Annotated in this window: 61 protein-coding genes and 1 tRNA gene (1 of these 62 only partly in view); 51 read left to right on the top strand and 11 right to left on the bottom strand. The window is 43.2% G+C overall.

The genetic code is table 11. The features are described from left to right. A partial coding sequence (locus tag AC1DCV_RS32235; protein ID WP_477027037.1) for a WD40/YVTN/BNR-like repeat-containing protein occupies positions 1-2,675 on the bottom strand: 2,675 nt, incomplete at its 3' end. A 220-nt stretch (positions 2,676-2,895) separates the two neighbouring features. Between AC1DCV_RS32235 and AC1DCV_RS32230 the strand changes: the two genes are divergently transcribed. From AC1DCV_RS32230 to AC1DCV_RS32190, 9 genes are all read left to right on the top strand, one after another. Then, positions 2,896-3,276: a helix-turn-helix domain-containing protein gene (locus AC1DCV_RS32230; RefSeq protein ID WP_477027036.1), complete on the top strand. Its 381-nt coding sequence runs from the start codon at positions 2,896-2,898 to the stop codon at positions 3,274-3,276. 62 nt (positions 3,277-3,338) lie between these two features. Further along, positions 3,339-6,191 carry a TIM-barrel domain-containing protein gene (locus AC1DCV_RS32225; protein ID WP_477027035.1) on the top strand — a complete coding sequence of 951 codons (2,853 nt, stop codon included), beginning with the start codon at positions 3,339-3,341 and terminating at the stop codon, positions 6,189-6,191. 19 nt (positions 6,192-6,210) lie between these two features. Then, complete coding sequence (locus AC1DCV_RS32220) at positions 6,211-9,330, top strand: SusC/RagA family TonB-linked outer membrane protein (RefSeq protein ID WP_477027034.1); 3,120 nt, start codon at positions 6,211-6,213, stop codon at positions 9,328-9,330. Positions 9,331-9,347: 17 nt separating this feature from the next. Then, complete coding sequence (locus AC1DCV_RS32215) at positions 9,348-10,940, top strand: RagB/SusD family nutrient uptake outer membrane protein (protein WP_477027033.1); 1,593 nt, start codon at positions 9,348-9,350, stop codon at positions 10,938-10,940. Between the two features lie 169 nt (positions 10,941-11,109). Then, positions 11,110-11,253 (top strand): hypothetical protein, encoded by a 144-nt coding sequence (locus tag AC1DCV_RS32210; RefSeq protein ID WP_477027032.1) that lies wholly within the window; start codon positions 11,110-11,112, stop codon positions 11,251-11,253. A gap of 144 nt (positions 11,254-11,397) precedes the next feature. Beyond that, positions 11,398-12,852, top strand: a complete 1,455-nt coding sequence (locus AC1DCV_RS32205) for a cellulase family glycosylhydrolase (RefSeq protein WP_477027031.1) — start codon at positions 11,398-11,400, stop codon at positions 12,850-12,852. 24 nt (positions 12,853-12,876) lie between these two features. Beyond that, positions 12,877-14,808: a glycoside hydrolase family 97 protein gene (locus AC1DCV_RS32200; protein ID WP_477027030.1), complete on the top strand. Its 1,932-nt coding sequence runs from the start codon at positions 12,877-12,879 to the stop codon at positions 14,806-14,808. A 48-nt stretch (positions 14,809-14,856) separates the two neighbouring features. After that, entirely contained in the window at positions 14,857-15,090 is a 234-nt protein-coding gene (locus tag AC1DCV_RS32195; RefSeq protein WP_477027029.1) for a hypothetical protein, read from the top strand. Positions 15,091-15,164: 74 nt separating this feature from the next. Then, positions 15,165-16,559, top strand: coding sequence for a sialate O-acetylesterase (locus tag AC1DCV_RS32190; RefSeq protein ID WP_477027028.1), 1,395 nt, complete (start codon positions 15,165-15,167; stop codon positions 16,557-16,559). A 1,041-nt stretch (positions 16,560-17,600) separates the two neighbouring features. Here AC1DCV_RS32190 and AC1DCV_RS32185 read toward each other — a convergent pair. Continuing rightward, a complete protein-coding gene (locus tag AC1DCV_RS32185) occupies positions 17,601-18,149 on the bottom strand; it encodes a hypothetical protein (protein WP_111579416.1) in 549 nt (182 codons plus the stop codon). A 529-nt stretch (positions 18,150-18,678) separates the two neighbouring features. Between AC1DCV_RS32185 and AC1DCV_RS32180 the strand changes: the two genes are divergently transcribed. Continuing rightward, the gene (locus tag AC1DCV_RS32180; RefSeq protein WP_477027027.1) at positions 18,679-18,987 is read left to right on the top strand and encodes an RNA recognition motif domain-containing protein; all 309 of its coding nucleotides are present in this window, start codon (positions 18,679-18,681) and stop codon (positions 18,985-18,987) included. 573 nt (positions 18,988-19,560) lie between these two features. Here AC1DCV_RS32180 and AC1DCV_RS32175 read toward each other — a convergent pair. Then, positions 19,561-19,734, bottom strand: a complete 174-nt coding sequence (locus AC1DCV_RS32175) for a hypothetical protein (RefSeq protein ID WP_477027039.1) — start codon at positions 19,732-19,734, stop codon at positions 19,561-19,563. Between the two features lie 149 nt (positions 19,735-19,883). Here AC1DCV_RS32175 and AC1DCV_RS32170 point away from each other — a divergent pair, with 149 nt between their 5' ends. The 10 genes from AC1DCV_RS32170 (at position 19,884) to AC1DCV_RS32125 (ending at position 33,992) form a co-directional block, all read left to right on the top strand. Next, a complete protein-coding gene (locus tag AC1DCV_RS32170) occupies positions 19,884-22,214 on the top strand; it encodes a DUF262 domain-containing protein (protein WP_477027026.1) in 2,331 nt (776 codons plus the stop codon). Positions 22,215-22,242: 28 nt separating this feature from the next. Next, positions 22,243-23,949, top strand: coding sequence for a DUF262 domain-containing protein (locus AC1DCV_RS32165; RefSeq protein WP_477027025.1), 1,707 nt, complete (start codon positions 22,243-22,245; stop codon positions 23,947-23,949). 385 nt (positions 23,950-24,334) lie between these two features. Further along, positions 24,335-24,997 (top strand): putative polyvalent protein kinase domain-containing protein, encoded by a 663-nt coding sequence (locus AC1DCV_RS32160; RefSeq protein ID WP_477027024.1) that lies wholly within the window; start codon positions 24,335-24,337, stop codon positions 24,995-24,997. Positions 24,998-25,715: 718 nt separating this feature from the next. Then, a complete protein-coding gene (locus AC1DCV_RS32155; protein WP_477027023.1) occupies positions 25,716-26,552 on the top strand; it encodes a tyrosine-type recombinase/integrase in 837 nt (278 codons plus the stop codon). 483 nt (positions 26,553-27,035) lie between these two features. Then, complete coding sequence (gene fucP, locus AC1DCV_RS32150) at positions 27,036-28,310, top strand: L-fucose:H+ symporter permease (RefSeq protein WP_477027022.1); 1,275 nt, start codon at positions 27,036-27,038, stop codon at positions 28,308-28,310. Next, positions 28,310-28,660 (top strand): L-rhamnose mutarotase, encoded by a 351-nt coding sequence (locus AC1DCV_RS32145; protein ID WP_477027021.1) that lies wholly within the window; start codon positions 28,310-28,312, stop codon positions 28,658-28,660. Before fucP ends, AC1DCV_RS32145 begins: the two co-directional genes overlap by 1 nt. A 91-nt stretch (positions 28,661-28,751) precedes the next feature. Continuing rightward, positions 28,752-29,747: an aldo/keto reductase gene (locus AC1DCV_RS32140; protein ID WP_477027020.1), complete on the top strand. Its 996-nt coding sequence runs from the start codon at positions 28,752-28,754 to the stop codon at positions 29,745-29,747. An 11-nt stretch (positions 29,748-29,758) separates the two neighbouring features. Then, entirely contained in the window at positions 29,759-30,775 is a 1,017-nt protein-coding gene (locus tag AC1DCV_RS32135; RefSeq protein ID WP_477027019.1) for a zinc-binding alcohol dehydrogenase family protein, read from the top strand. A 71-nt stretch (positions 30,776-30,846) separates the two neighbouring features. Then, positions 30,847-32,316: a tagaturonate reductase gene (locus tag AC1DCV_RS32130; RefSeq protein WP_477027018.1), complete on the top strand. Its 1,470-nt coding sequence runs from the start codon at positions 30,847-30,849 to the stop codon at positions 32,314-32,316. A 5-nt stretch (positions 32,317-32,321) separates the two neighbouring features. Then, positions 32,322-33,992: a UxaA family hydrolase gene (locus AC1DCV_RS32125; protein WP_477027017.1), complete on the top strand. Its 1,671-nt coding sequence runs from the start codon at positions 32,322-32,324 to the stop codon at positions 33,990-33,992. Between the two features lie 384 nt (positions 33,993-34,376). On the opposite strand, the gene AC1DCV_RS32120 is transcribed toward AC1DCV_RS32125, so the two are convergent. Then, on the bottom strand, positions 34,377-35,252 hold the full coding sequence (locus AC1DCV_RS32120; protein ID WP_477027016.1) for a helix-turn-helix domain-containing protein: 876 nt from the start codon (positions 35,250-35,252) through the stop codon (positions 34,377-34,379). A gap of 174 nt (positions 35,253-35,426) precedes the next feature. On the opposite strand from AC1DCV_RS32120, the gene AC1DCV_RS32115 reads away from it, so the two are divergent. From AC1DCV_RS32115 to AC1DCV_RS32045, 15 genes are all read left to right on the top strand, one after another. Further along, entirely contained in the window at positions 35,427-36,896 is a 1,470-nt protein-coding gene (locus AC1DCV_RS32115; protein WP_477027015.1) for a glycosyl hydrolase family 79 C-terminal domain-containing protein, read from the top strand. Between the two features lie 811 nt (positions 36,897-37,707). After that, the gene (locus AC1DCV_RS32110; protein ID WP_477027014.1) at positions 37,708-39,432 is read left to right on the top strand and encodes a golvesin C-terminal-like domain-containing protein; all 1,725 of its coding nucleotides are present in this window, start codon (positions 37,708-37,710) and stop codon (positions 39,430-39,432) included. A 61-nt stretch (positions 39,433-39,493) separates the two neighbouring features. Continuing rightward, positions 39,494-41,281 carry a golvesin C-terminal-like domain-containing protein gene (locus tag AC1DCV_RS32105; RefSeq protein ID WP_477027013.1) on the top strand — a complete coding sequence of 596 codons (1,788 nt, stop codon included), beginning with the start codon at positions 39,494-39,496 and terminating at the stop codon, positions 41,279-41,281. Between the two features lie 136 nt (positions 41,282-41,417). Then, positions 41,418-42,821, top strand: coding sequence for a sialate O-acetylesterase (locus AC1DCV_RS32100; protein WP_477027012.1), 1,404 nt, complete (start codon positions 41,418-41,420; stop codon positions 42,819-42,821). Between the two features lie 238 nt (positions 42,822-43,059). Continuing rightward, positions 43,060-45,069 (top strand): glycoside hydrolase family 2 protein, encoded by a 2,010-nt coding sequence (locus AC1DCV_RS32095; protein WP_477027011.1) that lies wholly within the window; start codon positions 43,060-43,062, stop codon positions 45,067-45,069. Between the two features lie 257 nt (positions 45,070-45,326). Further along, on the top strand, positions 45,327-46,124 hold the full coding sequence (locus AC1DCV_RS32090) for a class I SAM-dependent methyltransferase (protein ID WP_477027010.1): 798 nt from the start codon (positions 45,327-45,329) through the stop codon (positions 46,122-46,124). Positions 46,125-46,525: 401 nt separating this feature from the next. Beyond that, positions 46,526-49,753, top strand: coding sequence for a SusC/RagA family TonB-linked outer membrane protein (locus AC1DCV_RS32085; RefSeq protein ID WP_477027009.1), 3,228 nt, complete (start codon positions 46,526-46,528; stop codon positions 49,751-49,753). Between the two features lie 27 nt (positions 49,754-49,780). Next, positions 49,781-51,865 carry a RagB/SusD family nutrient uptake outer membrane protein gene (locus AC1DCV_RS32080; RefSeq protein ID WP_477027008.1) on the top strand — a complete coding sequence of 695 codons (2,085 nt, stop codon included), beginning with the start codon at positions 49,781-49,783 and terminating at the stop codon, positions 51,863-51,865. A gap of 52 nt (positions 51,866-51,917) precedes the next feature. Beyond that, positions 51,918-54,194: an FAD-dependent oxidoreductase gene (locus AC1DCV_RS32075; protein WP_477027007.1), complete on the top strand. Its 2,277-nt coding sequence runs from the start codon at positions 51,918-51,920 to the stop codon at positions 54,192-54,194. A 9-nt stretch (positions 54,195-54,203) separates the two neighbouring features. Beyond that, positions 54,204-55,922, top strand: a complete 1,719-nt coding sequence (locus tag AC1DCV_RS32070; protein WP_477027006.1) for a sodium:solute symporter family protein — start codon at positions 54,204-54,206, stop codon at positions 55,920-55,922. Next, complete coding sequence (locus AC1DCV_RS32065; RefSeq protein WP_477027005.1) at positions 55,919-58,111, top strand: glycoside hydrolase family 95 protein; 2,193 nt, start codon at positions 55,919-55,921, stop codon at positions 58,109-58,111. The genes AC1DCV_RS32070 and AC1DCV_RS32065 overlap by 4 nt, the downstream gene beginning before the upstream one ends. Before the next feature lie 142 nt (positions 58,112-58,253). Further along, on the top strand, positions 58,254-60,188 hold the full coding sequence (locus tag AC1DCV_RS32060; RefSeq protein ID WP_477027004.1) for a hypothetical protein: 1,935 nt from the start codon (positions 58,254-58,256) through the stop codon (positions 60,186-60,188). A gap of 259 nt (positions 60,189-60,447) precedes the next feature. Further along, positions 60,448-60,795: a hypothetical protein gene (locus tag AC1DCV_RS32055; RefSeq protein ID WP_477027003.1), complete on the top strand. Its 348-nt coding sequence runs from the start codon at positions 60,448-60,450 to the stop codon at positions 60,793-60,795. 103 nt (positions 60,796-60,898) lie between these two features. Then, positions 60,899-63,922 carry a SusC/RagA family TonB-linked outer membrane protein gene (locus AC1DCV_RS32050; RefSeq protein WP_477027002.1) on the top strand — a complete coding sequence of 1,008 codons (3,024 nt, stop codon included), beginning with the start codon at positions 60,899-60,901 and terminating at the stop codon, positions 63,920-63,922. Positions 63,923-63,959: 37 nt separating this feature from the next. Continuing rightward, positions 63,960-65,450, top strand: a complete 1,491-nt coding sequence (locus tag AC1DCV_RS32045; RefSeq protein WP_477027001.1) for a RagB/SusD family nutrient uptake outer membrane protein — start codon at positions 63,960-63,962, stop codon at positions 65,448-65,450. Positions 65,451-65,692: 242 nt separating this feature from the next. Here the strand turns inward: AC1DCV_RS32045 and AC1DCV_RS32040 are convergent, their stop codons facing one another. The 3 genes from AC1DCV_RS32040 to AC1DCV_RS32030 all read right to left on the bottom strand — a co-directional run bounded on the left by AC1DCV_RS32040 (position 65,693) and on the right by AC1DCV_RS32030 (position 70,750). After that, positions 65,693-67,912 carry a substrate-binding domain-containing protein gene (locus AC1DCV_RS32040; protein ID WP_477027000.1) on the bottom strand — a complete coding sequence of 740 codons (2,220 nt, stop codon included), beginning with the start codon at positions 67,910-67,912 and terminating at the stop codon, positions 65,693-65,695. Between the two features lie 497 nt (positions 67,913-68,409). Further along, a complete protein-coding gene (locus AC1DCV_RS32035; protein ID WP_477026999.1) occupies positions 68,410-68,610 on the bottom strand; it encodes a hypothetical protein in 201 nt (66 codons plus the stop codon). A 586-nt stretch (positions 68,611-69,196) separates the two neighbouring features. Beyond that, the gene (locus AC1DCV_RS32030; protein WP_477026998.1) at positions 69,197-70,750 is read right to left on the bottom strand and encodes a sialate O-acetylesterase; all 1,554 of its coding nucleotides are present in this window, start codon (positions 70,748-70,750) and stop codon (positions 69,197-69,199) included. A 1,287-nt stretch (positions 70,751-72,037) separates the two neighbouring features. Here AC1DCV_RS32030 and AC1DCV_RS32025 point away from each other — a divergent pair. The 3 genes from AC1DCV_RS32025 to AC1DCV_RS32015 all read left to right on the top strand — a co-directional run bounded on the left by AC1DCV_RS32025 (position 72,038) and on the right by AC1DCV_RS32015 (position 73,214). Beyond that, on the top strand, positions 72,038-72,172 hold the full coding sequence (locus AC1DCV_RS32025; protein WP_477026997.1) for a hypothetical protein: 135 nt from the start codon (positions 72,038-72,040) through the stop codon (positions 72,170-72,172). 181 nt (positions 72,173-72,353) lie between these two features. Then, positions 72,354-72,719, top strand: coding sequence for a toprim domain-containing protein (locus AC1DCV_RS32020; protein WP_477026996.1), 366 nt, complete (start codon positions 72,354-72,356; stop codon positions 72,717-72,719). 96 nt (positions 72,720-72,815) lie between these two features. Beyond that, the gene (locus tag AC1DCV_RS32015) at positions 72,816-73,214 is read left to right on the top strand and encodes a hypothetical protein (RefSeq protein WP_477026995.1); all 399 of its coding nucleotides are present in this window, start codon (positions 72,816-72,818) and stop codon (positions 73,212-73,214) included. Between the two features lie 1,068 nt (positions 73,215-74,282). Here AC1DCV_RS32015 and AC1DCV_RS32010 read toward each other — a convergent pair. Together AC1DCV_RS32010 and nfi are read right to left on the bottom strand one after the other, a co-directional pair. Next, a tRNA-Asp gene (locus AC1DCV_RS32010) sits at positions 74,283-74,356 on the bottom strand. Positions 74,357-74,443: 87 nt separating this feature from the next. Next, the gene (gene nfi / locus AC1DCV_RS32005; protein WP_477026994.1) at positions 74,444-75,097 is read right to left on the bottom strand and encodes a deoxyribonuclease V; all 654 of its coding nucleotides are present in this window, start codon (positions 75,095-75,097) and stop codon (positions 74,444-74,446) included. Between the two features lie 102 nt (positions 75,098-75,199). Between nfi and AC1DCV_RS32000 the strand changes: the two genes are divergently transcribed. The 13 genes from AC1DCV_RS32000 (at position 75,200) to AC1DCV_RS31940 (ending at position 93,326) form a co-directional block, all read left to right on the top strand. Next, positions 75,200-76,600: an ATP-binding protein gene (locus AC1DCV_RS32000; RefSeq protein WP_477026993.1), complete on the top strand. Its 1,401-nt coding sequence runs from the start codon at positions 75,200-75,202 to the stop codon at positions 76,598-76,600. A gap of 10 nt (positions 76,601-76,610) precedes the next feature. Further along, positions 76,611-78,269, top strand: coding sequence for an NAD(P)/FAD-dependent oxidoreductase (locus AC1DCV_RS31995; protein WP_477026992.1), 1,659 nt, complete (start codon positions 76,611-76,613; stop codon positions 78,267-78,269). Positions 78,270-78,278: 9 nt separating this feature from the next. Beyond that, positions 78,279-78,542 carry a UBP-type zinc finger domain-containing protein gene (locus AC1DCV_RS31990; protein ID WP_477026991.1) on the top strand — a complete coding sequence of 88 codons (264 nt, stop codon included), beginning with the start codon at positions 78,279-78,281 and terminating at the stop codon, positions 78,540-78,542. 382 nt (positions 78,543-78,924) lie between these two features. After that, entirely contained in the window at positions 78,925-79,524 is a 600-nt protein-coding gene (locus AC1DCV_RS31985) for an RNA polymerase sigma factor (protein WP_441573902.1), read from the top strand. 47 nt (positions 79,525-79,571) lie between these two features. Further along, on the top strand, positions 79,572-80,528 hold the full coding sequence (locus AC1DCV_RS31980) for a FecR family protein (RefSeq protein ID WP_477026990.1): 957 nt from the start codon (positions 79,572-79,574) through the stop codon (positions 80,526-80,528). A gap of 33 nt (positions 80,529-80,561) precedes the next feature. Beyond that, positions 80,562-83,951 carry a SusC/RagA family TonB-linked outer membrane protein gene (locus AC1DCV_RS31975; RefSeq protein WP_477026989.1) on the top strand — a complete coding sequence of 1,130 codons (3,390 nt, stop codon included), beginning with the start codon at positions 80,562-80,564 and terminating at the stop codon, positions 83,949-83,951. A gap of 17 nt (positions 83,952-83,968) precedes the next feature. Further along, a complete protein-coding gene (locus tag AC1DCV_RS31970) occupies positions 83,969-85,564 on the top strand; it encodes a RagB/SusD family nutrient uptake outer membrane protein (protein WP_477026988.1) in 1,596 nt (531 codons plus the stop codon). 134 nt (positions 85,565-85,698) lie between these two features. Then, positions 85,699-87,126, top strand: a complete 1,428-nt coding sequence (locus AC1DCV_RS31965; RefSeq protein WP_477026987.1) for a hypothetical protein — start codon at positions 85,699-85,701, stop codon at positions 87,124-87,126. 39 nt (positions 87,127-87,165) lie between these two features. Continuing rightward, complete coding sequence (locus tag AC1DCV_RS31960; protein WP_477026986.1) at positions 87,166-87,939, top strand: patatin-like phospholipase family protein; 774 nt, start codon at positions 87,166-87,168, stop codon at positions 87,937-87,939. 63 nt (positions 87,940-88,002) lie between these two features. After that, entirely contained in the window at positions 88,003-89,178 is a 1,176-nt protein-coding gene (locus tag AC1DCV_RS31955; protein WP_477026985.1) for a sialidase family protein, read from the top strand. A gap of 212 nt (positions 89,179-89,390) precedes the next feature. Continuing rightward, positions 89,391-89,822 (top strand): SRPBCC family protein, encoded by a 432-nt coding sequence (locus AC1DCV_RS31950; protein ID WP_477026984.1) that lies wholly within the window; start codon positions 89,391-89,393, stop codon positions 89,820-89,822. Between the two features lie 10 nt (positions 89,823-89,832). Beyond that, positions 89,833-90,702 carry an alpha/beta fold hydrolase gene (locus tag AC1DCV_RS31945; protein ID WP_477026983.1) on the top strand — a complete coding sequence of 290 codons (870 nt, stop codon included), beginning with the start codon at positions 89,833-89,835 and terminating at the stop codon, positions 90,700-90,702. Positions 90,703-90,947: 245 nt separating this feature from the next. Beyond that, positions 90,948-93,326: an ABC transporter permease gene (locus AC1DCV_RS31940; RefSeq protein WP_477026982.1), complete on the top strand. Its 2,379-nt coding sequence runs from the start codon at positions 90,948-90,950 to the stop codon at positions 93,324-93,326. Between the two features lie 3 nt (positions 93,327-93,329). Here the strand turns inward: AC1DCV_RS31940 and AC1DCV_RS31935 are convergent, their stop codons facing one another. Both AC1DCV_RS31935 and AC1DCV_RS31930 read right to left on the bottom strand, forming a co-directional pair. Continuing rightward, positions 93,330-94,481: a TlpA disulfide reductase family protein gene (locus tag AC1DCV_RS31935; protein ID WP_477026981.1), complete on the bottom strand. Its 1,152-nt coding sequence runs from the start codon at positions 94,479-94,481 to the stop codon at positions 93,330-93,332. Between the two features lie 151 nt (positions 94,482-94,632). Then, a protein-coding gene (locus AC1DCV_RS31930; protein ID WP_477026980.1) for a metallophosphoesterase family protein crosses the window boundary here: on the bottom strand, positions 94,633-95,168 show its 3' portion. Its footprint extends 370 nt past the window's final position; only the last 536 of its 906 coding nucleotides appear in the window; its start codon lies beyond the right edge, outside the window; its stop codon occupies positions 94,633-94,635.

The raw sequence follows: 95,168 nt of genomic DNA, 5'->3' as shown, positions 1-95,168 counted from the left end.
GGATGTATATATCCGCGGATCCTGGTGCCATAATTATCCGCCTGGTTTGTTGGGCCTTCCAGGCTGGTGAGCTGGTCTCTGCTGGTAGGATTGTTAGGATAATTACTATTGGAGGTGAGGCTACTGATGGTAGTACCACTAATGCCTGTCCAGACTTCTCTCAATATAGTACCAGTTGTAAGGCTGATATTAAAGGTTTGTGTGCTTTGGCATCCTCCGCTATTGGTATAGGTGGCTACATAGTTCCCTGTTTGGTTGGCCTGGACATTTGAGAGGTATATTTCACGGGTGGCAGCACTGAAATTATTGGGGCCGCTCCAGCTCCAGGACCCTCCCTGTGTAGGCTGAGGACCAAACTGTACACTGTTTCCGGCAGTTACAGTTGCATTGGCTGTTTGCTGCCATGTTCCGCCATTAACCTGTATATAGGGGGTGATAGCCGTAGGTGTACAGGCAGCAGGTTCCCAGTAAATGATACCTCTTCCTCCGCCGGCACTCATATATACTCTTCCTGCAACATTCATGTCTCCAATCAGCAGCGGAGCACCTGCAAACTGATGAGCGTTGTCATTCAACCTGGTCCAGGTAACTCCCTGGTCGGTTGATCTGAAAAGACCTGTGACGCCGGATACTGTTCCCCAAATGAACACAGTAGGATAGTTGGATCCGGACACTGCTTTTCCTATGCCAATCGTTTTACAATAACTTACATTGGCAATAGTCGTATAGGCAGCTCCGTAGTTAGTTGAATATTTTAACCCATTGCTGCCAAGGGGTATCCATACATGCCCTTCAAAGCCGGGCGCTGTCCGGATCTGGGCTGGTTCCCACGGATAGTTCGCAGTTGACGCACCTGGCGTGCCTGCTACAGAAAAACTGACGCCCTTATTGGAACTTCTCAGCAACTGCCCGTTGGAGGGATAGTAGATATAAAAATAGTTTGAATTTACCTGATCGGCTACCGGCGCAGCATCTCCGAGAGATACACCGGAGCAGGCAGACCAGCTGGCGCCGTTGTTCGTGGTATAGTAAGTAGTGGTTGAACCTCCGGGACAGTGTAGTATGGTACCTCCATCTGCGCTAACGGCAACTTTTCCCTGCGCCCCCATATTGGTCGCGGTTCCCGTCCATGTAGCGCCTTTGTCGTTCGAATAGTAAACAACGTTTCCTCCGTTGGAAGCTCTTACTACTTTGTTGGTGTTACCTGCAGCGTAGGCAATGCTCTGGTTGTTTCCATCTGAAGGAGAAAGTTTTTTTGAGGGATAAGAAGTCAGCGGCTCATGTACAAAGCCCGTTACATCTCCAAAGGAGGAAATAAGTGGTCCTCCGGGAATGCTGATGCCGTCAAGGAACGCAGTTTCTTCAATCCCGATTACATCATATTTCCAGGAAGGATTTGTGGCGGTAATATCGGAGCAGGTATATACGCCGCCTCCGCCAATGACCCGTACTTTCGACAGATTAGACTGATCAAACTCGATACAGTCCATCCAGTTAACGGCGCCACCGTTAGTCCATGGCATGCCATTGCTATCATACGTAGCGTTTGTACCGTTCTTAAGTGTCCAGGTGGATCCACCATCGGTAGAGAGAAAAACAAAGTCTCCCCAGCCTGTACCGAACTGGTTGTTCCAATACAAGCCGCAGGAAGAAACGATGACCCGGTTAACATTCGTAGGATCTATACTTACTCCTCCATAGGCATAATCTTTCGAAGAAACGGGGGTAACGTTGGTCCATACACCGGTAGCGGTGTTGAGTTTATATACCTTCCCATTTCCTCCGCTGGACTGCGGACCAGCATCATCAGAATAGGTAACATACATAGTAGTTCCCTGTAGTGCCGCCCGGTGCGGCATAAAGCTCGTGGTAGCGGAGATGTCGGTAAAGGTGGCGCCGCCATTGGTGCTTTTATAGATATTCGCGCTTCCTGTGCGTGAGACGCCTATGTAGATGGTTTGACTTGCTCCGCCTGCTACGCTGCCAGAAGGATCGAAAACGACAAAGCATATTCCGTTTTCATTGGTAGTAGTAGTTACGCCGTTCCAGGCGAGGTTCCAGGTAACGCCACCATCCGTACTTTTCCAAAGTCCGTTAGCCCTCGTTCCACAGAATAATATGTTACTGTTTTTGGGATCTACTGCCAGTCGTTCTCCGTTGCCGCGTCCATTGCCATTCCCGTGCGCTTTAAATTTAGCCGTAACATCTGTATAAGTGAAAGTATTTCCTTTGTCTGTAGATTTTAATATCGCCGTTCTGCCACCGTTTATATAGGAGGTTCCGCAGAGCATGTAAACATTATTGGCATTTTGCGGATCCAGCGCCAGGGCTTCCACACCAATAAATCCATTTTCCGATTCGTTAATCCAATCGAGTAGTTGAATCCATTTATTGTTTGCCTCATCCCAGCGGTAAGCGCCACCTACGTCCGTGCGGCAATACCTGTCGCCGGAGGTTTTGTGGGTAACGATGCCTGTTACAAATCCCCCGCCGCCAATGGGTGCATTCTTCCAGACATAACCGGTTTGGGCCTTCACCAGGTGTGGCTGAAATACAATAGCAGGAGAAAGTAAACAGAAAAGGGTCAGCGTCTTTTGCAGGACTTGTGACCGTATTTTAGCTGACATAAAACGCGCGGCAACAAACGATAGCATTAGAAGTAATTTTGTTTTCATAAAGCTTAGATGGTTTAAGTAAATCAAAACGGGAATGCAACATTAAAAGACGGGTTGTACTGAAAGCTCTGGCGACATAACATTACACACAGGCCATCCGGGAAGGGCAGCACAGCAGGAGTATTTTCATAACAGGAATCTTTCTCTTATCTCAATAGGGTGAAGTTACCATGATACGCTTTAAAATGGGGTATTTAAATGTTACAGATTATGGGGTGAAATGTTACAATTCGTGTCTTGTGTAAGGTACTCCCGGGTAAACTGCTTATATGATGCAGCCATGCAGAACTGGATTTTTGCCTCTCCCGTTATATTTAAAAATCTGTCCCTTACCAGCAAATTGCCATCAGACTTTATCCGCTCCATTCGTTTGAAAAGAGCCGCTCAGTTATTAGATAAAAGTGGGATACCTATACCAGAGGTGGCATATCAGGTTGGATTTATTAATCCGAAAGTATTCACCAAGCTCTTAAAGGAACAGCTCAGGCTGTCCCCCTTCAGAATACGCAGCGAATACCCGAAATGGAAATGCGGAATGAGTTACATACAGCAAAAACTGCATTGGATCTGCCTGTCTGTAACATTAGGATCTCTATATTGAATCATTTGAGTCCCTCCCTATTGCCAGTATAGCTATAGTTTTATAGCGTCTAATCCACGTATATGAAACTGAGATTGTTGCTGTTTAGCCTGCTGACTTGGGGCTTGATGAATGACTTGTTGGCGACGCCGCCCGTTTATTTTAAATTGCCAGATGGAGTATTACTTTTTACCGATTCTATATTTACAGGTTCTTCACATGCTGTTAAACTTGAAGTTATAGCGGATAATATCATAAGAGTAATTGCAGCTCCGGGTAGAGAAATAATACATGGAAACAGCCTGGTTACCGTTTATCAAAAAAAATCCGGACTTACCTGGGAGGTCATTCCATCTAAGGAAAACCTGGTACTGAAAACAAAAAAGCTAATTGCCACCGTCAACCGCCAAACCGGTGCGGTCACTTTCACGGATTTGAACGGCAAAAAAATACTAGCTGAAAAGCAGTCCTTTGGACGGAATTTTCAACCGGTAGTATTTGATGGCACACGGTACTATACATTGACACAATCATTTGAAGGAGCCAAAGGCGATGCCTGGTACGGGCTCGGTCAGCACCAGGATGGCGTTATGAATTACCGGGGGCAACAGGTTACTTTTTTTCAGAACAATACCGAAGTAGCTATTCCTTTTCTGATTTCCAATAACAACTATGGTATTCTGTGGGATAACTATTCCCTGACGCGGGCTGGTGATATCCGGCCGCTTCAGCCACTGTCTACGCTGCAGCTTTTTTCAAAGAAAGGGGAGCCGGGATGGCTTACCGCTTCTTATGCCAATGACTGGCATCAACCACAGCACTTAAGTATCGAAAGGCCGGAAGTCAATATTAATATGGAGTTCCTGGGACAGTCAAAGCTCCAGCTTCCAGCAGAATTTACACCTGCCACTGGGATGGTTACCTGGGAAGGAATGCTTTCCAGCAGCCTGGTAGGCATTCACCAATTCCGTTTCGTGTATGGCGGCTCACTGAAAGTGTGGCTGAATGGGAAATTGGTATTGGATCGCTGGAGAAAAGCATGGAATCCCGCATCAGCAGCTATTCCTTATGATTTTGAAAAAGGCGTTAAAGTACCTGTGAAGATTGAATGGAAACCTGAAGGTGAATCTTATCTTTCTTTGAAATGGCAGGAACCATTGAATGAGGAACAGCAAAACTCCTTTGGCTTTTGCTCAGAAGCCGGCAAACAGGTAGACTATTATTTTGTGTATGGCGATAATATGGATGAAGTGATCTCCGGCTACAGAACGCTTACCGGCAAAGCGCCTATTGTGCCCCAATGGGCATTGGGCTTCTGGCAAAGCAGGGAAAGATACAAGACGCAGCAGGATATTGTTTCCACTGTTGATGAATTCCGCAAAAGAAAAATTCCTATCGACAATATTGTGCTCGACTGGAGCTATTGGAAAGAAGCTGAATGGGGTAGCCAGGAGTTCGACGAAAAACGTTTCCCTTCTCCCGATAGTATGATTGATGTGTTGCATAAAAAATACAATACGCAGATCATGATATCGGTGTGGCCGAAATTTTACGACGGCATATCGGCCTATAAAGAGTTTGATAAAAATGGATGGCTCTATAAAAGAAATATTGCCGATCAGCAAAGAKATTGGATAGGCAAAGGGTATATCTCTACGTTTTATGACGCCTTCAATAAATCTGCCCGGAAGGGTTTCTGGGATCTGATCAACAAAAAAATCTATAGTAAAGGAATTGACGCATGGTGGATGGATGCCAGTGAGCCGGACATCCTTTCTAATGTAAGCCCGGAGAGAAGAAAACTCCAGATGACGCCTACTGCTTTAGGTAGCGCCGCTGAATTTCTGAATGCGTATCCATTGCAGAATGCAAAAGGAATTTATGAAGGACAGCGTTCTACAGACCCCGATAAAAGGGTTTTCCTGCTCACACGCTCCGGTTTTGCTGGCTCACAGCGTTATGCCGCGGCTATATGGAGTGGTGATATTGGTTCCACCTGGGTTGATATGAAAACGCAGATAACGGCAGGTGTGAATTTCTCTATGTCCGGACTGCCTTACTGGACTATGGATATAGGCGGTTTTGTGGTGCCTGGAAAATTTGAAAACCCGGATAGCGAAAGCCTGGAGGAATGGAGGGAGCTAATGACCCGTTGGTCACAGTTTGGCGCCTTTGTTCCTTTGTTCCGTTCGCATGGGCAATTCCCGTACCGCGAAGTATTTAATACCGCACCGGAGGATCATCCTGCTTACAAAAGTTTTCTTTACTATGATAAACTGCGTTACCGGTTGCTTCCTTACATCTATTCATTGGCCGGATCCGCTTACCATAATGACTATACGATTATGCGTGGCCTCGCCATGGACTTTCCAAAAGATACCGCAGTATTAAATATCGCAGACCAATATATGTTTGGTCCTGCCATCCTGGTAAACCCGGTTTGTGAATACAAACAAACCCAACGTGCTTTGTATTTGCCGGAGAGTGCCGGCTGGTATGATCTTTACACAGGAAAGTGGTATGCCGGTGGTCAAAAAATTACTGCGGCTGCTCCCTACGAACGTATGCCCTTATTTGTAAAAGCCGGATCTATACTTCCTTTCGGCCCCGAATTACAATACACCACAGAAAAACAACCTGATACCATCACCTTAAATATTTACACCGGCGCAGATGCTTCTTTTAACCTGTATGAAGATGAAGGCACCAATTATAATTATGAAAAAGGCGCTTTTGCCATCATCCCGGTAAAGTATAATGAGCAAACTGCCACCGTTACCATCGGAGACAGAAAAGGTTCATTTAACAACATGCTGAAGAAAAGAACATTTCGTATAAACATGATAACACCTGGTAATACCAGACGACTGGATTTGGAAAGCACATGCGACAAAGAAGTGGTTTATGAAGGAAAACATCTTACTATAAAAAAATAGCCAATTTAAATTCACACGTATGAAGTCAGCCAAAATTATTCGCTTGCGAATGTTGCTGCTCTGGAGTATTCTAATTTTTACCCTTAGCAGAAATGCCCATGCCCAAACTCCGAAGGTGAGCGGAACAATCACCAGTCTGATTACCTCCCAGCCGGTTTCAGCCGCATCAGTAGCGGTGAAGGGCACCCATACCTCTACTATTGCTGATGAAACAGGAAGATTTACCATTATGGCATCCGTCGGCGATGTACTTGTTATTTCTTCCGTGGGTTTTATTCCTAAAGAAGTGAAAGTAACTTCTCATGAGTTGAAAATTCAATTGCAGGATGCAGAAAGTCAATTGGAAAATGTGGTGGTGATTGGATATGGTGTACAGAAGAAAAAGCTCGTCACCGGCGCCAATGTACAGGTGAAAGGTGCCGATATCCAGAAACAGAATACCACTAATGCACTGCAGGCATTACAGGGACAGGCGCCGGGTGTACAAATTACTACTTACTCAGGACAGCCCGGAGCCGGTATGAATGTCATTATTCGTGGTAAAGGTACCGTAGGTAATTTTTCTCCGCTATATATTGTAGATGGTGTTCAAACCGGTGATATTTCTTATCTGAACCCGGCAGACATCGCGTCAATAGATATCCTGAAAGATGCGGCTTCCGCAGCTATTTACGGCTCTCAGGCAGCGAATGGCGTTATACTGGTTACCACCAGAACAGGAAAAGTGAATCAAAAGCCACAAGTAACCCTGGATGCTTTTTATGGTGCGCAGAACGTAGCGCGTAAAGCAAAATTGTTGAACGCAAAAGAGTATGCTACCATCATCAATGAAGCAGCTACCAATTCCGGTAAGGCGCCCTACTTCAGCGGCGACGTAGTTAATAATTTGCCGGTAAATACCAACTGGATGGATCAGATGTTTAAAAGTAATGTTCCCACTCAAAACTATGTACTGGGCGTACAGGGAGGGGGAGCTAATTCTACTTATTCGATGTCTCTTGGATATACCAGCCAGGGCGGTATTGTTGGCGGCTCTGATATTTCTTATTTCGACCGTTACAATTTCAGAATAAATTCTGAACATAATCTATATGAGAATATTGTTAAAATAGGAGAACATCTCACGTTCAATTATCAGAACAGCCATGGTATTTTAGTAGATGGACAATACAACAATACTTTACGCAGCGCTTTTGGCGTCAGCCCTTTCCTGCCGATGTATGACTCTGCCGGTAATTATTTTAGCAGCGACAAAAAAGGCTGGTATCCGGGGAAACCTGACCAGTCGTGGAATAATGGAGAAGCCAATCCCTATGCCGTCATGGATTATACCACGAGGAACCGGAACAGTAGCCAGGGCTTATTTGGAGATGTGTATATACAGGTAGAACCCATTAAAGGGCTAAAGTTCCGGTCAAGCCTCGGTTTAAATTATTATTCAAACCAAAGTCATGGCTATACGCCGGTGTATCACCTGTCTATCTATTCATTTAATGATACAGCCAAGGTGACGCAGTCTATGGGTAATGGACGGACTATCCAGTTTGATAATTTACTCAGTTATGATTTTAATGTGCACACAGATCATCATTTCAGTATAATGGCTGGTAGCTCTTCGCTTAAACAGCAAACAGTGGCCATGAACGGCAGCAACTGGGATCTGCGAATTGCTGATATGCAGCATGCTTACTTATCTATTGCACAGAATGTGAACAGGGGGGCACCTTATATGAGCGTTGGCGGTGGTCCAACAGTAAACGCGTTAATGTCTTATTTCGGAAGACTTCAATATGATTTTCAGGAGAAGTATTTATTGAATATCACTTTCAGAGGAGACGGATCATCGAAGTTTGCGCCGGATAAGCGCTGGGGCTATTTCCCTTCTGTGTCTGCAGGATGGGTAACTACCCATGAAAATTTCATGCAGGGTGTTCATTGGCTTGATTTCCTCAAGATACGTGGTAGCTGGGGACAGGTGGGTAATCAGAATGTGGATGCTTACCAGTTTTTATCTCCTATCAGTTTCACCAATGCAGCTTATATATTCGGACCAGTTGAAGGCGCAAATACACAGGGAGCTTTTCCAAGCCGTATCGCCAATCCTAATGTAAAATGGGAAACTTCGGAGCAGACCAATATCGGCTTTGACGCAACGGTATTACAGCGTCTGAATGTGACTTTCGACTATTATGTTAAAAAAACAAAGGACTGGTTAATCAGAGTCCCCATCCTGGCTACAGCCGGAGCAGATGCACCACTTATTAATGGTGGAGATGTAAAAAATACAGGTGTTGAACTGGGGCTTAGCTATAGCAACAGTATCGGTAAAGAATTTAATTACTCCATTGGGGTAAATGGTGCCTATAACAGAAACAGGATAGGAAACATACCTACCAACGATCATGTCATTCATGGAAGTACCAATTCGCTGTATGCCAATGCAGGCGAGTTTTACCGGGCGGCAAACGGAGAACCGGTTGGCTACTTCTGGGGATATAAAACAGCCGGCCTTTTCCAGACAGAAGAGGATGTACAGGCTTATAAAGGTAAAACAGGAGCGCCTATTCAGCCTAATGCAAAACCTGGTGATGTTCGTTATGTTGACTTAAATGGCGACGGTGTTATCGACGCTGCTGATAAAACAAAAATCGGAGATCCCAATCCAGATTTCACCTTTGGTTTTAACATCACCCTTGGCTGGAAAGGTTTTGATTTCTCTGTACAGGCATCCGGTGTATCAGGTAATCAACTGGTGCAGTCATGGAGAAGCCCCGGTGGTTTTGCCAACTACTCCACTGAGATCCTCGATCGCTGGCATGGTGCAGGAACATCCAATAGAATTCCGAGAGTAACGGAAGATGGCGTCAACTGGGCTCAGTTCTCCGACCTGTACGTTTACGACGGCAAATTTCTTCGCATCAACAATATTACGTTAGGCTATGATTTTTCCCGCCTGGCGAAGAAAAGTTACCTGGGCAAAGTGAGAGTATATGCCTCTGTACAAAATGCTTTCATCCTTACCAAATATAAAGGTATGGACCCTGAGGTAGGATACAATGAAGGCTTTTCATCCGGCGTGGATGTAGGTTATTATCCACGGCCCAGAACTTTTTTGGTAGGCGCAAACATCCGTTTTTAATTTAAAATGAATTGGCGATGAAAAATTTAAAATCTTATATACTGGTTACAGCCCTGTTATCATTGGCAGCCTGTAAGAAAAGCTTCCTGGATACAGAAGATGTAACGGCTGCTACAGAACAGAATTTTTATAAAACACCAAATGACGCCTGGAAAGCACAGGTGGGTGTTTATGATGGATTACAGCGGATTTGGTCCGGTGGGTTTGCCCTGCCGGTTGCTGCTACCATTATGTCTGATGAAGCGTTTGGTGGTGGAGGCAATGCCGATGGATTTGGCATCCAGATGATGGATGAATTTGACAAGCTCCGTTCTCCTTCAGATCAGGATTTGTTTGGTGATTCATGGAGCCTTTATTATAAAGCTATTTACCGGGCCAACATGTTGTTGTCGCATCTGGATGGAGTGAATTGGGGCGGAAACCCAGGTTTGCGTAACACCTATGAAGCGGAAACAAGATTTATCCGTGCCTATTGCTACTTTGATATGGCTCGGTTATTTGGGAATGTTCCGTTGATTACAAAGCCCACCACTGATAATGTACCACAGGCCAGCGCGGAAGATGTTTATAAGCTGATTACCGATGATCTGAAGTTTGCCGCTGCTAATCTGGTGGCCACCAGTTATGGCAGTCAGGATCCCTCCACCCGTGGACGGGTAACCAAATGGGCTGCTGAGGCGCTGTTGGGCCGCGTATTCCTTTACTACACCGGTTATTATAACAAACCAGACCTGGTAGGAGCAGTATCAAAAGCACAGGCCCTGGCTTACCTGGAGGATGTTATTACTAATGGTGGTTTTGGCCTGGTCGACAAATTTGCCAACTTATGGCCGGCCGCTTCCTTGAATAATTATGTAGGTGAGGATAATAAAGAAACGGTATTTGCCATCAAGTATACTTATACCAGCGACTGGAATGGAAATGTAGATGGAAACTCCTGGATGGTAATATATGGAATCCGTATTCAAAGTATTTATCCTTATGGAATGGGCTGGGGAGCCGCAACAGTAAATCCAAAGCTCTGGGATGCCTTTGCGCCGAACGATAGCCGTAGAAGCGCTTCTATTATTTCTATAAAGGATGAGAAACTTGATTTTCAGAATATAAAAGATCAGAGAGAGTATACCGGCTACACGATTAAAAAGTATACCCCTATGGCAGATGAAGCCGGGAGAAGTTTGGCAGAAAAGATGGGAGGTACAAGCTTTATGATCAGTCAGTTCCAGGACTATGTGTCTATTCGTTATGCAGATGTATTGTTAATGGCAGCTGAATTAGGCGCTGGGAATGCACAAAAGTACTTTGACGACGTTCGCAAGAGAGCATTGGGTGCCGCTTTTGTTCAGCTTCCGGTGAATCAGCCAAATATTATGAATGAAAGAAGACTGGAATTCGCTGCTGAAGGAATCCGTTACTGGGATTTGCTTCGCCAGGGAATAAATGTGGCTTCCGCGGCCATTGGGGAATCAACAACCGTTCAAAATGGAGGTGTAAATACTACCAAAACCATTCTGGCATCCAAGGTAGTGGAAACAAAAGGTCTGGTACAAATACCGAATACGCAAATTACGTTGTCTAACAATGTATTGAAACAAAATGCAGGATGGTAAACTGCCTATGTTTTCCTTTTCCCTTAAATCATCCATTCTAATAATATCATCAGGAAAGCCGGGTGGAAAGAATTTGTAGCTGTTGGATGAATGCAAACACCGTGTTCCCGGCTTTCCTGATTTTTGGTGACAGGGCAATATTTTTATAAAAGGTTATTCCTTTAATTACGTGGCGTATTATGAACCCTTGCAAGGGGCAAATGGTGCGGTTACTCCTATTACGACAAAAGGTTGGCGTACCGTTACTTTTTCTCTTTCATTGCTCAGGACCAATGATGGCAAAAGCACTACTGCCAGCGACCTGACCAATTAGGTGCTACCGCCAATGATGAAGTAAATATTCAGACTAAAAACTATTCCGGCTCGCCTTCTGCCTCAGGGTTGTAAGGCACTATTAATAATATCAGGGTAGTGAAGATTAAATAGTCTTAGTAAATTTTAGCCCAATTAATTATATATGAAAATTACCAGAGGTTATGCAATTGTTAGCCTGCTCGTTTTTGCAGTTACAACTGCTTACTGTTGTAAGAAAAGCGCTGTTACACCAGATCTGTCAGTTTCTTTATCGGAAATTATTTTCGAGTGGGAAGGAGGTACCGTCGACATTTCTGTTGCCAGTAACGTTGACTGGAATATGAGTAATCCTACCTCTGGCTGGTTGCAGATAAGTCAGGCAGCAGGCGGGAGTGGAAAGGTGATTGTCCACGTAAGCGCCATATCCAATACTACGGGTGGAAGCCGGTCGGCAGTGTTAATAATTAACGCCGGAAGCAGCCAGGTACGCAGGGTTAACATAAAGCAGGCCAGTAGCTTATATCCGGGTTACAATATATCACCCGCGCCGGCAGATGCAAGCGGCATGGGAAGCAATGCTGTACAACTCGCCGCCAAATTCAAACTTGGCTGGAATATCGGGAATACTTTAGAAGCTATTGGCGGAGAAACCGCCTGGGGAAATCCTTTGATCACTGAAAGCTATATCAAGACTGTAAAGCAGCAGGGATTTAATGCGATCCGGCTTCCTTGTGCCTGGGATCAGTTTTCAGATAAGGCTACTGCTAAGATCCAGGATGACTGGCTTAACCGTGTAAAACAAGTAGTGCAATACTGCTTAAATAACGATATGTACGTTTTACTGAATATTCACTGGGACGGCGGCTGGCTGGAGAATAATATCAGTAAGGCTAAACAGGATTCTGTCAATGCAAAACAAAAAGCATTCTGGGAACAAATTGCTACCCGCATGCGCGACTTTGATGAGCACCTGATGTTTGCCAGTGCTAACGAACCCGCCGTGGAAAATCAGGAACAAATGGATGTTCTGGCCAGCTATCATCAAACCTTCGTCAACGCAGTACGGTCTACCGGCGGTCGTAACAATTACCGCGTATTGGTAGTCCAGGGCCCTTCAACGAATATTGAAAAAAGTAATGACTGGATGAATACACTTCCTGAGGATAAAGTGAAAGACCGTATGATGGTAGAGGTGCATTATTACTCTCCTCCCCAGTTTTGTATCCTGATGGACGGCGACGCATCCTGGGGTAAAATGTTTTATTACTGGGGCACCGGCCATCATTCCACCATTGAGCCGGAGCGAAATGCTACCTGGGGTGAAGAGAGCGATGTGGATAAATCCTTCCACCTGGTAAAAACGAAGTTTACCGATAAACAGATCCCCGTAATATTGGGCGAATACGGTACCTACCGGCGCGGTAACAGCAGGTATGTTCCCAAAGATCTGGCTACGCATAACGATGCAGTGGATTACTGGCTGACCTATGTAACCAGACAGGCAATTGTCAATGGCGCGAAACCTTTCTATTGGGATACCGGTGGAGCGCTTGACAGGCGTAATAACACTGTGCGTGACCAACGCACGATGGATGCACTCAGAGCAGGCGGTAATTAACTATTCAGTACAAACATGGTAAATATGAAATTTTCGATTGGCATTGTTTTCTTTTTTTCTTTTTATGCGTTGTCATCGTTTGCCCAAAAGGTAACAGTGCAATCGCCGGATCAACGGATAAAGGTTGCTTTATTATCTGCAAAGGATAATGGTGCAGGAGGATGGTATCTCAAAGCATTTTACAACAACCAGGGAAAGATAGTGGAAGTGATTCCCCGTATTGATATCGGGTTGGTACGCAGCGATCAGGAATTTTCAAAGGAACTGAAGTTCATTAATGCAGGTAAGCCCCGGCAGATCCATGAGCAATACACCGTGTTGCATGGCAAGAGGTCGGTTTGTACCAATGACGGAAATGAAGTCATTGTTTCTTTTGAAAATCCTTCCAAAGCAAAAATGAACGTTGTTATCAGGGCTTACAACGATGGCATTGCTTTCCGTTATGAGTTCCCTGAAAAACTGGGAACGTTTGTGGTAAAGGATGAACTGACTGCTTATGCCATTCCCAATGAAACAAGCCGTTGGATGGAAAAATGGAATACACCCAATGAAGAATTTTATACTTCCATGAGCGACAGCAGCATTCAAAAACAGCAATGGTGCTACCCGGCGCTTTTTAAGTTAAAAGATAATTCCTGCTGGTTCCTGTTACATGAAGCCGATGTAACAGGAACCTATTGTGGTACTAAACTCAGTAACACAAACGATGAATCAATTTATAAGTTGACGTTCCCCGATCAGCGGGACGGAAAAGGGCTGGGGGCCTCGCAGCCAACTATCACGCTACCCTGGCAATCTCCCTGGCGCATCATCATGGCGGGTTCGCTTGCGGATGTGGTGGTATCTACATTAACAGATGATGTTGCTTCCCCATCTGTTCTACAACATACCGACTGGGTTAAACCTGGAATTGCTTCCTGGAATTACTGGTCCCATAATCACGGTACCATGGACTATAAAGTGGTATGTGAGTTTGCAGACCTGGCCGCTGAAATGAACTGGCCCTATACCCTGCTCGACTGGGAATGGGATGCTATGAGTAATGGAGGAAACCTGGAGGATGCCCTTCAATACATTCATTCAAAAGGTGTGAAGCCGTTGATGTGGTACAATTCGGGAGGCCCTCATACAGATGTAGGCGCGACACCCCGCGACAGGATGTTGACGCATGAAAAACGAGTGGAAGAATTTACAAAATTGAAGAAGTTGGGTGTAAAAGGTATAAAAGTTGATTTTTTTGAAAGCGAGAAGCAGGATATGATCAAATATTATCTGGATATCCTGAAAGATGCTGCCGAATTTGAAATAATGGTTTACTTCCACGGCTGCCTGGTACCAAGGGGCTGGACAAGAACCTATCCGAACCTGATGACGTACGAAGCCGTACGTGGAGCGGAGTGGTATAACTATGACCCCAATTCAACGCTGGCTATGCCATCACACAATGCCATCCTGCCTTTCACCCGTAATGTGGTGGGGCCCATGGATTATACACCGGTTACGTTTACTAATTCTCAATTCCCACATATAACATCTTACGGCCATGAACTGGCGCTGAGTATTGTTTTTGAATCCGGTATTCAGCATCTGGCAGACCGCCCTGAGGGCTATCGTCAGTTACCAGATGCCGCCAAAGCATTCATACGGGAAGTGCCGGCTGCATGGGATGATACCCGGCTACTGGCTGGTTATCCCGGTAAAGATGTGATGTTGGCGCGGCGTAAAAATGATACATGGTTTATAGGTGGCATTAACGCCGAAATGCAGGAAAAGAAGGAAAAGATCAGTTTCAGTTTTTTACCGGAAAGAATTAAGTATAAACTGACATTAATCAGTGATGGAAAACACGATAAAGCATTTACTATAACATATTTAGTGGTCGATAGATCCAGCACAATAGAAGTTGAAGTGCTTCGTCGTGGTGGATTTGTGGCGGCAGCTAAACCAATATTATAAGAATGGCGATGAAGTCACCTTTGGTGATAATGCATCGGTAGACATACAGTGGTCAGAAGGGAAGCTGAGCAAAGCCACAATTATGGCACTACTGATGGAATCTGCAGCATCAGGAACAACAGGGAGTTCTTTGTGAATGCGTCCAGGGCAAAACAGGAAGGTGATGACTTCGTACTTTCACTAAAAATAAAAAAGGGCAGCAATGCCATATCCGGCCACTGGAATGACCTGATTGATAAAAAAACTAATACTACTAAAAAGAAGCGATACAGGGAGCCATAATATCCACTGCCGTTACATTTTCATTTATCAGGTATGGATGTTATATTTAACTCCCCAAACTATTAAACGCGATTATGAAAAAACTCCTTTTTTACGGCATTGTGCTGCTGTTGCCTGCGGTACWTCATGCCGGCATCAGGTTACCGGCACTCGTTGGCAGCAACATGGTGCTACAGCAAAATGACAGTGTAACTATCTGGGGATGGGCAAGCCCTTCAGAAAAGATTACGGTATTTACGGGTTGGGATAACAAAACAGCGACTGTCACCACCAGCGGAGATGCGAAGTGGGCTTTAAAAGTACATACACCGGCAGCAGGAGGACCTTATGAAATAAAACTGAAAGGATCCAATGAGATTGTACTGAAAAATATCCTGATCGGCGAGGTATGGCTATGTTCAGGGCAATCCAACATGGAATACAGTTACTATAACGGTATCCGGCAGATAGCAGCCGAATTGCCTGTTTGCAGTAACAATAACATCCGGTTCTTTAACATACCCAAAACTACCGCGCCATATCCCCAGGACGATTGCCCGGGAAGCTGGGAAGTATGCGACAGCAATAGCCTGAAGCCCTTCAGTGCAGTGGGATACTTTTTCGGGGCGCGACTTCAGAAATCGTTGGGAGTACCTGTTGGCCTGATCAATGCCAGCTGGGGAGGAACACCAGCAGAAGTATGGGCGCCGGAGCATCTTGTAGCCGATCAACAACAACTTTTTGCAGCCGCTGCCAAGCTGGCCCCAGCCGCATGGTGGCCACATAAACCAGGTTATGCTTACAATGCGATGATAGCTCCTCTTATCAATTTTAACATAAAGGGAGTTATCTGGTACCAGGGAGAAGCCAATGTGAACACCGCCGATACTTACATGCCATTGTTCACCGGCATGATACAGGCATGGCGTGAGGCGTGGCATAAGCCGCTGCCCTTTTACTATGTTCAGATAGCACCATTTACCTACGAAAAGGAGTATCAGGCTGCACTTCTTCGGGAGGCACAGGCACGCAGCAGCGTCCTTCCCGGAACCGGTATGGTTGTAGTATCTGACGTTACAGAAAATGTGAAAGATATTCACCCACAGGATAAGAGATCAGTTGGTAACAGACTGGCTGCCTGGGCCCTGGGGGAGAATTATGGCAAAACAGGGTTTACCTGGAAAAGCCCTGTATTCAAAGAAATGAGCATCAGCAAAAACAAAGCAGTGCTTCGTTTCACCAATGTGCCCACTTCTCTCCGGATCAATGGCAAAGCACCGGTTGCCCTGTATATAGCAGGAGCGGACCATGTTTTCTATGAAGCATCCGCGAAGGTGGAGAAAGATGCACTAATCGTTTGGAGTAAAAAAGTAGAGAAACCACAATCGGTGAGATACGTTTTCTCCAATGCTGCTATTGGTAATATTTTTTCTTCAGAAGGGTTGCCTGTTGGTGCTTTCCGTACTGATAGCTGGCCAGTTGCACAGTAATTGAAAATAGGAATTGGGAAAAGCTGAAAGCTTGTTTTTCAAAACCGGAGTGAAGAAGAAAGCGATACATATTCTTATCAGATTACATTTAGGATTAAAAGAGTTATGCTATGAGATCTCTTCAGGATGGATATACGTTTGTAAAGAATGTTTTATTAGGCTGGAAGAGGGTGATCATTTTGAAGAACAAGAGATGAAGATATTGATACGCTGGTAATTTGAAGAGACAGAGAAGAATCCTGGTACAAATTAAGCGGAGTGAATCTAAAAAAGCTGGATGAAGTCATCCAGCTTTTTTTATGTCTTATTTTCAAAAACAAGTATACTTAACCTGTTTTTTCTTGCCAACAAAATCATATTTGATGACGAACTCAGAAAATTATGGAAAGCAAGAGTGTGAAAATTGGACAGATGCAAGGGCCGATGTTATTTCCTGTTGAGAGGGAATACTTCCAACAGATTCTTCGGATGTTAATCCGCGATGGGTCTATTGCCGATTCTTTACGAAATTTTCAACTTTATTACCAACCCTATGGTGCCGGTGAATATAAGAGAGGTAATAAAGCTGAAACATCCACTATTGAAGCTTTTAAGATCCCCAAAGTAGTTCACTATAGTCTTCTCTCATTTCCTTTTATTGTTAACAAAAACCTTAGGTGGTATTAAAAATATACGGAAATGCATACACTTTTTCAAAATATAATTCGGCTGTACATTACTGTTAGTAGGAGGAAGGGGAAGAATCTGTAATTATAATTGTATTTTAGTAAGTGATAGTTAGCCTTAATAAGGTAACATAAAAAACGAGAGAAAATTAATCGAAACTCGACTAAATATTCGACTTAAAATAGAAAAACCGCGACTAGCGCGGGTTTCTTCGAGATTTTGCGGACTACAGGGGACGAATGTCGAACCTGCTTGCCTCTGACCTCAATAAAATCTATCAGTTTGCTAGATAAAATTTGAAATGATTCTGTCCTTGACTACCAGGTAAATATTAATTATGTTTTAGGACTGTGATTTTTTAGCGTTTTAAAGGCATTATTTCCAAGCAACAGGAACATCTTTATAGGTTACCCTTATATTCTTATAATTGGAAAGAGAGGTAAAATACTCAACTGAAATAAGTTTAAAAATTGCTACAGAGGGGTCAACTTCTTTAAATTGAAAAGTAAACTTTAAAGGCACATCCTTAATGATTTCGGTACGATACACTTCAGTTCCTATTTTAATATTTCCGATTCCATAAGCATTACCTTGGAGATCAATCCCCTTGGCATATTTGTCAGGTGAGAACTGAATGTCTTTATTGACATCTTTGTTTGTTAGTAAAAATTCCAGTGTAACAGTTTGATTGGCTTTACTCCCTGTACATTTTACCAACTGAAAATCGATATTATCGCTTGATGTAGTTTTAAGGCTGGATGTAAAGATGTCTAAGGTTTTTCGGAAATAATCATTGTCATGTTTTAATGCTTCTATTTCTTGCTTTAATTTTTTGTTTTGCTCTTCTACAGTCTGCCCGGAGACATTTATTGATTGGATAATTACAAGCATTAAAACCAATGCTTTAAAAAGATGGATCTTCATAATGGTGATTTTGGGTTATTATTGATTTTTATTCCTTGTCTGCTACTTTGTACGAGAAGTTAAGAAGTTTACCACTAAATACGATATAAAGGCGTTGCATTTATATAGAAGTCTTAGGTAAGAATGGTTCGGTATATTAAATATGTATTATGTGAATAGTCATGTGAGGAAATGCACATGAAGTAAAGGATCTTGTTAGGTCTATTTTACTCTCTTCAAAAGGAAGCTACCTGTAAGCAGAACTCAATACTGACTAATAATTTTGAAATCCAATTAGAGATTATATATTGAGTTGCCAACCTATACCAACTTATGAAATATTTTTTTAGTTTTCTCTTCCTATTCTATTCGATGAAGCTAACTTTTAACGCACTTGCAATATCCCCATAAATTAATCCTGTAATACCCAATTTATTGCTCTAACTTTAGCAAGGTTGCATTTGACTTCTTCTGATTTAGTTTGGGGTTCTTTTTCTTCCTCAGCCCCTGTTTTTTCAGTGGCATGTATATTTAAATTAAAATTATATTTGTGAATATTTTTGTAGGTAATATAAGTGACAGAACAACTGAAGATGAGATATGGTCTTTATTTGACCCATTTGGAGTTGTATATAGTATTAATGTGGCTTATGATAAGTACAGTGGCCGTTCTAAAGGCTTTGCATTCGTTGAAATGCCAGACGATTCCAATGCAGTACTGGCAATTAAGGAATTGAATAATTCAGTAGTTGCTGGCCATACAATAGTAGTGTATGAGGCTCGTCCAAAACCTGAAAGACCAGAAAATAATCGTTTCTCCAGATCCGGGCCAAGGCCTGGATTTAGACCCAGATACTAGTTGGATGTTTTAAAACGTCGATTACCTTTATCTGTTAAGAGAGCAGAAGAGCAAAGCTGTAAATTACCTTAAGTAGTTCGTAGCTTTGCTCTTACTTTTCTATGTACCGGATAGCAGCAACCCAAGCTGAATTTTCCACTTAATTTTCTAATTATACCCTTAATAAACCTCAGTAAGGCACTATTCTGCTTACAATCCAACAGTAGTACAAACTAAAAAGCGGGGAAAATGGGAAAAAGGATTTTGTTTGTGGTTACAAGCCGTGATTCTTTTCTTTTGGTCAAGTGTCGTTTTTAACGGTTTTTACCGCTTTCTCCCACTATTATTGATACGTCAAATGCCCCAAAATTGCTGGCATTCGATCAACATACACCATTGGAGAATCATTAACGAGGAAAGAATTAATCGGAATTCGACTAAATACTCGACTTAAAATAGAAAACCCGCGACTAGCGCGGGTTCCTTCGAGATTTTGTGGGGTAGAGGGGACAATGTTCGAACCTGATTTTGTTTAGTTTGTCTGAAATTCACGCATTTATGAAAGAATAGTATCACCTCTTATAGGAAAAGATTTCATGGGATTTTGCCTATGCATTTTTGATGGGAGCCCTCTCTTAACAGAGCTATCAACATGCAATAAATTTGCATTTTGATAGCTCTCTGACTTTCTCCCCAGAAGTATCTCAGTGGAAAGTTCTGTTTGATCTGCTTGAATAACAACTCTACTATCCAGCGATATTTATAGATAAGGGTAACTCATCGTAATTTAATCATGATATCGTTACAATCTATGTATTGTGATTGTAATTAATGTAATTAATTAAGTTAATGATTTCTTATTAAGTATTGATTAACACTTTAATGAAACGGGAGACTTAAAATTGCGAAAAAAATTCATGAATGAGAAGCATAATGTTTATGATAGCAGCATAAGTAGGAATTATGATTTTAAAGAAATCATCCGAAAAAACCTTAGATGCACATATGTTCCCAGAAGTATTGAGGACCTTTTTCCCAATGATAAAAAAAGTAATGTTATTAATCATGAACCTTACTATCAGCGTAACTATGTTTGGGATGTGTACAAGGCAACTTCTTTTATTGAAAGCCTTTTGATAAACACTGAAATCCCTCCTTTAATCTTCTTTTTTTTGGGAGATTTAATTGAAATAATTGATGGGCGGCAGAGATATGAAACTATATTAAGGTTCTTGTCAAATGAATTCAAATTGAATGGGAAAGGGCTAAAAACCTTAAAGCATTTAGCGGGAAATACATTTAGTACACTCGATCAAAAGTATGTCAAAGTACTCAGAAAAATTCAACTTAGAATATACGATTATGAACTAATAAATAACATACCCAATGGAGATGACACAGAAACATTGATAAAGAGAGAGATATTTACCAGGTACAATACAGGAATAACACCATTGACGCAACTGGAGGCACTAAAGGCCCAATATATTGATGATCAGTTGAATCATTATTTTAAGGTGAAATTGGAGAGTGATCCCCAGCTTTTCAACGATGTGGTGTCTGTTTTCAATATTAAATCAAACAATATTCAACAGGTTCTGAAAAGAATCAGGGATTTACTCGTTTTACACTATTTACCTATTCATAGTTATTCTTATAATAAAAGCAAAATTAACAAGTTCTATGAGTATTTTTCAAAGCTAAGTCAAGAGAGTTCAGGCTGGGAGAATATATTTAACAGTTTTGTTGCCAAATTGAAATATCTGCAGGAGATTAGAATGGCCTTAAGTGACCAACAATTATATCCTAATGGGTATGTGTTTGAATGTTTGTTTTGGATTTTGTCAATCTGCAGTAAAGAGAATATTTCTTTTGAGAAGTTTGAATCTAAATCTTTCAAAAAAAAGCTTACCCAGCATATTTTAAGACTTCAGAAAATGACAGAGACTACACCTGCCTATCGGGTGGCGTGGATAAATGAAACGTATGAAAGCTTAGGAGGATTCTTTTYTGAAGAAGTTAACTTGAAATTTGATTCATATATACGCGCATCAAAGGATAATCAGTCCCTTCGTCATGAAATAGCCAATAAAGGTATTGAGAAGGAGAGCGCGTTTGGTACCAACAATGATACATTCTTGCGGAAAGATGCTCGTCAAGGGTCACTTTTGTCGGTAATCAAAGATATACAATCCAATATTTGTTTTATTAGACCCAAATATCAAAGAGAAGATGTAATTAGTAAGATAAAGTCTTCCGCTATCATTGAAAGCTTATTACTTGGATTTAGACTTCCTCCAATCTTTGTGTATAAAAGACGTGATAATTCTTATGAGGTTATTGATGGACAGCAAAGACTTCTGTCCTGTATTGCATATCTTGGTATTTCTTATACAAATGAAAACGGTGATGTCGCTAAATCAAAGAAGCATAATTTCAAGCTATTTTTAAAGAATGGAATTCTGAGAGACTTACATAATTTGCGATATAAGGACTTGCCTGCTGACATGAAAAACAAGATTAATGATGCAAGAATTGATCTTGTTGAAATAAATGAAGAGAACAATCCCAGTTTTGATCCCGTTGATCTTTTTATGAGATTAAACACTAAACCTTACCCGATAAGAGAAAATACTTTTGAGTCGTGGAATTCCATTGTGGATAGGCGTGTTACCGATCGCATAAAATTGATTCATAAAACGAATAATGATTGGTTCTATTTTTCGGAACGAAACGAGAGAATGCATAATGAGGAATTAATTACTTGCTTAGTTTACTTACAATACGAGGTTAATAGAATTGGGCAAACGTTTGATAAAATAAATCAGTTAATAGCCATGTATATCATGGAGAATCGACTTCATTTCAGATTCTGTAATAAGAGCGACATTACCCGTATGTTAACTAATGAGAGTATACAAGATGAAGTATTGAATGTTTGTGATCAATTCGAAGAGGAATTTTTAACCAAAATTAAGATGTTGCTTTCTAATTCAAATCGAGTTGATATGAGACATGATTTGGATGAGATATTAAATAGTAACACGGAAGGCAGAAGTAGAACAAATTTTCGATTTTATGTACTATGGATTTTGCTTTTAAACATACCGAAGAAAACTATTAAGCGATTTCCCGGACTTGTCAGAGCTGATATAACGGACATGTTTAATAAAATTTCAAAGATCCGCGTTCCGGAGCGATTCGAAACTTTAGTGGTGGCTATTTGGAATAAATATGATTCATTATAATATAAGACAGTCCTTTAATCGAGATTGTATGAAAATTACTTGCTTAGATAGAGAAATAAGAAATGTTCTTGGAACGGGGTACTATCATGTGCCCCGTTTTCAAAGACCTTATTCCTGGGAGTGGGATCACATTGTGGATTTCTGGAATGATACTATTATTGAATGTGAGTCAGATTATTTTATCGGCCCCATGGTGATTTTTAAGGGTAACATCGATGTGTTTGACATTGTTGATGGGCAGCAGAGGTTAACAACAATTACGATGATACTTTGTGCTTTAAGAAATGCTTATAGGAAGGAAGGATTAGAACCCCTTGCAAGAGGAGTACATTCTCTAATAGAACGAATTGGCTTAGATAGTGAACATCGTTTTATTTTGCAGACAGAAACATCTTATCCTTATTTTCAAGAGCATATTCAAAAGTACGATGTGCCAGATATTGAGGCAGAGTATAATTCTGAGGAAATAAATTTGAAGAACGCATTTGAGCTGATTAATAGATTAATTCAAGAGGAGATTAGTTATATAAGACAATTAAGGCATGTTAAAAAAGATGAAGTATTAGACATCATCAAAGAACGCTTAAGTGAAATCCGTGATAAAGTGCTTAAATTAAAAGTGATTTTAGTTGAAGTAGTAGATGAAGATGATGCTTATATTATTTTTGAAACGTTAAATACACGAGGTAAGGATTTGAATGTAAGTGATTTAGTTAAAAATCATTTGATTAAATCTATTAAAGTAAGCAATCGACAGGTAGATCTACCAAAGGATAAATGGAAACAGATACGGGAGAATATTGATAGCATTTCCGCTGAAATTGATATTGATACATTTTTGCTGCATGTTTGGCTTTCCAAATATGAACATACCACTGTTAAAACACTATATAAAAAATTTAAGCTAACGATTAAAAAATATGAGTTTAAAACTTTTCTAGACCTTTTAGTAAATGACTCAGAGATCTATAAATCTATTTTTGATCCGGAGTCTCGGAGATGGGAGAAGAATGAAATTGATATTAAGAAAATTCTTATCAATCTGAATAATTTTAGAGTTACACAGCAAACTCCTATGGTATTGGCAGTTTTAAGAGGCTACTTAAGTGGAAAATTAAAGTATAAGCTGACGCTAGAAGCTCTAGAAGCTATTGAGAAATTTCATTATCTGTTTACCGCGATCACCTCTCAGAGGTCATCTGGAGGTATTGCCTCTATGTATTCTTCACATGCACGTAAATTAACAAATGCCAAGGAGGAGTCAGCAAAATCAAGAGTCATACGAGAACTGAAGCAAAAAATGAGAGAAAAAATACCAACTGTTGATGAATTTCACGCAGGATTTAAAAAGTTAAGATTTACAAGTGACTTTACTAAACAGAAGAAGATAATTTTTTATACGCTGTCGAAAATTGACTCCTACTATAGCCAGCATGGTTTAATTGTTGATTATGAATTTATGACAATTGAGCATATACATGCGCAAAACGCCAGAACCAAGAATGAAAATGTAGATGTACCTGTTGGACAAATAGGTAATTTAATGTTGATCGACAAAAGAACTAATGAAAGTCTTGGGAATAAAGACTTCGTAATGAAGCAAAAAGTATTTGGACAGACAAAGATATTTACGGATGGTATAGTAGCTAATGCTACGAAATGGGATAGGGAAGAAATAGAAAAAAGAACTGATTACTTAGGTAAAGTGGCTTATGAGTGTATATTTAAAATTTAGTACATAGTGTATCGGTTACCTATGCTGACATTAGTATGGAGGTGGAATTCAACGAGATCTGTTAAACAACAGAGACTGACCGGGGAAAATTAAACTGAAATCGACTAACTAATCGACCATAAAAGAAAAACCCGCTCACTGAGCGGGTTCCTTCGAGATTTTGCGGGGTGGAGGGGACAATGTTCGAACCTGTTAGTGGTAGATCTGGAGAAAATTTCCTTGTTTGGCTCACGAAATTATTTAAACAAAATTGTAATTCAAAGGAATCAATTTTTCGATTAGATCTAGTTAAGAATATTCTTATTATATTGAAAATCAGCTTATTGTGTAATTTGGTCGACATGAATTTCCAAAATTTCCTTGATTTTTAGTAATTTTGCTTCAAATGGATACTAATGATACCAGAAGCAAACTTAAAAATATCATTGATGGAGTTATCATTGAGGGGGCAGCAGATAATTGCACAACAACCAGGAATATCCTATGCGCAAGCTTTAGCACAAGTACAACGGTTAAAAGAGATTTCGAAAGTAAAGCAATCACAAAAAAAGAGCAGGTCGAATTCTTAAAAACCTACGCATCGGAAAAAAATCTTTCGATAAAGCAAATCCCAAACGAATCCCAATATCTTGCCAGAGGTGGTGAATCCAAAGTTTATTTTGAAGCAGAAACTAACAGTGTTATTAAATTAAATGATGGAATTTATTATGCTACGTGGTTGGAGTTCTTTAACAGTATCGTGATTCACAATCTTCTTTTCCCCAATACAGCTTATAGTTTTCTTGGATTTATTGAAATCGAAGATACATTTTGCATCGTGTTAAAACAGCCGTTTGTTACATCTGATGATGCAGTTGATTTGGCCGATGTTAAAAATTTATTGGCATACAATGGTTTTGAAAATACATTAAGGAATGGACATCCTACCAACAATTATTATAATAAAGAGTTAGGATTGATTCTTGAAGATATACATGATGAAAATGTTATCGTGAAATCCAATACACTTTTCTTTATTGATACGGTATTCTATACAGCCTTTCAATAGCGTAAATATTGGAGCTATTAGGTAATTGCCACAATTTAAGCCTACTAGACAGTAAACATAGTTTTAGATACGAATTCTTCAAGTAACGCTTCAGAAAATGATACCCAAAAATCATACTGGAAAAAAGTTTCCCCAAAACTTAGTCGAGATGAAATTTTACACTTTTTTCAAATCTAATTGACTGTACATTACTGCTGGTAGGGGAGAGGGGAAGAATTTGTAATAATAATAATCTTAGTAAGCGATAGTTAACCTTAATAAGGTACGATAAAGAAATGAGAGAGAATTAAATCGGAACTCGACTAAATACTCGACTTAAAATAGAAAACCTGCGACTAGTGCGGGTTTCTTCGAGATTTTGCGGGGTGGAGGGGACAAGTTTCGAACTTATTTATTGTGGATCTGGATAAGTTTCATAAATCGCTAGTATAACATTTTTAATGTATAAAAGCAGTACAATTAATCCGGGACTGTATTCCGACAAAGGAGAATATTTTTTCAACTTATTCAGTGGGCATTTAAGAAGGATGTATGGAGCTTATTCCAACATGGGAAGTACTCGCTTAAATATTTATTTACATCATGGATATGCTGTCCATAACGATGGATCTGCTTGAAATTATCTCCTACTTCGCGGAAGTCGCTGATAAGTTCATAGCAATACAAGGGAAAACCCATAGTATTTGAAAGTCTGGATTTTAGTTTTTATGAACAATTTGTGGATTTTCTCACATATGAATATCAGCAAACCAGAAGAAAAAGAGTAACAAAAGGCCTGAAGCTTGCCACCATTGGAAAAACAATAAAGCAGTTAAGGATCTTTGTAAAAGATCGGGTTCGCCGCAAAATTATAGCCCCTATTGACTTGTCTGATTTCAAGATATTGGATGAAGCATCAGATGCCATATATCTTTCTCGGAAGGAGATTAACCAGATATATTGTACAGATTTGTCCGAATATCCTTACCTGGTACTTTATCGTGATTTATTTGTCTTGGGCTGTCTCACAGGATTGAGATTTTCTGACTATTCTATTATTAAACCTGAAGATATCCGGGACGGCATGCTTTACAAGAAGCAAGGAAAGTCTGATCATTGGGTAGTAATTCCTCTTATGGATAAAGCAAGGGAAATCTTAATAAATAGGTTTGGAAAAAAAGTACMTATTGTAAGTAACCCTGATTTTAATGTCAATATCAAGGAGATAGGTAGGCTCGCCGGAATAAAAGAGATGATTAAGTTTTCCTACAAGAAAGGCAACAAGGATATTGAGATTATTAAACCAAAACACTGCTGGATTACTTCTCATACGTGTCGCCGCTCTTTTTGTACTAATGAATTTCTCGCAGGTACCCCTGTTGAATTAATTATGAAAATTAGTGGACATAAGAGTTTGCGGGATTTTTATAAATATATAAGAATTACTCCAGAAGAAGCAGGTCGGAAAATTAAGGAGATCTGGCAGCAAAGGAATGATTTTGAGGTTATTGACAGCACGTGCATTAGACACATTGATATTGGGCTAAATGTTATTTGCTTAGCCCAATGGGACTAATGCAATCGACTTTTCAGGCTTAGTAGTTAGATCATTGATAAATGCCCCGGGTAGAAGAAAGATTGGTTTCCTGGAAGAGAACAGGTTGATGGCTTCAGCGCCCATGCTATAACTTATCAACCAGGGTTTGAAGATTACCTGATATAAAGAGAAATCAGTTCTGCCAGGTTTATGGAGTATATATAGTAGTTGTATATACTACCCATGTTAGGCTCAATCCGGGGAACGTTCCCGTTTCAAAAATCCGTAAAATGATGAAGGTCTTTGAAATGACAACTTACTACAGATATATCACTCCTCAATGTTAAAGTAAGGGCAGCACCTGGTTTCAAAGTGCGAAGAAATGGTCGGATTTGTATAAAACAAAGTCTTATTAATGGCAGCATAAAAGAATAGCGACGGCTAACTTTGTTGGCAGAGAAGATAGTCAGGTGTTCATCGAATACTTGTATGTGTTCATCTTTATTCCACAATAATTTCGGTATGAATAACAAGCAAGGTACATTATTGGCGTTTTGTTTTATTACGTCATTGTTTTTTCTCTGGGGATTTGCCCACAACCTGGATCCTATACTGATCCCTCATCTTAAAAAATCTTTTACATTAACAACCACACAGGCAACCCTGGTTGATTCAGCGGTTTTTGTCGCTTATTTTATTATGGCGCTCCCGGCTGGATTGTTGATGAAGAAAGCAGGTTATAAGGCAGGCATCATTACCGGATTACTCTTTTTTGCTATTGGCTGTTTTCTTTTTATACCTGCGGCAGACATGCAGTCCTATAACTTTTTCCTGGTTGCCTTATTTGTCATTGCCTGCGGACTTACCATCCTGGAAACAGCCGCTAATCCTTATGCCACCGTATTAGGAAATCCGGAAACAGGGGCACAGCGACTCAACTTCGCTCAGTCGTTCAATGGGTTGGCTGCGGCATTAGCGCCGGTCATTGGAGCAAGGATCATTCTTACAAAAGGCCATACAGCGGAAGAGTTGAACGCTATGTCTGATGCTGTCAGAAAAACAGCGCTGGCCGCCGAAGCTGCAACAGTTAAGATGCCTTACACTGTGCTGGGTATTCTTTTAATCATCATTGCGGTCATTTTTTTGGTTATCAAATTGCCGGTTATTACCGCCGATAAAGATGCCGGGTCATCCAGCAAAAGTGTGTTCCATGCCCTCCGGCATAAGCATCTGGCTTGGGGCACAGTAGCTCAGTTTTTTTATGTCGGAGCACAGGTATCGGTATTCAGTCTTTTTATTTTATATGCCACAAGGTCGGCGGGGATTTCAGAAGTAAAGGCGGCAGACTATCTCGGTGTTTGCGGGATAGCCTTTCTGGTGGGCCGCTTTGCGGGCACCGTACTTATGCAAAAAATAAAACCGCCTGCACTATTGTTCCTGTATGCCGTTATAAATGTGTTGTTATGCACTATTGCCATCTTCGGCACGGGCATAATAACGGTATATGCTGTTATTGGTATATGCTTTTTTATGTCGGTGATGTTCCCCACGATTTTTGCCTTAGGTATTAAGAACCTCGGGGCTGATACCCAATACGGCAGTAGCCTCATTATCATGTCTATTGTTGGAGGCGCTGTATTACCACGCATCTTCGGTTACATCAGTGATGCTACCGGCAACATTCAGCACGGCTACATCGTACCTCTTATTTGCTTTGTTGTAATCGCCATATTTGGTTACAAAGGGCATCAAATACACGCATCAGATTTTCAAACCCAGGCAACATCTGTTAATTAATGATGAAAAGATATACCCTGGCGCTCGATCTCAAGGATGATCCAGCGCTCATTGAAGAATATGAACATTGGCACCGGGCAGGAAATGGTTGGCCTGAAATTAAACAAAGCATCGAAGGCGCAGGTATCTCCAATATGGAAATATACCGTACTGGCAACCGCTTGTTTATGATTATGGAAACTAACGAGCATTTCTCTTTTGAAAAGAAATCGGAGATGGATGCCGCCAATCCAAAAGTACAGGAGTGGGAGCAGTTGATGTCGAAGTTTCAGCAGCCATTACCCTGGGCCAGAGAAGGAGAAAAATGGATGATGATGGACAAGATATTCGGGCTAAACGAAAGTCGTTGACATAATTGAGGAAAAGAACTGCCGCTCCGGTAAGGAATCTGCCATTGCATAGGTTGTGTAAATAATCAGCAAAAAGAATGAATAAACATTCATGAGTACAATCAATCTTCCTAAAATTATATTTGGAACCAGTGGGTTGGGTAACCTTTATGTAGCGCCCGATGAAGCTGATAAACTGGCTATTGTGAGGCAATGTATGCTCCATTCTGTAGCGCCGGCTGTATTTGATACCGCCGGGAAGTACGGGGCCGGACTGGCGCTTGAATCGTTAGGCCGGTGTTTGGCACAGCTGCAGGTAAAGCCCGATGATGTACTGATCAGCAACAAACTTGGCTGGTATCGTATACCACTCAGAACCGCGGAACCCACATTTGAACCAGGTGTATGGAAGCACATTCAATTCGATGCAGAACAAAGGATCAGCTACAACGGCATCCTGGAGTGTTTTGAACAGGGCAACCAGCTGTTAAATGGTTATCATGCGTCATTGGTGTCTGTACATGACCCGGATGAATACCTGCATGTCGCCACCAGTGAAAGCGACAGGAAGACCCGGTTTGGACATATCAAAGAAGCCTACCAGGCATTGTTTGATCTTAAAAAGCAAGGAAAAGTAAAGGCCGTAGGAGTGGGGGCCAAAGACTGGAGAACTGTGCAGTTGATTACCCAACATCTTCAGCTGGATTGGGTAATGATTGCCAACAGTATGACCCTTCATTCACATCCTGAACACCTGCTGGAATACATGCAGGAATTGAAGGCCGAAAATATTCAGATTATCAATTCAGCCGTATTTAACGGAGGTTTTCTGACCGGCGGTGATTACTATAACTACAAGTTGGTGAGCGAAGATAATCCTGAACATAGCCACCTTTTGCAATGGCGGAAACGCTTTTTTGAAATATGTACACAACATAATGTACCGCCAGCCCATGCCTGTGTGCAGTACGGACTGAATGCACCTGGTGTTACGAGTATTGCTTTAAGCACGTCCAAAGCATCCAAAGTAAAAGATAATATAGCACTGGCTACAAAGATAATTGACCAGCCTTTTTGGAATGCCTTGAAAGCAGAAGAACTTATTTGAAAATATAAATCATGAGAACATTGATATGTATTTCCCCGGGACACTTTATCCGGGGCACTGCTGAACATCCTGTATTAAAAAAAGATCACGCCATCATTCAGATAAAACGCATTGGCATATGTGGTACTGACTTACATGCGTACCGGGGTACGCAGCCTTATTTTAGCTATCCCCGGATACTGGGTCATGAGCTGTCTGGCACCCTGGTGGAATGTGACAATGCACCTGGATTTAGTATAGGGGAGATGGTGACGTTTATACCTTATTTTAATTGTGGTCATTGTATTGCCTGCCGTTCGGGTAAGCCCAACTGTTGTGTAAGTATACAGGTTTTTGGTGTGCATATCGACGGCGGAATGTCTGAATATGTACAGGTACCTTCCTACTCGCTGGTGCATGGAGAAGACCTTACTTACGATGAACTGGCATTGGTGGAGCCGCTGGCTATTGGTGCACATGGTATCAGAAGGGCAGGAGTGGAAAAGGGAGATTTTGTACTGGTTATAGGAGCAGGTCCTATCGGTATTGGCACCATGGAGTTTGCCCGAATTGCAGGAGGCCGGGTAATTGCGATGGATATAAGTGAGGATCGTCTGTTATTCTGTCGCCAGCAAATTGGTGTTGAACATACCATCAATCCCTTGCAGGAAAATGCGGAGGAACAATTGCGGACCCTAACGAATGGCGATATGGCGTCTGTAGTGATAGATGCCACCGGGAATCTGAACGCCATCAATGGTGGCGTGAGCTACCTGGCCCATGGAGGTTGTTATGTACTTATTGGCTTACAAAAAGAAGCCTTTAGTCTTAGTCATCCGGAATTTCATAAACGTGAATCCACCTTGATGAGCAGCCGTAATGCAACACGGCAGGACTTTGAGCATGTGATAGCTGCTATGAAAAAAGGAGAGGTTGATCCTAAAACTTACATTACACATCGTGCACCATTTGCAAATGTCATAGGCGATTTTGAAAGCTGGCTGAAACCGGAAACACAGGTGATCAAAGCGATGGTTATGCTTGATTAACGCTTGGTGAAAATTCCTGCATTATTCATGCGCTGTTAGCTGCAATGAAATGGAAATAGTAAATAAAAGAAATGGGCATAAAACTATCTAAAGAAACACTGGCAGGGCTGCGTGAAAGTGATTCGCTGTTGCTGCCGGCAAATGGTTGTTTTGAGCTGCCGGAAAAGGTGCTGCAGTTTGGTACCGGCGTGCTGCTGAGAGGCTTGCCTGATGCGCTCATTGATAAAGCCAATAAACAAGGCTACTTTAATGGGCGGATTGTGGTGGTGAAATCGACTGATCATGGCAATACTGCTGCTTTTGAGGAGCAGGACCATCTTTATACACAGTGTGTACGCGGTATTGAAGGTGAGCAAAAGATTTCCGTAGATATTATCAACGCTTCCATCAGCAGGGTATTGAACGCTGCTACCCAATGGGAACAGGTACTGGCCTGTGCCACCAATCCTGATATGCAGGTAGTTATTTCCAATACAACTGAAGTGGGGATAGTATACGTGGAGGAAAGTATTTATGCTATGCCGCCGGTCTCTTTTCCAGCCAAGCTGCTGGCCTTTTTACACCAACGCTATTTGCATTTCAATGGTGCGGCAGATAAAGGTATGGTGATAGTGCCTACTGAACTGATACCGGATAATGGCAGCAGGCTGAAAGAAATACTCTTGCAGCTAGCTGTTTTTAATCGGCTGGGGCCAGGGTTTACGGACTGGCTGAATAAAAGTAATCCCTGTTGTAATTCGCTGGTAGATTGTATTGTGCCGGGAGCTGCCACTGCCAATACAGGGTATGAAGATAGCCTGATGATCATGACAGAAGTGTATCGTTTATGGGCGATCGAAACAGATAGTGAACAGGTGAAGCAGGTATTGTCTTTTAGTGAAGCAGATGCCGGTGTTATATTGTCGCCGGAAATAAACGTGTTCCGGGAGCTTAAGTTGCGTTTGCTCAATGGCACACATACCCTCAGTTGCGGACTGGCTTTTTTGGCAGGTTTAGGCACGGTGAATGAAGCTATGAACCAGGTGTCTATGGCTGCTTATATAGAAGCACTGATGATGCAGGAAATCATTCCTGCTATAACGGATGAGCATATATCTCAGGATGCCGCTATCTGTTTTGCTAACTCGGTGCTGGACCGTTTCCGTAATCCCTATATCGAACATCGCTGGCTGAGTATCTGCACGCAGTATACTGCTAAATTAAAATTGCGGGTGGTACCCGCATTGTTAGCTTACTACCAGCGCAAGACAGAGATACCGGCATTGATTTCCCTGGGATTTGCGGCGCACCTACTGTTTATGCGGGGGAATATCACCTACGTCATCTCAGATGAATATGCCGGTTGGTACCGGGAACAATGGCTGCAGTATCCGTTGGATACTGTGGTTGAAAATATACTCAGTAACGAAAACTTATGGGGGCATGATCTCACTTCTCTTCCCGGCTTTACGCAGATGGTGACGGTAATGCTGAAAGCATTGGAGGAAAAAGGTGTTGCAGCTTACCTGGACCGGGTCGCAGCATTAATAAAAATATCATAGACTTTTTGAAGGAGAACCGTATGAAGCAGAAAGTATTAAAAGTGCACCCACAGGATAACGTACTGGTGGCATTGCAGGATCTGGAGAAAGAAGATAAGGTACAATATAACGGTGCCGTATATACGTTGCGGGAACGTATTCCTGCCAAACATAAATTTACAGCGATTGCTTTTGAGAAAGGAGATGCGCTCATCATGTATGGTGTGCTCGTAGGACGTGCGCAGACGTACATTGCTGAAGGCAGCAGGATTGCTGTTGAAAATGTACACCATGCGGCCAGTGGGTATGAATTGGCTGCACAGCGGAAAACAGCATGGCAGAAGCCGGATATCTCGCGGTGGCAGCAGAAAACGTTCATGGGGTATCACCGCGCAGATGGAAGTGTAGGTACGGCTAACTACTGGCTGGTAATACCGCTGGTATTTTGTGAAAACAGGAATATAGAAGTGTTGAAAGAGGCCTTGCTATCTCCACTGGGTTATAGTCGTCCGGAAAAATATACCGACTTTACCCGCTTGCTGGCAGCTCAGCATTCTAAGAGTGCTACAACCGCTACTATTCTGGAAACAACATATACCGAAGATGCAACGGGGCCTGGGAGTACCCGTATTTTTGAAAACGTGGATGGCATCAAATTCCTGACACATGAAGGTGGTTGCGGAGGCATACGGCAGGATGCGCAGGCGCTCTGTGGCTTGCTGGCAGGATATATTACCCATGCTAACGTAGCCGGTGCCACGGTACTCAGTCTGGGGTGTCAGAATGCGCAGATAAGCATGTTACAGGAGGAAATTAAAAAACGAGATCCTGGTTTTTCGAAACCACTTTATATATTAGATCAGCAACAAACCGGTGTGGAAAGTGCATTGATCCCTCAAGCCATCCGGCAAACCTTTGCCGGTTTGATGACCGCCAATGCATGTACCCGTGAGCCAGCTCCGTTGAGTAAACTTATCATAGGACTGGAATGTGGTGGTTCTGACGGATTCTCCGGTATCTCCGCCAATCCCGCCATCGGTTACACTTCTGATCTGTTGGTAGCATTGGGAGGCTCCGTTGTACTGGCGGAGTTTCCTGAATTATGTGGTGTAGAGCAGGAGATAAGTGACCGTTGCTGTAAGGAACCGGATGCCACCCGTTTTATTCAGCTTATGCGCACTTACCAGCAACGCGCAGAAGAAGCAGGCTCCGGATTTGATATGAATCCATCTCCCGGAAATATTAAAGATGGCCTCATTACAGACGCGATCAAATCTGCCGGTGCTGCTAAAAAAGGTGGTACCTCACCGGTGGTGGCCGTATTGGACTACCCGGAAAAAGTGCAACAACCTGGATTGAACCTGTTGTGTACACCCGGCAATGATGTGGAATCCACCACCGCCGTTGTGGGCAGTGGTGCTAATATTGTACTGTTTACCACCGGGTTGGGAACGCCTACCGGCAACCCCGTTGCGCCCGTGATCAAACTATCAAGTAATACAACGCTGTACCAGCGCATGAATGATATTATTGATATCAATACCGGTACTATTATAGACGGAGAAGAAACAATTGTCGCTGCAGGAGAACGTATATTCGACTACGTTATACAGGTGGCCAGCGGAACCATTACCGCAAAATCCGTGTTGAACGGTCAGGATGATTTTATTCCCTGGAAAAGAGGGGTGTCGTTATAATGCCTGAAATCCAATGAGCCTATTCTATCCTATGATAGCAGTTGTCGCTGGCTTTTTGCCGGCGCAACTGCCATTTATTGTCTTCGATCCATATATTAATCAGCCCTGAATAAAATGAATTCAGAAAGCCCAGGCGCCTCTGTGTTGTTTGCTATGTAAAAAGTCGACTACCCATAAAGTTAGTTACTTGCAGGAGCGTTCCTTTTTCTAATAAAGACTTTCTTTTGTATAGATCCGACCAGTTTTTTGGAGTTGCTGAATATAAATCGATTGCAGGTTTTCTGGCGACAGCGTTATATTTACGGGGATTAGTATCGATTTCTTTTTTATGGAATTATTGTAAATCGATTGCAGCTTTTTCTGACAGCAGGGCTAATGTTGTAGTCAATAGCACTGACTTCTTTTTCTGTATGCGCCCGGAGTGAGCTGGGTTATTTTTTTAAACACCCTGGAAAAGTGAGATATATTAACAAATCCTATTTCGGACGCTATTTCAATGTAGGGTAAGTCGGTAGTGGAGATGAGATACTGTGCCCGTTCAATGCGCCTTGTCTGTATATAGGTCAGTGGTCTTTCTCCTGTATGCTGGAGAAACTGCCGGGAGAAATAGTCAACGTGCTGATTGACTCTTTGTGCAAGAAATGCAATCGTGAGTGGTGCACCTAAATTCATTTGGATGTAGGAAATGGTATCTATTACTTTCTGAGGAATGGGCTCTGTATTTTCATCCGGAAATTCAGGGTCAGTCATGAATCGGGATAACAATTGCAGCAGTATTCCCTGCGTTTCATAGTACATTGATGATGTTTGGTGGGCATTCATTTCAAGGTACTCCCGATAGTAGTAATTCTTCTCATACACCTTTGGATTGTCTGAACGATTGATACCTCTACCTGGATTGAGTGTCAGCATCTTTTTAAAAAGGATTATATCCATGTCTGTAGCGGGTACCTTCATCAAGGTGCGATTGTGACGGAACAAAGAGCTCCCATCTGGCGATTCTTCGAAGAACTGAATGAAATATTGGCTCAGGTATTCCGGGCAGTACAGGTTGCATGGTGTAAAACAGGGAACTATATAAATGTAGCCTGGTTCAAGGATCAACCGGGTATGCTCATTGGATAAAATTCCATCCCCTTCGTCAATATAATACAGGCGGTAGTAAGGACTGATGATATTTTTATAATTCCATCGCCGGTTAAGCTGAACATAGTCTACATTCAACAGTGAAAATAAGTGTCTCCGCGATCTAAAATCCATAATTGCTTTAAAGGTAACAAATCTAAAATAATGGAGTGGATACTATTGTGCAACCGATCCCGGTTGATAATCATTAAAAACTACCGACGGGGTTGGCACAGCTTAAATATTAATATAGTTTCGCATTGAATGCAACTAATTTCACCACCTGCAGGTATTTTTTAAACATATCCTATGAAAAGAAGCAAGATTTCCCATTCCGAAACATCAGTAAAAGTGGTACTTGTCGTATGCGTTTTCGCCTTTATCGCATTGCTATCAGCTTGTTCGAAGCCCATTAAATCGCAGGAAGCGCCTGGCCCTCCCGAACCTGTCCCGGAAGGCATCCTCGTTAACGTAGATCTTGACGCGGCGGATCCCGGTATACCTATTCCCACCAGGTTTACTGGTTTTAGTTTTTCCGCAGAAGGCCTTGCTAACGGAGATTATCTGAACCCTGCGAACACCGGATTCGTGAACCTGCTAAAAGCGCTCGGTCCCGGTGTGATCCGTACCGGCGGCCACGTAGTGGATGGCATTCGCTGGATAGGCCCTGCCGGTAAACCGGTACCGGGTACAGTGTCTATGAATGGCTGGCAGTTGGACAACCTCTTCAATTTCGCACGCGCCTGCGGATACAAAGTGCTGCTGGGAATGAACCTTGGGAATGGCTTGCCGCAGGAGTCAGCATCTGAAGCCAAATACGTTTGCGATAAGCACAGAGATGCACTGTTGGGCTTTGAAATTGGTAACGAGCCCAATGGCTTTAATCACGATGGTACTCGCCCCTCTAATTACAAGTACCCGCAGTTCCTGGTGGAATACAATGCACACAGGGATAAGATCCTGGAATTAGTGCCTGACGCTCCGCTTACAGGTCCGGGAACTTCCACACCAAATATCACCGCGTGGGTAAATCCTTTTGTCACTGACCAAAGCGGTAAACTGGTATTGCTTTCCAAGCATTATTACAAACTTGGGCCAGCAGAAGACCCAACTGTAACAATTGAGGCACTCCTCAAAAACAATACGGATGTATTGGGCCAGGCGGATGCGATGACGGTGAATGCCAGTAAAATGGACATACCCTGGCGTTTTTCAGAAATTAATTCCGTATACGGCGGTGGCAAAGTCGGTGTAAGCAACACCTTTGGTTCCGCCCTTTGGGGCCTGGACATGATGTTCGAACTCGCCAAAAAAGGGTGTGGCGGCGTTAACTTTCATACAGGTGGCGCAAGCTATACGCCTATCACACGTAGTCAGGATCTTTTCAGCGGGCGTCCGCTATACTATGGAATGCTGGCATTCGCACAGGGTTCCAAAGGTCGCCTGCTGCCATCAGCCCTCAAAGCCGATAGTATTATTAATCTTACCTGCCACGCTGTGCTGCAGCCGGATAATGCCATAATAGTGACGGTCATCAATAAAGATCTGAATAAGGCAGGATTTGTGACCATCAGCACACATACCGCCTTCAGTAAGGCAACACTGCTAAGACTCACGGCACCTTCACCTGATAACGTATCGAATGTTACCCTGGGAGGCAGCGCAGTGAAGAACGATGGCACCTGGGAGCCTAAGGAAATAGAAGAAGCTTATGTATCGAAAAATCTCTGCAAGCTGAAAGTACCGGCATGCAGCGCCGTGATCCTGACGTTGAAGTAAAACAAGGGAGAACAAGGCATTACTACCATCAGTAGTTTAATAAATTTCATCTTTATATTTTACTTTGTAGTCATCGCAATACCTTGCGACGATTTCAAAGTAAAATGCTTTATTGCAATAACTACTTCCGGGTGATAGCATGGTTTTTACAATCTCATTTATCAACCATGCTACTAATATCCGGTATTCTGCACAAGAACAGATTCCAAATAAATTCTTGCAGATGCCGCCTTAAGATTTGGTGATGTAGCTGTAATTACGACTTCCCCGCTGCCACCTTTTTTAATTTGGATAATAACCTGTCCGCCGCTTCGTATAGTACACGAAGCGGTTTTTTGTTGCATTAGCATTCTCTCATGTTGGATAATATTTCATGATGCGTGGATTTTGGTTGTCACTATTTAAAATGAAAAAATGTCTGATAAGATTCGTATCAGAGATATTTATATTAATGCGTTGTGTGACATCTGATACATGAAACAGCGGGAACGTTCCCGCTGCAAAAAAATCGTGAAAAGATGAATCAGTGCACCTTTAGATTAATTTTGAATGTGAGTACCGCACTCGGGAAATTATAAAATCCGTTATGAAGGAAAGCGCCTGATTCATATAAAGGCGAGTCCGCACTGTCAATTTCAGTATGTAAAAATTAGGTTTATTCTATATCCATTTTATGCACAACCAAATGAAAATAAAATTTCGGCTCTTGCTATGTGCTTTGCCAATTAGTGGAGTAATGGCTCAATCAGGAAAAGTTTTTGCCCAGAATGCAAACATTTCACGAATATCCGGTAATTCCAAAACGACCCATTTGCAACCATTAACGGCTATACCTCCAGGCTATAAACTTGCTTATGAAGAAAATTTCAATAATAATTCATTGAATACAGCCGACTGGTATTACAGACATATAGCACGTAAACATGCCGGTGGGTTTAATCGCCGGGAGAATGTTTCAGTGGTTACCACGGATGGTATTGGCTACCTTAATATTGCTTACAAAAAGGATAAAGACTATGATGGGGATGGCGTTCCTGACCTCAGCGGGGGAGGTGTGATATCCACGAAAACCTTTGGATATGGTTACTATGAAGCACGTATTAAATTTTATAAAGGATCTAAAGGTTTACATGAATCTTTTTGGACGCACGGGTTGGGCATTAGTACAAATGAAACAGGTGATACCGTATATAATGAAGCGGCAAAACGGGATAAGCTTCCTATGAATAATGTTACCACTGAAATCGATGCCATTGAACTGGATTCGTACATTAGTTATGGAAAAACAAATTTTTGGTTCAACAAAAAGCCTTGTGATTGCCCTGCAGAATCTTCCGCCGCAGCTTTTAACCGGTTTGATTCTTCTTATATGAACCTGGATGAGTGGATCAATGTAGGTTTTGAATGGTTACCCGGAATGATAAAGTATTACATAGATGGTGTGGAACGCTACCGCTATTCGTATACTACGCCGGCTTATGCGGCTATGGAGGTTTGGTTGAGCGCCCTCGCGAATACTCTTTGGTTTAAAGGGGAGCCTTTGCCGAATGCAAGTATGAAAGTAGATTATTTCAGGTATTACAATAAGCCGCTCTATGCTAACCTGATAGGGAACTATAGTTTTGAATTTGATGGTAAACCTTCTGAATCAGTAAATAACTGGATCGTATACGATGGTATTTATAACAACGAGAAAACCGATGGCAGCCGTGTAGTGTATGATGGTACCGCCTTCGAAGGGAAAGGCTACCTGCAGCAGGATGGTAAGTCTGCCGTTCCTTATATTTCCACCAGGTACAGCATGAGTTATATACCGAATGGCAGCTATAAATTAACTGCCTGGGTAAAGAGATCGCGGGGTATGAAAAAAGCGACGATGAATGCCTCCAATACCGGCGCTGCTGAAATAGCTGTAAATATTCCTGCGGCTGATACCTGGACCAAAATTACACTGGATAATATCATTGTCAGTTCAAACAGTGCGCTTGTAGGCTTTACAACATCTGGTGCAGATGGTGAATGGCTTAAAGTGGATAATGTAGAACTGTATGATAAGTCGGCCCCTAACCCCAACAAACCGTTTCCCATATTGCTGCAGGAATTGGAGCCCGGGTACACTGAATCAGGCACCTGGCGGGGAAGCGTCAATTTTAGTCCAAAGGAAGGCGGCATTTGGGGGAATGCGATAAAAGGTTATAACGGTAGTTCTGTACGTTTTTCTAAAAGTAGTCCGGATATTTATGCGCAATGGATCCCCCGCATACCGGCTACAGACAAATATGAAGTATATATCTATAAGCCAGTTGCAAAAGATGCCGACAACAATGCCAGAATAGAAATTAAACATGCAGATGGTATAGCAACAAAATACCTGGATTATTCTGTTGGCAAGTCGGGCTGGGTATTGCTGGGTACTTATAAACTTAACAAGGGAGAGACAAACTATATCCGTAATTATTCAAATACACCGGGCCGGAATACAATTGCAGATGCTATCGCCATAACACCACCAGATGCTCATCTTCTTTTGCCCTAAATATTTCCTATTCGTTCACCACTACGATGTGTTTATATCGTAGTATTTAAATCCCACGATTATGAAAAATTTTCCTTTATCCACTTTAGCAATCCTGGCATTGCTTACAATTTCTTGTAAAAGAGAATTTTTAACTTCAGAGAATGCACCACCGTTGAATGGTAATGCTAAAGTTACCACGCAGTCAGTTTTGGGTACGCCTGTCCCTGCAGGTTACACGCTGGCCTATGCAGAGGAGTTTAATAGCAATGCATTGAATCCATCTGCATGGTACTACAGGGAAACCAGAAACTACGCCGGAGGTTATGATAGGCGGGAGAATGTTTCGGTAGTGACGCAGGATGGCATTGGCTATCTCAATATTGCGTATCGCAATGATGTGGATTGGAATAACGATGGCATTAATGATCTCAGTGGAGGAGGAACCATCAGTACAAAAGCATTCGGTTACGGTTATTACGAGGCACGCATTAAATTCTATAACGGTGCTACAGGGCTTCACGAGTCTTTTTGGACGCATGGGCTGGGTCTTTTTACGGGACAAACGCTTGGAACCGAGTATAAAGAAGCCGCTAAACAGGATTTGGTTCCCACAGACAATCAAATGATTGAAATAGATGCCATAGAGCTTGATGCGGCCATGAACTACGGAAAAACCAATTTCTGGTTAAGCAAAGTTTCCGAATCTACCAGCAATGCTTTTAATCGTTATGATGCCAGCTATATGAATCTGGATGATTGGATAAATGTTGGCTTTGAATGGCTACCCAATACGGTCATTTATTACATAAATGGTATAGAGCGCTTTCGGTTCTCTCATGTAACACCTGCATATGCCGCTAMGGAAGTTTGGTTATCTGCGCTGGCCAACAATAAGTGGTCTACCGGCGGACAACCAGGCCCCGGCGCCAGCATGAAGGTGGATTATTTTCATTATTATAACAAAMCGATATCTGCCAATTTAATCGGGAACAATAGTTTTGAATTTGGCGGGGCAGCTTCAGAGCAGGTCATAAACTGGGTTGTTTATGATGGTATCTATAACAACAATACTACAGACGGTGTAAGGGTGGTTTTTGATGGTAACGCCTATGTGGGAAATGGTTATCTGCAGATGGATGCTAAAGCAAGCGTACCTGAAATAACCACCAAACAGTTATTAAACTATATTCCTAATGGCACCTATCGTTTAACTGCCAGGGTGAAAAAAACGCCTGGTATGGTCAGTGCCAGAATGCGCGCGTTGAATACAGGGGGCACAGAAAAGTATGTGGATATCCCCACTTCATCCGAGTGGACAAAAATTGCTTTGGACAATATTGTCGTTACCTCCAACCAGGCTGTTATCGGCTTTTCTATCAATGGTCCGGACGGAGAGACCCTTAAAGTAGACGATGTGCAATTGTATAACAAACAGTTTGGTATACCTGAGGAATGGAGCTTAGTGATTGACAATACGGATGCCGGTTATTCCGAATCCGGTCATTGGGTAAACAGCAGTCTGCCCGGTTATCAGGCCAGCGGTACCAGGTACAGTACAGATGGGGCAGCATATGCACAATGGCAGCCCAATATGCCAAATGCAGCATATAATGACGTGTATATCTACAAAGTAGTTAATCCCTCTTCCGATCCCAATGCCAAAATTGTTATTAAATATGCAGGTGGCACCACCACCAAATATATAAATTACACAACGGGAAGTTCCGGTTGGGTGTTTTTAGGTAAATATAATTTTGCCGCTGGTACAACCGGGTATGTTCGTAATTATAATAATACAACGGGAGCCAGCGCCCGCGCAGATGCCGTCTACTTTACATTGCCCGGTAACCCGCCGCCCGCTTTATAGTGTTGGCACCCGGGCTATAAGGTTTGGATGAATGCAGCTATCTGGTGGTGTTAAATATGGAATAATCAAAAAAATAGAAAGCGCTTTCGGGAATCATCCTGGAGGCGCTTCTTTGAAAAATAAATTTATAATATACATGTCTATACTGAAACTGAGATTAATCATTTTCATTGCATTGATCTGCTTCACCTGCCAGGCATCCGCGAAAATAGTGCTGCCGGCCGTCCTTTCCAGCAATATGGTGCTACAGCAAAAAAGTAATGTGCCACTGTGGGGAAATGCCAGCGCAAATGCCATCATAAAAATTACCACTTCGTGGAATAAAAAAGTTTACAGGACAAAGGCAGATGCTGCCGGCAAATGGCGCCTGATGGTGCAAACGCCGGATGCTGGCGGCCCTTACACGATAACATTGAGCGATGGAATGCCTATCACGTTGACAGATATTTTGATCGGAGAAGTTTGGGTATGCTCCGGCCAATCGAATATGGAAATGCCGATGAGGGGATTTAAAAGTATTCCTACTTTAAATTCCAGTGACGTGTTAATCAAAGCAGATAACCAAAAGCTACGCCTGTTTCAGGTACAGCATGCCGTATCAGATAGCCCGTTAACGGATTGTTTGGGCGCATGGAAAGTTTCTTCGCCTGAAAGTGCCTTTACTTTCAGCGCCGTGGCATTTCAGTATGGTATGATGCTGCAGGAAATATTAAAAGTGCCGGTGGGTATTATTGAGGCAGACTGGGGAGGAACCCGGATTGAATCCTGGATGCCCAACAACGCTCTGGCCCATTTTTCTGCGGTGAAGCTGCCAGCGCCAAATTCCCCAATAGGTCCTTATCAGCCAACTGCACTTTTTAACGGCATGATCGCTCCTATAGCCGGCTTTGGAATTCAGGGTTTTCTTTGGTACCAGGGCGAAGCGAATATCCGCCAGCCGGCTAATTATGACCAGTTGATGAAATTGATGGTGGCCAGCTGGAGGGAAAGCTGGAAAAGAGATACCATTCCATTTTACTATGTTCAGATCGCTCCCTATAGAAATCCTAAAGGTGGGGATTCTGTTCCATATTTGCGGGAAAAGCAACAACAGGCCCAATTTGAAATCCCCAATACAGGAATGATTGTAACGACAGATGTTGGTGAGGAGTTAAACATTCACCCATCTGATAAAACTACGATCAGCAAAAGATTGCTTTACTGGGCATTGGGACATACCTATCAGAAGAAAGGCATCGCCTATCAAAGTCCCTTATACCAGGAAATGGCAGTTACAGGCGATCAGGTGACCCTAACGTTTAAGGATACACCGCAGGGCTTTACCGCTTACGGCCGTGAAATCATAGGATTCGAAATTGCCGGAGCGGATAAATTTTTCCATCCAGGAACTGCCAGGATTTGGAATAATACCATACAGGTAAGAAGCGATCAGGTAACCAAACCGGTTGCAGTGAGGTATGCCTTTAAAGATTGGGGATTTGGTAACGTATATAATACTTTCGGATTGCCTGTTGCTCCCTTCCGAACTGATGACTGGTAAGGACAACAACGGGAATGGTGTCTGCTTTCGGTAGGAAGGCAGACACCATATTTGAATTGAGCCGGAACACTGCAACCGTTCCCGATCCTAATTATACTTGTTTACTACAAATTGTTTTTCGGTTGATTACATTTGTGTAGTAGTTGTTAGTACAAAGCACTACTGTTTTTAATTCCAGAATGCAACGCTTTTATCTGACGGCCAACGTCGCCTGCTAGTACTGGTTATTAACTAACTAATGAAACGAACAATTGTCGGCTTTATGAAATTATTTCCCTTACTACTATGTCTATGTTTGTCACTGAAATTAACAGCGCAACGGTCGGCCTTAGATTTAAACGGGAAATGGACTTTTGTGATGGATCCGATTAAGGTAGGAGAAATAAATCAATGGTTCGATACTTCGTTTCACGCTGACAAGTTCGATAAAGTGAATGTACCTCACTGTTTTAGCACTGATCCACGCTACGCTTTTTATACAGGGACAGCCTGGTACTTTAGGAAATTCAAAGTAACCGTACCCAAAGGAGATCATGTATGGTTGAAATTTGAGGCTATATTTTATAAAGCAAAAGTATGGATCAATGGTAAGCGGGTGGTGTATCATGAAGGAGGATATACGCCTTTCGAAACGGATATCACCCAATTTTTGCAACAAGATAATATTCTTACAGTTCAGGTAAATAACGAATGGGATACGACCACCCTTCCCGGTGCTAAAACAAGTGTGGCATATGAGCCTTCCAATGCATCGCAGGTATATCCCTGGATCAACTATGGTGGTATCACACGGCCGGTACAATTGCTCATCAAGCCGGCTGTAGATATCTGCAATGCAAAAATTACGACCAACCCGGATATGGAGAAAGGATCCGCTGTTATACAAATCAAGGCATTCATAAGAAACAGTACTACGGAAGAAGTAATGATACCCGTAGATGCTGTTGTTTATCAGCAGAAAAATGTTAAGCAGCGTCTCCGMTTTAAACAGCAGCCCGTGACTATCAGGCCAGGGGAAACAAAATCAGTGACTTTATCAGCCGCCTTGCCGGCCAACCAGGTAAAATTATGGAGCCAGGATGCTCCTGAATTATATGGTGCTGAGATTTCCTGCGGTGTAGATACTTTTACTACCCGATTTGGTATACGTAAGGTGGAAGTACGCGGTACCTGTCTGTTACTAAACGGTATCCCTATTAAGATGGCTGGTTGTAACCGCCCGCTGGATTATCCCGGATTCGGTTCTATGGATCCGATGGCGGTGTTGGAAAAAGATATGTTACTGATGAAGCGTGGTAGTATGGAACTCTCCCGTATTAGTCATTACCCGGTTTCAGCAGATTTACTCAACAAAGCAGATGAATTAGGTTTACTGATAATCACTGAAGCAGGTAACTGGCAAATGACGCCGACGCAAATGAGTGATAGCATGATGCGGCAAAAATACAGGTCGCAGATGCGGGAAATGATCGAGTATGACTGGAATCATCCTTCCGTAATCGCCTATAGCCTTGGCAATGAATTTCCATCACAAACGGAAGAAGGAAGGGCATGGGTGCATGATATGCGCACGTTCGTCCGCAACATCGATTCCACGCGCCTGATCACTTTCGCCAGCAACAGGGTCCAAAGCAGCCTGCTAAAGAAGCCGGAAGAGGAAGCGTCTCAGTATGTGGATTTCATCAGTACAAATATTTATGGTAATCACTTAAAAGCTTTACAGCATATTCACGAATTATACCCGGAAAAGCCTGTTTACATCAGCGAATTTGGCTGGAGAACAGATCAGGTAGCTTCAGAAGAAGATAGAATCATTCTCTTTAAAAAAGCAATGGCCGATATCAGACAATGCATTTATGTAATAGGTGCTTCTGTATGGACCTTCAACGATTATTTAAGCCGATTTCCCGGTAGTGCAGCTGATGGCAGCCGGCCATGGGGACTGGTAACATTGGACAGAAAAGAACGTGGCCTGTACAAGGTTTGGCAGGAGGAAATGTCGCCTGCAGTATTGGATATTGTCGGCAAGCAAGAAAATACATTAACAATAAGACTTACCGTACGTAGAGACTTTCCTGGCTATCCGCTCAATGCGTACAACCTGTTGTGTAATGGAGAAAATTTACCGGTGAAATATTTAAGGCCTGGAGAGTTTCAGGAGTGGACCATTGATTTAAAAGAAGGGAAAGCCATCGCCGCATTGATGAAGCCGGGAGGATATACCATTTTAGAGAAAATACTGGAATAACGTGTCAACCAAATAAGGACACGGCTTTGACAACCGTTGTCCTAACATTACTTATCATTAATTTATTTCAAGCTATGTACAAAGGGATATTCACCCTTGCGGCTTTGCTATGCCTGCAGGTGAGCTACGCGCAACAGTCTTAAACATTGATCCTGTTGGCAATTTTAGTTAACGCCGATAAAAGAAAGCCTTTATTAAAACAAACAGATCTGAAAAAGCTTGTCGCTTTTTCTTACATAAAATTCAAATCGTAATATATGAATAGTTATTTTTCTGGAGAAAAGCTGTACGGAGAGGATTTTTCGATAGGGGAAATAAAAAAATGGCACGAAGATGAGCGTGAAGGGTACGCAGGTCTGCTTGGTGGTCATAGAAATTACAACTACGGATATCATCATGTAAATATATTATATGGATACAGGTTTCTTAAAGGAAAACGATATCCAAGAGTTCTTGGTATAGGATCTGCTTACGGAAATGAATTCGAGCCCATAAAAGATTTGATAGATACGCTTTATATTCTTGAGCCCTCCGAAAATTTAATATCTGATGATATTTGGGGAGTTAAACCTTTTTATGTAAAACCTAATATCGATGGTACAATGGATTTTCCGGACAATTATTTTGATCTGATTGTTTGCTTTGATACCCTACATCATATTCCAAATGTAAGTTATATAGTATCGGAATCTTTTCGTTGTTTAAACCCTGGTGGCATTTTGCTGATGAAAGAGCCTATAAATAGTATGGGGGACTGGCGTGAGAGAAGAGCAGGGTTGACAAAACATGAACGCGGCATTCCATTGGATTATTTAAGAGCAAGCATCAAAGCTATCGGATTCAAAATTGTAAGAGAGAATGTCTTCTTTACAATGACCTCTTTTCTGGTTCGGAAAACTGAAATTTTTTTAGGTCAACCTATTTTCAAATATAAAACCTATGTTTTAATTGATAAGTATTTGTCAAAGGTCCTTAAATGGAATATCTCATATCATCCCAAAAATATGCTTAAAAGAATTGCACCATCTAGTGTTTTCTTTGTGCTCTCGAAGTAAGTAAACTGGTATTTGTATTGTGAAATGTCCCCCCGTATCGGCCGGCTGAATGGTTACTATGCTGATGATGATGTTCGAAGTATTATAAGCAATCGCTTTGCGGGCCAAAGTTTCGATCGCATGGTGGCTGATCGGAGGAAGGAGATGAAGATGAATGTAAATGAAGCTGTATGGAATGAATTGGGGGAGATGTGAAAAAAATAGGACCAACGGGAACGTTCCCGGCCACAAAATTTCAGTAAACGTTGAATCAGTAAGGATTTGCATTAGTTTCGAAGAACCAATACCACGTATGAGGAGTAAACACGTTTTGAACAATACTTAATTTATCCACGCTTTTATGAAAAATAGTCAGTTTCCGGATTAATAGGGTTACCGGACTGTCGACCAAAAAAAATGATATGCAAAAAAGAATCTTGCAAGCATTGACAATAACTGTCTGCTTATTCCTATCATCTATTGCGCAAGCGCAAAAAATTACCGCCACTGCAAAAATAAAACTGGAAACAGGCGACCCGGCTGAATCTGTATCCATACTGGTGAAGGGTACAAAACAGGGAACAACTACCAATGGCAGCGGCGTGTTTTCTATTACTGTAAATCCGACAGATGTGCTGGCGATCACTTTTGTGGGATATAAGCATTTGGAGTACCCGGCTTCCCGGCTACCGGCTACCATTTATCTCCAGCCAGCTGTGGCTGACCTCAACGATTTTGTCGTAATTGGTTATGAAAGCAAAAGGAAAAGAGATCTGACTACTTCCGTAACAAAAGTGGATACAAAAAATAATATAGAAGGTGGATATGCTAACTTTCAACAGTTGATTGGTGGCCGGGCTGCCGGCGTACAGGTAATGGAAAACAGTGCTGAGCCCGGAGGTGGTATCAGTATTGAAATCAGGGGGATAAATTCCATCAGCTATTCTACTCAGCCACTGTATGTGATAGATGGTATTCCCTTTAATATGCCTGAAACTAATCTGTCTAATGGCGCAACAGGCCTTGCTTCTTCCAGTACGTCCAATCCACTTTCCATGCTCAATCCCGATGATATTGAAAGTATCGAGATCCTGAAGGATGCTGCGGCCACCGCCATTTATGGTTCGAGAGGATCCAATGGTGTAGTGCTTATTACCACTAAAACGGGTAAAGTAGGGAAAATAAGAGTGACCTTAAATGCCAATCGTTCCGGTTCTGCCCCTTCAAAAAATGTGAAGGTATTGGGGGCCAGGGATTACGCTACCTATGTAAATGAAGCCTGGGCATACCGCAAAGCAATTGGCTTCAATACGACCGCTATACAGCCTTATCTTCCATCTGAAATTGATTCCCTTAAATCGTATGATCACCAACGGGAACTGGAGCAGGTGGCGCCAGCTACAGATATATACACCAGCATTTCTGGTGGCGATGCAAAAAATAAAGTTTTTGTCTCCGGTCAATATTATTTTCTCGACGGTATCATCCCTGGTAGTTCCATGAAAAGGTATAATGGGAAGATCACTTATGAAGGGAAACTTCATCCGGATGTTACTTTTACGGCAAGTGCCAACATCACCAATTCTGTGCGGAATGGGCAGCCCAACGGCACCTTGTCCAATAAAGTATTGGGTTGGGCCCCTTCTTCACCGCTGATTAATCCCGATGGAAACCTCAATTATCTGTCCACTTACCAGTATGGCTATGGGCAGGCGACTATGGCAGATGTGGCCCGGGGAAGAATCATTTATTATAATCCCCGGTTCGATGCCGCTACCGTCAGAGGGCTGGCAGCTACCAACCATCCTCTGGAATATGATGGGGACAAGGGCGTGAAAAACGTTTATACCGCTTCTCAGTTGCTGGCAAATTTCGGGTTGAACTGGAATGTTTCCAGAGAATTTACGGTAAGCACAAAACTCGGGATTACAAGTTTCAATAATTTGCTGGAGAATTACACGCCCAATACCTACATCAACTCCGCCAGTACTTTGAAAGGTGCCGCCAGTACAGGCACCTCGCAAAATAACGGCTTACTTTATCAGGTACAGGCAAATTATAACAAGCGTTTGGGTAAAGATCATTTCTTATCGGCTTTCGCAGTAGCATCCGCTGAAAAGTTTGTATCCAAGTCGCAAACCGCGTCCACACAGGGATTTACCTCTAATATTACCAGTTATAATTCCCTTCAGTCAGGCTCGTCGCCAGGTATTCCTTATTCCTCCTATAATGGCAATCAGCTGGTATCAGGCATTGTCAGTACATCTTATAATTACAAATCTACTTATTACCTCAGCGCTTCCGGCCGTGTAGATGGTACTTCCAAATTTATAGGAAATGAGCGGTATGGGATATTTCCTGCACTGAGTGCTGCCTGGCGTATGAACCAGGAAAAGTGGTTTGCGCCGCTGCGATCTGTCATCAGCGATCTGAAATGGCGTGCCAGCTGGGGAATTGTTGGTAATCAATCTATACCATCCTATTCCACCATCGGTACATTGAGTGTAGCCAGCGTGGTATTCGGAAATACATTAAATATCGGTGTTGCACCAACCGGATTACCCAATCCAATGCTCGTATGGGAAAGGTCTAAGTCTATTAACCTGGGTGCTGATATGGGTTTTTTTAACGATAGGGTTTCACTTACTGCTGAAGTGTACAGCAAGAAAACGGACGGCTTGTTGTTCAGTACTACTCCGCCATTAACCAGTGGCTATACTTCGCTTACAAAGAATGTGGCCTCCCTTTCCAATGAAGGCATTGAATTTAGCGCAGGAGTGAAGGTTATCAACACTAAAGATGTAAAATGGAATATAGATGCAAATATTGGTTTTAACAGGAACCGCATAGATCAATTGTCGGGAGGAAATGGAGAATACCTCGACGTTAACCAGGTGGGTGGAAGTGCCTATTTATTTCGCGTACAACCGGGACAACCTATTGGCCAGTTTTATGGTCTGAAAACTATTGGCGTGTGGACGGATGAAACCATTAATAAAAAACCGGCTGATTTTCAGCCAGGGGTTAAAGAAGGCGCCAGACGGTATGCCGATCTCAATAATGATGGTTTGCTCAATGATGCAGACCGGACATACCTTGGCAGTGCATTACCTAAATTCTTTGGTGGATTCAGTTCCTCCATTGCTTACAAAAATTTTGAATTGTCTACATTCTTCAGCTATTCTGTAGGTAATAAAATCTTCAACTACTATGAGATTTATAACAGTGGCTCATACGGAGGCCTCGCCAATTTCCGGAAAGACCTTTTTGATCAGCGTTACAGAATGATAACACCTGATATGAATGAAAAGGAAGTAGAACAGGTTCGTAAGAACAACAACGTAACAAAAGTGCAGGTTTCCGGTACGATACTCAATCCACGTGAATCCACTGATTATTACCTGGAAGATGGTACCTATCTGAGATGCCGCGATATTACGTTGTCATGGACGATGCCCGCATCCATTATCAAGCGTTTAAACCTGGCCGGCGTTAAGTGCTATGCGAATTTCCAGAATATGTTTACACTAACATCCTATTCAGGTTATAATCCGGAAGTCAATACCGGAACCGGTCTTTCCCGTGGCGTGGATGGAGGTACAACACCCATTACCCGCTCGGTACGCCTTGGAATAAATGTTAATTTTTAATGTAAATGCCATCTGAAAATAATCGTTATGAAAAGAACTGAATTGATGCTCATATGCGGACTTTTATTGTGTGTTTCCTGTAAGAAATTTCTCGAGGAAGATCCAAGATCTGTCATTACGCTCACAAATTTTTACGCTACAGATGCTGATGCCATCGCCGCTGTAAATGGTGTTTATCAGGCGATGAGAACCGAAGTGATAGATATGAATACCATGGAGTCGCTCGAAATGATCTCTGATGATGGAATATTAGTGCCTACTAACATAGGGGCGAATATAGAGCTGGAAAATCTGACCTATACCTCACAGCATGCTGATATAAAGGCGATGTGGTCAACGCCATACCGCGTGATCGAACGAGCCAATAATGTGATCGCATATGCAAATGATTCTTCCAAAATCACCCCGAAAATTATAACACGGGTACAGGCAGAAGCACGGTTCCTGCGTGCCTTTTATTATTTCCGGCTGGTGCAACTTTTCGGTGATGTGCCTTTGTTGACGGACCCGGCAAGCGTGGATCCGGATAACCTGAGGCCTGCGCGCACCCCGGCAGCAGACGTATATAAAAAGATCATTGAAGACCTTCAGTATGCTGAAGTAAACCTGGATGATACCTATACCTATAATGACAATAATGGTGGCCGTGCCACAAAGGCGGCCGCAAAGGCGCTGTTGGGCAAAGTATATCTAACAATGGCAGGATACCCATTAAGAGACGCGTCGAAATACCAGCTGGCGGCGGATAAATTAAAAGAGTTGATGGATAACAAGGCGGTGTATAAAATAGATTTGAATACAAGCTATACCAATATTTTCAGTACGGCAGCCTCCAACAAATCTGCCGATAAGGAACGGATCTTTTATAGCAAAGGAACTTCCGGAATGCCAGCCAATGCATTGGCATATACACGAATGAAGTATAACTATGTCTATAGTACCATGATGAATGTTTCGTCCGACTTTTCAAAACCATATATTTTCACGGCAGGAACAGATGGTTATAGTGACCTGGTGGGAGGAGTAAAAGTTCCTGCTGTTCAGGTAGATGATGCTATTTCCAGTGCGTTGCCAATTGGATTTACTTTCAGGTTTGGAGGATTCCCGGTAGATAAATTTTATATGAGCAGCAATGGCTTTATTAGTTTCGCATCCCGGGTGAATGCCGCGCCTGTCCTTAATGTAACGAAAGATCAGGTGATAGCGCCCTTAATTGATAACCTGAACGGATATGGAGGAGAGGCTTCCTATGCCACGTCCGGTACGGCTCCTAACCGGGTATTGACGGTGCAGTGGAAAAACTGGGGCTGGAGAACCGGCACCACCATTGCCAACAATATCAGCTTCCAGGTAAAGTTATATGAAGCCGACGGAAAAATTCAAATGATCTATAACCAGACCGGCGCCCCTGTCAATAGCGGTATTGCCGCGGTAGGTATGCGCACCAACAGTTTCTTTTGCAGCATCAGCAATTCGGCAACAAGCCCTGATTTTAATTGGGTAAGTGGCACCAGTGCTGTTAGTACAAGTGTGAAAAGCTTTCAGCCGGGACAGGTATTTACAATTACCCCAAACCCACAGGCGCTATATGAATGGGCGGACCCCCGCATGAGTGTAAATGTAAGCAATAACAACCGGGCCTGTAAATACAATGACGAGCTTACCACAAGTGTTACCGATAATGCCGATGATTTTATCTGGTTACGTTATTCAGATGTATTGTTAATGTATGCAGAAGCATTGACCAACCTGGGCGGAGCCGCTAATACGGACCTGGCACTGTTGCAACTGAATCAAATCCGGCAGGCGCATGGTGGTACTTACGGCACACCGGCCATGCCACTATTGGCTGATCTGACCTACAACTCTCCCGAAGAGTTGATGACCCTGATTCGTCTGGAAAGAAGAAGGGAACTGGCCTTTGAATGCCATCGCTGGTTTGATCTAAAGCGCTGGGGGATACTCCCAGGTACTATACGCGCCCATCTGGCAGATGAATATAATCAGCCTGAAAGTGAATTCAGTTATGTTAATGACAACATGAATTTATTACCTATTCCCTATTCCGATATTGCCAATAATCCTAATCTCACTCAAAATGCTGGATACTAGGTACACATGGGGAAGATGAATTTTATTTCAATGAATCTAAATATTATAAAAAATGCAGGTTAGCAGGGAACAGGACTACAGACACCTGAATATTGTAAAAATGAAGGTGGATGTAGTGGTAACAGGTGGTGGACTTTCAGGTGTTTGTGCCGCGCTGGCGGCTGCAAGGGAAGGACAGCAGGTAGTATTGGTACAAGACAGGCCCGTGCTGGGAGGCAATGCTTCCAGCGAGGTACGGCTGTGGGTACTGGGCGCTACCTCTCACATGGGTAATAACAATCGCTGGGCACGGGAAGGCGGAATTGTAGATGAAATACTGGTGGAGAATATGTACCGTAACCCGGAAGGAAATCCGCTTATTCTGGATACTATTCTGCTTGAAAAAGTAACCGAGGAAAGTAATATTACATTGCTGCTCAATACCGCCGTATTTGATTTGCAAAAACTGGATGCAGACACTATTTATAGCGTGGAGGCTTTTTGCAGTCAGAATCAGCAACGGTACTTACTGGAAGGTGAAATGTTTATCGATGCTTCCGGCGATGGTATCGTTGGTTTTTTGGCCGGGGCTGCATTTCGTATCGGTGCCGAGTCAAAAGAAGAATTCGGCGAACTTTTCGCACCAACAGAAGAATATGGAGAGCTCCTGGGACATAGTCTTTATTTTTATTCCAAAGACACAGGGAAACCAGTAAAATACGTACCACCATCCTTTGCATTGAAGAACATTACGGATATTCCGCGTTACCGCTCTTTTAATGCAAAAGACTTTGGCTGTAAACTCTGGTGGATAGAATTTGGTGGTCGCCTTGATACGGTGGCAGATACCGAAAACATTAAATGGGAGTTATGGAAAGTTGTCTACGGCGTATGGGACTACATTAAAAATTCCGGCAATTTTCCGGAAGCGGAAAACCTCACGCTGGAATGGGTGGGCCACATACCCGGTAAACGGGAAAGCCGCCGCTTTGAAGGAGATTATATGATCCGGCAACAAGATATTGTGGAACAGCGGGAACACGAGGATGCGGTTTCTTTTGGAGGATGGAGCATAGATCTCCATCCGGCGGATGGCGTATTCAGTGAAAAGCCCGGATGTAATCAATGGCATAGCAAAGGCATTTATCAGATTCCTTACCGGTCGCTCTACAGCCGTAATATTAAAAACCTCTTTCTGGCCGGCCGTATTATCAGTAGTACACATGTGGCATTTGGTTCCACCCGCGTAATGGCCACTGCCGCTGCTGCCGCACAGGCTGTAGGCACAGCGGCGGCCTTATGCAACCGCTTAAAATTACAACCACAGGAACTCCTGAAAGAAGGACATATAGCCACCTTGCAGCAGTTACTGCTGGAACGGGGTTGTTATATTCCCAAGGTAGCACGATTGGATCCGCGCGATCTGGTGCAGCGGGCAAGTGTGCAGGCCAGCAGCAAATGGGGGCCTGCAGGCCTGCCAGGACATAATATACGTCGTCCGATAGATCAGTCTGCCGCCCAGATGGTGCCGTTGAAAGCGGGTAAGGTACCGGCATTTACATTCTATGCAACATCTGATGTGATTTCGAAACTTGCGGTGTCACTACGTATCAGCAGTGATCCCGGTAATTATACGCCGGAGGTAATCCTCGATCAACAAGTGTTGTTTATCGAGCCTGGCTACAATTGTCTGCAACTTACTTTCGATGTAGTATTGGAAAAGGATACTTATGTATTTATCACATTCGAAAAAAATCCTCATGTTTTTCTGTATTATTCCAAACATCGGGTAACCGGAATGCTGTCAGTTTTTAATCTGATTAATGTGGCAGTATCCAACTACGGCCGGCAGGATCCACCACCTGGTATAGGTATGGAGGCATTTGAATTCTGGTGCCCGGAGCGCAGGCCGCAGGGACAAAATATAGCATTTGAAGTAGCAGCACCATTGACGGTATTTGGTCCTGAAAATATTAAAAATGGGAATGATCGTCCTACCAACCAGCCAAACGCCTGGGTAGCAGACCTGGCAGACCCGCAACCTTCCCTCACGCTGCGGTGGGAAAAGCCGCAAACGATTTCCCGCATAGAACTGTATTTCGACACCGATTTTGATCATCCCATGGAAACGGTGCTCATGGGACATCCTGAGCGTGTAATGCCATTTTGTGTAAGGAATTACGTCATTGAAGATGCGAAGGGAAATGAAGTTTACAGGAAGACTGGTAATTATCAGTCACGAAATGTAGTGTTGCTAAAGGAACCTTTGTGCACGGATCAATTGGTTGTCAGATGTACGCATCCTGATGCGTACATACCGGCAGCCGTATTGGCTATCCGGTGTTATTAAAACATTGATATGATACATTTAGATTTTATTGTTTTAGCGATTTTTGCGCTATTGATCTTTGGTATAGGTCTCGCTTTTACAAGGGTTGGTAGCAAAAACGGGCAGGCTTTCTTCGAGGCAGGTGGTGAAACACCGTGGTGGATCAACGGCCTCTCTTTGTTTATCAGTTATTTTTCAGCCGGCACTTTCGTTGTATGGGGATCTATCGCCTATAAACACGGTTTAGTAGCTAATACCATTCAACTCACCATGGCTATCAGCGGTGGTATCGTAGCACTGTTTATTGCAAAACGCTGGAAGCGTACTGGTGTAAAAACAGCCGCTGAATATATTGGCCGGCGATTTAATACCGGCACACAGCAATTCTATACCTACCTGGTACTGGGACTTAGTCTTTTCACTACTGCCTCTGTATTATATCCTGTAGGGAAAATGGTGCAGGTGGCCACTCCTTATTCACTGGAAACCTGCATTATCATTATAGGGGTGATTATTGCCCTGTATACAGCCGCCGGCGGATTGTGGGCAGTGTTGGTCACAGATGTGGTGCAGTTTGTGATTTTGACTGCTTCGGTATTAATTGTGATACCCATTGCTTTTGAACATATAGGAGGGCCGGCCAATCTTGTTACCAAAGCTCCTCCCGATTTCTTCAAACTGTTTAATGATGAATATACCATTCCTTTTATGCTGGCTTTTGTAGTGTATCAAACCATGTATATCGGTGGTAACTGGAGTTATGTGCAACGGTATACCAGTGTCAGAAACGAAAAAAGCGCGGAGAAAGTAGCCTGGCTTTTTACTGTCCTGTACCTCGTCAGCCCTGTCATCTGGATGATCCCCCCGATGATTTATCGCATCATGAACCCGGATCTGGCGGGGCTGGGCGCAGAAGGCGCTTACATGATGGTATGTCAGAAAGTATTGCCGGCAGGGTTGATTGGGCTGGTGCTGGCAGGAATGATTTCGGCTACTTCCAGCAAGGCCAATACTACCATTAATTTAGCAGCTACTGTTTTTGCCACTGATATTTATAAAAAACTGATCAGGAAAGATGCCGGTGAAAAAGAGCAGATTTTTGTAGCAAGAATTTTCACGGTGCTATTTGGTATTTGTACAGTGATCATTGCTTTACTGATACCCAGAATAGGAGGCATCGTGGATTTTGTATTGAGCATAGCATCTTTCGCAGGTGGCGCTTTGTGTGCACCTATTATCTGGAGTTTATTTTCTCGGCGGCAAACGGCATTTTCTGTTGTTACCGTCACTATTACCATGCTGTTTGTAAACCTGTCGCTGAAACTGGCCGTGCCGGCCATCTTTGATTTCAGGTTTACTAAAACGTGGGAAACCATCATTGGTCAGGTTACACCGCTCCTCTTATTGTATGGCTTTGAAATGTATTACAAACTACGCGGAAGCATCAGCATCTCCGAATTTTTGACCGAACCACCGAAGGAAGCAGCCAACGATATCTTACAACACCAGGCGGCCACGGCGCAGAACAAATTCGGTATTCAGGTCATTGCCATTGCGATGGCAATGGTTGGACTGGGGGTATTGCTACTCGGTATCATCGCCACAAAAGCATCTGCCATTGTGATGGTAGTTGGCGGCTGCATTATAACAGGTGCAATCCTGATCGGATGGACCACCATAAGAAAAGATAAAAATATGATAACACAGGACAGAATAGAAGATAGTATTCAGATAAAGCAGAAGGTATGATGAAAAAAAATTACGCGCTGGTAATATTACTATGTTGCCATTTGCCATTGCTGATGGCGCAGCAACAAAGCAGCAAACAGGAGAAGGTACAGTTGATCAGCCAACGCCCTGCAACGGCGTGGCTGGAGGTCTTTCCTTTGGGCAACGGCGCATTGGGCACCATGATTTTTGGAGGCACTGACACCGACCGTATTCAGTTTAATGAAAGCTCACTTTGTACAGGTACTACCGACTCCATAGGATCCTATCAACCATTCGGAAACATTTATCTCCGCTGGGGCCATAGGGATACCAGCAATTATCAGCGAAAACTGCTACTCAACAATGGTGTGCAGGAAATTAGTTATGAAAATGAGGGAATAAATTATAGCAGACAATATTTCGTAAGTCATCCGGATCAGGCTTTTATTATGCATGCCAATGCGAGTCGTCCGGGGAAAATAAATGTAGAAATAATGCTGCGCGATGTAAGGTCTTCCCGAATACAGGTGAAGGGGGCGCGGATAACTTTTGCAGGAGATTTAAGAAATGGTATGAAGTACGAAGCCATCGTGCAGCTAATGCACAAGGGTGGCCGAATGCAACGCACGGATTCTTCTTTGATTATTCAACAGGCAGATGATCTAACCCTGCAGTTGGTGGCGGGTACCAGTTTTAAACCTTTCTCTGGTTATCATTATCTGGGTGAAGCCCCACATGCCAGGCTTTCCGCACAGCTGGACAAATTGCTGAAAAAACCATTTAAGCAACTTCAATCAGCGCACTACCAGGATTTTTCTTCACTTTTTAACAGGGTAACTTTGCATCTGGGGGCTGCGAATGAAAGCCCTGTAACAGAAAGACTTTTAACCTATAGCAAGGGGGCCGGAGATCCTGCGTTGGAAGCCTTATTGTTTCAGTATGGTCGTTATCTCCTGATCAGCGCTTCCCGTAAAGGCTCACTGCCAGCCAATCTGCAAGGAATCTGGAATGATGATTTGAAGCCTGCATGGTATTCTCAATATACTACCAACATCAATATCCAGATGAATTACTGGTTGGCAGAACCTACCAATTTGTCTGAATGCCATTTCCCTTATTTCAACTGGGTGGAAAATCTCGCCACAGTAAATAAACAGAGCAGCGATAGTGCATTAAAAGTTCCGGCAGGCTGGGTAGCTTATAGTACCAATAATATTATGGGAGGTCCCAGCAAATGGCGGATGCACCGTCCGGGCAGCGCCTGGCTTGTACAGCATTTCTGGGAGCACTACGCATATACCGGCGATACCACTTTTCTCCGCCAAAGAGCTTTTCCGTTATTAAAAGAAATTGTTCAGTATTGGGAAGCACACCTGGTTAAACGTGCTGATGGAAAACTAATTACCCCTGATGGCTGGTCACCGGAACACGGTCCAGGTAAGAAGGAAGGCGATAAGCGTCCTTATCCGGGCGCCAGTTACGATCAACAGATTGTGTATGACCTGTTCAGCAATTACCTCGCTGCTGCCGCTGTTCTTAAAACAGATGAGGTAATGCAACAGCAGGTGACTTTGCTTCAGGGGAATTTATTAGGTCCACAGGTGGGCAAGTGGGGGCAACTGCAGGAATGGATGGAGGATGTGGATGATTCCACAGATCATCATCGTCATAGCTCTCACCTTTTCGCGGTGTATCCGGGGCACTGGATCACGCCACAGCAAACACCTGCATGGGCGTGGGCAGCGGAGCAGTCGTTGTTGGCGCGGGGTATGGAAAGTACCGGATGGAGTACCGCATGGCGAATCAATATTTGGGCAAGACTAGGGAAAGGCAATCACGCACATGAACAAATGCAGCGGCTCATCCGGCCCGCAATAGCGGCGGGTAGTGGCGAAAAAAGCGGACTATATCCCAATCTTTTTGATGCGCATCCGCCCTTCCAGATCGATGGCAATTTTGGTTACACCGCCGGTGTTGCAGAGATGCTGCTGCAGAGTCTTGATGGGGAAATTTATTTGTTGCCGGCCTTACCGGACGCATGGCCGGAAGGATATGTAAAAGGGCTGAAAGCCAGGGGAAATGTAACGGTTGACATTTATTGGAGTGACCACCGCTTGGAAAAGGCCGTACTCAAAGCCGCCCATACAGGTACTTATAATGTGCAGTATGGTCGTATCATCCGGCAGTTTTTATTAGAAGGAGGAAAACCTCAGGTGATCAATCTTTAAATGATAATTTAAATCAGTTAGCATAATGCGATTAAAGGACATTCAACCAGACGTACACAGTTGCCGGACGCCATGAAAATCGTTTATTGAAATCATTCCGGAAGTAGCAGGTTATTATGAATAAATAATACAATTGAAAAAAGTGAGTAAAATATATATTGCCATATGGCTTCTTTGTATTGTGCTATCGCAGGCAGCGATAGCACAATCGGATGCCCTGCAAAGAGTACTTGTTAACCAGGCCGGGTATAACAAGGGAGAGTCCAAGCGCCTGGTGGCCTGGGGAATATCTGATGGCACACCATTTACCATTGAAGGAGCTGTAACAGGACGTGTTTTATATAAAGGTACCATCAGCGGTTATAGCGGTGATTTTACGGCATTCAATCCGGCTTATCCCGGCACCGAGGAATATGTGGCAAAGGTAAATGGATTAACAGCTTCCGTGCCTTTCCAGGTAAGTCCATTTTTCCAGGAATTACTTTCTTCCAAATTGGCATATGAATTTTTTATAGATGTGCGCGGATCTACTGATCCTGAACATTCGGATGAAGCAAAAGTGTATGGAGGTGGCCCTTCCCGCGATGGAGGAGCCTTTACCCTCGAAGCTCCCTTCGAACTATTATTCTATGCATCTAATCCTGCCCTCTTTGATAACTGGAAAAAAGAAATGGGGAAAGATACAATTCCGGATTTGATAGCGCTTATTTTATGGCATGCAGAATTTGCCTATTATCACCTGAAGTATAATGGTCCGGTGGCTACCCGGCATGGTTGGCTGGGTTATGATGGAACGCCAAAAATGAAATACGATTATTGGAATACCCTTGATCAGCTGGCGGCGGTATGTGCCGCTTATCATACTTTTCTGAAACCATATTTATCTGAAGAAAAATACCAACGTTACCGTCATGCCTGCCTTGAAAATTGGAAGGCTTACGACCGGCATAAAGAAGTTCGTTACTGGACTTACAGTACCAAGTGGGTGGATCCCGGTTACCAGGAATTCAACGAAATGGGTAATGCATTCGGGCAGTCTGTATTCCGTAACCTGTTCATGTATTTGTGTGAACAGCAGGAGAAAGATGGAAAACCTGAACAGTTTCTGCACTGGGCACAGGAAGGTGCGGAAGATATCATCCACAACTGGAATTTCAATAATCCGCGGCATATGTGGTGGATCAGGAATGCGGAGCATATTACGCCTCAGGCATTGGCGTTCTTTCTTTTAGTGGCGCCGGAAAAAGCACCGGCAGGTACAAGTGGAAAGCTGCAGGGTTGGTTGGATTTTATTCTCTCGAATAGCCGCAACCCCTGGGAGTACCGGGTACATAGTGATACGGAATGGGCGCATCCTAAAACAAAAGAACTGGGTGGTGCGCCGGCTCTCGGTGGAAGTATTTTTGCCGCCGCATATGTCCTTAATAAGCCCGCTGCCAGGGAACAGGCATGGTCGCAAATCAATTTCGTATTCGGCCTTAATCCGCTGGGAGCACATTTCAGTAATAAGAGCACTGAACGATTAAATATCGATGGTTATTGGAAAGGCGTAGAATATGGCTGGCCACAGGCGCATCCTAATGGGTTTGGTAAACTAGGACTAGTGAGAGGCACACTGGACGGCACTCCGCTGGATGCTGATTTTCCACGTCTGCCCCATCAGGTTACCGCAATAAAATCAGATACCATCACTGATAAGATTGGGTCACATCCCTATGCCACCGAAGGCTGGGCTATTTCAAACCGGGGTTGGATGGCCACGCTCACTTTTGCATCCCTGCATGCGATTAACATACAATTTGTTGATGCCGCCGGCCGGCCGCTGAAAAGGGCGAAGAAAGGTGCAGCGATTTTTATTGAATTAAAAGCACCGCTCGATATTCACCCGGATATACCAGATTGGGGATGGGTGGAATTAAAGACAGGTGAAGATAAGGTGAAGAGGATAGCGGTGAAAGAAACAGGACCAGCTACCGGTATATTTCGCACAGTTATGCCATTATCGTACGCCAAAAAATATGTAGCAGGATATGGATACTGGGGCTTTAGAAAAACAGCGGTATTGAAAGTACCGTGAAACAATAAAGGATAATGATTAAAAAAAACCTTAGTTCGGCTTTATAAAGTACCCCATAGTACGTTTCACTTTATAGTTTTCAATTGACTGGCGGTAATAGACTGCTATGTTGGCGTAGCCTTGCCCTTACTTTTTGAATGATCAGGTACTTAATCCCCGTATCTGACAAGTATTTTTTATAAAACATTCGTTGTCTGGAAACCATGTAGAAGCTGAATAAAGTTTTCTATTTATTCTTTAACAATTTTAAAAAAATGTTATGCAAAATGGTTTATCGGTGATGTCATTGCGACCAGCTACAATTCGACTTCGTATACTTTTATTCCTGTTGTTTTTTTTCGGTAGTACATTATTGGCCCAATCGGCTGCAGGTGATGTAAAGAAGACAGAAAGTACAGGTGGAATTATGGTTAGGGCCGATGCGGTAGCTTTCACCAAACAAGGCTCGCCTTTATCTGCGCTGCATCCACCTCTTGAAACGCTGCGTACTTCCTTCGCGGTGTCCACTCCCGTTACCACCATTGCCGACAAGCAAGGCAGACTGATGCAGGTAACAAATGATGGAAAAACGAAAGTGCAAAAAAATGTAAAACTGGATAAGCAGTGATTACTATTCAGGATATTTCCGGATTCCAACAGGATCCGGGAACATCCTGAATAGTTACTGCAGCAAAATTAAACGTCATGTTTAGCAAATAAAAAACAGCAGAATGAAATACCTACATCAATTAATTTTTTTGTTGTGCCTCGGAGTTACACTGTTTCCCTGTAGAGGAAAGGCACAGGTGGTGATCCACAGCATTTCAGGTAAGGTAATAGCGGAAGATGGCAGCCCTTTACCCGGTGTCAGTATCCAGCCAAAGAATGGTCCCGGCGCCACCATTACTGATGCCAGTGGGAATTTTAGCATCAGGGATATTTCAGTGGGTGCTGTGCTTCGTTTTACTTTTCAGGGATATGATCCTGTGCAGATGAAAGTGGATGAGCGCACCATGTATCAGGTAATGCTTAAAGCTGATACCAAACAACTGGGAGAAGTGAGGGTAGTAGGCTATGGTACCCAGCGTAAAGCGGCTACTACGGGTTCTATTGCCTCCATCAAAGCGGCGGATATCACGCAAACGCCCATCGCCAATGTGGCGCAGGGTCTTGCTGCCCGCGTGCCTGGCGTACAGATTACGCAAAATAATGCCGCCCCCGGCGGTAGTATCAGTGTGCGTATCCGTGGCACAAATTCTATTAACGGATCTTCGGAGCCACTGTTTATTATAGATGGCATTCAGATCGCAAATGGTGGCGGCCTTACGGATGTCAGCCCCTTATCGACCATTAATCCGTCCGACATCGAATCCGTAGATATCCTGAAAGATGCATCTGCTACCGCCATTTATGGCGCGCGGGCTGCTAATGGCGTTGTACTCATTACCACCAAGCGGGGAAAAGCAGGCATTACCAAAGTGCAGGCAGACGTATATTATGGTATCCAGCAAGTCACCAAAACGCTCAAAATGCTGGATGCGGCGGGATTTGCCAAATTGGAGAATGAGGTATATCACAGTAATATTTATCCGAACCCGGATTCATTGGGTAAGGGCACGGATTGGCAGGATGTGGTACTGCGTCAGGCTCCTATTCAAAGTTACCAGGTGGCAGTAAGCGGAGGGGCCGAGAAAACGGTTTTCTCTCTTTCCGCCAACTATTTCAAACAAGAAGGCATTGTGATCAATTCTGATTTGAGCCGTGTTTCACTTCGGGCCACCCTCGATCACAACATAAGTAAGGCTGTTAAGACCGGCGTTAGTATACTCACCAGCTATACCGACAATAACGCCGTTGCCGCCAATACCAATCCTACAGACGGCACTACTGTGACCAGTGGCATTTTGGGCGCAGCGCTCAGTGCCCCACCGACACTGGTACCTTACAGAGAAGATGGAAGCACTTATCCTATCAGCGACCAGTTTAATAGCCGCTACCGGGAAGTTCCCAGTCCGGTTGGAATGGCAGCAAAACTTAACCGTCGCAATATCCGCCGCTCGCTGATCAATGTATATGTGGAAGCTAAGTTGCTGAAAGATCTTACTTATAAATCCAATTTTAATGTGGATCTGTCTTCTCAGCTCAATGATTCTTATTCACCACTTTCTATTTTGGGAAAGCCGGAGATAAATCCCAATTCGGGCAGCGCCGGTAAGACCAATATCAACACCTTTAACTGGTTGCACGAAAGTATTCTCACCTATAACAAGGATTTTGGTATACATAACCTGAAATTCACCGGTGTATGGGCTACGCAGGCTAACAACTATAACGATAATAGTATTACGGCAAATGGTTTCCCTAATGATGCTACTACTAATGAAGCAATTCAGTTATCGTTGAACCGTACCGTGAGTAGTAACCGTACCAAAGAGGCACTCAATTCTTATATGGGCCGTGTTAACTATGGCCTGGCGAATAAATACTTCCTCGATCTTACTGCACGGTATGATGGTGCTTCGAAGTTTGGCGCCAATAATAAATGGGGGTTCTTTCCCGCAGTAGGGATGGCGTGGCGAATAATAGAAGAACCTTTTTTGAAAAATAGCAAATGGATCAGCGACCTTAAGCTGCGGGCCACCTATGGCGCTACCGGTAATGCCGCCGCCATAGGGCCTTACCAGTCACTCGCGTTGGAAGGCCCCGGCAGTAATTATCAGTTCAATCATTTGTATGCTACTGGTATCAGCCCAACTGGTATTCCCAACAAGGATTTGCGCTGGGAAAAGTCCACGCAGGCCATGGTAGGTGTGGACTTCGGTATTTTGCAGGACCGGATCAATTTTGTAGTGGAAGCCTACAATAAGGAAACCCGGGACCTCCTTTTCATGCGTAATTTGCCGCTTTCCTCAGGTTATGCTTCTATCACCGGCAACTTTGCCAGCATACGTAACAAAGGGCTCGAAATATCTGCTGATGCGAAGATATTAACCGGTAAACTGAAATGGAATGCGAATGCCAATATCTCTTTTAACCGCAACAAATTGTTAAGTCTGCAGGGAAATACCAATGAGTATGTGTTGAATCCCTTTAGTGTGTTAAGAGTAGGGGAGCCGCTTGGGATATTTAAAACGTATGTTTTCGATGGCATTTATCAAACTGGTGAAACTATATTGCCAGGTAGTGGTAGCCGCACGGGAGGGGTAAAAGTAAAGGATCTGAATAATGATAAGCAGATTACCGGCGGCGATCAGCGTGTTACCGGTCAGGCCAATCCCCGATACACGATTGGTTTTTCTTCCAATCTGCGGTACGGCTCATGGGATCTCAGTTTCTTTCTTGCCGGGGTGCAGGGCAACCAGATTTTTAACCTCAGTCGCTACTCCTTCGAAAATGCACCGGGAGGCAAAAATGTATTAGCAGGTATGGCCAACCGCTGGTCGCCCGATAATCCTAATAATGAATATCCCAGTGGTTTTCAGGGAGGCCGTACACCGGTTTCTGATCGCTTTGTGGAAGACGGTTCCTATGTGCGGTTAAAAAATATCAGCCTGGGTTATAAACTGCCAAAGATAAAGGGTATTACAAACGGCAGGGTATACATCAGTGCTAATAATCTCTTTACTATTACCCGTTATAGCGGATACGATCCGGAAGTCAATTCGTTTGGTGGGTCCAATACCGTCATTGGAGTAGACAATATTGTTTATCCGGCTGCGAAGTCGCTGATGATAGGATTGCAATTAGGATTGTAAATTTTTTTCCAATACGCGAAAATAAAATTTGTCAGACATGAGATACTTTGCCAAAATTATATTTGGGGTGGGTGTTGCTCACCTGTTGTTAATGCATACCGCATGCAACAAACTCACCGAAGCACCGTATTCCTCCATCTTTACCGATGGATTCTATAAAACTGCTGCCGATGCGGAAGGCGCTATTACCGCTGCTTATGGCCCATTGGCAGATCTTTACAATTTGGCAGGCACTGGCGCCAGTGATCTAAGTGCGGATCAGATATATCCCCGTCCGGTAGTTGGGCGGGATACTTACACCTTATTCAGTTACGATCCCAATTATACTACCCAGAAGAGTTTTGCACGTGTATTTGAGTCGCCCCAGCGTATATGGCAGGCATGTTATACGGGAATAGAAAATGCTAACTGGGTAATTTATAAGGTGCCGACTACTGCAATGGATCCTGTACGCAAGGATATTATATTGGGAGAAGCTTTTTTCCTGCGTGCTTTTTATCACTGGACGCTCGCCAAGAACTTTCGTGATGTAGTGATCAAGGTATCGCCAAGTATCAATATTGATTCAGCGATCGTGCCTAAGAGCCCGGAAGCAGACGTGTACAAGCAGGTGTTTGCCGATCTGGATCAGGCTGTACTTAAATTACCAACCTATACTTCTGCTATCCAGAAAGGTCGCCCATCCAAAGAGGTAGCCATGGCGCTTTATGCTAAAGCCGCTTTATACATCGGCAAATGGGATATTGCACTCGAAAAAGCGCAGGGCGTGATTGCATCCGGTAAATATGCTTTAATGCCTGATGTAACCGATGTATACAATGTGTCGAAAGAAGACGCGGCCCGCCAGGAAAATATGTGGGCATTGGAATGTGAAAGTGCAGTACCTGGTTTTGGCGCGCAGTTGAACAGTTTGTACGGCCCAAAGAATAGCGATGCCCCTGCTTATGGGGCAGCTACCTATGGTTCTCTTTTTGTGTATCAGTCTTTTTTTGATTCTTTTAGTCCGGCTGATAAAAGAAGAAAGCTGCTTGATACCAGTTATATCAATAAGCTCGGGCAGGTAGTGCTACAGAAAGATATAACTCCTATCACGAAGAAAGGTGTATTACTGAAAAAGTACATGGATCCCGTGCCACCAGGTAATGCTTCAAATGTACCCATCTTCCGGTTGCCGGATATGTACCTTATTGCGGCGGAAGCAACAGCAAGAATCAGTGGCGCCACTGCGGCTGCCTATAACTTTATTAAAGTGGTGAGGGACCGCGCCGGGTTGCCGGAACTCACTCCCGGCCTTGGCCAGCAACCATTTATTGATTCGGTATTGCGTGAGCGAAGCTGGGAATTTTTTGGAGAAGGTGATCGTTGGTATGATCTTACCCGTACCAATACATTTATGCAGGTAATTCCCCAGGCTGTAAATGATGTTTACCCGGTACGTAGTCCGCAAACCCGCAACCGGTATTTTCCTATTCCACTTGATGAGGTCAACGCCAATTCCAAACTAACGCAAAATCCGGAATGGAAATGAATCGCATACCAAATAAATAGGAAAGGTAATTATGAAAAACAGGTTCGATAGTCAAAGCCGAAAAGAGAATTGGATGGCGGCAATCATTTTGATAGCCGCCCTCCTGGGTGATGTGTTATTAGGTTTATTTGTACAGCATCTGGGTCCCCCCTATACAGAAATAATTATGGCGGGTTATACAATTTTAATTGTACTGGCTGCAATAGTCTGGCTGTTATCCAGGGGAAGGGATATTTAAATATTCAGGCGAGTATACTTACTCCGTTTGACATGTGAATAGGGTAAAGAGTGGGACTGAATCCAAATTTTTGGAGGTAGGTAGTTTCCAACTGTTCAATAAATGGAAGGGCAAAAGGTTTTTTAACAAGACAGAGAACACTACCTCCAAAACCTTCTCCGATCATTTTAGCGCCGAGCGCGCCGGGTTGCTGTTGCGTCCAATCCACCACAAAATCCAGTTCCGGGCAGCTGATCTGGTATGCTTCCCGCAGGGCATGATGTGTAGCATACATACCTGCTCCAAAGCGGGTGATCTGTTTTTTATCAAGCAATGTGGCAGACTTATCTGCTCTTGCCATTTCTTCCGTGATATATTGGCTTCTCCTGAAAACAGGAGGCCGCATTAATGCTCTGGTTGCAAGCAACATGTTGTAGTCCACTTCACGAAATGAACGGATAAAAGGATATTTTTCTCCTATGCATTCCAACGCTTCCCGGCCTTCCCTTACACGGGTATGAGATTCTGCGTGCTCCGGCCCATATTGAACACCTGTGTCACAAAGGATCATTTCATATTTCCCGTCGGCAAATGGTAAGTATTCAAATTCCATTGACTGGCTGTCCAGTTTAAGGAAGCCACCTCTCTTTCCCAGCATGACCGCATATTTATTCATGAGGGCTGTTTGCATTTCTGACTGTGTGTAGGTTACCGTATGTGCAAGCCGGATCAGTTCCGACTTTGTTAAACCAAGGTTATATAGGTTGTTAAGGGCAAAGAATAAACCACATTGCAGTGCACTGCCGGAGGAAAGTCCCGCTTTTAACGGCATATTACCACCAAATACCATACGGAAAGGACCGATTGGAAAGTTCGCCTTTTGAAAGGCTTCAATAATGCTGGTGATCCAGGGCGACCAGCTATTGCAAGTGTTGTGCAGGTTTTCGAAAGGTATGTCAATCTGCTCGTCAGACATCAGAGAGTGAATATGGTAACTATTGTCAGGGCTTTCCGATAAGCAGAAATATATTTCCTTGTCAATGGAAGCAGAGAGGAGGATGCCGTCGTGATAGTCGGTATGGTCGCCGCATATGGTGATTGTTCCGGGTGCGCGGACGGTGATAGCGGGAGATACGCCGTACAAACGTTTAAAAGTGTTTGCAACTGTTGATTCATTGCACAAACTTACATCAGGGACAAGTTGGCGGTTCTTTACATTTCTCGGAATTTCTTTCCTTGTAGAATCACGTACGATTAATTCCACCCGTACAAAATGTTGTTGTATGCGGGGAGGTTCCTGCGCGAGAATGTCTTTTATCAGTGTGGTCACCGCTATTTCTCCTACTTTTGTGGGGTTTTGCTCTACTGTTGTAAGAGAGGGCACCACGTATTTCGACATTGTTTCGTTACCAAATCCTGCAATCGCAATTTCATGCGGTACCAGGATCTTTCTGAACTCGAGTTGCTTCAGTATCTCAAGTGCCCCCCTGTCATGAACTGCAAATATAGCATCGGGCCTTTTTTCTATTGCCAGTATATTATCCAGGATGGTAAGCGTAGTTTTGCGATCGAAATTTCCATAGTAGATATGCTCGGGTATAATGTTTATTCCCGCGCTGGCTGCGCCTGCCAGGCAGCCTTCCACCCTCAGGTTACTCATTTTCAGGTGGGCCGGCCCGCCAATGATGGCGATTTCCCGACAGCCTACCTGTGCCAGGTGCTGACCAATAGCGAAGCCGCCGGCAAAATGATCGTTTTCTACCCGATGTATATCAAAATTGTTTTGCGACCGGTCGATCAATATAAGCGGGATGCCTTTGTTGATTACTTTTTCAATATGATCAAATGTTTGGGTTTCTTTGGAATGTACCATTAAAACGCCATCTACGTGCAAACGGAGGAGAGATTGCAACATCTCTGTTTCTACATTAAATAAATCTTTAGATTGGCATATTACCATGTGAAAACCGTATTGCATGGCAATTTGCTGCATGCTGCTGGCGAGACTTGCATAATAAGGTCTTTCAATATCCGGAACGATGACACCAATAATTTTGGTTTGTTGTTTTTTCAGTCCCTGGGCAAAAAGATTGGGTTGATACCCTGCCGCTTCCGCAAATGCAAGCACTTTATCCCGCGTTAAGGAATTGGTTTGGTGATGCCCCTGCAGCGCCCTGGAAACGGTGGATTTGGAAATACCCAATTGACGGGCCAGATCTAAAATTGTTAAATGTTTTTTTTTCATAACGAAAACGACATTATAGAATGCTCAATTAATAATTACATCAACAGAGACTCATAGAGAATAGGCAAGGTGTAGTCTAAGTATATCAGTTACTATGTTGTTACGTAGAAAGTTCACTTCACATAAAGTTAGTCACTTGCACAAGCATCACTTTTTCTAATAAAGACTTTCTTTTGTATAAATCCGACCTGTTTTGTGGAGCTATTAACTGTAAATCGATTGCAGGATTTCTCTCTGCTGGATTATATTTGCGGGGATTAGTATCGATTTATTTTTTGTAGAATTGCTGTAAATCGATTGCAATTTTTTTGTGGCAGTAGAATGAATGTTGTAGTCAATATCACTGACTTCTTTTTCTGTATTCGCTCGGAGTAAGCTGGGTAATTTTTGTAAATACCCTGAAAAAATGTGATATATTATCAAACCCGTTTTGGATGCTATTTCAGCATAGGGTAAATTGCTAGTAACGATGAGGTATTGTGCTCGTTCAATACGTGTTATTTGTACATAGGTAGTGGGCTTTCTCCTATATGATGGAGAAACTGCCGGGAGAAATAGTCAACATGCTGATTGGCTCTTTGCGTAAGAAATGCAATCGTGAGCGGTTGACCTAAATTCATTTGAATGTAGGAGATGGTATCTATTATCTTCTGAGGAATTGGCTCCGTAATTTTATCAGGATACTTGGGGTCAGCCATGAACCGCGATAACAATTGCAGAGCATGAACCGGATGTTCTCACAGTCTTTTATCAGACTGCGGGTGCTATCGTAGACCTGATACGGAAAACTGGAACCATAGTCACATTTTATTACGCTGTCGCTGATACGGCTAATTAATCTGCCGTAATAGGTCACATTAGGTTGATTCGCCACTTTCTGTAAGGTAACGCCCGGAGCGGTGTTCGAATACCGCCATACCCAGAATAAATTAGTTTTGCTGAAGGGTCCTGTAGATTTTAACGAGCTTATTTTCAATTCAGATCCCCAAAAGTCGTTGCTGGAAGTCAATATAGCGACTTTGGCAACGCCTATCATATTTCTAATTTCATCCCTCCACTTTTGATCAGTTTTGATTTCATGAAAATCATCAATGGATTCATACTGAGATTAATTCTCAAGAGCCTTATAGTGAAAGTCTTTATTCGTAGACATTGTAAAATAAAACTCACGCTGCAACTCATTTTTTAGGTATGCAATAGTATTTATATGTATCCAGCTTAATTGTATCTTCGCTGAGGAGACAATGCCAAAACGTTTTATTATTCCATTGCGCCATCAAAGCATTACCAATTATCGGTTCTGAATGGACTTGCAGGCATATCAAACGCATCGAAAAGGCTTACGTCAGGAAATCCCGCCCATGCATATCTTACGGCTACAGGCAGGGGAACATCCGGAGAGAAGACTTCAACGGTTGTTCCATTTATGAAGGCCTCTGCAGGATAGAATTTTCTATCTTCACCCGCAATGACAAAACCCTTTGCTTCCTGCCCCGATAAGAACTTCATTGATCCGTTGATATGAGTAAATTTCACAATTATCTTTTTGCCATCAACTTTAAAATCATCAAACAGGGGCCCACATCCTGACGCATGTTCACCGTATATTATGTGTTGCGTTTCCTTAAAGAGGCGGTCCGCTACAATAGCTTTATCCGGTGGATGTATATTCTGCCTATCGCCTGTATTGATTGTCACAACCATTCCGGTATGATGTGTTGCTTTAAGGGTAACCAACTGCGATTCACGTACTAATGCCCAGTTATCATTCATGGTGATACTACCGAATGCCGGAAGTTGAACGAATATAAAAGGTAGATTTGAATCACCGCTTTCTGCTCTCCATGACGAAATCAAAACAGGTAATAACTTTCTGTAATTAAAGGCGCGTGCGACGTTATGTTCCCCTTGATACCAAAGGATCGCCGTTTTCGTATACTTAATTACAGGGGCAATAACACCATTCCAATCAGCAGCAGGATAAGCTCCATTTAAAGGGTTTCGAGCTTTTGGTTTCGGAGGAGGGACTTGTCCTACTGCTGTAACATCCCGCACTTCTTTCTCCCACTTTTGTAATATCTCATCCCGCTGTTTTTTCATCATTTCCGGGTTAGATAGTTTAATGACTTCATCATAATAGTTTTTACCGCATTCTACGGATAGCAAAGCTTCAAGCGGCATCTTCGCTTCGATAGGCCCTCCAGCATTGGACGAGCGTATTATACCTATCGGAACTTTTAAGTACCTGTACATTGAGCGGGAGAAATAAAAGGCTATTGCTGAGTAAGTCAAATTCCTATCCGGGCTTAAGGATTGCCATTGTCCGGAAACATCCTTTTCGGGCTGGACTGCAAATGTTGCATTAGGTGTTTGGAATATGCGTACCATAGGGAGTGTGGTTTGTTCCGCGTCGGTTTGGGCATTGGGATTACCAAACCTTCTGCATGCATCCAAAGACATGGCCATATTGGACTGGCCGGAACACAAAAAAACCTCGCCAACTAAAATATCGTGGATCTCAATTTGATTTTCCTTTCCCTTTACAATTAACTGAAGTGGGCTGCCCACCTTTAAGGGATCAAGTTTTATAGTCCAATTACCAGCGGTATCAGTTATAGCAGTTTTGAACTGGCCAGCTATGCGCAATGATATCGGTTCCCCGGGATTTCCAAAGCCCCATATAAGCACCGGTTTGTTGCGCTGTAATACCATTCCATCAGAAAATATAGCAGGTAGTTTTACATCAGCCTTTGCATATTGACCATACATCGCCGTCACTAAGAAAATGAAAAACGGAAAAAGATATTTCGATATTCGAGAAGATATGTATTGATACATATTGGTTGTTTTATAGCGTATATTAAATATGGAGATCCGATTTTGTAGGGAAATCTAATTACCATGTGTAACCGTATTCCGGTTTCTTTTTTAGTAGTTTGATGGTCAAATCATTTTGGTCCCATAGTGCTCATTGCTGGCCGTTGAACTGTTCCGGTTTAGTCATTTACTAATTGCGACGTGGCGGTTCTCTGTTCAGTTGCCTGGTGTCGGAATAACTTCATTCATAAACTGACCTTCGACCTCAAGTGCTGGAACGATGGGCTGTGGAATATTTGCAATCTCATACTTTTTCGGTTTTTATATCATTGCGGGAGTGAAGATACAGTGTTATTTTCCTCTTCGCATAGTAAAAGGCGCCAATTTTCATTTGGAACCAGTCCTCAAAAACGGGAACGGTTCCAAATGAAAAATTGGCAGATAAGCAGATTTTCCTTAGGGGCATTAATGTTGGAGAAAGTAACCAAACTACTTACGACTAAGCGTTGTATAACGCTTTGAAATCTCAACCATAAAGAACAGGCTAGGGATTGTACTGAGAGAATATTCCAACTAGAGCAGGATAAAATATCAAAATGAGATCCCTGACAGCCCGCAAATGGATGCGGTCAATTTCCGTTTGTACTTTCAAAATATTGCGGAAAATGTTATGTTACTTCTAACGGGCTAAATTATTCTCTGAAGTGGACCTAAAAGAGAAATTAACAAGGTATTACATACAGATTAGCCAGAATATCCTTATCTGATACATTATCGGGACTTATTTGTTTTAAGTTGTCTCGCGTGGCTGAGGTTTTTCTGACTATTCTCCTGCAAAAAGACATTCCAGCAGGCATCCATTAAGAAAAACAATCAAATTCAGCGGTTTCCGGTGGTCTTAAATGGAAAGTTGGATACAGTGAACGGAAAAGACGGAAAAACTATAATAATACAATCTTTAACGATTGACACATTGCATCAGGAACATTAATTCTGATGCAGGGTTGTTCAAATAATTGTTTGGAAACGCTTCCGGTAAAGAAGTCTGAAAGTTTATTCACAATTTCCTCCTGAAATTTCGCAGCTAATGCTAGCTTTTGAAAACTACTAACAATTCCGCAGAGACTGACTGCGGAGTGGTTTGTTGTTTTTATCGCTATCGTGGAAATGTAATTATAAAAGTCCGGATTTGATCTTGCAATAGAATAATGCAGCTGGCTCCCATTCATCTTTTTTTTCAGAAACAAGTATACTTAACCTGTTTTTTCTTGCCGACAAAGCCATATTTGATGACTAAATCAGAAAATTATGGAAAACAAAAAAGCGAAGATTGAACAGGTGGAAGCGGGTATGTTATTTCTGATTGAGTGGGGGCAATATTGGAAGATGCTTCGTATGCTGGTCTGCGAAGAGGTTGTTAAATTGGTTCGGTACCCCCTCTAATGTAACTTATGACAGGCTAAGTGAATAGATATGGTTGGCTACCTGACATTCCTGGGATATGTCGGGAGGTTCAATATTCTCTCTATAAGAATGACTGTTACGCAATTGGGTTTAAAAATGATGCCGGTGGCTACGAATTGCTGAATCCATACTTCAACGAAGTTCCAGCCCGAACGCAACCATGTTTATTGATAATGGTGTATCGGAAGTATCCGTATACGAAGGCTTCTTCAGTTTTCTGTCTTTCCTGAAGATCCATCAGGGTGAAGATCTGCCAGTGACCAATTACCTGGTGCTAAATTCTTTATCCTTCTTTAAAAAGAGCCTGAGATTAATGGAGCAGCATCAAGCTATTCATCTGTATTTGGATAGAGATAAGACAGGTATTACCCAACGCACCAAAGCTTTAGCCATGGATAAGAAGTACCGCGGTTGCAGTCAGACATATGGGAACTACAAAGTTCTGAGTCAATTTCTCATCTATTCAAACCTCGCGCAAACCACCAGGCACACACAAGGCAACTTCAAAAAACTACGTCCAAGTTAACATCAGAAAAGGGGATGGATAATAGCTCTACCTTTTCTTTTCACTGTAACCCACTCCTCTCAGGAGTAATTACTCAATTATTTAAGATCTCAAATTATGGCAGACTTCAAAAGAAAAACACTGCAATTAAGTTCTGGTAAACAGATAAAGTTATTTGGAAATAGTATGGCTATTGGGAAATCATTGGAACTTGGGGAAGGGTATCGCCCCAATATACTTGCCTGTAATGATGGCGTTTTAGAAAGTAATTCCCCCGCAGCCGTATATAATCCCTTCAAGTTAACCCGTGACGAACTGATAGAATTGGCAGATTACAACATTCAACTTTGGATGGACTTGAAAAGGAATATTTATAAACACGGGATAGATAACCCCATGGTTTTTGAAATAGAGTTACCACCTCAGAACAAATTAGCCAAGTCTGGACCCAAGAAAGTCGGGCCTGAAGGGGAGGGTAAAAAGATAGCTTCTCCCAAATCAGACGACAAATTATAGCACAAGAAAATCATGCGGACAGGAGCATATGGGTCTTGAGGTTCGGTATAGCCAGCTATGTTTTGGTAATACCAAAACTTCTGACCCACTGCATGCTATCGCATTGGTGGGCTGTTTTTTCATCCGCCGACCGGCGGATTCAAACAAGTAAAATGAATTGAAATATGACGCAGAACGAAATGAGGCAGAATTCAATAAGTTGCTTTCTGACCAGCTTATCTTTTTTAAATACCAGTTCAAGTTCATTTTTCATTCCCTTAGGGCTAACACCAAAAATTTGATGTAATTGATCGGCACATCTGTCGGTGGGCGAAAGAAAACTTAATCTACTCGTCTTTTCCAGTACGTAAAATAGAAGAACCAATGCCCGGTTTGACAACTGATCCTGTTTACATTTTTCTAACCAGGCTTGTTCTTTTCCTTCAAAGGCCACTATCGCAGTCTCAAGTTTTGGTAGAAAGTCACAATTGAAGGTAGGCCGGTAGATGAAATAATAGATGGGCACATAAGCGAGTGCTCCTATCATAAATAAAACACCAAGATGAATGCCTCTGGTAAAAATCAATGGGCTATCCAGTAGGATTACAAAAAGAATACTTATACCTAATAACAGTAGGTAATGTCGTAGAACATCTCCCCAATAATCACTAATAAGTCTATGACGTGTAGCTGTTGTAGCCCAAACAGCATAAGAAGAACAATAATCTTCATGTGTTTTGTGAAACCTGGAATAGATGTAATTGTAGTTAATGGGTAAATCAAACGTGGCAAAGGACTGTATCCGCCTCAAATTCAAACTTCTCATTTCCTTTTATTGTTAACAAAAACCTTTGGGGGTGTTATAAATATACGGAAATGCATACACTTTTTCCAAATCTATTTTGGCTGTACATTACTGTTGGTAGGGGGGGAAGGGTAAGAATCTGTAATTATATTTGTATCTTAGTAAGTGATAGTTAGCCTTAATAAGGTAGCATAAAAAAACGAGAGAGAATTAATCGGAACTCGACTAAATACTCGACTTAAAATAGAAAACCCGCGACTAGCGCGGGTTCCTTCGAGATTTTGCGGACCGGACGGGACTCGAACCCGCGACCTCCGCCGTGACAGGGCGGCATTCTAACCAACTGAACTACCGATCCTTCCTACAGGCAGGCTTTTCAACCATTCCGTATTCCCCGTTTGGGGTTGCAAATATATAAATAATAATTCCAAATAACCAAATATTTCTATTTTTTGTGTTCCAGCAATGCCAGACGCGCATAGTGATCGGCCAGCCGGGTGGTTTCCGGCAGCCGGTACTGGGTGCATACTTTCAGCACAATATCTGTGGCGGTAGCCAGAGATATTTTATGCCCGGTGGATACAAATACCGGGTTAATGCCGTCCTGTGTTCTTAATGCATTGCCGATATGGTCCGGATCCAATAGTGGCGCGATGCTCCCTCTGGCGGCTCCCAGGTCGTTATATTCACCGCAAAGTTTTGTTTTGCCACAGCCAATCACCGGCTTATCCAGGATAACGCCAAAATGAGAAGCCAGCCCGAAACGGCGTTGATGCGCTACTCCCTGTCCGTCACAAATAATGAGGTCCGGATGTAGTGGTAGTTTTTCGTAGGCGCGTAACAGTGGTGGCATCTCCCGGAAGGAAAACAAGCCCGGGATATAAGGAAAGGTGACTTCCATACAATGGGAGGCAACGGCGATTACCTGTAAGGTATCATAATCCAGCAGTACAATGCTGCCGGCAATCAGGTTGGAATCTTTATCGTATTCTACATCTGTGCCGGCAATAATTTTTATCGGGTCAGGTAATACATCTGTGGTGATCACCTTTGCGCGTAACTCTTCCTGTATGGCGATGGCTGCATCTTCAGTAAGCATCGGATAATGGTTTATGGATAGCTGCCAAAGCTACAGGAAATTATTATAGTTTTGAGGTGCACTGAAAGCTTATATTTGGTAATATACCGCAATCCTTTTTTTATGGAACCTATAACAGCAACACAACTAAAGAATATCCCGGCACTTAAGGATGTACCATTGGAACAGTTGGATTGGCTGCTTTCGCAGTCGGAAGAGCGGGTGGTGCCGGAAGGTGAGCCGCTGTTTAAAGCCGGAGATCCGGTGGTCACCACGGTGATTGTCATCACCGGAAAGGTGCGTATTTCCTCTACCATCAATGGTCATTACCGGGAAGTGGCAGAATTAAATGATGATAGCATCACCGGATGGTTGCCTTTTTCCAGGGTAAAGAATGCGATAGGAACTGGGCTCTGTCTGAAAGAGACGCGGGTGATTTCCTGTCATGCAGATGTATTGAAGAAAAATATAGAGCAGCATTACGAACTCACAGAAGCGTTGGTCCACATCATGACCAGCAGGGTACGGGATAATACGTCTTTCCAGCAACAGAATGAAAAAATGATGGCGTTGGGAAAATTGTCCGCCGGGCTGGCGCATGAACTAAATAATCCGGTGGCTGCGATTACGCGTAGTGCTACTGCTTTGTTTGATAATATACGGAACCTGCCGGCTATTTTCAGGCAGATGTCGGCGATTTGTTTATCGGAAAAAGAGGCCGGCGTATTAGTAGATCAGTTATTGCATATGCAGGGTAGCAGGCCGGAGAAAGCGCCGGGCATGCTGGCATTGTCTGATAAAACGAATGAGCTGGAAGACTGGCTGGAGAGCAAAAATATAGATCAGCTGGAAATAGCGGAAGTACTGGCGGAGTATGATCAGGATAAAGATGCACTGGAGAAGTTTTGTCAGCAATTCCCGCCCCAGCATCTGCCGGTAATATTCAGCTGGATACATAGTGCCCTGGTCGCCAACAGGATGGTAACCGATTTGCAGTTATCTGCCAAAAGAATAGCTGACCTGGTAGCCTCTGTGAAAAGTTATACGTACATGGATCAGGAACCGGATAAACAATTTATCGATATACACAGCGGTATAAGCAATACACTGGCGATGCTGAATTTCAAAATCCGAAAGGGGAATATTGAGATTGTGGAACAGTATGATACTACTTTACCAAAGATAAAAGCATTGCCGGGAGAATTAAACCAGGTATGGACTAACCTGGTAGATAATGCTATTGATGCCATGGAAGTCAATAAAAAGGGTAGCCTGGAAATTGCTACCACCAAGGACCGGCAATACGTACACGTTACTATTACGGATAATGGTCCTGGTATTCCGGCAGAAATTCAATCGAGAATATTTGAACCTTTTTTTACTACCAAAGAAATGGGAAAGGGCACCGGCCTCGGACTCGATGTGGTGATGCAGATAGTGCAAAGGCACCATGGGATTGTAAAGCAGGTATCTGTTCCGGGGAAAACAATTTTTACCGTTTCCTTTCCTATAGAAAATAATTAACTTAGAAGCTATGAGTCTGCCTATAATATTTGCAATTGATGATGACAGACAGGTGCTGAATGCCATTACCCAGGACCTGAAAACCTACTACAGAAAATCTTACCGTATACTGAGTACGTTGTCCGCCACGGAAGCATTACAAAGCCTGATAGAACTGAAAAACCGGAATGAAACAGTGGCACTTTTCATCTCTGATCAACGGATGCCTGAAATGGAAGGTGTTGATTTCCTGCAACAGGCGATCGCTATTTACCCCGCTGCCAAAAGGGTGTTGCTGACCGCGTATTCTGATACGAGTGCCGCCATCAAGGCGATTAACGAGTTAAGACTGGATTATTACCTGATGAAGCCGTGGGATCCACCGGAAGAGAAGTTGTATCCGGTGATCAATGATTTGCTGGACGACTGGCAAAACAGCTACCGGCCGGAATTTCAGGGTATTAAGGTGCTGGGGCATCCTTATTCTTCCAAGGCTTATCATATCAAGGAATTTCTGGCCAGCAACCTGATACCTTATCATTCTGTGGACGCCAGCGGAGAAGAAGGAAAGTTGCTGATGCAGATCAATCAGCTGGATACCGCTGTTTTGCCGGTGGTCTTTTTTGAGAACGGGGAAATGGTATCCTGTCCGCCGATCATTGATATCGCCGCCAGGATTGGTTTGAACCCTACCCTGAAAAATGAAATCTATGATGTGGTGATTATCGGTGCCGGCCCTGCAGGTTTAGCCGCCTCTGTTTACGGCGCTTCTGAAGGACTGAAAACATTGCTGGTAGAGCGACATGCACCAGGCGGACAAGCGGGTACCAGCTCACGTATAGAGAACTATCTTGGTTTCCCTTCCGGTTTGAGCGGCGCAGAACTTACCCGCCGTGCCATTACACAGGCAACGCGGTTTGGAACAGAATTTTTGTCGCCACAGTCGGTGAAGGAAATTAAACTCAAGGCAGATTATAAAATTGTTTGCCTGGAAAGCGGTACGGAAATCAATACACGTGCGGTAGTGATTACCACTGGTGTTGATTACCGTAAACTGGATACTGCCGGCATAGAACAATTTACCGGGGCAGGAATTTATTACGGGGCAGCCACTACAGAAGCGGCGTCCTGTAAGGAAAAGAGCGTGTATGTCCTGGGAGGAGGTAACTCCGCGGGCCAGGCAGCCGTGTATCTTTCCCGGTTTGCCAAGGAAGTCTTTATCATTATCCGGAAAAGTGATCTGACAGCTACCATGTCTTCTTACCTGATTGATCAGATCAATGATATCCACAATATTGTGATACTGAATCATAGCGAAATCGTGGAGGCTACCGGCATCGACAGGTTAAATGGTCTGAAAATAGAGGACCTGAATACCAAAGAAGTAAAAGAAGTGACTGCCGATGCCTTATATATATTCATTGGTGCAAGGCCATATACCGAATGGCTGGGGGATCTTATTATAAAGGATGAGAAGGGGTATGTACAAACCGGCAGAGAAATGAAGTCGTTTGACTATTTTGGTAAACTATGGAAGCTGGACAGAGAACCCTATTTACTGGAAACCAGTTGTCCTGGCATATTTGCTGCCGGTGATGTGCGCTCCGGCGCTATGAGCCGTGTAGCCTCTGCGGTAGGAGAAGGGTCTATGAGTATCAGCATGGTGCATAAATATTTAGCGGAAGTTTAAATCTTTTTTATGTCAATATGTTCACACCTGGAAGCCATTACAGATATCAGAATCGGGACGGAGCACGTATGTGAGGAATGTATAAAAAACAACGGTACCTGGCTGCATTTACGCACCTGCCAAACCTGTGGCGCCACGCTTTGTTGTGACGATTCTCCTGCACGGCACATGACACAACATTACCATGCTACCACACATCCGGTGGTTGCTTCTGCAGAACCCGGTGAGCAATGGCTATGGTGTTATGTGGATAACTCTTTTGCAGAATATTAATCAGGGAGATGAAAATAGCTACACAGCAGCCGGCAGGAACGAACTCCTGCCGGCTGCTGAATATTTAGCACGCAGATATATTTTTATAATTTTAAAAATTATAAAATATATACAAACTTTTCTCATATTCGAAAAGTAAATTTATATTGCTTCCATAAATGATTGTAATGGGATGTAACGTTATGAAATCCACATCAACTTTCAACTTTAGATAAAACCAATTCAATACAGAGGCCGTTTTTATACAGTAGTTCACCGTTATAGTTACTTGTCGAACTAAGCTAAATCGATTTTTAACAGGAGTATCAGCCAGGAATCAGCAAAGTTAATATCTACGTAATATTAAGCGATTACATTTGTAGGGACTTGTTATTTTCCAACTATGTTCGGGCATAAGAAATTATCTTTCCAAAATACATCCGCTACTTCGCGTCAGCAGGATTTTGAATCATCTGTAACTGCTTACTGGGACAAGCTATTAGGCATTGCCGTGGCTAAAACCAATGCGCACGATGCGTTTGATATTGTACAGGATGTATTGCTTTCTCTCTGGGAGAAATGGGAAGAGGTGCCCAAAGATGAAACACTGGAATTTTACCTGCTCAATGCCCTGAAGTTCCGCATATTTAAATATTACCGCACCAACGGCCGCTATCAGGCACATCTCAGAAAGCTGGAAGTATTACTGAATGATACACTGGAAGTGCCCGGCGCCCTGGCTCCGGAAGATTTACACGGCCTGAAAGAAGGCATTATAAAGGACGCTATGGAGATCCTTTCTCCCAGCCAGCGCCAATTATTTGTACTACGCGTACAGTATCATTATTCCTACCAGAAAATAGCACAACAACTGGGCATAGACCCTGCATCAGCAAGGGTTTTATACAGCCGCGCCTTAAAGCAGGTGAAAGCACATATCAAAGAAAATCCTGCCTTGTCTGCCAGCCTCGTTTCTTCTTTTTTGCTGTTTACAATTTCTTAACATTCCCCTTAGTTAACATTTTTTGCTCTCCGGGTATTCACCTATAGATGGCACCGAAAAAATACCCAAGGGCTCATGCCCTGTTAGAAAAATTTTATGCAGGTAAATGTACGCCGGAAGAACTGGCCATATTAGACAGTTGGTATGACGGTTTAGGTAATGACGCAGATATGCCTGCGGCAGATGCCAGCCATTACCAGCAACAGTTTCTGGCTAATTTCCGTAATGGGCTGCCCGGCGTAAAAATCGTCTGGTGGAAACAATCGGCTATTAAATGGACCGCCGCTGCTGCCAGCATTTTATTACTGGCAGGTGCAGGGTATTGGTGGATACACCAGGCTAAACAAAAAACAAATCCATCCGCAGATAATGCGGCTTTCCTGGTCACCAACGAAACCAACCACATAAAGCTGGTGATACTGCCAGACAGCTCCCACATCTGGCTGAATGCTGCCGCCTCGCTGCGCTGGAAAGAAGACTTCAATCAGAAAGTCCGGAGCGTACAACTGACCGGCGAAGGATTTTTTGATGTACACGGACAAACAGGTAAACCTTTTATTATTCACACCAGGGACCTGACTATACAGGTATTGGGCACACAGTTTAACGTAGAAGCTTATCCGGCAGAAGGCTTAACACGTGTATCACTCGTACAGGGTAAAGTAAAAGTGCGTGCAGGAAAAGATAATACCATTCTGAAGCCCGGCTATGCAGCGGTTTATAACAATGAAGAAAAAGGAATAGCCGTCAATGAAACAGACGCCGGCAAGGTAGCGGCATGGAGAGAAGGCGCATTCAGTGCTACAGATCTGCCGCTCAGAGATGCCGTAATGCGTTTGTGTACCCGCTACGGATACAATGTTCGCTGGGAAAATGCACAGGGGGCAGACAAAAATATTTCTGTGATGTTCAGAACAGACACTTTCACAAAGATGCTCGACAACCTATGCTACATCAGCCGTAAGCGATATCGCATTTCCGAAAGACAGGTTACCATTTATTAATACACGTGCGAACACTCCTGAAAAATTCAACACATGAAAATGAAATGTACCATTTCAGATCAGTACTCCCGTAGAAGCGGGCCAACTGCATCCCGAATTAAACGATTCCTTTTATTGGGATGCACCCTTTTGCCGGCTACATTTGGCTACGCACGGCAAAGCGGGTTGAACGAAAAAGTAAAACTGGATATTTCCCGTGCCTCCCTGTCACAGGTGTTGAATGCATTGGGCTCCCAGAGTTCTTTTACGTTCAACTATGTAAAGCAGGATTTCGACAAAATCATGGTCAGCGATTTTAAACCGGACAACATCACGTTGAATGAAGCACTCAACCTGCTCCGGAATAAATCAGGCATAGAGTACAGCGTAAGTGACAAGGCAATCCTGCTGAGAAAAGCAGAGAAAGACCCGGTAACACAAACTACCCAGACTGCCGCCACCCATAAAATTACAGGTAGAATTACCACTGAAACCAAGGAGCCTATTCCCGGTGTTTCTGTATGGGTGAAAGGAACAAAAACAAGAACAGTAACAAATGTAGACGGAAGATATGAAATCACTGCGGAGAACGAAAAATCAGTACTGGTTTTTAGTTTCGTAGGATATGAAACCATAGAAGCTGTAGCAGGTAATGCTGAAACGCTGAACTTCACGCTCAAAATAAGCAGCAGTGGTTTAAATGAAGTAGTTGTATTGGGTTATGGTACCGCGAAAAAAGGTGACCTGTCTGCTGCTGTGGCAGTGATCTCGGACATGAAACCATTGAAGGAACGCCCGGTAATGGACGTTGGGAATATGATCCAGGGGCGCGTACCCGGTGTTACCGTGGTAAGCAATGGTGGCCACACCAGTGACGCCAATAAAATAGTGATCCGCGGTGTGGGGTCCGGTAGTGGTGAAAACGTATTGTATGTGGTAGATGGGGTGCCTGGTGCTCCTTTTAATCCTGCAGACGTGGAATCGATGACTGTATTGAAAGATGCTGCTTCTGCAGCTATTTACGGTGCCTTTTCTGGTTCTGCAGGGGTAATTCTCATTACTACCCGTCAGGCGGCCAAAGGAAAACCTTCTGTAGAGTATGCCGGTTTTATAGGCGCTAAAAATGCATGGCGTACATTGCAATCACTGACTGCAGAAGACGAAGCTAAAGTGTCTAACCTGGCACAGCAAAATGCCGGCCGGCCTCCGCTGGAAGGATGGGATCCAGCCAAAAATCCTTATGGCGCGGTAACCCGTACCGACTGGATGAAAGAAATATTCCGCACCGGTTTGATCCAGAGACATAATATCAGCGTAAATGCAGGAGGAGACAAGTTTTCTACCCTCTTCCAGGCCCGCTACGAAAATGAAGAAGGTACCCTGTTGAATACCTATAATAAAAATATTTCCTTAAGATTTAACACCATTTACGAGTTTTCAAAAAATGTAAAATTACGCCAGAACATCTTCTGGAATAATAATGATAACAGGGATGCAGAAACGGCCAGCGGTTATACTGGTATAATTACCTCAGCTATTTACATGCCCCGCTCTGCCACCCCTTACTATGCCGACGGAACATTCGGAGGAACAGGTCCGCGTGATGGCGTTTATAACGGGATATACGGTGATGCGGTAAACCCGGTAGCTACCTTGCTGAGGAACCAACCTTATAACAAGAAAAGTGACCTGCAGTCTGTTACCGAAGTAACTGTATCAGACATCCTGCCGGGACTAAGCTACCTGACCCGGTTTTCTTACCGTCAGAGTAACGGCTTGTGGAAAAATTTTGAACCTAAAAGAACAGAACCCGGAAAACCAAGTGAGCAAAATAAATTGTCTTACTCCAGCGATAAAGACTATCACTGGATCTGGGAAAATACCCTGAACTATAACAAAATCATTAAGAAGCATAACATCGGTGCCATGGCGTCTATCACGGCCCAGGAAGAATCCCACCGTAATTTTACAGCTGCTGCCATGACCTTCGAAAATGAAGCACCCTGGGCACAGTTCTTTCTCAATGCTGGTGTTTTTGACCGCACGCAACCCACCGATGATGAATGGAAAGACAGATCAGCTTCCTATGTAGGAAGAATCGCTTACAGCTGGGCAGATCGCTATTTTGTAACGGGTAGTTACCGTTATGATATTGCCGGCAGGCTCGCGGAAGGGTACCGTGGTAAAGGATTCCCGGGCGTAACCGCCGCATGGAAGATCAGTTCCGAACCTTTCTTCCAGGTGGCTGCAGTAAACCTGCTTAAAGTAAGAGCCAGTTGGGGAAGAATAGGTAATTATGGTTCTATTCCGAACTACTACGGTTATCCAAAGCTATCAGCTGACTATACCTACCAGATCGGTAATGGCGCGCCACGTGCCAACTCCCTGGCAATGACCAAGTCTTTTAATCCTACCCTCTCCTGGGAAACTTCTCAGCAAACAGATATCGGTATCGATATCAGCATGCTGAAACAACGTCTGAATATTACTGCAGATTATTTTGACAAACTGACTTATGATCTGATCCAGGAGCAAACTGCAGCATGGCCTAAAACCTATGGAATAGATCCTCCCATGATCAACCAGGGAAAGATCGGTAACAAAGGATTTGAAGTAGCCGTAAACTGGAATGATCGTATTGGAACAGTGGGCTATACAGTGGGTGCCAATATCGCCACCTTAAAGAACAGGGTAGTAGCTATTGATGACAATCCTAATTCTACCTGGCTACATGGTGACGCTTTCCGAGGATCTTTAACACCATTTCGTTCCACTGTGGGACAACCATTTTATTCTTATTACCTGATCCAAACAGCCGGTATCTTCCAGTCTGATGAAGAAGCAAAGGCTTATACGAAAGATGGTAAAAGGATACAACCATTTGCTAAAGCAGGCGACCTGAAATTTGTAGATGAAAATGGCGATGGTTCAATTTCAGACAATGACCGCGTATACATGGGCAATGCGTTCCCTAAAGTAACCTATGGATTTACTGCCGGTGTTAACTGGAAAAATTTTGACATGACCCTGTTCTTCCAGGGAGTAGGTGGAGTAAAACTGTTCAATGCCTTTAAGATGACTACCTTAAGCGGTTCTGAACAAGGTTACAACCGTTGGGATAAAATATTGGATGCATGGTCACCTACCAACAAAGGCTCCAATATTCCTATCATCTCCGCTGCGGATGCAAATACAAACTTTCAGACAACTTCAGACTGGTACCTGGAAAATGGTAACTACCTGAGATTAAAGAACCTGCTCATTGGCTACACTTTTAAGAAAATGAGCTGGAACCAGGGATTGCGCGTATTCTTCAGCGGCGACAACCTGCTTACTTTCACCAAGTATACCGGTATGGATCCTGAAGTAGGTGGTTATGGACTGGATGGTGGACAATTCCCGGTTTCCCGCGTATTCTCCATCGGTGCTAATGTTAAATTCTGATCAAACAAAAAAGTATTATGAAAGCGAGAATCAATCATATCATCATATTGGCGGCTATGCTTACTGGCGGCAGCGCCTGTAACAAATGGGTAGATACCAAACCCAACGGAGCGCCTACTACGGCTTACTTCTGGCAGAGTGATAATGACCTGAAAAAAGCAACGGCAGACATGTACTCGGTCATGCGTAATGAATCTACCTGGGGCCGTGATCTTTTCTGGATGCAGGATGCCAGCGATGACCTCATTGTGGGCAGGGCAAAGGCAAACGGCGAAAATATCAAGAACTTTATTCCCAGTGGGAGAGAAGGATACATGACCGAAGGCTGGAACGATCTGTACAAAATGCTGAACAGGGCCAACCAGGTTATCCAGGGTGTACCCACTTCTAAAAACACCACAGAAGGTGCACGCAACCAGGCATTGGGCGAAGCTTATTTCGTCAGGGGCTTTGCACACTTCTGGATCGCTTATCTCTGGGGACATAAAAACCAGGGCGTACCTTTCGATGGGCCTGAAAATCCTGAGTTCGGAAAACGTATTGCACCACAACTGAAGTCTGTAACAGATAACTATGCACAGATTGTGAGCGATATGCAGAAGGCTGCTGATCTGTTGCCACTGTTCGAAACATATAGCGCCGATAACCAGGGTAGAGCGCATAAGGCGGCTGCCTGGGGATATATGGTGAAAGCATACGCCTACTGGGCACAGTATGATCAATCCAAATGGGCACTGATACCTGCTTTGTGCGATAAAATTAAAACAGAAGGTCATCGGGCACTCATTACCGGAAAAGAAAGTGCTAAAGCTAATTACAGGGCCGTATTTTCTATTGCCAACAACTGGAGCTCGGAATATATGTGGTCAGTGACTTCCGGTGTACAGGGTGGTTCTGAATTTCCTGGTGTAGTACTGGAAAACACCGGATGGGGTATTTACAACGGATGGGGATATTTTCAGCCTACGGCCGAATTGTTTGACGCGTATGAAGCCAACGACCCAAGACGTGACGTAACCATTCTTAATTTTGGGGATAAATTTACTTTCTTCGGAGTGGAACGCGCTTATTTTTCTACCAATAGCTTATCAGGATTCCAGATGAATAAATACATGGAGCCTTATAGCTATGGAAAAAATAATGAACCAGGCTCGAATCCAAACATTAACCAAAGTGGAGATTATCCTACTACAGCACTGAACCTGCCGCTGATGCGCTATGCAGAAATACTGCTGTTCAAGGCAGAAGCGCTGATCCAGTTGGGTAAAAGTGGTGAAGCAGCAGCTCCCCTGAATGAGGTGCGCAACCGCGTAGGACTGACATCTATCGCTAATCCTACTATGAATGATCTGAAACATGAGCGCAGAGTAGAACTGGCCTGTGAATGGACCGACAGATTACAAGATCTGAAAAGATGGGGCGATTATGCGATGATCAATGCACCGCTTCATGGTCGTATCCATGCCAACAAGTTAGATCCTGCTTCTCCCTATACAATCCAGGAAGTATGGCCTAAGCGTAATTTCGATCCTAATAAACATATGGCATGGCCTATGAATCCGGACGAAGTTGCAAAAAGCAATGGCGCTTACAAACAAACACCAGGATGGTAAAATAATTGAACTGATAACTGAAAGTAAGGAATGCGGCATGATTTCATGCCGCATTCCTTATTTAAAACCGTTGCTGTATTTGATCCTGCTTAAGTTAGAAATTATTACTACTTTATAGGGTAATGCTAACCGCCATGCCCAGAATATTGCTCTTTACCATTATACTGTTCTGCTGCACCTGTCTTGAAATGAGTTGCGCTAGCTCCGGGGCTGAACAACCCCCTGATACGCTCTCCGTGGCCGTAAAGCCCCTGTTTAAGGACTTCATGGGTATTAACGGGCATGTTACCTTTAAACCGGCTTTATATGGGCAGGTTTGCCGCCTGGTGCGTAATTATCATAACATCAACTGGGATGTAAACGCAATAGGCGATTCTCTGGCAATACCGGTAACGGCCAATCATCTCAACTGGAAGAATGATGTATACGGCCCCTGGAAAAGTGCCGGCTTTGAAACAGATATCTGTTTGCAGTTCCTGAGTTTTGGAGTGGGCTCACCGGATTACCGGCAACGCTGGGCTGGCCATGAACAGTGGGCATATGATTATGGGAAAGCTATGGCCACCTACTACGGCCCTTCCGGTAAGGAAAAGCTAAATACTTCTTTCGAAATAGATAATGAACCCGGTAACAGGTTTGATCCGGCACTATTTAAAACACTCTTTACAAAAATGGCGCAGGGGATCCGCGACGGTGATTCAATGCTAAAGATTGTAACACCGGCAGTGGTAGCAGGCAAAGGGGATAATTATTCACAGGGTTTAAATAGTTTTTATGGAGATAAAGACATACTACCCCTGTATGATATCATCAATTTACATACCTATGCTACCATAGAAAAAACGCTTACCAATGACAATTCCTGGAACAGGAGTTTTCCGGAAGATAATTCCCTGCAATACCTGAAAGTAATAGACGATGCCATCACCTGGCGTAATGAGCATGCACCGGGGAAGGAGGTATGGGTAACTGAATTTGGATATGATGCCTGTACACCGGCGGCCATGAAACAACGGAAAGACTGGGCACTGAAGCTCAACTGGCAGGGCGCCAGCGATTTGCAGCAGGCACAGTACCTGGTGCGTTCTTTCCTGGTATTTGCTGCCCGCGACGTTCAACGCGCCTACCTATACTACTACAATGATGAAGATGAAGCTTCTTTCCATGCGGCTTCCGGGTTGACACGCAATTTTAATCCGAAGCAGTCTTTCTGGGCAGTGAAGCAGTTGTACCAGACACTCGGTGATTATCGCTTCCGCCGCATTGTACAAAAGAAAGAAGGAGCGTTGTACGTATTTGAATTTGAACATAGCAAAGATCCGCAGTCGCTGATATGGGTGGCCTGGTCGCCTACCGGTGCCAGTACACAATATAAAGACAGCTATCAGCCGCATGTAATAAAAGCAACACTCGATAAGCTTCCGGGATTGCCGGAGCGTATAACGGGCATGGCTACTGCGGATGCACCTGCGCCACCGGTTGCCTGGGAAAAAGCAGGTGACAGCAGCATCCGGGTAACGGTAGGCGAAAGCCCCGTGTATATTACGATCCGTAAAAAATAAAAATCCCCGGCGTTACCGATGGTTTTTTAATTTAGTGGAATGAATAACCAAAAGACCCATACCCTGCGCCCGTTTGTATTATCCGGAGGTGGCGCCCGTGGCTATGCCCACCTGGGCGTGTTAAAAGCATTTTCTGAGCATAACATTTTCCCGGAAGCCATTTCAGCTACCAGCGCAGGATCTATTGCCGCCGCCTTTATATGCGATGGCTACAGCACCGAAGACGTGAGAGAAATATTTAAGCAACATAAGCTCGGGCTGTCTATGCAGTGGCGGAACTGGCGTGCCGGTTTTCTGTCTCTCAAAAAAGTAGAAGAAGTACTGAAGCAAACATTACGACATAAAACATTCGAAGAATTAAACATTCCTTTATACATTACGGCTACCAATTTTGTTACCGGCGATCAAGCCATTTTCAGCGAAGGCGCCCTGATTCCGGCTATCCTGGCAGCATCTTCTGTGCCGCTGCTCTTCCCTCCGGTAGAAATTGCAGGTGCCCAGTATGTAGACGGTGGCTTGTCCGGCAACCTGCCCATAGAACCACTGATGGGACTATACAGGGATATCATTGGCGTACACGTAAACCCACTGACGCCCTATAGCCCAACCAGCGGTTTCCTGGCCAATCTGGAAAGAACACTGCACCTGGCTATCCGCGAACCGGTGCTGAAAAACAAGTTGCTGTGCAGCTATTTTATTGAACCTACAGAATTGGGAAAGTTTGGGATGTTTGAGTTCAACCACCTGGAATCGATCTATACTATCGGTCTCGACTACACGCGAAATTTATTGCAGCAGGAACCGGTGATGTAAGGGCTTAAAGTGAAAATCTAAATTCCGGCATATGGCTTCCTGATATATATTCAAAATGAATCGATGAAAAAAATAATTGCAACGCTTACACTATTGTTCGCCATCATGGCCGTTCATGCGCAACAAAAAGAAGTACCCGTATTTGTGTCGGGAGCCGAGGGCTATAAAGCATTTCGTATCCCTGCTTTTATCCGTTTGCCCAATGGGGAACTGCTGGCCTTTTGTGAAGGCCGGGTAAATGGTATGGATGATTATGGAGATATTGATATGGTGATGAAGCGAAGCACCGATAATGGAAAAACCTGGTCCCCCCTGCAGGTGATTGCAGAATCAGGAACATTGCAGTTGTCCAACCCCGGACCGGTAGTAGACCTCACGGACCCGGCCTATCCCCACGGCAGAATATTCTTTTTCTATAATACCGGCACGGAGCGGGAAGGTGATATTATCAAAGGCAAAGGCATCAAGCGTTGTTACTATAAAACCTCGGCAGACGGTGGTCGTACCTGGGATGCGCCGGTAGATATTACCTTGCAGATACATCGTCCTAAGCAACCAGATATAGATCCGGCATTTAATTTTGCGGAAGACTGGCGCTATTATGCCAATACACCAGGGCATGTGATGCAGTTTCAGGAGGGTGTTTTTAAAGGCCGGATTTTTATAGCGGCTAATCATACTGCTGGTCCCGCCGTAGCGCATGCGGCGCATTATGTGGCACACGGCTACTATACAGATGATCACGGCAAAACATTTAAACTGGGCAACAGCATCACGGTACCAGGCAGCAATGAATCTATGGCAGTAGAACTTTCTGGTAATAAACTGATGATGAACAGCCGCAATCAAAACCGGCAGGATATCCACGTGCGACTGGTGTCGGTAAGCAGTGATGGCGGCGCCACCTGGGACACCACTTACCGCGATATGCACCTCACCGATCCTGTTTGCCAGGGTAGCATTCTGAACATAGGCCGCTCGGGTAAAAAGAATATACTGGCATTCTGTAATGCCGCCGACTCACTGGAAAGAGATGATCTGACACTCCGCATCAGCTTCGATGACGGGCAAACCTGGAAAAAAAGGTATCGTATTTATAAAGGCAATGGCTCCCGCAAAGCAGGTTATGCATATGCTGCTTATTCAGACATTGTAAGGCTGGGCAGGAAAAAAATAGGCGTGCTATATGAAAAGGATCAATATACGTCCATCGTTTTTACAGTGGTAAACTGGAAGTAATTGCAGCACCTTCGGGCTGGTAGTATCCCTGACATATAAGTTTATTTACCTCAAATAAAGGCTGGCAGCTCATTGCCGGCCTTTTGTTTTACGTCCCCCTGCATCATTGTCGCAAAGTCTACTCTATTTTGTCGTATTCCCCCTTCCTGCGTGTTGAATAGTCATGGTATGTTTGCATTAACAAAAACGATCACAAATAAAAACTTATAAAAATGAACACAGCAACAAAAAACATGATCACCGTATCTGCCATTGTAAATGTACCAGTTGCAAAAGTTTGGGATGCCTGGACAAACCCCGTACATATTGTTAAATGGAACAGCGCCTCCGATGACTGGCATACGCCTAAAGCAGAAAACGACATCCGCACCGGTGGAAAATTTCTGTCACGCATGGAAGCAAAAGATGGTAGCTGGGGCTTTGACTTCGCAGGAGTATATGATGAAGTAAAAGATCATGAGCTGATTGCCTATACGCTCGGTGATGGCAGAACCGTAACCATTACTTTTGAAGGCGAAGGTAATACCACCAAAGTAACAGAAGCCTTCGAAGCAGAAGCAGAGAACTCCCTGGAAATGCAACAGAGCGGCTGGCAGGCTATCATGGATCATTTCAAAAAGTATACAGAATCCATTACCAAATAATATTATCCCGATGAAAACACTGATTGTTACACTCGCGCTGATCGGTATCTTCTTTATTCCAGGTCATGCACAATCGTCAAATGGTAATCATATGAGTACGTTAAAAACATCTGGTTATGCACCTGTTAATGGTCTGAAAATGTATTATGAAGTACATGGTGCAGGAAAGCCACTGGTATTGTTGCATGGTAGTTATATGAATATTGACCTGAACTATGGGCAGCTGATACCAGAGCTTGCAAAAACACACCAGGTGATCGCGCTGGAAATGCAAGGCCATGGCAGAACAGGAGATATCGATCGGGCATATTCGTATCCCGCGCTGGCCAGCGATGTAGCAGCATTATTACAATACCTGAAAATAGACAGTGCTGATGTATTAGGCTATAGTCTGGGAGCTACCGTAGCACTCGAACTGGCTATTGAACATCCATCGCTCGTAAATAAACTGATTATTATTTCCTCCGTGTATAAATACGATGGATGGATACAGGCAGCGAGAGATATTTTTTCCACCATGAAACCTGAGTTCCTGGAACAAACACCGCTGAAAACGGAATACGACAGACTTAGTCCGGATAAAAGTCATTGGAAATCATTTGTAGCCAAAATGACCAAATTTGACACCACCACTTTTGATCTGGGTGCAGATAAAGTAAAGCAGATAAAATCACCTGTGCTGATTATTAACGGAGACAACGATGGTGTAGACCTGAACCATGTGGCGGAAATGTACAGACTTTGTGGCGGCGGTATTTTTGGTGATATGGCAGGACTACCCAAATCACAACTGGCCATTATACCCGGCGCTACCCACGTAAGTCTGATGATGGAAACCGGTAAGTTAACCAACCTGATAAGCCCGTTCCTGGCTAAATAATCTTCCCCCTATATATTTTCAACAGCCGCATGAATCGTAGATTTATGCGGCCTTTTTTTGTAATGACCGGAAATGAACACTGCTGTACTAAAAGTGAACATTGGAAAAATTGTGTCTGTCATAAAATAATGATTATCAATTATTGCTCATCAGGTATTGTATTTGTGGAATGGATAGTTCTTGTATCATAGCTTAGTGTATTTGCAAAAGAAGCGCATTCATTTTATTTTTTTAATAGCTGTAAAATGCTCAAAAATAATATCAGGATCATTTGGCGAAACCTTTTAAAGGATCGTCAGTTTACTTTGCTGAATTTATTAGGTTTATCTACCGGTCTGGCTTGCTCCTTATTGCTATGGTTGTGGATCAGTGATGAACGCCATGTGAATAAATACAATGAAAAAGATCAGCACTTATACCAGGTGATGGCGAATGTGAAAAGCAATGATGGTATTTATACCATGAACAATACACCGGGGCTACTCGGGAAAGCATTAAAGGAAGAAATACCTGAAATTGAACATGCCGTATCTGTACTCCCCGCCTCCTGGTTTCCTTTCAAAGGGATCATTACCATCGGCGATACCCGTATAAAAGCTGGAGGACAGTATGTAGGGAAAGATTATTTCAATGTATTTACCACTCATTTGATAGCAGGAGATGAAAGCCAGGTGCTGCAGGATAAATACAATGTGATTATTTCTGAAGAACTGGCGCGTAAATTTTTTAATACTACCACGGGTGTGGTAGGTAAAACATTAAAATGGGATGCAGGGGAATTCAGCGGTTTGTATACCATCTCCGGCATATTCAAAAGCAATCCTCCATCTGCTACAGAGCAGTTTGACCTGATGTTTAATTACGACCTGGTGCTCGAAAAGCGGCCTGGATTATTGGAATGGGGCAATAATGATCCAAACACGTTTGTAATTGTAAAGGATAAAACAGACATTGACCAACTCAATCATAAGATCGAAAATTTTGTAGCGAAGAAAAATAAAGATGCAGGTATTAGTTTGTTTCTTGGTCGGTTCTCCGATCAATACCTGTATGGGAAGTATGAGAATGGAGTACAGGCTGGCGGAAGAATTACTTATGTAAAAATGTTTTCTATTATTGCTATTCTCATATTGTTGATTGCCTGTATCAATTTCATGAATTTATCTACGGCAAAGGCTTCGCGCAGAATGAAAGAAATAGGCATTAAGAAAGTAATGGGTGCCAGCCGGGGCACCTTGATTGCACAATATATGGGAGAGTCTATGTTGATGACTTTCCTGTCGATGATCCTGGCCATCATTTTCGTTATCTTCCTGATACCTGTTTTTAATGAAATTTCCGGTAAACAGTTAAGTCTGCATTTCAGTGTGGAATTGATGTTGATAGTATCAGGTATTGCACTGATCACTGGTTTGGTGGCAGGCAGCTATCCTGCTTTATATCTCTCCGGATTTAACCCGGTAGCGGTTTTAAAAGGAAAGCTCAATACTTCTTTTGGAGAGGTGATGGTACGTAAAGGGCTGGTAGTATTCCAGTTTACGCTGTCTGTAGTATTCATTGCAGCTGTGCTGATCGTTTATAAACAGTTGAGTTTTATCCAATCAAAGAACCTGGGATATAACCGGGAGCATTTGATTCATTTTGAAATTCCATTGGAAGAAGACTCCGTAAAAATGAGTCATGCGGCGGCTTTTGTAGACGAGTTGAAAGCTGTTCCAGGCGTGGTAAATGCCTCCAGCTATTATCATAACCTGATGGGCGCACACGGTGGAACTTCTTCACTGAAATGGCCTGGAAAAGATCCCCACGCTGATATCGATTTTGCAAATATTGAAGTAGGATATAATTTCCTGGAAACGGCCGGTATCAATATTAAAGAAGGACGTAACTTTTCTGTAAGCAATAATGCGCACAGGGAGATTGTCTTTAACGAAACCGCTATTAAAAGAATGGGATTAAAAGATCCTGTTGGCAAAACCATCCGGCTGTGGGGAGAAAACCGGCAGATAGTAGGTATAGCAGCTGATTTCAATTTTGAATCATTGTATCAGTCGGTACAACCCTGTTTCTTCCAGGTGTACCCGGTAATGCCCAATATCATGGTGAAAGTGAGCGGCGACAGGGAGGAACAAGCGATTGCTGGTATCCGTAAAGCGTTCCAGCGGTTTAATCCGGGAATGGCATTTGAATACCGCTTCCTCGACGATGACTACCAGGCCATGTATGTCGCCGAAATGAGAATTGGTAGCTTATCCCGTTATTTTGCTGGTTTAGCTATCATCATATCCTGCCTGGGTTTATTTGGACTGGCTGCTTTTACAGCCCAGAGACGGCAGAAGGAAATCAGCATCCGCAAAGTGATTGGTGCATCTGTGAGTAATCTGACATTATTGCTATCCAGGGAATTTTTTAAACTGGTATCCCTGGCAGTGGTCATCGCATTCCTGCTGGTGTGGTGGGGAATGAATCACTGGTTGGGTTATTTTGCTTATCGTATTCATATAGGGCCGGATGTGTTCCTGATCACCGCTGGTGTTATTACAGCCATTACGCTGTTGACAGTGAGTTTTCAGGCCATTAAAGCGGCAGTAGCTAATCCGATAAAGTATTTGAAAGGGGAGTAGGTATTACTCCTCTTTTTCGGTAAACCGCTCTTTTAATAGTCGTTGTAGCAGTGGCAAACTATCAATTTCGGAGGTGAGTTCTTCATTCCGCTCGTAGATTATTTCACCGGATTTGTCTATGAGTAATAATAAAGGTAGAGGCGCAGTATATAATTTGGCTAATGCCTCATCATTAAAAACTTTTATCCAACTGATCTTGTACTTTTCCACTGCAGCTAAAAAAGCAGTAGAATCATCGTGTACGGTATTGCTGATGATTTCCAGTTGGTTCGTATTATAAGTGTCCCTTATTTTTTTGATGGTAGGTAATTCTGCTACACAAGGACTGCACCAGGAAGCCCAGAAATTAAGCAATACATATTTATTGCGGTAGTCGTGCAATGCTATTTTATGATGAGAGATATCGGTAGTCGTAAAATCCAGTGCCATCGCATTTTTGCGTACATCTCTTCCTGCGAGTATTGCCAATACAGTTGCTCCTTCCACTGAATTTTTTAAGCTGTCCGGAAAAATGGAATGGTATAGTTTTCTGAGTGTGGCGACTGTAATATGTTGGTATCCGGGAGGAACACTCGCCCCCATATATACCATTTCGGTACGAAATATCCAGAAGGAATAGTATGTTGATTTATTGTTGATTAGAAATTGAAGTTTTTTGTCTTCTACTGCTTTTATTTTATCAAAAAATATTAGCCGTTCCGGACTGTTTAAGTCCATAATGGCGGTGGCATGCGCTTCCCAATAGTCATCTTTGTCTTTTTGAACTGCCTCAATAAATGTTTGCAGCTTATCTCCTCCTGTCTTTTTTATATCCAGCGCATTCACTAAACGCGGACTTTTTTGTGCTGGTGAAAAATCAATGACTGCAGCTTTGTTTGCTATCCAATAAGAGCCACCATTGAATTTTTCGCCTTCCTTTGGATAAATGCGGATAGTAGCATAACGAGAGAAATAGTTACCGGAAATTGTCATTTCATGATTCACAAAATTCGGAGTTACGCTAATATTATCTTTTCCATCATCATAGTTAATGACAAGGTTTTTTTCATTGACCGTCGCCGGGATAATTATTTTAACGGTAAAGTGTTTTCCTTCGATAGCGGAAGGACGGAGGAATGTTAATAACAACAGGCATTTAAACAGGATACTCGGCATGTTTTTTTCATTGTTGCACCGAAAGTAGGGGATTCATTGTTTTGTTGTAAAGGGGCGTGTTGCAATTTTTTGTTAAATGTACTTTTACCAGGTGCCATGGTATCTTTCATAAAAACGCTTTCTGTTAATACACAGAAAGCGTTTTATGGTCTTAGTAGTTTACATATTTTTCATCAAACGTTCCATCTGCGTATAAGTCGATCAGTCCATAACCTGGTGCGGTTTCCCGGTTGTTGCCTTTCCACCAGCCTCCGCTTACGGCGCCATTACAGAGATAGGTAACATTGTTGTAAACTACCTTATCACGTAAGTGTATATGTCCGCTTAAACACAGCTTTACATTAGGATGTTGATAGAATAATTTAATGATAGCAGCGGTATCGGTATGCATATCACCGCCCAGCATTTCCCATTTGTTCACAATGTTATCCTCAATCATCAGGGTGGCGGTAAGAATAGGAATATGTGACAATACACATACGGGTGTGTTGGGTGTTGTATTTTTCAATTCATTCTCCAGCCAGCTGAATTGCTCCGCCCCTAATTTCCCGATGTACCAGGTGCCGTCAATATCAAGGTGCACACTATCCAGACAAATGAATTTCCAGCCATTTTTGGAAAAGCTGTAATAAGGTTTGGGTAGTTGCAGTTGTTCAAGGGAGTATTGTTTGCCGTATAGAGCCTGGG

It is taken from the genome of Chitinophaga sp. 10T418 (assembly GCF_056394125.1).
Note: the sequence above shows the minus strand (reverse complement) of the source record. Positions and strands in the feature narration are given on the sequence as shown.

Bases quoted from the DNA above. Each gene is read 5' to 3' on its own strand.
- AC1DCV_RS31955 (WP_477026985.1), top strand. From the start codon at position 88,003: ATGAAAAAAATAATTGCAACGCTTACACTATTGTTCGCCATCATGGCC.
- AC1DCV_RS31970 (WP_477026988.1), top strand. From the start codon at position 83,969: ATGAAAGCGAGAATCAATCATATCATCATATTGGCGGCTATGCTTACT.
- AC1DCV_RS32030 (WP_477026998.1), bottom strand. From the start codon at position 70,750: ATGTATCAATACATATCTTCTCGAATATCGAAATATCTTTTTCCGTTT.
- AC1DCV_RS31980 (WP_477026990.1), top strand. From the start codon at position 79,572: ATGGCACCGAAAAAATACCCAAGGGCTCATGCCCTGTTAGAAAAATTT.
- AC1DCV_RS32100 (WP_477027012.1), top strand. From the start codon at position 41,418: ATGTCTATACTGAAACTGAGATTAATCATTTTCATTGCATTGATCTGC.
- AC1DCV_RS32065 (WP_477027005.1), top strand. From the start codon at position 55,919: ATGATGAAAAAAAATTACGCGCTGGTAATATTACTATGTTGCCATTTG.
- AC1DCV_RS32000 (WP_477026993.1), top strand. From the start codon at position 75,200: ATGGAACCTATAACAGCAACACAACTAAAGAATATCCCGGCACTTAAG.
- AC1DCV_RS32075 (WP_477027007.1), top strand. From the start codon at position 51,918: ATGCAGGTTAGCAGGGAACAGGACTACAGACACCTGAATATTGTAAAA.
- AC1DCV_RS31990 (WP_477026991.1), top strand. From the start codon at position 78,279: ATGTCAATATGTTCACACCTGGAAGCCATTACAGATATCAGAATCGGG.
- AC1DCV_RS32090 (WP_477027010.1), top strand. From the start codon at position 45,327: ATGAATAGTTATTTTTCTGGAGAAAAGCTGTACGGAGAGGATTTTTCG.
- AC1DCV_RS31975 (WP_477026989.1), top strand. From the start codon at position 80,562: ATGAAAATGAAATGTACCATTTCAGATCAGTACTCCCGTAGAAGCGGG.
- nfi (WP_477026994.1), bottom strand. From the start codon at position 75,097: ATGCTTACTGAAGATGCAGCCATCGCCATACAGGAAGAGTTACGCGCA.
- AC1DCV_RS32050 (WP_477027002.1), top strand. From the start codon at position 60,899: ATGAAATACCTACATCAATTAATTTTTTTGTTGTGCCTCGGAGTTACA.
- AC1DCV_RS32220 (WP_477027034.1), top strand. From the start codon at position 6,211: ATGAAGTCAGCCAAAATTATTCGCTTGCGAATGTTGCTGCTCTGGAGT.
- AC1DCV_RS31995 (WP_477026992.1), top strand. From the start codon at position 76,611: ATGAGTCTGCCTATAATATTTGCAATTGATGATGACAGACAGGTGCTG.
- AC1DCV_RS32140 (WP_477027020.1), top strand. From the start codon at position 28,752: ATGAGTACAATCAATCTTCCTAAAATTATATTTGGAACCAGTGGGTTG.
- AC1DCV_RS31940 (WP_477026982.1), top strand. From the start codon at position 90,948: ATGCTCAAAAATAATATCAGGATCATTTGGCGAAACCTTTTAAAGGAT.
- AC1DCV_RS31960 (WP_477026986.1), top strand. From the start codon at position 87,166: ATGAATAACCAAAAGACCCATACCCTGCGCCCGTTTGTATTATCCGGA.
- AC1DCV_RS31950 (WP_477026984.1), top strand. From the start codon at position 89,391: ATGAACACAGCAACAAAAAACATGATCACCGTATCTGCCATTGTAAAT.
- AC1DCV_RS32200 (WP_477027030.1), top strand. From the start codon at position 12,877: ATGAAATTTTCGATTGGCATTGTTTTCTTTTTTTCTTTTTATGCGTTG.
- fucP (WP_477027022.1), top strand. From the start codon at position 27,036: ATGAATAACAAGCAAGGTACATTATTGGCGTTTTGTTTTATTACGTCA.
- AC1DCV_RS32115 (WP_477027015.1), top strand. From the start codon at position 35,427: ATGAAAAGAAGCAAGATTTCCCATTCCGAAACATCAGTAAAAGTGGTA.
- AC1DCV_RS32070 (WP_477027006.1), top strand. From the start codon at position 54,204: ATGATACATTTAGATTTTATTGTTTTAGCGATTTTTGCGCTATTGATC.
- AC1DCV_RS32145 (WP_477027021.1), top strand. From the start codon at position 28,310: ATGATGAAAAGATATACCCTGGCGCTCGATCTCAAGGATGATCCAGCG.
- AC1DCV_RS32045 (WP_477027001.1), top strand. From the start codon at position 63,960: ATGAGATACTTTGCCAAAATTATATTTGGGGTGGGTGTTGCTCACCTG.
- AC1DCV_RS32040 (WP_477027000.1), bottom strand. From the start codon at position 67,912: ATGAAAAAAAAACATTTAACAATTTTAGATCTGGCCCGTCAATTGGGT.
- AC1DCV_RS32160 (WP_477027024.1), top strand. From the start codon at position 24,335: ATGGATACTAATGATACCAGAAGCAAACTTAAAAATATCATTGATGGA.
- AC1DCV_RS31945 (WP_477026983.1), top strand. From the start codon at position 89,833: ATGAAAACACTGATTGTTACACTCGCGCTGATCGGTATCTTCTTTATT.
- AC1DCV_RS31935 (WP_477026981.1), bottom strand. From the start codon at position 94,481: ATGCCGAGTATCCTGTTTAAATGCCTGTTGTTATTAACATTCCTCCGT.
- AC1DCV_RS32230 (WP_477027036.1), top strand. From the start codon at position 2,896: ATGTTACAATTCGTGTCTTGTGTAAGGTACTCCCGGGTAAACTGCTTA.
- AC1DCV_RS32055 (WP_477027003.1), top strand. From the start codon at position 60,448: ATGCAAAATGGTTTATCGGTGATGTCATTGCGACCAGCTACAATTCGA.
- AC1DCV_RS32185 (WP_111579416.1), bottom strand. From the start codon at position 18,149: ATGAAGATCCATCTTTTTAAAGCATTGGTTTTAATGCTTGTAATTATC.
- AC1DCV_RS32025 (WP_477026997.1), top strand. From the start codon at position 72,038: ATGGAAAACAAAAAAGCGAAGATTGAACAGGTGGAAGCGGGTATGTTA.
- AC1DCV_RS32215 (WP_477027033.1), top strand. From the start codon at position 9,348: ATGAAAAATTTAAAATCTTATATACTGGTTACAGCCCTGTTATCATTG.
- AC1DCV_RS32135 (WP_477027019.1), top strand. From the start codon at position 29,759: ATGAGAACATTGATATGTATTTCCCCGGGACACTTTATCCGGGGCACT.
- AC1DCV_RS31985 (WP_441573902.1), top strand. From the start codon at position 78,925: ATGTTCGGGCATAAGAAATTATCTTTCCAAAATACATCCGCTACTTCG.
- AC1DCV_RS32130 (WP_477027018.1), top strand. From the start codon at position 30,847: ATGGGCATAAAACTATCTAAAGAAACACTGGCAGGGCTGCGTGAAAGT.
- AC1DCV_RS32015 (WP_477026995.1), top strand. From the start codon at position 72,816: ATGGCAGACTTCAAAAGAAAAACACTGCAATTAAGTTCTGGTAAACAG.
- AC1DCV_RS31965 (WP_477026987.1), top strand. From the start codon at position 85,699: ATGCCCAGAATATTGCTCTTTACCATTATACTGTTCTGCTGCACCTGT.
- AC1DCV_RS32085 (WP_477027009.1), top strand. From the start codon at position 46,526: ATGCAAAAAAGAATCTTGCAAGCATTGACAATAACTGTCTGCTTATTC.
- AC1DCV_RS32035 (WP_477026999.1), bottom strand. From the start codon at position 68,610: ATGGCTGACCCCAAGTATCCTGATAAAATTACGGAGCCAATTCCTCAG.
- AC1DCV_RS32120 (WP_477027016.1), bottom strand. From the start codon at position 35,252: ATGGATTTTAGATCGCGGAGACACTTATTTTCACTGTTGAATGTAGAC.
- AC1DCV_RS32020 (WP_477026996.1), top strand. From the start codon at position 72,354: ATGTTTATTGATAATGGTGTATCGGAAGTATCCGTATACGAAGGCTTC.
- AC1DCV_RS32165 (WP_477027025.1), top strand. From the start codon at position 22,243: ATGAAAATTACTTGCTTAGATAGAGAAATAAGAAATGTTCTTGGAACG.
- AC1DCV_RS32205 (WP_477027031.1), top strand. From the start codon at position 11,398: ATGAAAATTACCAGAGGTTATGCAATTGTTAGCCTGCTCGTTTTTGCA.
- AC1DCV_RS32080 (WP_477027008.1), top strand. From the start codon at position 49,781: ATGAAAAGAACTGAATTGATGCTCATATGCGGACTTTTATTGTGTGTT.